This window comes from Proteus sp. fly-1008, assembly GCF_040140305.1.
Taxonomy (GTDB): Bacteria; Pseudomonadota; Gammaproteobacteria; order Enterobacterales; family Enterobacteriaceae; genus Proteus; species Proteus vulgaris_B.
The window spans coordinates 57,672-173,014 of sequence record NZ_JBEEWH010000006.1; the positions used below are offsets into that span (position 1 = coordinate 57,672).

Annotated in this window: 105 protein-coding genes and 1 tRNA gene (2 of these 106 cut by a window edge); 62 read left to right on the top strand and 44 right to left on the bottom strand. The window is 38.7% G+C overall.

Annotated elements, in window-relative coordinates:
• Together dppA and ABN256_RS11580 are read right to left on the bottom strand one after the other, a co-directional pair.
• A protein-coding gene (dppA, locus tag ABN256_RS11575) for a dipeptide ABC transporter periplasmic-binding protein DppA (protein WP_197269794.1) crosses the window boundary here: on the bottom strand, window positions 1–552 show its beginning. It extends 1,056 nt beyond the left edge of the window; 552 of the gene's 1,608 nt are visible here — the first part of the coding sequence; its start codon is at window positions 550–552; its stop codon lies off the left edge, out of view.
• 876 nt (window positions 553–1,428) lie between these two features.
• Window positions 1,429–1,505, bottom strand: a tRNA-Pro gene (locus ABN256_RS11580).
• Between the two features lie 300 nt (window positions 1,506–1,805).
• Here ABN256_RS11580 and ABN256_RS11585 point away from each other — a divergent pair.
• Window positions 1,806–2,111, top strand: coding sequence for a DUF5339 family protein (locus ABN256_RS11585; RefSeq protein ID WP_197269793.1), 306 nt, complete (start codon window positions 1,806–1,808; stop codon window positions 2,109–2,111).
• A gap of 74 nt (window positions 2,112–2,185) precedes the next feature.
• On the opposite strand, the gene ABN256_RS11590 is transcribed toward ABN256_RS11585, so the two are convergent.
• Complete coding sequence (locus ABN256_RS11590) at window positions 2,186–2,521, bottom strand: YceK/YidQ family lipoprotein (RefSeq protein WP_349439485.1); 336 nt, start codon at window positions 2,519–2,521, stop codon at window positions 2,186–2,188.
• Between the two features lie 388 nt (window positions 2,522–2,909).
• Here ABN256_RS11590 and ABN256_RS11595 point away from each other — a divergent pair, with 388 nt between their 5' ends.
• The gene (locus tag ABN256_RS11595) at window positions 2,910–4,568 is read left to right on the top strand and encodes a putative transporter (protein ID WP_197269791.1); all 1,659 of its coding nucleotides are present in this window, start codon (window positions 2,910–2,912) and stop codon (window positions 4,566–4,568) included.
• A gap of 265 nt (window positions 4,569–4,833) precedes the next feature.
• Here ABN256_RS11595 and ABN256_RS11600 read toward each other — a convergent pair whose 3' ends face one another.
• Both ABN256_RS11600 and ABN256_RS11605 read right to left on the bottom strand, forming a co-directional pair.
• The gene (locus ABN256_RS11600; RefSeq protein WP_072068813.1) at window positions 4,834–6,093 is read right to left on the bottom strand and encodes a valine--pyruvate transaminase; all 1,260 of its coding nucleotides are present in this window, start codon (window positions 6,091–6,093) and stop codon (window positions 4,834–4,836) included.
• Window positions 6,094–6,287: 194 nt separating this feature from the next.
• Window positions 6,288–6,848, bottom strand: a complete 561-nt coding sequence (locus tag ABN256_RS11605) for a DNA-3-methyladenine glycosylase I (protein ID WP_196554376.1) — start codon at window positions 6,846–6,848, stop codon at window positions 6,288–6,290.
• 237 nt (window positions 6,849–7,085) lie between these two features.
• Between ABN256_RS11605 and glyQ the strand changes: the two genes are divergently transcribed.
• Window positions 7,086–7,991 carry a glycine--tRNA ligase subunit alpha gene (gene glyQ, locus ABN256_RS11610; RefSeq protein ID WP_004246832.1) on the top strand — a complete coding sequence of 302 codons (906 nt, stop codon included), beginning with the start codon at window positions 7,086–7,088 and terminating at the stop codon, window positions 7,989–7,991.
• Between the two features lie 9 nt (window positions 7,992–8,000).
• A complete protein-coding gene (gene glyS / locus ABN256_RS11615; RefSeq protein WP_115351126.1) occupies window positions 8,001–10,073 on the top strand; it encodes a glycine--tRNA ligase subunit beta in 2,073 nt (690 codons plus the stop codon).
• A gap of 80 nt (window positions 10,074–10,153) precedes the next feature.
• On the opposite strand, the gene ABN256_RS11620 is transcribed toward glyS, so the two are convergent.
• Both ABN256_RS11620 and ABN256_RS11625 read right to left on the bottom strand, forming a co-directional pair.
• A complete protein-coding gene (locus tag ABN256_RS11620) occupies window positions 10,154–10,594 on the bottom strand; it encodes a selenium binding protein (RefSeq protein WP_196554377.1) in 441 nt (146 codons plus the stop codon).
• 179 nt (window positions 10,595–10,773) lie between these two features.
• On the bottom strand, window positions 10,774–12,060 hold the full coding sequence (locus ABN256_RS11625) for a YidR family protein (RefSeq protein WP_349439486.1): 1,287 nt from the start codon (window positions 12,058–12,060) through the stop codon (window positions 10,774–10,776).
• A gap of 136 nt (window positions 12,061–12,196) precedes the next feature.
• Between ABN256_RS11625 and ABN256_RS11630 the strand changes: the two genes are divergently transcribed.
• The 6 genes from ABN256_RS11630 (at window position 12,197) to recG (ending at window position 19,045) form a co-directional block, all read left to right on the top strand.
• Window positions 12,197–12,814 carry a trimeric intracellular cation channel family protein gene (locus ABN256_RS11630; RefSeq protein WP_072068818.1) on the top strand — a complete coding sequence of 206 codons (618 nt, stop codon included), beginning with the start codon at window positions 12,197–12,199 and terminating at the stop codon, window positions 12,812–12,814.
• Window positions 12,815–13,118: 304 nt separating this feature from the next.
• Entirely contained in the window at window positions 13,119–13,742 is a 624-nt protein-coding gene (gene gmk / locus ABN256_RS11635; RefSeq protein ID WP_072068819.1) for a guanylate kinase, read from the top strand.
• 54 nt (window positions 13,743–13,796) lie between these two features.
• Entirely contained in the window at window positions 13,797–14,072 is a 276-nt protein-coding gene (gene rpoZ, locus ABN256_RS11640; RefSeq protein WP_006534607.1) for a DNA-directed RNA polymerase subunit omega, read from the top strand.
• A 29-nt stretch (window positions 14,073–14,101) separates the two neighbouring features.
• Window positions 14,102–16,228, top strand: coding sequence for a bifunctional GTP diphosphokinase/guanosine-3',5'-bis pyrophosphate 3'-pyrophosphohydrolase (gene spoT, locus ABN256_RS11645; RefSeq protein WP_072068820.1), 2,127 nt, complete (start codon window positions 14,102–14,104; stop codon window positions 16,226–16,228).
• Window positions 16,229–16,230: 2 nt separating this feature from the next.
• A complete protein-coding gene (gene trmH / locus ABN256_RS11650) occupies window positions 16,231–16,953 on the top strand; it encodes a tRNA (guanosine(18)-2'-O)-methyltransferase TrmH (RefSeq protein ID WP_197269788.1) in 723 nt (240 codons plus the stop codon).
• Between the two features lie 4 nt (window positions 16,954–16,957).
• Window positions 16,958–19,045, top strand: a complete 2,088-nt coding sequence (recG, locus tag ABN256_RS11655) for an ATP-dependent DNA helicase RecG (RefSeq protein ID WP_349439488.1) — start codon at window positions 16,958–16,960, stop codon at window positions 19,043–19,045.
• Window positions 19,046–19,194: 149 nt separating this feature from the next.
• On the opposite strand, the gene gltS is transcribed toward recG, so the two are convergent.
• Window positions 19,195–20,409, bottom strand: a complete 1,215-nt coding sequence (gene gltS / locus ABN256_RS11660; protein ID WP_072068823.1) for a sodium/glutamate symporter — start codon at window positions 20,407–20,409, stop codon at window positions 19,195–19,197.
• Window positions 20,410–20,650: 241 nt separating this feature from the next.
• On the opposite strand from gltS, the gene ABN256_RS11665 reads away from it, so the two are divergent.
• The 4 genes from ABN256_RS11665 to ABN256_RS11680 all read left to right on the top strand — a co-directional run bounded on the left by ABN256_RS11665 (window position 20,651) and on the right by ABN256_RS11680 (window position 24,855).
• Entirely contained in the window at window positions 20,651–22,042 is a 1,392-nt protein-coding gene (locus ABN256_RS11665; protein ID WP_196554381.1) for a uracil-xanthine permease family protein, read from the top strand.
• A gap of 160 nt (window positions 22,043–22,202) precedes the next feature.
• Entirely contained in the window at window positions 22,203–22,757 is a 555-nt protein-coding gene (locus ABN256_RS11670; RefSeq protein ID WP_196554382.1) for a hypothetical protein, read from the top strand.
• A 94-nt stretch (window positions 22,758–22,851) separates the two neighbouring features.
• Window positions 22,852–24,528 carry an AsmA family protein gene (locus tag ABN256_RS11675; RefSeq protein WP_349439489.1) on the top strand — a complete coding sequence of 559 codons (1,677 nt, stop codon included), beginning with the start codon at window positions 22,852–22,854 and terminating at the stop codon, window positions 24,526–24,528.
• Between the two features lie 87 nt (window positions 24,529–24,615).
• Window positions 24,616–24,855 (top strand): hypothetical protein, encoded by a 240-nt coding sequence (locus ABN256_RS11680; RefSeq protein WP_072068827.1) that lies wholly within the window; start codon window positions 24,616–24,618, stop codon window positions 24,853–24,855.
• Window positions 24,856–24,936: 81 nt separating this feature from the next.
• Here ABN256_RS11680 and rluF read toward each other — a convergent pair whose 3' ends face one another.
• The 5 genes from rluF to typA all read right to left on the bottom strand — a co-directional run bounded on the left by rluF (window position 24,937) and on the right by typA (window position 30,398).
• Window positions 24,937–25,818, bottom strand: coding sequence for a 23S rRNA pseudouridine(2604) synthase RluF (gene rluF / locus ABN256_RS11685; RefSeq protein WP_349439490.1), 882 nt, complete (start codon window positions 25,816–25,818; stop codon window positions 24,937–24,939).
• 194 nt (window positions 25,819–26,012) lie between these two features.
• On the bottom strand, window positions 26,013–26,927 hold the full coding sequence (fabY, locus tag ABN256_RS11690; protein ID WP_072068829.1) for a fatty acid biosynthesis protein FabY: 915 nt from the start codon (window positions 26,925–26,927) through the stop codon (window positions 26,013–26,015).
• A gap of 36 nt (window positions 26,928–26,963) precedes the next feature.
• A complete protein-coding gene (gene dtd / locus ABN256_RS11695) occupies window positions 26,964–27,401 on the bottom strand; it encodes a D-aminoacyl-tRNA deacylase (protein ID WP_072068830.1) in 438 nt (145 codons plus the stop codon).
• Between the two features lie 67 nt (window positions 27,402–27,468).
• Entirely contained in the window at window positions 27,469–28,086 is a 618-nt protein-coding gene (gene yihX / locus ABN256_RS11700) for a glucose-1-phosphatase (protein WP_072068831.1), read from the bottom strand.
• A gap of 476 nt (window positions 28,087–28,562) precedes the next feature.
• Window positions 28,563–30,398, bottom strand: a complete 1,836-nt coding sequence (gene typA, locus ABN256_RS11705; RefSeq protein ID WP_072068832.1) for a ribosome-dependent GTPase TypA — start codon at window positions 30,396–30,398, stop codon at window positions 28,563–28,565.
• A 359-nt stretch (window positions 30,399–30,757) separates the two neighbouring features.
• Here typA and glnA point away from each other — a divergent pair, with 359 nt between their 5' ends.
• From glnA to glnG, 3 genes are all read left to right on the top strand, one after another.
• Complete coding sequence (glnA, locus tag ABN256_RS11710; protein ID WP_349439491.1) at window positions 30,758–32,167, top strand: glutamate--ammonia ligase; 1,410 nt, start codon at window positions 30,758–30,760, stop codon at window positions 32,165–32,167.
• Between the two features lie 185 nt (window positions 32,168–32,352).
• Window positions 32,353–33,399, top strand: a complete 1,047-nt coding sequence (gene glnL, locus ABN256_RS11715; RefSeq protein ID WP_197269782.1) for a nitrogen regulation protein NR(II) — start codon at window positions 32,353–32,355, stop codon at window positions 33,397–33,399.
• Window positions 33,400–33,409: 10 nt separating this feature from the next.
• On the top strand, window positions 33,410–34,834 hold the full coding sequence (gene glnG / locus ABN256_RS11720; protein WP_340894241.1) for a nitrogen regulation protein NR(I): 1,425 nt from the start codon (window positions 33,410–33,412) through the stop codon (window positions 34,832–34,834).
• Window positions 34,835–34,852: 18 nt separating this feature from the next.
• Here glnG and hemN read toward each other — a convergent pair whose 3' ends face one another.
• From hemN to ABN256_RS11745, 5 genes are all read right to left on the bottom strand, one after another.
• Window positions 34,853–36,226: an oxygen-independent coproporphyrinogen III oxidase gene (gene hemN, locus ABN256_RS11725; RefSeq protein WP_340894242.1), complete on the bottom strand. Its 1,374-nt coding sequence runs from the start codon at window positions 36,224–36,226 to the stop codon at window positions 34,853–34,855.
• An 860-nt stretch (window positions 36,227–37,086) separates the two neighbouring features.
• The gene (locus ABN256_RS11730; protein ID WP_072068837.1) at window positions 37,087–37,743 is read right to left on the bottom strand and encodes a DUF799 domain-containing protein; all 657 of its coding nucleotides are present in this window, start codon (window positions 37,741–37,743) and stop codon (window positions 37,087–37,089) included.
• Window positions 37,740–38,093: a DUF4810 domain-containing protein gene (locus ABN256_RS11735; protein ID WP_340894244.1), complete on the bottom strand. Its 354-nt coding sequence runs from the start codon at window positions 38,091–38,093 to the stop codon at window positions 37,740–37,742. Before ABN256_RS11735 ends, ABN256_RS11730 begins: the two co-directional genes overlap by 4 nt.
• 24 nt (window positions 38,094–38,117) lie before the next feature.
• The gene (locus ABN256_RS11740) at window positions 38,118–38,792 is read right to left on the bottom strand and encodes a CsgG/HfaB family protein (RefSeq protein ID WP_072068839.1); all 675 of its coding nucleotides are present in this window, start codon (window positions 38,790–38,792) and stop codon (window positions 38,118–38,120) included.
• A gap of 469 nt (window positions 38,793–39,261) precedes the next feature.
• The gene (locus ABN256_RS11745; RefSeq protein ID WP_164526834.1) at window positions 39,262–41,598 is read right to left on the bottom strand and encodes a Tex family protein; all 2,337 of its coding nucleotides are present in this window, start codon (window positions 41,596–41,598) and stop codon (window positions 39,262–39,264) included.
• Between the two features lie 180 nt (window positions 41,599–41,778).
• On the opposite strand from ABN256_RS11745, the gene greB reads away from it, so the two are divergent.
• From greB to ABN256_RS11800, 11 genes are all read left to right on the top strand, one after another.
• Window positions 41,779–42,258, top strand: coding sequence for a transcription elongation factor GreB (gene greB / locus ABN256_RS11750; RefSeq protein ID WP_006534574.1), 480 nt, complete (start codon window positions 41,779–41,781; stop codon window positions 42,256–42,258).
• Window positions 42,259–42,408: 150 nt separating this feature from the next.
• Window positions 42,409–43,131 (top strand): osmolarity response regulator transcription factor OmpR, encoded by a 723-nt coding sequence (ompR, locus tag ABN256_RS11755; protein ID WP_036933800.1) that lies wholly within the window; start codon window positions 42,409–42,411, stop codon window positions 43,129–43,131.
• Window positions 43,128–44,468 carry a two-component system sensor histidine kinase EnvZ gene (gene envZ / locus ABN256_RS11760; protein ID WP_115351113.1) on the top strand — a complete coding sequence of 447 codons (1,341 nt, stop codon included), beginning with the start codon at window positions 43,128–43,130 and terminating at the stop codon, window positions 44,466–44,468. Before ompR ends, envZ begins: the two co-directional genes overlap by 4 nt.
• A 209-nt stretch (window positions 44,469–44,677) precedes the next feature.
• Window positions 44,678–45,718 (top strand): phosphate ABC transporter substrate-binding protein PstS, encoded by a 1,041-nt coding sequence (pstS, locus tag ABN256_RS11765; protein ID WP_349439492.1) that lies wholly within the window; start codon window positions 44,678–44,680, stop codon window positions 45,716–45,718.
• Between the two features lie 81 nt (window positions 45,719–45,799).
• The gene (gene pstC / locus ABN256_RS11770) at window positions 45,800–46,759 is read left to right on the top strand and encodes a phosphate ABC transporter permease PstC (RefSeq protein ID WP_072068843.1); all 960 of its coding nucleotides are present in this window, start codon (window positions 45,800–45,802) and stop codon (window positions 46,757–46,759) included.
• Between the two features lies 1 nt (window position 46,760).
• Entirely contained in the window at window positions 46,761–47,663 is a 903-nt protein-coding gene (gene pstA, locus ABN256_RS11775; RefSeq protein WP_072068844.1) for a phosphate ABC transporter permease PstA, read from the top strand.
• Window positions 47,664–47,693: 30 nt separating this feature from the next.
• The gene (gene pstB, locus ABN256_RS11780) at window positions 47,694–48,470 is read left to right on the top strand and encodes a phosphate ABC transporter ATP-binding protein PstB (protein ID WP_006534565.1); all 777 of its coding nucleotides are present in this window, start codon (window positions 47,694–47,696) and stop codon (window positions 48,468–48,470) included.
• 14 nt (window positions 48,471–48,484) lie between these two features.
• Window positions 48,485–49,219, top strand: a complete 735-nt coding sequence (phoU, locus tag ABN256_RS11785; RefSeq protein WP_196554392.1) for a phosphate signaling complex protein PhoU — start codon at window positions 48,485–48,487, stop codon at window positions 49,217–49,219.
• Between the two features lie 215 nt (window positions 49,220–49,434).
• Window positions 49,435–50,274, top strand: a complete 840-nt coding sequence (locus ABN256_RS11790) for an ABC transporter substrate-binding protein (protein ID WP_115351111.1) — start codon at window positions 49,435–49,437, stop codon at window positions 50,272–50,274.
• Window positions 50,275–50,381: 107 nt separating this feature from the next.
• The gene (locus ABN256_RS11795; RefSeq protein ID WP_349439493.1) at window positions 50,382–51,119 is read left to right on the top strand and encodes an amino acid ABC transporter permease; all 738 of its coding nucleotides are present in this window, start codon (window positions 50,382–50,384) and stop codon (window positions 51,117–51,119) included.
• Between the two features lies 1 nt (window position 51,120).
• The gene (locus ABN256_RS11800; protein ID WP_196554395.1) at window positions 51,121–51,867 is read left to right on the top strand and encodes an amino acid ABC transporter permease; all 747 of its coding nucleotides are present in this window, start codon (window positions 51,121–51,123) and stop codon (window positions 51,865–51,867) included.
• A 250-nt stretch (window positions 51,868–52,117) separates the two neighbouring features.
• On the opposite strand, the gene ABN256_RS11810 is transcribed toward ABN256_RS11800, so the two are convergent.
• Window positions 52,118–52,522, bottom strand: coding sequence for a DUF1240 domain-containing protein (locus ABN256_RS11810; protein ID WP_072068849.1), 405 nt, complete (start codon window positions 52,520–52,522; stop codon window positions 52,118–52,120).
• Between the two features lie 2 nt (window positions 52,523–52,524).
• Window positions 52,525–52,929 (bottom strand): DUF1240 domain-containing protein, encoded by a 405-nt coding sequence (locus ABN256_RS19240; protein WP_502929696.1) that lies wholly within the window; start codon window positions 52,927–52,929, stop codon window positions 52,525–52,527.
• Between the two features lie 125 nt (window positions 52,930–53,054).
• Between ABN256_RS19240 and yefM the strand changes: the two genes are divergently transcribed.
• From yefM to ABN256_RS11830, 4 genes are all read left to right on the top strand, one after another.
• Window positions 53,055–53,306: a YoeB-YefM toxin-antitoxin system antitoxin YefM gene (gene yefM, locus ABN256_RS11815; protein ID WP_072068851.1), complete on the top strand. Its 252-nt coding sequence runs from the start codon at window positions 53,055–53,057 to the stop codon at window positions 53,304–53,306.
• Window positions 53,303–53,557, top strand: a complete 255-nt coding sequence (locus ABN256_RS11820) for a Txe/YoeB family addiction module toxin (protein ID WP_196554397.1) — start codon at window positions 53,303–53,305, stop codon at window positions 53,555–53,557. Before yefM ends, ABN256_RS11820 begins: the two co-directional genes overlap by 4 nt.
• Before the next feature lie 156 nt (window positions 53,558–53,713).
• Window positions 53,714–55,072, top strand: a complete 1,359-nt coding sequence (locus ABN256_RS11825; protein ID WP_197269775.1) for an NCS2 family permease — start codon at window positions 53,714–53,716, stop codon at window positions 55,070–55,072.
• A gap of 79 nt (window positions 55,073–55,151) precedes the next feature.
• The gene (locus ABN256_RS11830; protein ID WP_349439494.1) at window positions 55,152–55,463 is read left to right on the top strand and encodes a monooxygenase; all 312 of its coding nucleotides are present in this window, start codon (window positions 55,152–55,154) and stop codon (window positions 55,461–55,463) included.
• A 49-nt stretch (window positions 55,464–55,512) separates the two neighbouring features.
• Here ABN256_RS11830 and ABN256_RS11835 read toward each other — a convergent pair whose 3' ends face one another.
• Together ABN256_RS11835 and ABN256_RS11840 are read right to left on the bottom strand one after the other, a co-directional pair.
• Complete coding sequence (locus tag ABN256_RS11835; protein ID WP_340894255.1) at window positions 55,513–56,061, bottom strand: GNAT family N-acetyltransferase; 549 nt, start codon at window positions 56,059–56,061, stop codon at window positions 55,513–55,515.
• A 2-nt stretch (window positions 56,062–56,063) separates the two neighbouring features.
• A complete protein-coding gene (locus ABN256_RS11840; RefSeq protein ID WP_196554398.1) occupies window positions 56,064–57,536 on the bottom strand; it encodes a glycosyltransferase family 39 protein in 1,473 nt (490 codons plus the stop codon).
• A gap of 188 nt (window positions 57,537–57,724) precedes the next feature.
• Between ABN256_RS11840 and yihI the strand changes: the two genes are divergently transcribed.
• The 6 genes from yihI to ABN256_RS11870 all read left to right on the top strand — a co-directional run bounded on the left by yihI (window position 57,725) and on the right by ABN256_RS11870 (window position 63,816).
• Window positions 57,725–58,222, top strand: a complete 498-nt coding sequence (yihI, locus tag ABN256_RS11845; protein WP_196554399.1) for a Der GTPase-activating protein YihI — start codon at window positions 57,725–57,727, stop codon at window positions 58,220–58,222.
• Between the two features lie 235 nt (window positions 58,223–58,457).
• A complete protein-coding gene (locus ABN256_RS11850) occupies window positions 58,458–59,903 on the top strand; it encodes a DUF4026 domain-containing protein (RefSeq protein ID WP_196554400.1) in 1,446 nt (481 codons plus the stop codon).
• A gap of 409 nt (window positions 59,904–60,312) precedes the next feature.
• Window positions 60,313–60,549: a ferrous iron transporter A gene (gene feoA / locus ABN256_RS11855; protein ID WP_036914344.1), complete on the top strand. Its 237-nt coding sequence runs from the start codon at window positions 60,313–60,315 to the stop codon at window positions 60,547–60,549.
• Between the two features lie 48 nt (window positions 60,550–60,597).
• Window positions 60,598–62,925, top strand: a complete 2,328-nt coding sequence (feoB, locus tag ABN256_RS11860) for a Fe(2+) transporter permease subunit FeoB (protein ID WP_349439495.1) — start codon at window positions 60,598–60,600, stop codon at window positions 62,923–62,925.
• A gap of 19 nt (window positions 62,926–62,944) precedes the next feature.
• The gene (locus tag ABN256_RS11865; protein WP_072068859.1) at window positions 62,945–63,175 is read left to right on the top strand and encodes a FeoC-like transcriptional regulator; all 231 of its coding nucleotides are present in this window, start codon (window positions 62,945–62,947) and stop codon (window positions 63,173–63,175) included.
• Between the two features lie 182 nt (window positions 63,176–63,357).
• Window positions 63,358–63,816, top strand: a complete 459-nt coding sequence (locus tag ABN256_RS11870) for an OsmC family protein (protein ID WP_349439496.1) — start codon at window positions 63,358–63,360, stop codon at window positions 63,814–63,816.
• Between the two features lie 44 nt (window positions 63,817–63,860).
• On the opposite strand, the gene bioH is transcribed toward ABN256_RS11870, so the two are convergent.
• Window positions 63,861–64,631, bottom strand: a complete 771-nt coding sequence (bioH, locus tag ABN256_RS11875) for a pimeloyl-ACP methyl ester esterase BioH (protein ID WP_196554401.1) — start codon at window positions 64,629–64,631, stop codon at window positions 63,861–63,863.
• A 36-nt stretch (window positions 64,632–64,667) separates the two neighbouring features.
• On the opposite strand from bioH, the gene gntX reads away from it, so the two are divergent.
• The 6 genes from gntX to glpD all read left to right on the top strand — a co-directional run bounded on the left by gntX (window position 64,668) and on the right by glpD (window position 69,942).
• The gene (gene gntX / locus ABN256_RS11880; protein WP_196554402.1) at window positions 64,668–65,360 is read left to right on the top strand and encodes a DNA utilization protein GntX; all 693 of its coding nucleotides are present in this window, start codon (window positions 64,668–64,670) and stop codon (window positions 65,358–65,360) included.
• Between the two features lie 60 nt (window positions 65,361–65,420).
• Complete coding sequence (nfuA, locus tag ABN256_RS11885; protein ID WP_349439497.1) at window positions 65,421–65,999, top strand: Fe-S biogenesis protein NfuA; 579 nt, start codon at window positions 65,421–65,423, stop codon at window positions 65,997–65,999.
• 179 nt (window positions 66,000–66,178) lie between these two features.
• Window positions 66,179–66,505: a thiosulfate sulfurtransferase GlpE gene (gene glpE / locus ABN256_RS11890; RefSeq protein ID WP_072068864.1), complete on the top strand. Its 327-nt coding sequence runs from the start codon at window positions 66,179–66,181 to the stop codon at window positions 66,503–66,505.
• Window positions 66,506–66,524: 19 nt separating this feature from the next.
• Window positions 66,525–67,364 carry a rhomboid family intramembrane serine protease GlpG gene (gene glpG / locus ABN256_RS11895; RefSeq protein ID WP_196554403.1) on the top strand — a complete coding sequence of 280 codons (840 nt, stop codon included), beginning with the start codon at window positions 66,525–66,527 and terminating at the stop codon, window positions 67,362–67,364.
• A gap of 38 nt (window positions 67,365–67,402) precedes the next feature.
• Window positions 67,403–68,161, top strand: coding sequence for a DeoR/GlpR family transcriptional regulator (locus ABN256_RS11900; protein ID WP_006534541.1), 759 nt, complete (start codon window positions 67,403–67,405; stop codon window positions 68,159–68,161).
• Between the two features lie 287 nt (window positions 68,162–68,448).
• Entirely contained in the window at window positions 68,449–69,942 is a 1,494-nt protein-coding gene (glpD, locus tag ABN256_RS11905) for a glycerol-3-phosphate dehydrogenase (RefSeq protein ID WP_340894268.1), read from the top strand.
• A 125-nt stretch (window positions 69,943–70,067) separates the two neighbouring features.
• Here the strand turns inward: glpD and ABN256_RS11910 are convergent, their stop codons facing one another.
• On the bottom strand, window positions 70,068–70,421 hold the full coding sequence (locus ABN256_RS11910; protein ID WP_196554405.1) for a DUF488 domain-containing protein: 354 nt from the start codon (window positions 70,419–70,421) through the stop codon (window positions 70,068–70,070).
• A 277-nt stretch (window positions 70,422–70,698) separates the two neighbouring features.
• Here ABN256_RS11910 and metF point away from each other — a divergent pair, with 277 nt between their 5' ends.
• Window positions 70,699–71,598, top strand: coding sequence for a methylenetetrahydrofolate reductase (metF, locus tag ABN256_RS11915; protein WP_072068868.1), 900 nt, complete (start codon window positions 70,699–70,701; stop codon window positions 71,596–71,598).
• Window positions 71,599–71,645: 47 nt separating this feature from the next.
• Here the strand turns inward: metF and ABN256_RS11920 are convergent, their stop codons facing one another.
• The 9 genes from ABN256_RS11920 to ABN256_RS11960 form a co-directional block, all read right to left on the bottom strand.
• The gene (locus tag ABN256_RS11920) at window positions 71,646–72,236 is read right to left on the bottom strand and encodes a DUF4291 domain-containing protein (protein WP_109408995.1); all 591 of its coding nucleotides are present in this window, start codon (window positions 72,234–72,236) and stop codon (window positions 71,646–71,648) included.
• A gap of 256 nt (window positions 72,237–72,492) precedes the next feature.
• Window positions 72,493–73,497: a LacI family DNA-binding transcriptional regulator gene (locus ABN256_RS11925; RefSeq protein WP_197269771.1), complete on the bottom strand. Its 1,005-nt coding sequence runs from the start codon at window positions 73,495–73,497 to the stop codon at window positions 72,493–72,495.
• 54 nt (window positions 73,498–73,551) lie between these two features.
• Window positions 73,552–75,069, bottom strand: coding sequence for a tripartite tricarboxylate transporter permease (locus ABN256_RS11930; RefSeq protein WP_072068871.1), 1,518 nt, complete (start codon window positions 75,067–75,069; stop codon window positions 73,552–73,554).
• A 19-nt stretch (window positions 75,070–75,088) separates the two neighbouring features.
• Window positions 75,089–75,550, bottom strand: coding sequence for a tripartite tricarboxylate transporter TctB family protein (locus ABN256_RS11935; protein ID WP_196554407.1), 462 nt, complete (start codon window positions 75,548–75,550; stop codon window positions 75,089–75,091).
• Between the two features lie 61 nt (window positions 75,551–75,611).
• Window positions 75,612–76,586, bottom strand: coding sequence for a tripartite tricarboxylate transporter substrate binding protein (locus ABN256_RS11940; protein ID WP_231619347.1), 975 nt, complete (start codon window positions 76,584–76,586; stop codon window positions 75,612–75,614).
• A 20-nt stretch (window positions 76,587–76,606) separates the two neighbouring features.
• Window positions 76,607–77,659, bottom strand: coding sequence for a sialidase family protein (locus tag ABN256_RS11945; RefSeq protein WP_196554408.1), 1,053 nt, complete (start codon window positions 77,657–77,659; stop codon window positions 76,607–76,609).
• A gap of 22 nt (window positions 77,660–77,681) precedes the next feature.
• Window positions 77,682–78,611, bottom strand: a complete 930-nt coding sequence (locus ABN256_RS11950) for a dihydrodipicolinate synthase family protein (RefSeq protein WP_072068875.1) — start codon at window positions 78,609–78,611, stop codon at window positions 77,682–77,684.
• Window positions 78,612–78,621: 10 nt separating this feature from the next.
• Window positions 78,622–80,268, bottom strand: coding sequence for a signal transduction protein (locus tag ABN256_RS11955; RefSeq protein WP_072068876.1), 1,647 nt, complete (start codon window positions 80,266–80,268; stop codon window positions 78,622–78,624).
• 50 nt (window positions 80,269–80,318) lie between these two features.
• Complete coding sequence (locus tag ABN256_RS11960) at window positions 80,319–81,905, bottom strand: FGGY-family carbohydrate kinase (protein WP_197269768.1); 1,587 nt, start codon at window positions 81,903–81,905, stop codon at window positions 80,319–80,321.
• A 437-nt stretch (window positions 81,906–82,342) separates the two neighbouring features.
• On the opposite strand from ABN256_RS11960, the gene ABN256_RS11965 reads away from it, so the two are divergent.
• Complete coding sequence (locus tag ABN256_RS11965) at window positions 82,343–82,771, top strand: hypothetical protein (protein WP_197269767.1); 429 nt, start codon at window positions 82,343–82,345, stop codon at window positions 82,769–82,771.
• Window positions 82,772–82,822: 51 nt separating this feature from the next.
• Here the strand turns inward: ABN256_RS11965 and ABN256_RS11970 are convergent, their stop codons facing one another.
• The 6 genes from ABN256_RS11970 to ABN256_RS11995 all read right to left on the bottom strand — a co-directional run bounded on the left by ABN256_RS11970 (window position 82,823) and on the right by ABN256_RS11995 (window position 88,626).
• Window positions 82,823–83,575: an ABC transporter ATP-binding protein gene (locus tag ABN256_RS11970; protein ID WP_197269766.1), complete on the bottom strand. Its 753-nt coding sequence runs from the start codon at window positions 83,573–83,575 to the stop codon at window positions 82,823–82,825.
• A 24-nt stretch (window positions 83,576–83,599) separates the two neighbouring features.
• The gene (locus tag ABN256_RS11975) at window positions 83,600–84,415 is read right to left on the bottom strand and encodes an ABC transporter ATP-binding protein (RefSeq protein WP_197269765.1); all 816 of its coding nucleotides are present in this window, start codon (window positions 84,413–84,415) and stop codon (window positions 83,600–83,602) included.
• Window positions 84,393–85,262, bottom strand: a complete 870-nt coding sequence (opp1C, locus tag ABN256_RS11980) for a nickel/cobalt ABC transporter permease (RefSeq protein WP_196554413.1) — start codon at window positions 85,260–85,262, stop codon at window positions 84,393–84,395. Before opp1C ends, ABN256_RS11975 begins: the two co-directional genes overlap by 23 nt.
• 2 nt (window positions 85,263–85,264) lie before the next feature.
• A complete protein-coding gene (gene opp1B / locus ABN256_RS11985) occupies window positions 85,265–86,191 on the bottom strand; it encodes a nickel/cobalt ABC transporter permease (RefSeq protein WP_072068882.1) in 927 nt (308 codons plus the stop codon).
• A gap of 62 nt (window positions 86,192–86,253) precedes the next feature.
• Window positions 86,254–87,828 carry a nickel ABC transporter substrate-binding protein gene (gene nikA / locus ABN256_RS11990; protein WP_349439499.1) on the bottom strand — a complete coding sequence of 525 codons (1,575 nt, stop codon included), beginning with the start codon at window positions 87,826–87,828 and terminating at the stop codon, window positions 86,254–86,256.
• Between the two features lie 15 nt (window positions 87,829–87,843).
• Window positions 87,844–88,626, bottom strand: a complete 783-nt coding sequence (locus tag ABN256_RS11995; RefSeq protein WP_115351095.1) for a class I SAM-dependent methyltransferase — start codon at window positions 88,624–88,626, stop codon at window positions 87,844–87,846.
• A 433-nt stretch (window positions 88,627–89,059) separates the two neighbouring features.
• On the opposite strand from ABN256_RS11995, the gene ABN256_RS12000 reads away from it, so the two are divergent.
• The 16 genes from ABN256_RS12000 to ABN256_RS12075 all read left to right on the top strand — a co-directional run bounded on the left by ABN256_RS12000 (window position 89,060) and on the right by ABN256_RS12075 (window position 110,486).
• Window positions 89,060–90,583, top strand: coding sequence for a vWA domain-containing protein (locus tag ABN256_RS12000; protein ID WP_349439500.1), 1,524 nt, complete (start codon window positions 89,060–89,062; stop codon window positions 90,581–90,583).
• Between the two features lie 581 nt (window positions 90,584–91,164).
• Complete coding sequence (locus ABN256_RS12005; protein WP_425355521.1) at window positions 91,165–92,640, top strand: SrfA family protein; 1,476 nt, start codon at window positions 91,165–91,167, stop codon at window positions 92,638–92,640.
• A 3-nt stretch (window positions 92,641–92,643) separates the two neighbouring features.
• The gene (locus tag ABN256_RS12010; RefSeq protein ID WP_349439501.1) at window positions 92,644–95,628 is read left to right on the top strand and encodes a virulence factor SrfB; all 2,985 of its coding nucleotides are present in this window, start codon (window positions 92,644–92,646) and stop codon (window positions 95,626–95,628) included.
• A gap of 2 nt (window positions 95,629–95,630) precedes the next feature.
• The gene (locus ABN256_RS12015; protein WP_349439502.1) at window positions 95,631–98,339 is read left to right on the top strand and encodes a putative virulence factor; all 2,709 of its coding nucleotides are present in this window, start codon (window positions 95,631–95,633) and stop codon (window positions 98,337–98,339) included.
• Window positions 98,340–98,342: 3 nt separating this feature from the next.
• A complete protein-coding gene (locus tag ABN256_RS12020) occupies window positions 98,343–99,350 on the top strand; it encodes a hypothetical protein (RefSeq protein WP_196554419.1) in 1,008 nt (335 codons plus the stop codon).
• A 9-nt stretch (window positions 99,351–99,359) separates the two neighbouring features.
• On the top strand, window positions 99,360–101,363 hold the full coding sequence (locus ABN256_RS12025; protein ID WP_349439503.1) for a vWA domain-containing protein: 2,004 nt from the start codon (window positions 99,360–99,362) through the stop codon (window positions 101,361–101,363).
• A complete protein-coding gene (locus ABN256_RS12030) occupies window positions 101,363–102,055 on the top strand; it encodes an ABC transporter ATP-binding protein (RefSeq protein ID WP_231619345.1) in 693 nt (230 codons plus the stop codon). Before ABN256_RS12025 ends, ABN256_RS12030 begins: the two co-directional genes overlap by 1 nt.
• Complete coding sequence (locus ABN256_RS12035) at window positions 102,036–103,271, top strand: ABC transporter permease (protein ID WP_340894303.1); 1,236 nt, start codon at window positions 102,036–102,038, stop codon at window positions 103,269–103,271. The genes ABN256_RS12030 and ABN256_RS12035 overlap by 20 nt, the downstream gene beginning before the upstream one ends.
• Window positions 103,261–104,817, top strand: a complete 1,557-nt coding sequence (locus ABN256_RS12040; RefSeq protein WP_349439505.1) for a formylglycine-generating enzyme family protein — start codon at window positions 103,261–103,263, stop codon at window positions 104,815–104,817. Before ABN256_RS12035 ends, ABN256_RS12040 begins: the two co-directional genes overlap by 11 nt.
• 26 nt (window positions 104,818–104,843) lie before the next feature.
• Window positions 104,844–105,527 carry a hypothetical protein gene (locus tag ABN256_RS12045; RefSeq protein ID WP_340894307.1) on the top strand — a complete coding sequence of 228 codons (684 nt, stop codon included), beginning with the start codon at window positions 104,844–104,846 and terminating at the stop codon, window positions 105,525–105,527.
• A 17-nt stretch (window positions 105,528–105,544) separates the two neighbouring features.
• Entirely contained in the window at window positions 105,545–106,033 is a 489-nt protein-coding gene (locus ABN256_RS12050) for a hypothetical protein (RefSeq protein WP_340894309.1), read from the top strand.
• A gap of 256 nt (window positions 106,034–106,289) precedes the next feature.
• Window positions 106,290–106,841 (top strand): Ail/Lom family outer membrane beta-barrel protein, encoded by a 552-nt coding sequence (locus ABN256_RS12055; protein ID WP_196554422.1) that lies wholly within the window; start codon window positions 106,290–106,292, stop codon window positions 106,839–106,841.
• Between the two features lie 384 nt (window positions 106,842–107,225).
• A complete protein-coding gene (locus ABN256_RS12060) occupies window positions 107,226–107,417 on the top strand; it encodes a hypothetical protein (RefSeq protein ID WP_196554423.1) in 192 nt (63 codons plus the stop codon).
• A 236-nt stretch (window positions 107,418–107,653) separates the two neighbouring features.
• Window positions 107,654–108,544: a sce7726 family protein gene (locus ABN256_RS12065; protein WP_340894314.1), complete on the top strand. Its 891-nt coding sequence runs from the start codon at window positions 107,654–107,656 to the stop codon at window positions 108,542–108,544.
• Entirely contained in the window at window positions 108,526–109,455 is a 930-nt protein-coding gene (locus tag ABN256_RS12070; protein WP_349439506.1) for a sce7725 family protein, read from the top strand. Before ABN256_RS12065 ends, ABN256_RS12070 begins: the two co-directional genes overlap by 19 nt.
• The gene (locus ABN256_RS12075; RefSeq protein WP_196554425.1) at window positions 109,452–110,486 is read left to right on the top strand and encodes an RES domain-containing protein; all 1,035 of its coding nucleotides are present in this window, start codon (window positions 109,452–109,454) and stop codon (window positions 110,484–110,486) included. Before ABN256_RS12070 ends, ABN256_RS12075 begins: the two co-directional genes overlap by 4 nt.
• A 109-nt stretch (window positions 110,487–110,595) precedes the next feature.
• On the opposite strand, the gene chbG is transcribed toward ABN256_RS12075, so the two are convergent.
• From chbG to chbC, 5 genes are all read right to left on the bottom strand, one after another.
• Entirely contained in the window at window positions 110,596–111,357 is a 762-nt protein-coding gene (chbG, locus tag ABN256_RS12080; RefSeq protein WP_196554426.1) for a chitin disaccharide deacetylase, read from the bottom strand.
• A gap of 36 nt (window positions 111,358–111,393) precedes the next feature.
• Window positions 111,394–112,749, bottom strand: a complete 1,356-nt coding sequence (locus tag ABN256_RS12085) for a 6-phospho-beta-glucosidase (RefSeq protein ID WP_196554427.1) — start codon at window positions 112,747–112,749, stop codon at window positions 111,394–111,396.
• A 160-nt stretch (window positions 112,750–112,909) separates the two neighbouring features.
• Window positions 112,910–113,758 carry a transcriptional regulator ChbR gene (gene chbR, locus ABN256_RS12090; RefSeq protein ID WP_196554428.1) on the bottom strand — a complete coding sequence of 283 codons (849 nt, stop codon included), beginning with the start codon at window positions 113,756–113,758 and terminating at the stop codon, window positions 112,910–112,912.
• 10 nt (window positions 113,759–113,768) lie between these two features.
• Window positions 113,769–114,116 (bottom strand): PTS N,N'-diacetylchitobiose transporter subunit IIA, encoded by a 348-nt coding sequence (chbA, locus tag ABN256_RS12095; protein ID WP_072068898.1) that lies wholly within the window; start codon window positions 114,114–114,116, stop codon window positions 113,769–113,771.
• 60 nt (window positions 114,117–114,176) lie between these two features.
• Window positions 114,177–115,343, bottom strand: the 3' portion of a protein-coding gene (chbC, locus tag ABN256_RS12100; protein ID WP_072068899.1) for a PTS N,N'-diacetylchitobiose transporter subunit IIC. 192 nt of this gene lie beyond the right edge of the window; 1,167 of the gene's 1,359 nt are visible here — the last part of the coding sequence; its start codon lies off the right edge, out of view; its stop codon occupies window positions 114,177–114,179.

The following is a 115,343-nucleotide window of genomic DNA, read 5'->3' on the forward strand; positions in this document are numbered from 1 at the left end:
GGATGCAAAGTCCATTGCCATATCAGCAATAAAAGGCGCTTCTGAACGTGTTAAAACAAAACGAACGGTATGATCATCAATTTTTTCGATTTTCTCGATCATATTGTTCATATCCATTCCTGAGAAGTATTCGTAACTTCCCCCAGACACTTTATGGTAAGGATGTTGTGGGTCCATTTGGCGCATAAACGTGTACATTACGTCATCTGCATTAAATTCACGGGTTGGCTTAAAGGTTTTGCTACTATGCCAATTTACCCCTTTACGCAAATGAAAGGTATACACCTTACCATCATCACTCACATCCCAACTTTCAGCGAGTCCTGGAATGATTTCCGTTGTACCCAGTTTAAATTCAACTAAACGATCATAAATAGGTACTGAACTTGCATCATAGGTTGTTCCAGAGGTAAATAGCTGAGGGTTAAATCCTTCAGGTGAACCTTCGGAGCAATATACTAATGTTTTTGCCTGCACGCCCGCAGAAACAGCTAATGCAAGTAGCCCGATTGTCGCGGTTAAAATTCCTGTCTGTTTTTTGGAGCTTTTCATCATTACTCTCCGAAATTGTTCTGTTGTGTTTTGGCTTCCTGTTTAAAAACGGAATGCCTTTTTATTTTGTCATTGTTCAATTAACCAACTGTATCCCCTTACGTCAATAAGGGTCTACTCCGTAAAAAGAACAAGTTATAAACATAAATGAAACGAATATCGAACAAAATCAGAATAAAAAAATAAGTCTCTGACTAATATCTAGTCAATAAAACCACACATTAAGAAATCCTTAAGTGAAATGACTGTTTTAAAAAAAGCTATGATTTGTGATTAACCGCTTAAATATTGAACGAATATTTTGAAATGAAACAAAGAACTTGGTGCTTTATTCTGTTATAGAAGAAAAATAATCATACGATCAGAGTATCCTGACTTTGGCACAAATAAGGCCATTAGTGTGAAAAATCCCAAAGCAACGCACTTAACAAACCACTCAACTAGACAAGCACATTAGGTTCAGTGTGTTATTAATAGTTTTGATTTTTTAATAGTAGAAAATTCATATTTTTTGATAATTATCAGACGTTCCATTGCCCATTAATATTGAATTAAGATGATGGTTTCTAGGTTTCTTATTAGCAGTTAATAAAGCTATTTTTAAATAAGCCTGATAACTGAACGGCTTTATCATCCTGACTAAATCAAAAGCAGGAGCTATCAAGTATTTCCTTTCATTATGGAAAATATTTCCACATATTTTTGATCTTGAAATTAATAAGGAAATGGAGTGTCAGGCTAACAGTAAGATGAGCAAGAGAGAAAATACTATTATGGCGAAAAAGTAAGATGAAAACTGACACATCTTAGTGCATCAATTTATTTTGGAAGGGCTAAAACGACAAAACCCCGCTTTAAAAGCGGGGTTTCTTAATATGGTCGGCGAGAGAGGATTCGAACCTCCGACCCACTGGTCCCAAACCAGTTGCGCTACCAGGCTGCGCTACTCGCCGAAAACGAGGTGCATCTTACTGCCAGAAACCCATTGCGTCAATACTTTTTTAGTATCTCCTGACTGTTCGTATGGTTTTCAACCAAAATGATTGATTTTTAACTTTTTTATCATAAAAACCATCTACTTTTAGCGTAACTATAACAATCAACTTCTTCTATATTCTCTGCAAGTTCTGTTTTTCTTTACATTGCTGATAAAAAACAAGAAAAAATAAAAAATTTATTCGTTAATACTATCGTTTATTTTATATGCTTTTTATATAATTCACTTATGTCAAATAAAATGGGTAGTTTAGAGAATGAAACAATATTGGTGGAGTCTCGCATTACTCCTGTTGTTAACCACACTTCCAACCCAAGCATCTATGGCACATGCTTGCCGAGTGTACTTTAAGGAAGCAGACAAATTTATTCAGTATATTTCTCAACGTGAAGACCTAAAGCATAATATACCCGAAATTAAGGGGAATTTTGAACAAAGCAAAAAACAGATAATGGCAGCGCCGCTAACAGAACAAAAAGTAATATGTGATAAAGAAATGCAAGAGCTTAATAGCCTTAATAAAATGTTCGGCCCTAAAGAAGAAACAGTGTTAAATAAATAGCCCTATAAATAGTTAAATAAGCAGATAATGACTAGATAGAATTACTTATTCGTTATTTAGTCATTATTTTGATATTAATTCTTATTTTCATAATTATTATCTGCCGTTGTACTTTCTAATCTTTTTATTCGCTCTTTTGGTGAGTTATCACTTTTATCATCACTCTTGGTATAATAATCATAAGGCAGTAATAAAGTATCTAATACTGCACTAAAAGGAAAATCTAAAAGAACAAGGGGTTTCATTGCCCACCCAGTTTCATCATCTTTTAGCATTGCCATATTATTCTTTGTCCCTGAATAAAGCTCTTTATTCGGACCAGCATGTGTCATAACGCTAGAGCACCCCGTCAACAGAGTCATGAAAAATGCGATTAATGTTAAATTTTTACTCGTCTTTCTAAATATCATAGGGCACCTATAAAACAAGATCAGGAGTCAATGCTTTTTATCATATAGTTAAACCTGTTTTCTCTTATAGAACAAGAGAAAGATGATATAAAATAGCTTAATTTTTCAATAATTAAATAAATAAGTATGCGTAAAAAATATTATTATATCTAATTAAAAAAACATAATAACATTACTAATTATTATGTTTCCCTGATATTAAAATTCAACCATCTTTATTTTAAAGGAACATTTTAACTCTATATTTATCTTTTTTATTTTTTTGATCTTTATATATGCCGAATCTGTGCGATAAGGCACAGCGACTTTCTTTGTTCTTTGCCAAAATAGGTTTATCGTTTTAGCTCAATTTTTTAATTTTTATTTTTTTGAGTATAGGATCTTTTTTATGAGTGATATTGCATTAACAATGGTGATGTTGTCATTAGCAGGCGCTCTAGGTCTTTGGATTGGCAATATCAAAATCTATCGAGTCAGCCTAGGGATAGGTGGCGTTCTTTTTGGTGGCATAATTATTGGGCATTTTGCTCAACACTATAACCTTTTACTCAACGCACAAACTCTTCATTTTATTCAAGAATTTGGTCTTATTCTTTTTGTTTATACCATCGGTATTCAAGTTGGCCCTGGCTTTTTCTCTTCATTACGTGTTTCTGGATTAAAACTCAACGCCTTTGCAATTTTCATTATTCTTCTTGGTTCTATCATCACCGCCTCAATTTATCGTTTATTTGATGTTCCCTTGCCTATTATTTTGGGTATTTTTTCTGGTGCTGTCACCAATACTCCATCTTTGGGTGCTGGGCAACAGATACTCACTGATTTACATATTGATCCCGCTTTAGTCGGGCAAATGGGGATGGGCTATGCTATGGCTTATCCTATGGGAATTTGTGGCATATTGTTAGTTATGTGGCTTATTCGTGTATTTTTTAAAATCAACATTGATGAAGAAGCGAAAACCTTTAGTAACCAGCAAAATAGTACTAAAGAGGCACTACATACCATTAATATTGCCATTAAAAATCCCAATTTAGATGGTTTATTAATGCAAGATATTCCACTACTCAATGAAGACGCCATTGTATGCTCTCGTTTAAAACGTGGTGATAATATTATGGTGCCGATGCCATCAACGATTATTCAGTTAGGAGATTTATTGCATATTGTTGGTTCGAAAGAAGATCTTAATAAAGTACGCCTTGTATTAGGCGAAGAAGTTGACGCATCGCTCTCAACATCAACCAATTTACTACAATCAGTACGGATCGTTGTAACGAATGATTCCGTACTCAGTAAGCGTTTAAAAGATCTTGATCTTAAAAGAAAATACGATGTTGTCGTAACTCGATTAAACCGCGCCGGTATCGAACTAATTCCAAGCAATAACAGCATGTTGCAGTTTGGGGATATTCTTAATGTTGTTGGTCGTCCTGAATCCATAGAGGCGATTACGGTCCTGTTAGGTAATGCTCGTCAAAAATTAGAGCAAGTTCAAATGCTACCTGTTTTTATTGGTATTGGATTGGGGGTTTTACTTGGTTCTATTCCTATTTTCATTCCCGGTATTCCTGTAGCCCTTAAATTAGGATTAGCTGGTGGCCCTCTTGTTGTTGCCTTAATTTTAGGGCGTATTGGGACATTCGGTAAGCTCTATTGGTTTATGCCGCCAAGTGCAAACTTAGCATTACGTGAATTAGGCATTGTCATGTTTCTTGCCGTAGTAGGACTAAATTCTGGTGGTGAATTTGTTGAAACCTTAATTTATGGCCAAGGACTAAGTTGGATTGGCTATGGTATTCTTATTACACTATTACCGTTATTAATTGTGGGGATCATAGCTAGGATCTTCTTTAAACTTAATTACTTAACTCTTTGCGGAATGTTAGCAGGTTCAATGACCGATCCACCTGCTCTGGCCTTTGCAAACTCAATACATAGCTCAAGTGGAGCTGCTGCACTTTCTTATGCCACCGTTTATCCTTTAGCGATGTTTTTACGCATAATAACGCCACAATTAATGGCACTTATCATCTGGAGTTTGTAGCAAAAATAATAAATATATTAATCAGTTGAACCAAATATGTTACTAAAATCCACATTTTGCTTAGCAGAGGAATAATTAAGGCCATGAATGGCTCTTATTTAAGCCATAGATTTTATCATTGTCTGTTTTAATAGTTCTCGTGCTAAGAAATTTAGATTGAGACGGATTGCTAAATGTTTAGTAATCAATTTCTTTCCGTCAAACTTATGCTCAAAAGTCCTCGTTATTGTCTTTGCCCCTTCTTCTCGCTGAAGGGGCATTTTTATTAGATATTCACTGGCTGATAGATGTTCTCGATTTCTTCAGCCAGAATTTTTATTCCTTTCTCTATCAATTCAGGCTCAGGTACGTAATTCATACGCATACATTGATGAGCATGATCCCATGAATCTTCTAATCCCGGAAAGAAGTAATGTCCCGGCACCATTAATACACCACGTTTTTTCAAACGACGATATAACTCTTCACAAGAAACAGGCAAGTCTTTAAACCATAGCCACAAGAAAATAGCGCCTTCAGGTTTATGAATAAGGCAACGTTCTTCAGGTAAGTAACGGCGAATAATATCAATGGTTTCAAGCACACGCTGATGATAAAAAGGCCCAATTACCTCTTGAGATAGTCGCATCAAATCATCACGTTTTAGCATTTCTAATGCCATTGCTGGCCCAATTCCACCCGGTGCAAGGCTAATAATACCATTCACATTTGTAATGGCTGAAATCAACTCTTCACTGGCGATGATAATGCCACAACGTGCGCCGGGTAAACCTAACTTAGACAGGCTCATGCAAAGAATTGTATTGTCATTCCAACGAGGGGTTGCTTGAGTGAAAATAATACCTGGGAAAGGAACACCATAAGCATTATCTATAATCAGAGGGATATTATGCCGTTTAGCTAAATCCTCTAGCTTTTCAACTTCGTCATCGGTAATAACATTACCCGTTGGGTTTGTTGGTCTAGAAACACAAATAGCCGCAATATCATCACCAATTTCAAGATGAGCAAAATCAACATGGTATTTGAATTGCCCATTTGGCAACATTTCTATAGTTGGCTTATTTGCAACAAACAGATCTTCTTCTAATCCAGAATCGGCATAACCGATATATTCAGGTGCTATAGGAAAAAGAATTTTACGTTTCTTGCCTTCAGGGGTTGTTCCACCTAATAAATTGAACAAATAGAAAAAAGCGCTTTGGCTACCATTGGTTAATGCAATATTTTTTGCCGAAATATTCCAGCCTAACTTCTCTTTTAAACATACCGCCAACGCTTGTAACATAGCATCTTTGCCTTGCGGGCCATCATAGTTACAAACTGCATCACTTAACGTGCCATTTTCTGTCATCTCTTTAAGTAACTGGCGAAAATAGTTGTCCATTTCAGGAATATGCGCAGGATTACCGCCTCCCAACATCACGGCACCTGGTGTCCGTATTCCTTCGTTTAAATCTTGCATCAAGCGAGCAATGCCTGAATGCTGAGCAAATTTTTGCCCGAATTGTGATAATTGAGTCATCTTTGCAGGTATCTTCTATGTTGCTTTCTCGTTAAGAAATACCATACCGCGAGCTTTAATCTGCATCAATAGTTATAATAGAAATGATAAAATAGGAATATTAATACAGGTTTAAATATTGAAATATAAAACTAATAAATTATTAAGTTAAAGATAACTCAACTCACATTTTACTTTTTATTGGTGTTTTCACTCTATTCTTTACGACAAAAACAAGAAAGAATATGGTCATTCACCATACCAACAGCTTGCATAAAAGCGTAGCAAGTTGTTGTACCAACAAATTTAAAGCCTTTTTTCTTTAACGCTTTTGCCATCTTATCTGAGATTTCAGTAGACGCAGGTACTTGGGATATATCATCCCACTGATTAACAATTGGTTTATTATCAACAAATTGCCAAATAAACTGGCTAAAATCGTCACCTTGCTCTTCCATTGCCATAAAAACACGCGCGTTATTAATAATGGCATTAATTTTTCCTTGATGACGGATAATCGCGGGGTCTTGTAATAGAGCTTCAACATCTTTCTCTGTCATTTTGGCTATTTTTTCAGGTAAAAAACCAAAGAAACAGCGACGATAACCCTCTCTTTTTTTGAGTACGGTATACCAAGATAGCCCGGCTTGCTGGCCTTCAAGGCAAATCATTTCAAAAAGCTTGTATTTATCTCGTTCAGGTTTTCCCCATTCATCGTCGTGATATGCCAAATATTCAGGATCATTGGTTACCCAATCGCAACGTTGTTTACTCATTCACTCATTCCTTGTTATCAATAACTTTCAATAGCATTACTTATATACTGTATAAATATACATGTAAATAGGTGAAAAAAAATTCAATCTAATTCTTTGAGCATAGTCATAAAGTCAATTAAAGGATTATTTTTTTGATCGAGGGAAAATTGCCCGCATTCCTTGCTGTATATCTTTCGTCTAGAAGGTATACTGAAACCTTTCTTTTTATTCTATGTATCGCCATGCGGATATAACATGCAAAAGTTTGATACCAAAACCTTTCAAGGTCTTATCCTGACACTACAGGATTACTGGGCTCGCCAGGGCTGTACCATTGTCCAACCATTAGATATGGAAGTGGGTGCCGGCACATCACACCCAATGACCTGCTTACGAGCATTAGGGCCAGAGCCTATTGCTGCGGCTTATGTACAACCTTCACGTCGCCCAACTGACGGACGCTACGGTGAAAACCCTAACCGTTTACAGCACTATTACCAATTCCAAGTTATCATTAAGCCATCACCTGATAACATTCAAGAACTGTATCTTGGCTCTTTAAGAGAGTTAGGTTTAGACCCAACTATCCATGATATTCGTTTTGTAGAAGATAACTGGGAAAACCCAACACTCGGTGCTTGGGGCTTAGGCTGGGAAGTTTGGCTCAACGGCATGGAAGTCACGCAATTTACCTACTTCCAACAAGTGGGTGGATTAGAGTGTAAACCTGTTACAGGCGAAATTACTTACGGTTTAGAGCGCCTTGCCATGTATATTCAAGGCGTAGATAGCGTCTATGATTTAGTTTGGTGTGATGGACCATTAGGTAAAACCACCTACGGTGATATCTATCATCAAAACGAAGTTGAGCAATCAACCTATAACTTTGAATATGCTGATGTAGACTTCTTGTTCTCTTGCTTTGAACAGTATGAAAAAGAAGCCCGCGAGTTGTTAGAGTTAGAAAAACCTCTGCCTTTACCTGCCTATGAACGTATCTTAAAAGCAGGACACACCTTTAACTTATTGGATGCACGTAAAGCTATCTCTGTGACAGAGCGTCAGCGTTATATTTTACGTATCCGTACTTTAACCAAAGCGGTTGCTGAAGCATATTATGCTTCTCGTGAAGCGCTTGGTTTCCCTATGTGTAAAAAGTAAGAGGCTATCATGACAACTGAGACTTTCCTCGTGGAAATCGGCACGGAAGAATTACCGCCGAAAGCGCTTCGTTCTTTAGCCGAATCTTTTGCTGCTAATTTTACTGCAGAGCTGGACAACGCCAATATCACTCATGGTGATGTATCTTGGTTTGCAGCACCTCGCCGTTTAGCCATTAAAGTAGCTAATATGGCGAAATCGCAAGCAGATAGAACCATTGAAAAACGTGGTCCTGCAATTGCTCAAGCATTTGACGCTGAAGGTAAACCAACCAAAGCAGCTGAAGGTTGGGCAAGAGGTAATGGCATTACTGTTGACCAGGCAGAACGCTTATCAACAGATAAAGGCGAGTGGTTATTTTATCGTGCAGAAGTAAAAGGTGAAGCTGTTAACCAATTACTGATTGGCATGGTAAGCACAGCATTATCCAAATTACCAATTCCAAAATTAATGCGCTGGGGCGATAAAGAAACTCACTTTGTACGTCCTGTTCATACTGTCACTTTATTATTAGGTGATACTGTTATTGATGGTGAAATTTTAGGTATCCAAAGCGATCGTATTATTCGTGGTCATCGCTTTATGGGTGAAGCTGAGTTCACTATTGATAATGCAGATCAGTATCCTGAAATTCTTTATGAGCGCGGAAAAGTTATTGCTGATTACGAAACGCGTAAATCAATTATTCTTCATGATGCTCGTCTTGCTGCTGAAAAACTTGGCGGTATCGCAGATTTAAGCGATAGCTTAGTGGAAGAAGTCACTTCATTGGTTGAATGGCCGGTTGTGTTAACAGCAAAATTTGAGGAAAAATTCCTTGCCGTTCCTGCTGAAGCACTGGTTTACACCATGAAAGGTGACCAAAAATACTTCCCTGTTTATGATAAACAAGGTGGGTTGTTACCTAACTTTATTTTCGTCACTAATATTGAATCTTCTGATCCACAACAGATCATTAGTGGTAACGAAAAAGTAGTACGTCCTCGCTTAGCTGATGCAGAGTTCTTCTTTAAAACTGACCGAAAACAACGTTTAGAAGATAACTTACCACGCCTTGAAACCGTATTATTCCAGAAAGATTTAGGCACACTGCGTGATAAAACAGACCGTATTCAAGCATTAGCTGGCTTTATTGCGAGCAAAATGGGTGCTGATGTTAATAAGGCAACCCGTGCAGGTTTATTGTCAAAATGTGACTTAATGACCAATATGGTGTTCGAATTCACAGATACTCAAGGTGTTATGGGTATGCATTATGCACGTCATGATGGTGAAGCCGAAGAAGTTGCTGTTGCACTAAAAGAACAATATCAGCCTCGTTTTGCAGGCGATGAATTACCTTCTAATCCTGTTGCTAGCGCCCTCGCTATCGCAGAGAAGATGGACACACTTGCGGGTATTTTCGGCATTGGTCAACATCCGAAAGGGGATAAAGATCCATTTGCTCTACGTCGTGCATCATTGGGTGTTTTACGTATTATCGTTGAGCAAGATTTACCGTTAGATATTGAAGAATTAACGCAAGAAGCTGTTCGCCTTTACGGTGACAAACTGACGAATAAAAATGTCGTTAGTGATGTAGTTGAATTTATGTTAGGCCGTTTCCGTTCTTGGTATCAAGAATTAGGTTACAGCATTGATACTATTCAAGCTGTATTAGCACGTCGTCCAACACAACCTGCTGACTTCAATGCTCGTGTTAAAGCAGTAACTTATTTCCGTACATTAGAAGAAGCCTCTGCGTTAGCAGAAGCCAATAAACGTGTTTCTAATATTTTAGCAAAATCTGCTAACGTAAAACTGAATGACACTGTTTTAGCTTCCGTATTAAAAGCACCAGAAGAAGTTCAATTAGCGGCGAATCTTTCTGTATTACAAGATAAGTTGGCACCATTATTTGCAGAGCGTAAATATCAAGAAGCATTAGTTGAACTAGCTTCATTACGTGATGTGGTCAATAACTTCTTTGATAAAGTTATGGTAATGGATGAAGACGAAGCGGTTCGTATCAACCGTTTAACTATGTTAAGCCAATTACGTGAACTATTCTTAAAAGTCGCGGATATTTCTGTTTTACAATAAAGAATAGAATATTGTTTGAAATAAAAACCGATACTCTTATAGGGTATCGGTTTTTTATAAGCATGAAAATAGACACTTAATTATAAATCTCTTAACTCATAGAGTCGTTCTGATAATTCTTTATTTTTATCTATAAAATAAAATAAAAAATCTTCTGTAATATATTCTTGTTTACCATTGCTGTATTTTGTCGCTAATATTTGATTATCTTCATCATCAGAAACATCACAATCTTCTGCACTAACTTGATATGAATGTACTAACCTATTTCTCATTTCCATGACTTCATAAAATCGATCAGCTATTTCGAGACCTGATATTTGATTAATCGTTTGTTTTACATCATCAAGTAACTGTCCTGTTTCTTTATCAATAAGTATATGCCAAGAATATTTTTTATCTAATCTTAAGATGTTTTCTATAACAAAGTTATTATTTGAATTAAATACACAAAAACAAGTTCCGAGTAATTCTCTATACTTTTTAGAAGGCAAAGCTTGCGTTGTATATTCCTCATACATAATATTTATCCCCTTTAATAATGAACAAAATAAAATCCATTCTATTTTAATTAATTATTAACTTTGAAAAATATCATTTTTCATTAGGGACCTAACTTAATTTTTATTTAGAACATCAAGAAGTTTTTTATTAAAATAAGAGTATTAATAATGATATTAATACTCTTATTTGTTTAATATTAAATTCCAGTCTCTACTGTAAATATCTGGCGATAACCATCAACATCACGCATAAATGCAATATATTGGTCATTCGGAGAGAATACGACTGCATCACTACTTGGTGCTTGTGCTGTTTTTTCTGTTAATCGTGTTAGTTCACCCGTTTTTGCATTACATAACATCACACTGTTATCACAAATAAAGGTGATATATTGTCCGTTACTATTCCATGTAAAGGCTGACTGAATATCCCAATTCTGAGAGGTAACTTGTTTTATCTCTTTCGTACTTGGCGAGACTGTATATAACTGCACAACACCACTATCATCTTTCATTAAAAAAGCAATGGCATCACCTTTTGGGGAGCTTCTTAGCCAGTGGCGAGGCTGATTTAAAACACCTGCGTATTTTCTATTAGCTGTATTTGTTAGCCGTATTTGATAAATACCTTTAGCCACCGCTGGCATTGTTGTGTCAGTTCCTGCCAATGGCTTATCACCTTCAATACTGAAAGCGTGATTATCATCAGGTAAATCCACTAAAAAAATATCAGAAACTTTATCGCCTTGTTCACTCACAGTATCGCCAATAAAAGCAATTGCCCAGCGTTGTTGTGAACCATCAGCCTTTGTATAGCCCTGAGTACCAACCCAGCACTCTTCATAAGCTTTATTAATTTCGTCACTTCCCTTTTGTGGGTGAGCAACAGTTTGGCTTATTACAGTGCAAAAATATTCACCATCATATTCACGAGGATGTTTTTTAGCGACATTTACCGCTTTTAGTGGCACAGCAACCGCCACATTACGTTGATCATATTCACTACCCAATTCATGCATAATATGATCGTTATATGTAAAACTTAAACGTAAACCGTCAGGGCTAAATACATGAACATGAGTCCCCCCACGTAATGCACCAGCTTGATATGGGGAGGTCAGTGAACATGCATCGATATTAAAAGCACGATTTTGCGCTGACTCATCAACAATCACTCCGCGACGATGATGAAAATCATAATGCCATTCATCATCTGGATTTTCAGGCCCATGAATAAAAGCATAACGCACAGGTTCAGTTGGGCATACTGTAGCCACACCAACATATGCTCCTTGTGTTGCAGTGTAAATTATCTGTTGCTGTTTTGTTTTCGCATGAATTTTTTCTATGGTTAGACCTGTAAAAGATCCTCCATTGGGACGTACATCATAGACTAACCACTGGCTATCTGGTGTCCAAACATTTATATTGGTTAACTGATGATGACGGCTATCAAACGTAATCTGGTGTTCCTGAAAAGACATATTTATCCTTATCGGGAAATAAATTTCCACATTATAAAAACTAATTAATTTTACCTGGCACTAAAAAAATTCAGTCGAGACTTTTTCGCAAGGTAATTACTCTATCCTCACTAAATAGTCAGAAAATTAGAAAATCATGTTACTTAGTGTTCTCTATATTATTGGTATTACTGCAGAAGCCATGACGGGTGCGCTTGCTGCTGGCCGTCGTAAAATGGATGTTTTTGGCGTAATTATTATCGCCTCTGCAACTGCCATTGGTGGTGGCTCTGTCAGAGACATTCTACTCGGCCATTACCCACTGGGTTGGGTAAAACACCCTGAATATATCGTCACTGTTGCATGTGCTGCTGTTATCACCATGTGGGTTGCCCCCATGATGAAACACTTACAGCGACTCTTTCTTATCCTAGACGCCATCGGTCTAATGGTTTTCTCTATTATCGGCGCACAAATCGCACTCGATATGGAATATGGCCCAATTATTGCTGCTATTGCCGCGGTGATTACAGGGGCTTTTGGTGGTGTATTAAGGGATATGCTCTGTAATACCATTCCTTTAGTTTTCCAAAAAGAAATTTATGCCGGTATCGCTTTTGGTGCTGCGTGGCTTTATATGGGATTACTGTTTTATACACCATTACCAAGAGACGTTATTATCATCATTACCCTTGTTGCTGGGTTAACGGCTCGACTTCTCGCTATTCGTTATAAATTGGGCCTACCTGTCTTTAATTACGAGAATCAAGATTAACGAATCGCTGTTTTAACAACAGCGGTTATTTTTGATTCTGTGGGGTATCTCAAAATATAATTTCTTTTCACTATTATGATAAAAGGTAATTCCTATCACTGAGCCTTTAATTGTATGTTAATATTGGCATAGTTTAATTTTTCTCTTATTTTCTAATTAAAAAAGAGAACGTAATAAGAAAAAAATATCCCTGTATTAAACATGGGCACTGTATGTCATTCATTGTATGTGTATACTATATGGGGGATTTGCTCCCTAAACATGTATTTATACTTAATTCTCCAGTCAAATTCAGAAAGTCATCATGATCCAAGGAACTCTTTATATTGTTTCCGCTCCAAGCGGTGCGGGTAAATCAAGTCTTATTCAAGCGCTGTTAAAAACACAGCCTTTATATGACACGCAGGTTTCTGTCTCCCATACCACTCGCCCTATGAGACCGGGAGAAAGCCATGGTGAACATTACTTCTTTGTCACTGAAGAAGAATTTAAAAGCATGATAGAGAGTGGCGATTTCCTCGAACATGCTTGTGTTTTTGGTAATTACTACGGTACATCCGGCAAAGTTATCAAAGAAATCTTAGCCAGTGGTGTTGATGTTTTTTTAGATATTGATTGGCAAGGCGCACAACAAGTGCGTAAAGCGATGCCAGAAGCTCGTAGTATTTTTATTCTGCCACCGTCAAAAGAAGAGCTTTACCGCCGACTTCGTGGACGTGGCCAAGATAGCGAAGAAGTGATTACAAAACGTATGTCACAAGCTGTATCAGAAATGGAGCATTTTAATGAGTATGATTATTTGCTGATTAATGATGATTTCAATACTGCGCTTGCTGATTTACAATCAATTATTCGTTCAGAAAAATTACGCCTTGATCGTCAAACGCTACGACATGGTGATTTAATCAGCAAATTATTGGCAGACTGAGTTAACTTTCAGTATTATGCCCAGTCATTTCGTTAATGGTGGAGTAACACAAATATGGCACGCGTAACCGTTCAAGACGCTGTAGAAAAAATTGGTAACCGTTTTGACCTCGTTCTGGTCGCAGCACGTCGTGCGCGCCAGTTACAAGTTGGCGCTAAAGATCCTTTAGTTCCAGAAGAAAATGATAAAATGACTGTTGTCGCGCTACGTGAGATCGAAGAAGGCCTGATTAACGGTAAAATTCTTGATGCTCGTGAACGTCAAGAGCAGCAAGAGCAAGAAGCAGCAGAATTACAAGCTGTTTCAGCGATTGCGGAAGGTCGTCGTTAATCGTTTTATAAAATAGGGGTAGGTCTGCCTTGTACCTGTTTGAAAGCCTGAATCAAATCGTTCAAAAATACTTGCCATCGGAGCAAGTTGAACAACTTAAAAAAGCCTTTATCGTCGCCCGAAATGCCCACGAGGGACAAACTCGTTCAAGTGGTGAGCCTTATATAACTCACCCTGTTGCGGTTGCGTGTATTCTCGCAGATATGCGATTAGACCACCAAACGCTTATGGCGGCGTTGTTGCATGATGTTATCGAAGATACGCCTGCAACCTTCCAAGATATCGAAAACCTATTTGGTAGTACGGTGGCCGATCTTGTTGAAGGTGTTTCTAAACTGGACAAATTAAAGTTTAGAGACAAAAAAGAGGCTCAGGCTGAAAATTTCCGTAAAATGATTATGGCGATGGTAAAAGATATTCGCGTCATTTTAATCAAACTGGCAGACCGAACTCACAATATGCGCACACTGGGTTCATTACGCCCAGATAAACGTCGCCGTATTGCTCGCGAGACACTCGAAATCTATAGCCCTTTGGCACATCGTTTAGGTATACATCATATCAAAACAGAGCTTGAAGAGCTGGGTTTCGAGGCGCTACACCCTAATCGTTACCGTGTTATAAAAGAAGTTGTTAAGGCTGCTCGAGGTAACCGCAAAGAGATGATTAATAAAATCCTCTCTGAAATTGAAGGTCGCCTAACAGAAGCGCATATTGAATGCAAAGTTAACGGTCGCGAAAAACACCTCTACTCTATCTATCGCAAAATGTTGCTAAAAGAGCAACGCTTTCACTCGATTATGGATATCTATGCCTTTCGCGTTATCGTGAAAGAAGTTGATACCTGTTATCGCGTATTGGGTCAAATGCACAGTCTTTATAAACCACGTCCGGGGCGAGTTAAAGACTATATTGCCATCCCTAAAGCCAACGGCTATCAATCTCTTCATACATCACTTATTGGCCCTCATGGCGTGCCAGTTGAAGTGCAAATTCGTACTGAAGATATGGATCAAATGGCTGAAATGGGGGTTGCAGCTCATTGGGCTTATAAAGAGCAAGGTGAACAACCGGGCACAACCGCACAAGTAAGAGCTCAACGCTGGATGCAAAGCCTACTTGAATTGCAACAAAGCGCGGGTAGCTCATTTGAATTTATCGAAAACGTAAAATCAGATCTTTTTCCTGATGAAATCTACGTTTTCACTCCAGAAGGTCGCATTGTTGAATTACCAACGAGCGCGACTCCTGTCGATTTTGCTTATGCTGTACATACTGATATTGGTCATGCGTGTGTGGGCGCAAGAGTTGATAGACAACCTTATCCTCTTTCACAATCGCTACGCACAGGACAAACAGTTGAAATTATTACTGCTCCAGGTGCACGACCGAACGCAGCTTGGCTAAATTTTGTCGTCAGCTCAAGAGCTCGTTCTAAAATTCGCCAACTTCTGAAAAATTTAAAACGTGAAGACTCTATTAATTTAGGTCGCCGTTTATTGAATCACGCTTTAGGTGAGCATAAGCTCGCTGATATTTCAGCCGAGAATATTGAGCGTGAATTGAAGCGAATGAAGCTCCATTCCATTGATGACTTAATGGCTGAGATTGGCTTAGGTAACACCATGAGTGTTGTTGTCGCGCGTAATTTATTAATTGATACTCAAAATCAAGATGATAACGCACCAACAAATGCAACTAATGATGAAACACCTAAACTGCCAATTAAAGGTGCCGATGGCGTATTAATCTCCTTTGCTAAATGTTGTCGCCCTATTCCGGGTGATCCTATCGTGGCACATATTAGCCCAGGAAAAGGCTTAGTTATTCACCATGAATCTTGCCGTAATATTCGTGGCTATCAAAAAGAGCCTGAAAAATTCATGCCTGTCGAGTGGGATAAAGAGATCAACAGTGATTTCATTACTGAAATTAAAGTCGATATGATTAACCACCAAGGTGCATTAGCAAACTTAACCGCTGCAATTAATGATGCAAACTCAAGTATTCAAAGCATGAATACTGAAGAGAAAGATGGCCGTGTTTATTGTGCTTTTATTCGCTTAACAGCGAAAGACCGAATTCAATTAGCCAATATCATGCGCAAACTTCGCATCATGCCTGACGTTCTGCGCGTTAGTCGTAATAAAAATTAGCCATGAATTCAATTCGATATGCCCGCATCTGCCAAATGATGGCGATGCGGCAACCTGACCTGACAGTTTGCCTTGAAGAAGTACATAAATCTCATAATGTGGCAGCTGTTATAAGAACAGCTGATGCCGTGGGTATTCCTAAAATTCATGCTATTTGGCCTGAAGAAAAAATGCGAATGCTTGTATCACCGGCAGCAGGAAGTAACAGTTGGGTCAATGTAGAAACGCACCCCTCAATCGCTGATGCCATAGGTACCTTTCGTAATCAAGGTATGCAAGTTCTTGCGACACATCTCTCAGATAAAGCCGTCGATTTTCGTGAGATTGATTACACTCGCCCAACTTGTATTATTATGGGACAAGAAAAAACAGGTATCTCACAAGATGCGATAGCGCTTGCCGATCAAGATATCATTGTTCCTATGATGGGTATGGTGCAATCATTGAATGTTTCGGTTGCCAGTGCTTTAATTTTATATGAAGCACAACGACAACGTCAGACTGCAGGTATGTATAATCGAACAGAGAGCACCTTGACAGAAGAACAACAACAAATTCTGCTATTTGAAGGTGGATATCCAGTCTTAGCAGAAGTTTCTCGTCGAAAAGGCCTGCCTCGCCCATACATTAATGGTCGTGGTGAAATTGAAGCACCTGACTCATGGTGGGCAGAAATGCAAATGACACAAAAGCAACTTAGGAAATTAAAAAAGACGGAGTATTGATCTCATGAAAGGAAAACTGCTTGATGCAATCCCCTTAACCACTCTTCACGGCGTAGGTGCAAGTCAGGCAGACAAGCTGGCAAAAATAGGGCTTGTGACTATTGAGGATTTGTTACTCCACCTTCCTTTGCGTTATGAAGATCAAACACACCTCTATGCTATTAGCGATCTTCTTCCCGGTATTCCTGCCACTGTCTCAGGTGAAGTATTAAGAACCGAAGTCAGTTTTGGGCGACGAAAAATGATGACCTGCCAAATTTCTGATGGCTCAGGTATTTTAACGCTTCGCTTTTTTAACTTTACGGCAGCAATGAAAAACAACCTTGCTCAAGGTAAACAAGTCACCGCCTATGGTGAAGTAAAGCGAGGAAGCCGAGGCCCTGAAATTATCCACCCTGAATACAAAATTAAAGTGGCAGGTGCTGAGGTTAAATTGCAAGAAACACTCACCCCAATTTATTCCACAACCGAAGGCTTACGCCAAACATCATTGCGCAAACTGATAGAGCAAGCGTTAGAATTACTTGATACCTGCGCTATTAATGAATTATTGCCTGATCAATTTATTCATGGTTTACCCCCATTAGCAGCCGCATTACGCACTTTACATAATCCGCCTCCCGATATCGCCTTCGCAGAGCTTGAAAAAGGGCAACACCCCGCACAAAAAAGGCTTATCCTTGAAGAGTTACTGGCTCATAATTTAGGCATGCTGAATGCCAGAGCGGGTGCGCAATCTTATCGTGCAGAACCGCTGTTTATGCCAAGCACTTCCACATTACGCCAGCAATTTCTCGCAATGCTACCTTTTACTCCCACAAATGCTCAGCAACGTGTCGTCAATGAAATTGAAAATGATTTAGAAAAAAACTACCCGATGATGCGACTTATCCAAGGAGATGTAGGTTCAGGTAAAACACTAGTTGCAGCATTAAGTGCATTACGTACCATTGCAAATGGTAAGCAAGTGGCGTTAATGGCTCCAACAGAATTATTAGCAGAACAACATGCATTGACATTTAGAAAATGGTTCGAGCCTTTTGGTATTCAAGTGGGTTGGTTAGCTGGAAAACAAAAAGGGAAAGCTCGCGAAGCACAACAAAACGCCATTGCGAATGGTGAAGTTTCTATTATTATTGGCACTCATGCTATTTTCCAAGAACAAGTAAAATTTCACGCCCTTGCCTTAGTCATTATTGATGAACAGCACCGTTTTGGAGTGCATCAACGTCTTGCTTTATGGAAAAAAGGTGAAGAACAAGGTTTTCACCCACATCAATTGGTAATGACGGCAACACCAATCCCACGAACACTAGCAATGACTGCTTATGCCGATATGGATACTTCTATCATCGACGAATTACCTCCCGGACGGACACCAGTAACCACGGTTGCCATCCCCGATACTCGTCGTAATGATATTATTGAGCGTATTAGGCTCGCCTGTACAGAAGAGAAGCGCCAAGCTTATTGGGTCTGTACATTAATTGAAGATTCCGACGTACTTGAAGCACAAGCGGCTCAAGTAATTTATGATGAACTTACACTCGCACTTCCTGAAATTAAAGTTGGACTTGTACATGGTCGAATGAAACCTGCTGAAAAGCAAGCTGTTATGACGGCATTTAAAGAAAATGAGTTACATCTTCTAGTCGCAACAACCGTTATCGAAGTTGGCGTTGATGTACCTAATGCCAGTTTGATGATTATTGATAACCCTGAAAGACTAGGCCTTGCACAGTTACACCAACTACGTGGCCGAGTGGGTCGAGGTGCAATTGCCTCTCATTGTGTTTTACTTTATAAAACACCACTGACGCAAACTGCACGTTTACGATTACAAGTATTAAGAGATAGCAATGATGGCTTTGTCATTGCCCAAAAAGATCTCGAAATTCGTGGCCCAGGCGAACTTTTAGGTACCAAACAAACAGGTAATGCGCAATTTAAAGTGGCTGATTTATTACGCGACCAAGGGCTCATTCCTGAAGTACAACGTATTGCTCGTTACTTACATCAACACTACCCTAAGCATTCTCAAGCCTTAATCGAACGCTGGTTACCTGCTAAGACACAATATAGCCAAGCATAAGATCACTCTTTGCATCGCCTTAGTATGTCGTTAAATGCGGTTTGGCGTGATATTAAAATAGAACACGCCATAAAAAACACCCCAATGCTGAAAAACAACGTTGGGGTGCGATTTAATACAGAGATATTTCTCAAGTTACAACAGTAAAACTATCCCGCTATAGGCGTAAAGAATGGTAGCAGTAGATACAGTTTAATCACTATCGCATTCACAATATCAATAAAGAATGCCCCTACCATTGGCACAACTAAGAACGCAAGATGAGAAGGACCAAAACGATCCGTAACGGCTTGCATATTAGCAATCGCCGTTGGCGTTGCTCCTAAACCAAAACCACAGTGACCCGCTGCCAAAATCGCCGCATCGTAGTTTTTACCCATCACACGGAATGTCACAAAAATAGCGTACAACGCCATAACACCCGCCTGAACACCTAGAATAACCAGCATTGGGATCGCCAGTGAGGCCAGTTCCCATAATTTCAGGCTCATTAATGCCATCGCTAAAAATAACGATAAACTCACGTTACCTAAAACTGATACCGCTCTATCAAAAACACGATAGAAACCAAGCATTGAGAGGCTATTACTTAAAATAACACCAATAAATAGGACACATACAAAGGTTGGCAATGAGAATGCAGTGCCTTCTAATAATTGAGAAAGGAATGTGCCCGCCATTAAACAGATAGAGATCATCGCAATAGTTTCTAACAATACCATTGAAGTAATCATCCTACCTGTGGTGGGTTTCTCAAACGCCGTTGGCATTTCATGATCGTCAGTACCAAGTCCTGGTGTTGGAATATTTTTGATTAAGTAACGCGCAACTGGGCCACCAATCAATCCACCTAAAACCAGACCAAAGGTTGCACACGCCATTGCGACTTCAGACGCACTCATGAAACCATAACTTTCAACGAACGTTTTACCCCAAGCCGCCCCCGTACCATGACCACCCGATAATGTAATCGAGCCTGCAAGTAATCCCATTAAAGGATCAAGGCCTAACATTTTCGCCAATGCAATACCGACTGTGTTTTGCACTAGCAACAACCCAACCACAACAAAGATGAAAATAAAAAGTGCTTTTCCTCCCGCTTTTAAGCTCGCGAGGTTCGCGTTTAAACCGATCGTTGCAAAGAAGGCTAGCATTAATGGATCTTTAAGCGAGAGGTCAAAACTCACTTCCCAATCCATAAAAGATTTAAATGCTAATAAAAGAACTGCAACAAGTAGCCCACCTGCAACAGGTTCTGGGATCGTATACCGTTCTAAAAAAGGAACAGATTTCACTAACTTACGTCCGATCAAGAGAACCAAAGTGGCCGCAACCAGCGTGCCATAAACATCAAGATGATACATTTATGTACCCCGTCTTATTTGTTAATTTTATATAAAAATACTACGACGCTAAGTTCATCCATAAACAACGCCAAAAGCAGGTATCCCCGATTAGAAAAAAAAATGGCGACAAACACAAGTTAAAACATATAAAAATGTGAGCGCCTCTTATGCATTTTGATAACATCATTTTCACGCAAACGATTGCTTTTGTGGCGCAGATCATTAAAATACCGTTTTTGTCGAATAAGAAATTCACACCATGGTTACTTCAGAAAATCAAAAATTGCCTAAAGATAGTGATGTTTCAGTTAAAAAAAATAGCGAACTTCTTTTTGCTTTAGAAGAAAAGCCGCCATTAGCTCAAACGCTTTTTGCTGCATGTCAGCACCTTTTAGCTATGTTTGTCGCGGTTATTACTCCTGCAATTTTAATTTGCCAAGCCTTAGGATTACCTGCACACGATACCCAACGTATTATCAGCATGTCTTTATTTGCATCAGGTATTGCCTCACTTATTCAAATTCGGGCATGGGGGCCAATTGGTTCAGGATTATTATCGATTCAAGGAACTAGCTTTAACTTTGTTGCACCTTTAATTATGGGGGGATTAGCACTTAAAAATGGAGGGGCTGATATCCCAACAATGATGGCCGCCCTTTTTGGAACTTTAATGGTCGCCTCGTTAACAGAAATCGTCCTTTCACGCGTACTTCACTTGGCAAGACGTATCATAACGCCTTTAGTATCTGGTGTAGTCGTGATGATTATTGGTCTTTCGTTAATCCAAGTGGGGTTAACCTCTATTGGTGGCGGCTATGCAGCTATTGAAAATAATACTTTTGGTTCGCCACAGAACTTATTACTAGCCGGCTCGGTTCTCATTGTTATTATTTTACTGAATCGACAAAAAAATCCTTATTTACGTGTTGCCTCTTTAGTCATAGCTATGGCTGTGGGTTATATTCTTGCTTGGGCACTGGATATGTTGCCAACACCAGTAGAGCATCAAGAAACACCAATGATGACTATTCCTGAACCGTTTTATTATGGGCTATCATTTGATTGGCATCTGCTTATTCCCTTAATGCTCGTGTTTATGATCACTTCGCTAGAAACCATTGGTGATATCACAGCAACGTCTGATGTTTCAGAGCAACCCGTCAGTGGTCCTTTGTATATGAAGCGCATTAAAGGGGGCGTATTAGCTAATGGAATTAACTCCATGGTTTCAGCATTTTTCAATACATTCCCAAACTCTTGTTTTGGTCAAAATAACGGTGTTATTCAATTAACGGGTGTTGCCAGTCGTTATGTGGGCTATGTTGTTGCCGCCATGTTGGTTGTTTTGGGTTTATTTCCTTTTGTTGCAGAATTTGTGCAACGAATTCCTGAGCCTGTATTAGGCGGAGCCACATTAGTGATGTTCGGTACGATAGCTGCGTCCGGTGTACGTATTGTGTCTAAAGAGGCATTAAACCGCCGAGCTATTATGATCCTTGCTATTTCACTTGCGGTAGGGTTAGGGGTTTCCCAACAACCTCAAATATTACAATTTGCCCCTGATTGGCTAAAAACATTGCTATCATCAGGTATTGCTGCTGGGGGATTAACGGCAATTATTTTAAATTTGATTTTTCCACCAGAGAAATAATCAAAATTGACTCTGTCAAAAAAACACTGCGTTATTTCTTTTATTAAGAAATAGCGCTTTATTTTTCACATTCAAATCAATGATGTTTTTATGCAAGTATTTTACTTTTCACTACGGTAATTACTCTTTATCTTTTTACTGAAGTTAAAAGGAAAATAAAATGCCAACACCACTGAAACTTGATAAAAGTCCGTCTCTTGAATACTTAAGAAATCATTCATCAACAAATATTCAGATAAAAACTGTCAAACAATTTTTCAGTTACCTCAAATATTATATTTTGTCATCATTTAACAGTGACCATCAATTTGCTTATTTAGGAAATAAATCTGTTGCTGATTTCAATTTAGAGCATATTAAAAAAGATTTAAATACCTTTTTAAAAAACCCTAATCTTAATTGTTCTGAACAAAAGGATAAGGCAGACTATCTGACTTATACTTTTGAATATTTACCAATACAAGCTCATATATTACCTAATTTCTATGATCTTTATCACTCAGGCAAAATTGAACCTAATGCACTAATTACTCAGTTAATTAATTACGCAAATAAATTAAAATTAGATAAAGAAAATTTAAACACCAAAGAGCTACAACAATATCAATTAATTAAAGAAATACTAGCAGAGGTACAGCCTTATTTAGACGTAAAACAACCACAATCTGACAGTCTAAAAGAAATGATCAAGACTATTACTAATCAACCACTCTAAACACTTTGATTTAACCGATCAATACTTGAGCATCACCCAATTTTCAGGCATAACTGTATAATGTTTTGATGGAGTCTAAAACAGGAGAAGGGCAATGCGCTGGCTGATGAAAAGTATGGTATCTCTGATACTTATCGTTATTTTATTTATTATCATAATTTACGCTTTTATTCAAACTCAGTGGGGAGCGCAAAAAACAAGTGAATGGCTAACACAATATACTGATTACGATATTCGCTTCTCAGGTATTGAACATGACCTTATGCAACCCGAACAAGTTATTGTTCATGATCTCTCTGTTAACCCTAAGCAAGACAAAACAACTGTATTCGCAAAATCAGCACAGATTAGACTTAATTGGCAATTTTTTACCGCCCCTTCTCACCTGCAAAAAATCACATTAGAAAATGGCAATATTGAATTTACTAATAAGGCTCCATCAATACCGTTAAGTGCTGATATTCTGCAATTTAAAAATATGATTTTAAACAGCACCAATGCAGATTTTTCTTTCGAAGCGAAAAAAGTGACGGGGGGAATTACACCTTGGGCACCTACATCGGAAGATTTTATTGGTGCAGGCCATTTTCAATTTTCCATTGCTAATGGCACGATAAATAATAATGAATTCAGTAATTTCATTATTTCTGGTCAATATCAACCAAATAATATTCAAATAGAAAAACTAGGAACGCGTTTACTTAATGGCTCACTCTCATTAAGTGGTCAGTATCAAAATAATCAATGGAAGTTTGATGAAGTTTATATGAATGGCTTACGTTGGCAATCCTCTCAAACCTTCAGTGATTTAATACAATCAATCTCTAAATACCCACGCATTAGCATAAGAGCACTTAATATTGTTGATTTTACGGCTGAAGGAAAGCAATGGGCAATAAGTGGTTTTGATGGTCAATTTTCTCAGTTTGATTGGGATAAAAATCTAACATTCACAACGGGTGAACTCAACGCAAATGACGTTGTTTTCCAAGATGAACATTTCACTGATCTTATCGCAAAACTGAATCAGCAAAACAATCAACTCAATATTGATAATCTTAGTTTACGTTATGAAAAAGGCTTAATTAAACTTGCGGGGAATTGGAATAAAGACTCGAAAACTATTTCTATTCATGAAGCGACACTTTCAGGCCTTTTATACACACTCCCTGAAGATTGGCTCGCTTTTTTAGCTAAGCCTATTAATAACAGCAGTGATATTCAAAATATTACTATCGAACAGTTATCCATAAACCAATCAATTTTAATTGATATCACACCAGAGTTTCCTTTCCAATTCACAGGATTAACAGGAAAACTACAAAATTTAATTATTGCAAAAGAAGGTGAATGGGGATTATGGCAAGGTTCAGCTATATTAAATGCAGATAGTGGAACATTAAATAGAATTGAATTACGTCGCCCTGATCTAAATATTGTCACTCAGCAAGATAATGCAATTATTGAGCAATATTCGGCCTTTATTGGTGATGGTATTGTGCGAGGCTCAGCAGGTTTAGTGCAATCTAACCAACAACGTCAGTTCTCACTCATTGCTAATGGACTCAATGTGCCTTTATCAACGCCTTATACATTAGGTTTAAAAACAACCTACTCTGATGAAATAGGCCAATTTACACTAAAACTGAAAGGTAATTTACGTGCAATTCCAGTGATATCAACACTCAATGGCACATTAACTGGAAGTAAAGGTGAGCAACAAATACTCAATTCAGAAATACAAAATGGCGAAATAATTAATCACCTATAATATTGATCTTTCGCAGGAGCACGGATTGCTCCCTTAATAAAAAGCGTTACAATGCGCTATTGCCCTTTTCTTTATTGTGGAGTTTTCATGTCTGACGAAGATTTTTCCCCTGAAAAAATATCTTTAAACACGTTTCAACAATCTCCTTTAACTGCACTTGAAGATAACAGCACACTGCTTGTGTGTGATGACAACAAAACTCCGTTGTTCTATTGCCTATCTAAAGAAGACTATGACGCCTTAATTGAACGGGTTATGGATGCCGAACTTGCCGCGATTGTGCTTGAACGTCGTCAAAACAAATTAGATGAGTTGAATTTAGACTAATTTTATTAATACCTAAATAGAACAAACAAAAAACACCCTTCCAGGTGTTTTTTTGTTTTTATCGTATTTACAGAGATGATATTAGCGTTTTTTCTTTTTTCGACCCGGCTGAACAAAGCGCTTACGAGAGTTATTTTCCGTTTCTTTGGTTTTTGTTTGAGGAATATGAATACCCAAGGCTTTTGCATTACTACTGATTTGTTTTTTAGGTTTACTTTGTTTTGCTTTTGGTGGCACTTCAGACGTTGATTTTTCAATCGCTTCAAATAAGGTAATCAGTTCATCATCGGTCAGATCACGCCATTCACCAACAGGCAATCCCGATAAACTCACATTCATAATACGAACACGTTCAAGCTTAGTGACTTCATAACCAAAATATTCACACATACGACGAATTTGGCGATTTAATCCTTGAACTAAGGTAATACGAAACACCATTGGCGCTTCTTTCTTGACCTTACATTTCTTGGTTTTTTGTCCCATGATAGGAACGCCTGCGCCCATTCCATGAATAAACTCATCAGTGATCGGTTTATTCACTGTCACAAGGTACTCTTTTTCGTGATCGTTACCTGCACGTAAGATTTTATTGACTAAATCACCGTGGTTAGTTAGGAAAATCAATCCCTGTGAATCTTTATCTAAACGCCCAATTGGGAAAATACGGGTACTGTGGTTAACATAATCAACAATATTATCTTTTTCGCCATCATCTGTGGTACTGACAATACCCACAGGTTTATTCAGCGCAATCAGCACCAACTCAGAATTATCCTGTGCTTCAATCAATCGACCATTAACTTTGACTTCATCACCAGCAAATACTTGGTCGCCAATACCGGCGCGTTTGCCATTAATAAGGACAAATCCTTGCTCAATATAACGGTCAGCCTCACGACGTGAGCAGATCCCGCTTTCACTGATATATTTATTAAGACGAGTAGATAAATTGGTGTCCATGCTTCCCTCCGTAAACTGCGAAATATACATCAATTGGATCGCGATAGAAACACTTTGGCATTCTCCTTGCCTTAAAGGACGAATTTTTGTGGCAAACCTAATAAGATAAGCATTAAAGTATAGATTAATTATCCACACGCCTTAACGCAAAAAAGATAAAAAACAATTAAATTCAATCAATTAACCTCAATCACCTAACATTGCTTATTTTGTGCAGGTAAAACAATATAAGTACCACTAAAAACAGCACCAACCCCTTCATCACCACAAATATCGACATCTAACTTGATGCGTGCCTTGCTCCCTTTAGCTAATCGCCCTAAATCACCACTTAGATTTTCCATATCAGCAACGGCTGCAGGACGCCCAGAAACAGGTTTTCGATAACGAATATGGGCATCCACCAACACAATATCACCTTGTAATTTATGCTCTTGCATTAATAACCAAATCAATCCCCAACCTGTTAAGGTGGCAAGTGAAAATTGGCTACCAGCAAAAATGGTGTGATGGGGGTTTTGATTTCCTGCTTCAGGAATAGTGGTATAAAAACGAGTGCCAGTGTATTGAGTAATGCGCAACCCCATTTTTTCACTTAATGGGATATGTTGATGCCATTGTTTTTGTAATTCAGCACACCAATCAGGCCGATGAAGAATATCATCTAAGGACTCAATACTTTTTTTCATAAAGAAATGCTTTATGGGTGTCGTTTGTGGACCTGTAACTAAGCCACAATTTTCATAACCCAATTTTTCAAAGAAGCTTACAGACTCTTCTCTTGCACTACACACGATCCGTTTTATACCTTCTTGGCGAGCCAATGACTCTAAAGCCATAGCAACAAGAGTACCTAAGCCTTTACCTTGCGCATCAGTGCGTACTGCCATAAAGCGGATAGCCCCTTCGTTATCCGCATTAATATAAAGTCGCCCAATTGCAACGGGTTGCCCTATTTCATCAACAACCATTTGGTGATGAGCAAAGGTGTCATAACCGTCTTTTTCAGAGCCTTCAGGTTGATGTAGAGGTTTACGAAGCATTTCCCAACGAAAAGCATAATAGGCATCAAATTCCGCCTCTGTCTTTGGTGTCCGTAAATGGTACATATCTGAGCTCCTTTTAACACGACTGTGCGTTCGACGTTATACCTGCAACCAAAAGGTGACTGGGCCATCATTAGTCAGTGTGATTTGCATATCTGCGGCAAATTGGCCTGTTTGCGTTTCTAAACCTTGTAGCTGACATTGTTCAATAAAGTAGTGATAGAGATTTTTCGCTAATTCTGGGGGCGCACCATTTGAAAATCCTGGACGCATACCTTTTTGTGTTTCCGCGGCAAGTGTGAATTGAGAGACAACTAATAAACTACCACCAGCTTGTTGCACATTTAGGTTCATTTTGTCATTTTCATCACTAAAGATGCGATAACCACATACTTTTTCACATAGTCTTTTGGCTTTCTGTTCGTTGTCGTCTTTCTCTACACCTAATAAAACCAATAATCCCTGATTAATAGCGCCGACTGTTTCACCAGCAATATCCACGTTTGCCTGTGTCACTCGTTGAATTAACGCAATCATGCTCTCTCCAAAATAAATCAATAAAAAAGGATAACAAATTCAATCTATTGTTATCCTTAAGATAGCATTATTCTTCTACTGGGAGAGTAAAATCGTAATCTTTGAAATAGTCAATGACTGTGTGTTTATCAATAACATGTACACCTTTCATGCCTACTGCAATTGCTGCATCAACATTTGCTTTTATATCATCAAAGAAAACGGCATCTTGTGCTTCAATGTCTTCAGACTGTAAAACATATTTATAGATTTCAGGATCTGGCTTTCTCATTCCAATATCTTGAGATAGATAGAGGAAATCTGCAGAAGCCGCAATTTCAGGATAATGCTCAGGCCAATAATCTTGGTGTAAGCGATTAGTATTCGATAACACAACAACCCGATGTCCTTGCTCTCTTAATTTATTCATTATATCAATAACTTCGGGGCGAACTGCGATAAAAATAGCTTGCCAGCCTTCAGCAAATTGCTCAAAGCTTAGGCTCATCCCTAATTCTGAGCTGATTTCTTCTGCAAATTCGATGTCTGTAATATTGCCGCGTTCGTGTAATTTAAAGATCTCTCCTGTGGTGAAGTTCTTTTTTATGTTCGCTAATGGAACACCACTGAGTTTACTCCATACTGCGAATACCCGGTTAAAATCGATATCAATAATCACATTACCCATATCAAAGATATAAAGCATAAATCCTCTCCATAATAGAAAACTCATTTTACTTTAATCATAAATCGCTTTACTGAACAGGCTTAAACGCTAAAAAAGTACAATAATCACACTTAATTTTTTTGTAAAACATAAAAAAGGATTGGGATAGAGGAAAAATGAGACTGCTTTCATCTGTGCTTCGAAATAGTATTGGTGACTAGTACAACGATTAAGTTGTAAATGCAGACAAGGGATAAAAAATAAGAAAAGGCAGGGAAAAAGAGAGAACTTATGCGGTGGGGATTAGTTTCCACCGCATTCGTCTTATAGCAACATCTACTCTACATAATTTGAGTTACAGGCAGGCGATAAATGAAGATAGCCGGAGAACATAGAATAGATAAGCTATGTCTCGACTAACTGAGCATAGTCAACGCCACTGTAACGTGAAGTATGCCGAGTACAAACTCAGGGCGCTAAACGCGCCCTAAGAATTATGTTATCAGAATAACGAATTAGTCTTTGCTACGATAAGCGCGGCGACGATCATTTTCTGACAGATAACGCTTACGCAGACGAATAGACTGCGGAGTAACTTCAACTAACTCATCGTCATCAATAAATTCTAATGCTTGTTCTAATGTTTGTTTCAGGTGTGGAGTCAGCGTTGTCGCCTCATCTGTACCAGAAGCACGCATGTTAGTTAGCTTTTTACCTGTTAAGCAGTTTACTGTTAAGTCATTAGAGCGAGTATGAATACCAATTACTTGGCCTTCATACACTTCTGCACCATGAGTAACGAATAATTTACCGCGGTCTTGTAAGCTATACAGGGCGTAAGCAACGGCTTTACCTTGGCCATTAGAGATCATAACACCGTTATTACGGCGACCGATTTCACCTGGACGAACATCATCATAATGACTGAATGTTGCATACAGTAAACCAGTACCTGATGTCATGGTCATAAATTCAGTACGGAAACCAATCAGACCACGGCTAGGGATAATGTAGTCTAAACGTACACGTCCTTTACCATCTGGTTGCATATCACGCATTTCGCCTTTACGCTCACCCATCGCTTGCATCACATCACCTTGGTGTTGCTCTTCAATATCGATAGTAACTTGTTCGAAAGGCTCTTGTTTACGACCGTCAATATCACGGAAGATAACTTTAGGACGAGATACACCTAATTCGTAACCTTCACGACGCATATTTTCAATCAGAACTGACAGGTGAAGCTCACCACGACCTGATACACGGAATGCATCTGGATCTTCAGTTTCTTCTACACGTAATGCAACGTTATGGACTAACTCTTTTTTCAGACGATCTAAAATCTGACGAGAAGTCACGAATTTACCTTCACGACCACAGAATGGTGAAGTATTAACACAGAAATACATGCTAACAGTTGGTTCATCAACGGCTAATGCAGGTAGCGCTTCAACAGCACCCACTTCACAAATCGTATCAGAGATATTCAGTTCACCTAAACCAGTGATTGCGATGATATCGCCAGCTTCAGCAACATCAACTTCGATACGCTCTAAGCCTAAATGGCCTAAAACTTTACCGACTTTACCGTTACGGGTATTACCTTCACTATCGATGATAGTCACTTGTTGGTTAGGTTTAACTTTACCACGCTTAATACGACCGATACCGATAACACCCATGTAGTTGTTGTAGTCCAACTGAGAAATTTGCATCTGGAATGTACCTTCCAGATCCACTTTTGGTGGCTCTACATATTTGACAATAGCTTCATATAACGGAGTCATATCTTCAGCCATGTCATTGTAATCTGTTCCCGCAATACCGTTTAATGCAGATGCATAGATAATTGGGAAATCAAGTTGTTCGTCAGTTGCACCTAAGTTTACGAACAGGTCAAATACCTGATCAACAACCCAGTCTGGACGCGCACCAGGGCGGTCAACTTTATTGATAACAACAATAGGTTTTAAGTTGTTAGCAAATGCTTTTTGTGTCACAAAACGAGTTTGTGGCATTGGGCCATCCATCGCGTCAACCAGCAATAGAACGCAGTCTACCATAGACATAACGCGTTCTACCTCACCACCGAAGTCGGCGTGTCCTGGGGTATCTACGATATTGATACGATAGTCATTCCATTTAATCGCTGTATTTTTCGCAAGAATAGTAATTCCGCGCTCTCTTTCGAGATCATTTGAGTCCATCACGCGCTCAGCAACGGTTTCACGCTCACCGAACGTACCAGATTGCTGTAGTAATTTATCGACGATAGTTGTTTTACCATGGTCAACGTGGGCGATGATGGCGATATTACGCAAGTTTTCGATCACAAAATTTGCCTCAGGCATTGTAGAAATAAGCGCAGTATTGTACACGCTTTAGACGAGAGACTAAACAAGATCACAATAATGATTGCTTAACAATATGCAATTAATTGAATTGTGATCCTTTTCACGCCTCAGAATTTAGTAGCATCCGTTCGATTGCACCAAAATAGTGCAACTAATTAGGCTTAATTTGCACCAACTTTGTGCAATAATTAAAAAATCACAGGAGATATTCTACACTAAACTTCATCAATACAGTATATATCCCTTTTTAGATAAGTTGGCATGCTTTTCGCAATAGAATTTAGGTGAGCAAAAAATTCACCGAAAAATGTGTAAGGCCACTGCACTCAATAAAACCATTCGCCAGGAGAGTTTCTATGTCCCTTGAACATGTGTTATCCATGATTGAAGAACATAAAGTTAGATATATTGACTTACGTTTCACTGATACCCGCGGTAAAGAACAACATCTTACTATTCCGGCTCATCAGGTTAACGATGATTTCTTTGAAGAAGGAAAAATGTTCGATGGTTCCTCTATTGGTGGCTGGAAAGGCATTAACGAATCAGACATGGTGCTGATGCCAGATGCAACAACCGCAATGCTAGACCCATTTTTTCAAGACCCAACCCTGATTATTCGTTGTGATGTGCTAGAACCAGGCACAATGAAAGGTTATGATCGCGATCCACGCTCTATTTCAAAACGTGCTGAAGATTATTTAAAATCAAGTGGTATTGCAGACACAGTACTGTTTGGGCCAGAACCAGAATTCTTCTTGTTTGATGATATTCGTTTTAAAAACGATATTTCAGGCGCTTCTTACGCTATTAATGATATTGAAGCGGCTTGGAACACCAACACTAAATATGAAGACGGTAACAAAGGGCACCGCCCTATGGTTAAAGGTGGCTATTTCCCACTGCCACCTGTTGATTCATCACAAGATATTCGTTCTACCATGTGTAACATTATGGAAGAAATGGGCTTAGTGGTTGAAGCACACCATCATGAAGTGGCAACAGCAGGTCAAAACGAAGTGGCGACTCGCTTCAATACCATGACCAAAAAAGCAGATGAAACCCAAATTTATAAATACGTGGTACAAAATGTAGCTCATGTATTTGGTAAAACAGCGACCTTTATGCCAAAACCGCTAGTAGGTGATAATGGCTCAGGCATGCACTGCCATATGTCTCTGTCTAAAAACGGTGTAAACCTATTCGCAGGCGACAAATACGGCGGATTATCTGAAATGGCGCTGTATTACATCGGCGGTATTATCAAACACGCTCGTGCGCTAAATGCATTTACTAACCCAACAACTAACTCTTATAAACGTTTAGTTCCAGGTTTTGAAGCCCCTGTTATGTTGGCTTACTCCGCACGTAACCGTTCGGCATCAATTCGTATTCCAGTGGTTGCCAGCATGAAAGCACGCCGTATTGAAGTTCGCTTCCCTGATCCATTAGCAAACCCTTATCTTGCGTTTGCCGCTCAGTTAATGGCTGGTCTTGATGGCATTATCAATAAAATTCACCCTGGTGATGCTATGGATAAAAACCTCTACGATTTACCGCCAGAAGAAGCAAAAGAGATCCCAACTGTCGCAGGTTCATTAGAGGAAGCATTAAATACACTAAATGCCGATCGTGAATTCTTAACCCGCGGTGGCGTCTTTACTGACGATGCTATTGATGCTTATTTAGAATTATTACGTGGAGATGTTCAACGTGTACGTATGGCTCCACATCCTCTTGAATTTGAAATGTATTACAGCGCTTAAGTTAAATTTTACTGATAAAAACTTAAGCCAAGATGTAAAACTGTTTTTTTTGCCGTGAAGCTATTTTGCCCATCTTCGGATGGGCACTTTTCTCCCACTTAAGGAGTCCGTCTATTCACTTACGCATTGGCTCATTAATGCAATAAAGGTAAGATGCACTAAAATGGTGCAACGAGGTATTTAATATGGAAACGGCAGACTTACCTGATAACACATTAATTTTGGACTCATTGATACACTCAGTATTGGTTATCAACAAAGAGTTTATTATTTGTTATGCGAATCATTCTGCGTTACAGGTTTTAGCACAAAGTCGCCGAAAATTATTTGAAACACCTTTTACCGCCTTATTCAGTTATTACTCTTTTGATGCTGATTTAATGCGTGAAACATTAGCGAGTGGACAAAGCTTTACCGACAATGAAGTGATATTGGTTGTTAATAACCAATCACATACAATGTCGCTCAGTGCCCAACCTATTTCCGAGCAACACATTTTGCTGGAACTGGCGCCTATGGATAGTCAACGCCGGTTAAGCCAAGAGCAGATACAACAAGCACAGCAGATGGCAGCGAGGGAATTGGTTAGGGGGCTGGCACATGAAATTAAAAATCCGTTAGGTGGGTTAAGAGGTGCTGCACAATTGCTGGCAAAATCATTACCCGATCCTGCCTTAACAGAATATACGCAAGTCATTATTGAACAAGCTGATCGCCTTCGTGTGCTGGTGGACAGACTACTCGGCCCCCAACACCCGGGAACAAAAACATATCAGAGTATTCATCATGTTGTTGAGCGTGTGGCCCAACTTATTTCTCTCGAATGCCCTGAAAATGTCACCTTGTTAAAAGATTACGATCCTAGTTTGCCTGAGTTATCACATTACCCAGATCAAATAGAACAAGTACTCCTAAATATTACACGCAATGCTTTACAAGCTGTTGAAAAAACAGGAGGGACGATTATTTTGCGTACCCGTACTGCTTTTCAAGTCACACTCCATGGTGAACGTCATCGCCTTGTTGCCCGTATAGATGTAATTGATACTGGTGATGGTATTCCTCCTCATCTACAAGACACACTTTTTTATCCCATGGTAAGCGGTAGAGAAGGAGGAAATGGATTGGGATTATCAATTGCACGTAATTTAGTGGATCAGCATGCAGGTAAAATTGAATTTACCAGTTGGCCCGGAAATACTGAATTTTCTATTTATTTACCAATTAAGTAGGAGATAACCAATGCAAAAAGGAAATGTATGGGTTGTTGATGATGACAGCTCTATTCGCTGGGTACTTGAACGTGCCATTTCTCGTGAAGGCATGTCTTGTAAAGCCTTTGAACATGCGAATGATGTGCTTAATGCACTCAATACAGAAATACCTGATGTGTTGTTATCAGACATTCGTATGCCTGATATTGATGGTTTATCTCTTTTAAAAATAATTAAAGAACAATATCCCACTCTGCCCGTTATTATCATGACGGCACATTCTGATCTCGATGCTGCTGTTAATGCCTATCAACAAGGAGCTTTTGATTACTTACCAAAGCCATTCGATATCGACGAAACATTGGCATTAATTGATCGTGCAATTACGCATTATCGCGAGCAAAAACAGCCCAATACGACTGGAACTACTCTGCAATCTGTTTCTGATATGATTGGTGAAGCGCCTGCAATGCAGGAGGTTTATCGTATTATTGGGCGACTTTCTCGTTCCTCAATCAGTGTGCTGATTAATGGGGAATCGGGCACAGGAAAAGAGCTAGTCGCGCATGCATTACATCGCCACAGCCCAAGAGCTTCCTCTCCCTTTATTGCTCTCAATATGGCGGCTATTCCTAAAGATTTAATTGAATCAGAACTTTTTGGTCATGAAAAAGGGGCATTTACCGGTGCTTCTCAAGTACGCCAAGGACGATTTGAACAAGCAAATGGCGGGTCTCTTTTTCTTGATGAAATTGGCGATATGCCTCTTGATATTCAAACACGGTTACTACGAGTGCTTGCTGAAGGACAATTTTATCGAGTAGGTGGCTATGCCCCTGTAAAAGTTGATGTACGTATTATTGCCGCTACACATCAAGACTTAGAAAAACGCGTTCAGGCTGGTGATTTTCGTGAAGATCTCTATCATCGCCTCAATGTTATTCGCATTCAATTACCGCCACTACGAGATAGAACAGAAGATATTCCAAACTTAGCACGTTACTTTTTGCAAAAAACAGCAAAAGAGCTTGGTGTGGAAGCGAAAGTACTCCATCAACAAAGTTTACAAATAATGATGGAATACAACTGGTCCGGTAACGTAAGACAATTAGAGAATGTATGTCGCTGGCTAACGGTAATGACCGCAAGCCAAGAAATTATGCCTCAAGACTTACCGCAAGAAATTCGCCAACTCGATGAGAAAGCAAAAAATATCAGTCGAATTGCTTCATCTCAACATTGGTCACAACATCTTTCATTATGGGCAGACGAAGCATTAGCTGAAGGAAAAGACAATATCCTAACGAATGCATTACCTCAGTTTGAACGGACACTTTTACTCAGTGCTTTAGCCTATACACAAGGCCATAAACAAGATGCTGCACGATTATTAGGTTGGGGAAGAAATACATTAACCCGAAAATTAAAAGAATTAGGGATAGACGAATATTAGTCCTCTACCCCTCTTTATTTAAATAACACGAGAGAATTGACGTTGGCGCATTTGATTTCGCAAATAGGTATCAAAACACATACAGATATTACGAATAAGCAAACGTCCTCTTGGTGTTACTTGAATGCCGTCTGCTGTTATTTCAATTAAGCCATCATCTTTCATTGGCACAAGTAATTCTAAATCTTCTTTAAAATAGTCATGGAAGGCAATATCGTGCATTTTTTCAATATCAGAAAAATGCAGATTAAAATTACAAATTAAGGTTTTAATTACATCACGGCGAATACAATCATCATTAGTCAGTGATAAGCCTCGCCATAGTGCATTACCTTCACTATTTACACGCGTATAATACTCTTTCAATACCTTCTCATTTTGCGCATAGTTATCTCCTAACATACTAATTGCAGAAACACCCATACCTAATAAATCACACTCTTCATGAGTGGTATATCCTTGGAAATTACGATGTAAAATACCTTTGCGCTGAGCTACTGCTAATTCATCATCAGGCTTAGCAAAATGATCCATTCCAATAAATTGATAGCCGTTTGTCGTCAGTGTAGAAATGGTTTCTTGTAATATTTCTAATTTTTCTTCCGCTAAAGGGAGGTCTTCATCTTTAATTTTACGTTGAGCCGCAAATAAATTAGGTAAATGAGCATAATTAAATACACTTAATCTATCTGGCGATAATTCAATGACACGTTTTAATGTAAAGGAAAAACTCTCTTTGGTTTGCTTAGGTAAGCCATAAATTAAATCAATACTGGTGGAGTGAAAACCCACTTCACGCGCACGCTCTACTAATGCAAAAATAAACGCTTCATCTTGCTCTCGATTTACTTTTTGTTGTACTTCTTTATTAAAATCTTGCACTCCCATACTCAGGCGGTTAAAGCCTTCATTACGCAAATGATCGATAACATCTAATTCAATCTCACGTGGGTCAATTTCAATAGAAAGCTCTGCATTATCGACAAAATGAAAATGCTGACGTAATAGCGAAACCAATCGACTAATTTGTTGCTTACCCAGAAAAGTAGGCGTACCCCCGCCCCAATGCATTTGAGTCACTTTTCTGTCTTTAAAATAACGAGCTCTATTAATAATTTCTTTTTCTAAAACATCAAGATACTCATCTGCTTTATGTTTATGCCGTGTAATAATTTTATTACAACCGCAGAAATAACACAGCTTATGGCAGAAAGGAATATGGATATAAAGTGATAAAGGGCGCTCAGGATAACGTTGAGTCGCTTTGATAAAATCAACATCACCATATTGTTGATTAAATTCCAATGCTGTTGGGTATGATGTATAGCGAGGACCTGAATAGTTATACTTATGGATCAGGTCAAGATCCCAAATAATTGTTTGTTCTGACATGCCTCTACCTTCCAAAAGTGAACCGCTGATATCTCATACCAGCAAACAGACATTATGAATATCTGAAAGAATAGTGTAACCAATAAATCGAGAACTGAATATGATCAAAAAAGGTATCGTATAAATCCCCTTATCTTCTTATTGATAGGCTATCCTGCCCGAACACAAGATGTGATATAAGTCACATTACACAAAAATAGTCTTACTCATTAAAGATATGAGTAAATAAATTAAGTTTATTCAAGATGTTAGTTAAAGTTTATTATTTTAAAATAACGCTTATCAACTTTTACCCAGAGTTTAAAACGATATATTACTCAAAATACGATTTAAATTAATTAAATATCTCGTTATATTAATTTTATTATTTTTTTATTCTCTCGTAATTCGATGATTATAATAATAGTAATAATTATATCTTTACCTAAATTATAATATTACATACCCTAGAACAAAACATTGATTAATATCCAACTCAGTCGTGTTTTGATTTAAATTTGAGAGTCATTTAAAGAATAAAGGTCGCTATATTACAAGGAAAGATAGCATCCCCCATACCTTATCTTATTCTAATTGACTATTCTCTTATTTTATCAGTCTCTTTTATATACCGAATTATGGATTATTAACCATGGAAGGAAACGGACTAGCAACCAAGGATGGTTTCTCTTTTCAATAAAAATGACCCTCTATTTATTTTCTTTGTTATTAATCTAATTTCTTTGATTAAAATACCTGCATTTCTTTAATGGCTAATAAGAATTATTATTATTTGATAATAACAAATAGAAAGGCTCTGTTTATTGTGATCACATAAAACAGAGCCTTTTTCTTTATTATGGTTAATTTATAGCATTAAATCATTCTGCTTCTTTACCATAATTAGGTGAGCGAGGTCCGTATAAAATACCATTTGCTTTACCTGCAGACAGTAACCGCACACTGGTTATTCCTGCAATTTGGTAACTCTTATCTGAAACGGTATTAACGATTTGATTCACAACAGCAGAAACCAACATTCCCACTAAGCTACTTGATGAACTTTCTGTCTCTGTACTTGATGCGGTTGCAGAACTGCTCCACAACACACCGCCATTACGGAGATCAACAAGTTTAGCGCTAACAGTGACTCGTGTATCACTGGAAATAACTTGGTATGACGTGCCGAATTCAGTGATATCTAAGTATAAAACCGCATCAGCACCAAATATTTCACGCAATTTATTCGGACTTACTGCGTGAATATCTCCAGCCATTGATAGACCATTTTGCTTAAATGTCTCTTCAACGACCGCAACCGGGAAAACATAATAGCCCGCCTCTGCTAAAGGATACGTCACTTGAGATAAAAAACTATGCCCCGCACCAACCTCTGTCGTGTGGTTTTGTGGTACTAAAACTAAAATACTTTTTGGCTTACTTTGTTTAAAGGCGGTGTAATCCGTTTTGACAGGTTGAGCACAGCCCGTTAATACCAACGCAAACGCAAAACACATTAAAGCAAATAAACGACTCATTTTTGCATTCCTTTGTTTTTCATCAGGCGATCCATGAATTCTGCTGATTCAGGGTAAAGTGCTTTTTCCTCGTTAAATTCAGCCATCGCTAAATCTAATGCGCCTGTTGCACCATATAACATTCCTAAGTGCGCATGTAATCCCGGTGGAATACCCAATGATTTAGCACGAGAGAGTTCAATACTTTTCTTTAATGCATCAATCTGTGCTTGGGGGTCACTTTCACTTTGTTGATAATGTTGATAAACCACTTGTTGATAGCTATCCCAGTTATAAAGCGGTTTAGAGCCACTTGCGCACCCTGTCAATAATAGCGTACCAAAAGCAAGGCTCATTAATGATTTTAACATTGTTATATCCTTATAAAATGAGCATTATTTCGAAGGTTGCCAAGCATTGCTCTCAATACCAGCTACTAAATTATTAACTGCTTCACGAATAGCGAGATCAAGCACTTTGCCATTAAGTGTTGAGTCATAGCTTGCTGTTCCACCAAACCCGATGATTTCACGGTTAGAAAGCTCATATTCACCCGCACCTTGAGATGAGAATACCACTTCTGATGTGTTTACATTCACAACGTTTAAATTCACTTTGGCATAAGCAACTTGGGTTTTACCGCGACCTAAAATACCAAATAATTGACGATCACCCACTTCTTTACGACCAAATTCAGTGACATCACCCGTAATAACATAGGTTGCACCTTTTAATTGCTGGCTTTGGCCTTTAATACCCGCCTCTTCTTTTAACTCAGACATATTGGCGCGATCTAACACGTTAAAACGCCCTGTCTGTTGTAAATGGGTCATTAAAATGGTTTTTGATTGATTTCCTAATCTATCAACACCATCAGAGAATATTCCATTCATATAACTAGAACGGTTATCAAACTTACCAATTGAAATAGCGCTTTTTGTCCCAGTATAAGTCGTGTTATAGGTTGCGACTTTAGCGACATCTAAAGAGCGAGAAGACTCTGAAGCACACCCTGCAAGTAATGTTGCAGAAATTAAAATCAAGCCAAGCGATAATTTATTTAAATTCATATTAATAACCTAATAAAGGTGAAATAAACCTATAGATATTCATTCTATTAATTAATAGAGAGTTGATATAAACAAAAACAATGATTTTTCAGTTTTAGCTCATAGAAGCTCACTTAAAAACCTTATTAGTAATAAGGTCATAAGGCGATCAACTCATATTTATAATATAAAGGTAATCAGAGATGGAGAAAATAGAAGATGGATGATAAAAATCATAATAAATAAATATAGAGATGAAATAGAGGATACTTTATTTAATATCGCTTAAGTCAGATTAAAACCAAACCGATTAAAAATGAAAAATAAATGAGAGTAAATTTAATCTGCACTCTTCTTTATCAATATTTCGTTATTACAAAACAGCCTGAATAAGGCAAAATAAAAAATGTGGTGTCATCAATATCCATAACACCACATTCAACAACGTTAGAGCTCCTTGCTCATTAACACTATAACCCTAAATGTGTTATTAGCGTTTTTTTCCAAATGCAGCGGCTAACGCGTCACCCATTGCACTATTTCCCGCATTATTACCACTATTTGTTGATTGGCGGTTATTACGAGCTGGCTTCTGCCCTTTATTATTTCTAGGGTGATTATTACTTGGTGATGATTGTCTATTTTCACTATCACCAGCAACTTCATCTAAACGCATAGTTAATGCAATACGTTTACGAGCCAAGTCAACTTCAAGAACTTTGACTTTAACAATATCACCTGTTTTTACCACAGTATGTGGATCTTCAATAAATCGGTCAGCTAAAGAGGAGATATGAACCAAACCATCTTGGTGTACACCGATATCAACAAATGCACCGAAATTAGTCACATTAGTCACGGTTCCTTCAAGGATCATGCCACTAACTAAGTCATTCATTGTTTCCACACCTTCAGCAAAAGTCGCCGTTTTAAACTCTGGACGAGGGTCTCGCCCTGGTTTAGCTAACTCTTTTAAGATGTCATTAACTGTTGGTAGACCAAATTTCTCTGTGATAAACGCTCTTGCATCAACCTGTGAGATCAAAGCGCTATTTCCCATTAAATCGCCAATCTTTTGTTGCGTAGATTGCAGGATATTTTCAACAACTGGATACGCTTCTGGGTGAACTGTTGACGCATCCAGCGGATTTTCACCATCACGAATACGCAAAAAACCTGCGCATTGCTCAAAGGCTTTTGGCCCTAAACGGGCGACTTTGAGTAACTGTTTTCTATCAATAAAGCGACCGTTCTCATCACGCCAATTAATAATATTTTGAGCGATAGATTGGCTAAGCCCCGCAACTCGCGTTAATAATGGTACTGACGCGGTATTTAAATCCACACCAACACCATTCACACAGTCTTCAACAACAGTATCAAGTTTTCTAGCTAATAATGTTTGGCTAACATCATGCTGATATTGGCCAACACCAATGGATTTAGGATCAATTTTTACAAGTTCAGCCAACGGATCTTGTAAACGGCGAGCAATAGAGACCGCACCACGAATAGACACGTCTAAATCAGGAAACTCATTAGCAGCAAGCTCTGATGCAGAATATACGGACGCTCCCGCCTCGCTCACAATGACCTTTTGTGCTTTGACGTCTGGGTAACGTTTTACAGTTTCAGCAAAAAAACGTTCGGTTTCACGAGAAGCAGTACCATTGCCAATCGCCACCAGCTCAACATTATGCTTAATACATAACGCCGCGACACTCGCAGCCGCTTTATCAGCTTGGCCTGTATGTGGATAAATCGTATCAGTTGCAATTAACTTACCAGTGCTATCTACAACAGCAACTTTCACACCAGTACGTAAACCAGGATCAAGTCCCATAGTGGCTCGCATACCCGCAGGTGCTGCCATCAGTAAATCATTTAGATTTCGAGCAAAAACATTAATAGCTTCTTCTTCTGCTTTTTCTCGTAATTGGCTCATTAATTCTGTTTCAATATGCATTAAAACTTTAATACGCCAAGTCCAGCTTACAACCGCTTTGCGCCAGCTATCTGCCGGCTGATTGTTTAAGCGTAATCCTAAATGTTCTGTGATCAGTTGTTCGCCATAACTTTCTTTAGGTGCTTCTTCAAATTGCGGATCAGGATTAAGCGATAATTGTAAAATACCTTCGTTACGACCACGAAACATGGCTAACGCACGATGAGAGGGAACATTGGCAATAGGTTCATGACTGTCAAAATAATCACTGAACTTCGCTCCTTCGACTTCTTTTCCTTCCACAACTTTTGAAACAAGGTGCGCATTTTTCCATAAATATTGTCGAACTTTCGCCAATAACCCAGCATCTTCTGAAAAACGCTCCATTAAAATATAACGCGCGCCATCTAAAGCTGCTTTAGTATCATTCACACCTTTTTCTGCGTTGATATAAGCGGTCGCTGCATCTTCTGGGTTATTTTGTGGCTCATTCCACAACAAATCTGCTAAGGGCTCTAACCCATTTTCAATAGCAATTTGTCCACGAGTACGGCGTTTAGGCTTATAAGGAAGATAAAGATCTTCAAGCTCTGTTTTACTTTGCGTTTCATTAATTGAAGAACGTAACTCAGGTGTTAATTTTCCTTGTTCTTCAATTGATTTTAAAATGGTTTGGCGACGATCATTGAGTTCTCGTAAATAACTAAGGCGAGTTTCTAACTGACGTAGTTGCGTATCATCTAACCCACCAGTGACCTCTTTACGGTAACGGGCAACAAATGGCACCGTATTCCCTTCATCCAGTAACGTTATGGCCGAAAGGACTTGCTGAGGCTTAACCTTGAGCTCTTCTGCAATAATTCGGCTTAATGATTCATTCATAATATATTTACCTACCGAGAGGAATAATTTTAAAGAGGGCTATTATACACACGCCACACTAAAAAAATTTGGCAAATTTCCGATTAGACTCGACAATTATGAGGAAAATAACAGATTAATTTATCATTCACGCTATAGTATCTTTATGAAATTCAATGTTGATGATAGTTTTAATTCGTAATGGCAAAAAGTAACTATATTACTCGTGATGGCTGGTATGCCTTAGACAAAGAGCTAAAATATCTTTGGAAAGAAGAACGCCCTCGTGTCACACAATCAGTTTCAGAAGCAGCGGCACAAGGTGACCGTTCAGAAAATGCTGAATATATTTATGGAAAGAAGCGATTACGTGAAATTGACAGACGTGTTCGCTTTTTATCAAAACGTCTTGATGAGCTAAAAATTGTTGATCCCGATCCTCGCCAAGAAGGAAAAGTTTATTTTGGTGCTTGGGTCACGCTTGAAGATGATGACGAAAATGTCAAAACTTTCAGACTTGTGGGGCCTGATGAGTTTGATCCAGCAAAACAGTGGATTTCTATAGATTCTCCTGTTGCCCGAGCACTCATTGGTAAACAAGTTGATGATGAAATTAGTGTGCAAACACCAGGTGGTGAAGTTAATTACTGCGTATTATCTATCAAATATCATTCGGAATAAGACAAATAAATAGATTTATTACCTTTACTATCACCAAAGAACAAGTTTTATCTGTAAATTATTAACATTTATTCTTTGGTTTTGGTTTAATATTCTTAACGATGATAGAATTCGCTAACAAAAAGCATTTGCACTTCGGGAGCTTAAAAAATGCAAGAAAGTTATAAAGTGCTAATCGTGGATGATGATTTACGTCTACGTTCACTACTAGAGCGCTATTTGACAGAGCAGGGTTTTCAAATCCGTACTGCTGCAAACGCTGATCAAATGGATCGTCTGCTCACTCGCGAATCTATCCACCTTATCGTACTCGACTTAATGCTTCCAGGCGAAGATGGCTTATCCATTTGCCGTCGCTTAAGAAGCCAAAACAACCCTATTCCTATTATTATGGTTACAGCAAAAGGGGAAGAGGTTGATAGAATAGTTGGGCTTGAAATTGGTGCTGATGATTACATCTCAAAACCATTTAATCCAAGAGAATTACTGGCTCGCATTCGCGCAGTACTTCGCCGTCAAGCGAACGAATTACCGGGTGCTCCTTCACAAGATAATGCCATTATTTCTTTTGGTAAGTTCAAGCTAAACCTTGGTACACGCGAAATGTTCCACGAAGAAGAGCATATGCCTCTGACTAGTGGTGAATTTGCTGTATTGAAAGTACTGGTATCTCACCCTCGTGAGCCACTTTCTCGTGACAAACTAATGAGCCTTGCTCGTGGTCGCGAATACAGTGCTATGGAACGTTCAATCGACGTTCAAATTTCTCGTTTACGCCGAATGATTGAAGAGGACCCAACACATCCTCGCTATATTCAAACAGTTTGGGGGCTTGGTTACGTCTTTGTTCCTGATGGAACCAGTGCTCAATGAGAAGGCTGAGGCTTTCCCCCCACAATAAACTGACACGTTCGTTATTTCTGGTTATCTCGCTACTTTTTTTTAGTTTGATAGCCAGTTATATCGTTGTGCAGCACCTTATTGTTGGGCCAAGCCTTCAGCAATTTAATAAAGTTTTAGCGTATGAAATACGCACATTAATGCCAGAAGAACTTATTTTAGTTGATGGCACTCCACTCAAAATCTCCCCAGCTTTGCGCAATAAAATCTATAGCGAATTAGGCATCTCTTTTTTTGATAAAGAGGCCGCTCTCGAGGAAGGACTTTATTGGGCTAAAATCGATGACGATTTAAGTGAACAGATGTCTGAATATCTGGGTGGAGAAACTGAAATTTGGATTGAAAACACGCTGGAATACCCTGTTTTATGGGTCAATACACATATTTCCCCCTCTCTTTGGATACGCGTTCCACTCACTGAATTAGGGCAAAATTTCTTACTGCCGGTTTATCGGCAAGCAATTATTTTTATTATTATCGTTGTCGCTTTTTTCTGGCTCTATAACCGTTTTCAAAATCGCCCACTCAATGAAGTAGAATATGCAGCACGTCGTATCGGTAAAGGGGTTATTCCACCGCCTATCCCTGAATCTGGCTCCTCTGAAATGCGATCAATCATTCGCGCATTTAATCAGATGTCATCGGGCATTCGCTCATTAGATAATGATAGAACACTCGTTATGGCTGGTGTCAGTCATGACTTGCGTACACCACTTACTCGTATTCGCCTTGCTACTGAAATGATGAGCCCGGAAGATAGCTATCTTGCTGACTCTATCAATAAAGATATTGAAGATTGCGATGCCATTATTGGCCAGTTTCTAGACTATATGCGTACAGGTAAAGAGATGTCTTTAGAACTGTGCGATATGAATAATCTATTACAAGAAGTCATTTCGGCTGAATCTAACTCAGGCAAAATAAGTGAAGATCATCTTCATCCTGAATCCATTAATATTACGGCTAATCCTATCGCTGTAAAACGAGCACTTGCCAATATGATTGTAAATGCGACTCGCTATGGCCATGGCTGGATAAGTGTTTCAAGTGGAAAAAATGAAGAATATGCATGGTTTCAAGTCGAAGATGACGGCCCCGGTATTCCACAAGAAGACCGACAACGTCTTTTCCAACCTTTTGTTCAAGGTGAACAAGCACGTAGCTCAACAGGTGCTGGTTTAGGGTTATCCATTATTCGCCGTATTATGGATGCTCACGGCGGTTATGTTGAACTTGATGATAGCATTAAAGGCGGATTACTTATCCGTGCTAATTTCCCATTAAAAGAGCGTGATGATGAGGATGATTAATTTTTCTTTCTGATAAAGCCCTTTTTTATTCCGCTACTTCTGCTTTGTATTTTCTTCCCCCACTAAATATTTCATCATTTTTTTACTTTGTCATAAAACTGTCACAATTAAGACATTTAATTGTCATCTAACTGACCTATTGTCTGTGCGTACCGTAACCGAAGTTGATAGATGTCGAAAATTATTCTACCTATCCCACAGGAGGGATTATGAAACTGATGCGTACCACCCTGACTAGTGTCATTGCCGCTGCGTTTTCAATGACCGCTCTTTCTGCGCAGGCAACGACCTCGCTGACTGGTGCTGGCGCAACGTTCCCTGCCCCAGTTTATGCTAAATGGGCAGATTCCTATCAGAAAGAAACGGGTAACAAAATTAACTACCAAGGCATTGGCTCCTCTGGTGGTGTTAAACAGATTATTGCAAATACTGTTGATTTTGGTGCTTCTGATGCGCCATTAGCAGATGAAAAATTACAAGCTGACGGTTTATTTCAATTCCCAACTGTGATTGGTGGTGTTGTTATGGCAGTCAATATTCCTGGTATCAAATCAGGTGAGCTGACCTTAGATGGCGACACTATCAGTAATATCTATTTAGGCAAGATCCAAAAATGGAACGATCCTGCCATCACCAAACTCAATCCAGGTGTAAAATTACCAGACCAGAATATCGCTGTTATTCGCCGTGCTGATGGTTCAGGAACCTCTTTCGTTTTCACTAGCTACTTATCAAAAGTAAGTAATGCATGGAAAGATGAAGTCGGCGCTGGCTCTACCGTTAAATGGCCAACAGGCTTAGGTGGTAAAGGAAATGATGGTATCGCTGCATTCGTTCAACGTGTACCAGGTTCAATCGGTTATGTTGAATATGCTTACGCGAAACAAAACAACCTTGCTTATACTAAATTAGTCACAGCTGATGGCGAAGCAATTGCACCAACAGCAGACAGCTTTAGTGCCGCAGCAAGAAAAATTGATTGGAGCAAAAGCTTTGCACAAGACCTGACTAACCAGAAAGGTGAAAACGCATGGCCGATTACTTCAACCACCTTTATCTTAGTGCATCAAAAACAACAAAATGCAGAAAAAGGTAAAGAAGTACTGAATTTCTTCAATTGGGCTTACGACAAAGGTAATCAAGAAGCGAAAAACCTAGATTACGCAGTATTGCCTGCAGAAGTTGTAGAACAAATTCGTGCTGCATGGAAAACAAGTATTAAAGACAGTAATGGTAAACCGATTTACTAATAAAACCGGCAACCATTAAGAGATAAGTTAACGTTCACCCCCTGCTATGCTAACAGGGGGTAATAAATTAAAAGAGGCTTTATGGCCGAGCACACAACGGTAATAAAGGCCCCTAGTAAACGAGGGGACGTTATTTTCAGCGCACTAGTCCGTCTAGCTGCGTTAATTACGCTTTTGCTTTTAACAGGTATCATTGTTTCGCTGATTTTTGCCTCATGGCCAAGTATTCAGCAGTTTGGTCTTTCATTCTTATGGACAAAAGAGTGGGATCCACCGGCACAAGAGTTTGGTGCATTAGTGCCTATTTACGGTACCATTGTAACGTCAATCATCGCACTGATTATTGCTGTTCCTGTCAGCTTTGGTATTGCCCTTTTCCTCACTGAATTAGCGCCTAATTGGCTAAAACGTCCATTAGGTATTGCGATTGAGTTACTCGCGGCTATCCCAAGTATTGTTTATGGTATGTGGGGACTCTTTGTCTTTGCACCACTGTTTGCAACCTATTTTCAAGAACCTGTCGGTAATGTACTTTCATCCATTCCTATTGTGGGTGAGCTTTTCTCAGGCCCAGCTTTTGGTATTGGTATCTTAGCTGCGGGGGTTATCCTCGCTATCATGATCATTCCTTATATCGCCTCTGTGATGCGTGATGTATTTGAACAGACACCTGTCATGATGAAGGAATCAGCCTACGGCATTGGCTGTACGACATGGGAAGTAATTTGGAATATCGTTCTGCCTTATACCCGTAACGGTGTCATCGGTGGCGTTATGTTGGGATTAGGCCGTGCCTTAGGTGAAACCATGGCGGTGACCTTTATCATCGGTAATACCTACCAATTAGATTCTGCCTCGCTGTTTATGCCAGGTAACAGTATCACGTCGGCATTAGCCAATGAGTTTGCCGAAGCAGAGACGGGATTACATACTGCAGCATTAATGGAATTAGGGCTTATTCTGTTTGTCATTACCTTTATCGTACTTGCGATTTCTAAGTTTATGACATTACGTTTATCTAAGAATGAAGGAGCGCGTTAATATGTCTAAAACATCCTCTTCTTCATTACAAGTTCAAACCGAGAGCGAACTACGAGTGCGCCATAAACGCCAACTTTGGCGTCGTCAAAAAAACCGTATCGCACTGTTTTTATCTGTCTCTACTATGGCATTTGGTCTTTTCTGGTTAACGTGGATTTTATTCTCAACAATCACAAAAGGCGTTGATGGTATGTCCCTTGCGCTTTTCACTGAAATGACACCGCCGCCAAATACTGATGGTGGTGGATTGGCGAATGCCATTGTCGGTAGTGGATTGCTCATCTTTTGGGCCACTGTAATTGGAACACCATTAGGTATTCTTGCAGGAATTTATCTTGCGGAATACGGCCGTCGCTCATGGCTTGCTGAAACTACTCGCTTTATTAACGATATTTTGCTGTCAGCACCTTCCATCGTTGTCGGACTTTTTGTCTACACCATTGTGGTCGCACAAATGCAGCACTTTTCAGGATGGGCAGGTATTATTGCACTTGCTTTACTGCAAATTCCTATCGTTATTCGTACCACTGAAAATATGTTGAAGTTAGTCCCTGATAGCTTACGCGAAGCTGCTTATGCATTAGGAACACCAAAGTGGAAGATGATCTCTAAAATCACCTTAAAAGCCTCAGTATCAGGCATTATTACAGGTGTGTTATTAGCGATTGCACGTATTGCAGGTGAAACTGCACCACTGTTATTTACTTCACTATCCAACCAATTCTGGAGCACAGACTTAAACGAACCGATAGCTAACTTACCTGTGACTATCTTTAAGTTCGCCATGAGTCCTTTTGCACAGTGGCAAGAACTTGCCTGGGCTGGCGTATTACTTATCACCCTCTGTGTTCTATTTATCAATATTATCGCGCGCGTGCTGTTTGCTAAACGCAAGCACGGCTAACGCAGAAAGTTAAGCAAGAGAGAACGTTGAATGATTATGGCTAATGATAACGCAGGAAATAAAATCCAAGTTCGTGACTTGAACTTCTATTACGGTAAATTTCATGCGCTGAAAAATATCTCTTTAGATATTGCCAAAAATAAGGTGACCGCCTTTATCGGACCTTCTGGTTGTGGTAAATCCACCTTACTGCGTACTTTTAATAAAATGTATGAGCTTTATGGCGAACAACGTGCAGAAGGCGAAATTCTGCTAGATGGCAACAACATCTTGACGGATAAGCAAGATATCGCATTATTACGAGCCAAGGTTGGTATGGTGTTCCAAAAGCCAACCCCATTCCCGATGTCAATTTATGACAATATCGCTTTTGGTGTACGCTTATTCGAAAAATTATCTCGCGCTGATATGGACGAACGTGTTCAGTGGGCTTTGACAAAGGCTGCATTATGGAACGAAACCAAAGATAAATTACATCAGAGTGGATATAGTTTGTCAGGCGGTCAGCAACAGCGTTTATGTATTGCACGCGGTATCGCTATTCGCCCTGAAGTATTATTGCTTGATGAGCCTTGTTCAGCACTTGATCCAATCTCAACAGGTCGTATTGAAGAACTTATCAGCGAACTCAAATCAGAATATACCGTGGTTATCGTGACACATAACATGCAACAAGCAGCTCGTTGTTCTGATTACACTGCATTTATGTATTTAGGCGAGTTAATTGAATTTAGCGATACGGATACGTTATTTACGCGTCCTGCGAAAAAACAAACTGAAGATTACATCACTGGGCGTTATGGCTGATAACGAGGCAATAAATGGATAATTTAAATCACAATAAGCATATTTCTGGTCAATTTAATGCTGAATTAGAGCATATCCGTACTGAGCTGATGGTTATGGGTGGGCTTGTTGAAGAGCAACTGAAAAAAGCCATTACAGCGATGCACAATCAAGACCAAGCACTGGCAAATGAAGTTATTCAAGGTGATCATAACGTCAATATGATGGAAGTCGCCATTGATGATGCGTGTATGCGAATTATTGCTAAACGCCAGCCAACAGCAAGTGACTTACGTTTAATTATGGCAATATCAAAAACGATCGCTGAGCTAGAACGTATTGGTGATGTTGCTGAAAAAATCTGTAAGACCGCACTTGAAAAGTTTTCACACCAGCATCAGCCATTATTAGTCAGTTTAGAATCTTTAGGTCAACATGCAATACAAATGCTTCATGATGTTCTTGATGCGTTTGCGCGCATGGATTTAGATGAAGCAGTACGCATCTATCGTGAAGACGCTAAGATTGATAACGAATACGAGGGTATCGTCCGTCAATTAATGACTTATATGATGGAAGATCCTCGCACTATTCCTAGTGTGTTAACCGCCTTATTTTGTGCGCGTTCTATTGAACGCATTGGCGACCGTTGTCAGAATATTTGTGAGTTTATTTTCTATTACGTAAAAGGCCATGATTTCCGTCATTTAGGTGGCGACCAAGTAGAAAAAATGCTAACAAAAAGTGATGATAGCAATACCACTAAATAAATTTCTCTCTTCTTTTCTTCTCTTACAAACAGCGATAATCATGTCGCTGTTTTTTTATTCCCTCATAAATTTAATGCCGTACTTGCTCAACGCTTTTTCTCATCTTATTCCTTAAAAGCATATCCATATCAATTTTTATTATTTTATGAACTTAGATCAACTTGATAGCGTGATATCCAACATAACGATGATAATTCTTTTCTTTGGGGTGAATAATGAAACTACGTGTTTTGGCAACGGTGTTAATTGCAGGTTCTGTCCTTTTCTCTGGTATTGCAAAAGCCGATAAATTAGATGATATAAAAAAAGCGGGTGTTGTACGTATCGCGATTTTTGACAGCAATCCTCCTTTTGGGTTTATTGATCCTCAAACCAAAAAACTTGCCGGTTATGATGCGGATATCGCCAATGAAATCGCCAAAGATTTAGGCGTAAAACTGGAGCTACGTCCAACAAACCCAGCAAACCGCATTCCACTGTTAAGCTCTAAAAAAGTCGATTTAATTGCAGCAAACTTCACCATTACCGATGAACGCGCTAAGCAAGTAGACTTCTCTGTTCCTTACTTTGCAACTGGACAAAAATTTATTGCACGTAAAGGGGTTTTAACTAATCCTGAACAAATTCACTCACTGCGAATTGGTGCAGATAAAGGTACTGTTCAAGAAATCACACTACGTGAGCGTTATCCTGATACCAAAGTTATCTCTTATGACGATACACCTCTGGCCTTCGCTGCATTACGTAACGGTAATGTACAAGCTATCACACAAGATGATGCAAAATTAGTCGGCTTATTAGCCAACCTTCCTGATGCTATAAAAGCAGAGTTTGAAGTGTCATCCTTTAGCATTACACGTGAATACCAAGCTGTGGCCGCGGCTAAAGGCGAAGAGCGTTTAATTAATGAAATTAATAACACGCTATTAAGACTAGAAAAAGAAGGTAAAGCAGACGAGATCTATAACCGTTGGTTTGGCCCTGAAACAAAATCAGCTCAGCCTCGTGGTGACTTTAAATTTGCACCATTATCTGAGCAAACACCACAATCTTAATCTTTAAAAAGTAATAGCTGTTTTCTTTCATTAATAGCAAAGTTATTTCTTTATTAAAACACCTACCCCGCCTTTGCGGGGTTTGGTGTCTACAATAGGTCTATTATATGTTTGAGCAATATCTATCACATTACCTTCTTGAGCCACACTATTTAAGCTGGCTCTGGAAGGGATTTCTAATTACTTTGCTTATCTCTTTTTGGACTATTGTCATTGCAACATTAATGAGCTTTGCCCTTAGTGCTGCAAGAGATAGTACTTTTGCACCATTACGCTGGTTAGCCACGGCTTACACATCGTTATTTCGTAATACTCCACTGTTAGTACAATTGTTCTTTTGGTATTTTGCATCTGGAGAAATTCTGCCACAAAGCGCCATGATGTGGTTAAACTCGCCTCATGAAATTACATTCTTAGGCGTAACACTTTCTTGGCCTTCTTTTGAATTTTTAGCTGGCATTGTGGGTCTGACATTTTACTCAACGCCATTTATTGCCGAAGAGCTAAGAGCCGGTATTCAAGGTGTTAAACAAGGGCAAAAATATGCCTCTTTAGCGCTAGGCTTAACACAGTGGCAATCTATGCGTTATGTCATTTTACCTCAAGCATTCCGTATTGCTCTGCCTCCTTTACTGGGTCAATACATGAATGTGATAAAAAACTCATCACTGACTATGGCTATTGGTGTTGCAGAGCTTTCTTACGCATCAAGACAAGTCGAAACCGAATCCTTACGGACCTTTGAAGCCTTTGGTGTCGCAACCATTCTCTATATTGCGGCAATAGCCTTAATGGAGGCTTGGGGACAATGGCATCAGCAACGTAAATTAGCACAAGGGTATTAATATGGACTTTACTGTTATTGCTGATAACTGGCAGTACTTACTCTTTGGTGCTTATCCTGACGGGCCTTTAGAAGGTGCAGCACTGACCGTCTTTATCAGTATCATTGCTGGTATTGCATCCATTATTTTAGGTACCTTGGGTGGAATTGCTCTGGCGATGCTTAGAGGTATCTGGGTTAACCTCTTCGCAGCTTTTTTAGGTTTTTTCCGCGCTATTCCCGTCATTATGTTGATATTTTGGGTCTATTTTTTATTACCCGTTGTACTGGGGATGGAAATACCTGAAATCACCACAGTAGTTTGTGCATTAGCTTTAATTACATCGTCTTATATTGCGCATGGCGTTAAAGCTGGCATTTTGGCAATAGGAAGAGGGCAATGGCAAGCAGGATTATCGTTAGGTTTTAATCGCTGGCAAGTGCTATGGCATATCGTATTACCTCAAGCATTACGAATGATGGTGCCTTCATTTATTAATCAGTGGATAGCATTAATTAAAGATACTTCATTAGCTTATGTGGTGGGCGTAGGTGAACTTTCATTCTTAGCGACACAAGTTAATAACCGTAGCATGGTTTATCCAATGGAAGTCTTTCTGTTCGTTGCGTTTATTTATTTTGTTCTCTGCTTTTCATTGGAAATTATTGCAAATAGAGTGGCTAAATTATTCTCAACACAAAAAGAGAAACGCCCCTTTTGGCAAATAGTGTTGCCATTTAAACGAAAATATCCACTCCCTATTAACTAAGGCTAATTAAATTAGGGCTTTCTGGCTGTTTACGATATGACTCTGGTGGGAAGTGGTTTAAACTTTTATGAGTTTGGTTTAGGTTATAATTTTGCTAACAAAACCAAGCTATTAAAACCGTTTTACTGTAACTTATTCCGTTAAATATGGCATAGCTCAATTTAATTATTTTTACAATAATTCAATAGTTCTGATGAAATAGAAGTTATTCGGAGAAATAGATAAAAAGGTTTCACTAAGAAAGTTTAGGCTAATAACGACAAAGTTTTGGTGACACCACGTAAACATTTGATTTAGAAGAGGGCCCTTTTTTACAAACAAAATATCCTTGGGAGACAAGATCATATCTTACATAGAGATTAAAAAATATGCCAAATAAAATACCAAAAATGAAGATCAACACTGTGACTATCGCAAGTTTGCTATTAATTTTGATTACTTGGTCTTTTATAGCGGACATCAGTAATATGTAAAATAGATAATAAGTAAAAGGCGATAAAAAAGGCATACTTGCTGTGACAAAAGAAAAATTTATTTTCTCTGCTAAAAAGAAATAATCAACATAATCCTCTAATGATAAAAAAATACAAATGAGAAAGAGAGGGATCATAATAAATGAAATTAAATATATTTTATCTTTAGTTTCAATATCCATAATTAATGACACCTATTTAATGATTTAACATAGAGATTAGATTCTGCAAAAGTGTTTTTTTCACAAACAAAATAACCTTTAGAAAGTAGATCTCTTTCAACATAGTAAGAAAAGAAAAAGCTAAAAAACACACCAAAAATAAAAAATAAGAGAAAAGAGAACATTATTTTTTTACTTCCTTTTATTGTCCTCTTTTTGGATGGTGGAAAAACCAATAAATAGAGAAGATAGAAAACAGCAGGTACCGTAAATAAAAAAATAGATGTTCTGAATGAGGTACTAATTTTTTCAGCGAGAGAAAAATAATGAATATAACTTTCTATTGAAATAAATAACTCCATTGAGAAAACAACGAACAAAAAAACTGAAACTACATAGATTATCTTTATTATATTATTATCTGACATTCCCTATTTCCTTATTCTATTCCTAAAAAAATCTCCGCACATCTCATTAAGTACTTACTTCTGTACTTAAATCACTAAATTGTGTATAATTCAATCAAAATAGATACAACTCACTGGATAATAAGATGAAAACGATAAATTATACAGAAGCAAGACAAAACTTAACTTCAATTATGAATGAAACAATTGATGATAGAGTACCCATCATGATCACAAGACAAAAGGGTATTCCATGTGTTCTTTTATCTCTTGATGAATACCAAGCACTAGAAGAGACAGCTTATCTGTTACGATCTCCAGCGAATGCGCGCCATTTGCTCGATTCAATTGATGAACTGAACCAAGGTAAAGGTATAGAAAAGGATATAACGGAATGAAATTAATTTTTTCTGAACAATCATGGAGTGATTATCTTTATTGGCAACAAATGGACAAGAAAATAATTAAACGCATTAACGAACTCATAAAAGATATTAAAAGAACACCGTTTAGCGGAATAGGTAAACCAGAGCCCTTGAAACATAATTTAGCAGGTTTTTGGTCAAGACGGATCACTGATGAACATCGCCTTATCTACCGTATTACTGATCCCGCTATAGAAATTGCATCATGTCGATACCACTATTAGCCTCCTTACATTTATCCTTTTTCACTCTTAAAGGATCTCAAAGTATTTTTAAGCTTTAGATTTTCCTTCTACGCAATCGATTACTTTTTTAGGTGCAGTTATTGTTTTATTTGTGTAGGATAAAGCGAAAAACATTTTTTTTGGGATCTTTTGTCTATGAGCATGTCATCACCAAATTCTGGTTCACAGGGTTTGCTCCAACGTGTGTTTAAGCTACAAGAACACGGCACAACCGCTCGCACCGAACTAATTGCGGGTATCACGACGTTTTTAACGATGGTTTATATTATCTTCGTTAACCCTCAAATTCTCGCTGCTGCCAATATGGATATCAAAGCCGTCTTCGTGACGACCTGCTTAATTGCGGCTTTCGGCAGTATTTTAATGGGATTAGTGGCAAATTTACCTATTGCTGTTGCACCAGCTATGGGCCTAAACGCCTTCTTTGCCTTTGTGGTTGTTGGCGCAATGGGATATTCATGGGAAGTCGCTATGGGTGCGATTTTCTGGGGTGCTGTAGGTCTATTTTTACTGACTCTTTTTCGTATTCGTTACTGGATAATAGCGCATATTCCGCTAAGTTTACGTGTGGGTATTACGAGCGGTATCGGCCTTTTTATCGCCATGATGGGCTTAAAAAACTCTGGTATTATTATTCCTAACAACGATACCATCGTCACTATTGGTAACTTTGCCTCTCATAACGTGTTATTAGGTGCATTAGGCTTTTTTATTATCGCCATTCTTGCCGCACGTAATATTCACGCAGCTATTCTTATTTCTATCGTTATCACTACAGTAATTGGCCTATTATTAGGCGATGTCACCTACCAAGGCGTTTTCTCTCTTCCTCCTTCTATCACCACTGTTGTTGGTAAAGTAGATATTATGGGCGCCTTAGATATCGGCCTTTCTGGTGTGATTTTTGCCTTTATGTTAGTAAACCTATTTGACTCTTCAGGCACATTAATTGGTGTGACAGATAAAGCGGGTTTAACCGATGACAAAGGTAAATTCCCACGTATGAAACAAGCGTTATACGTCGATAGCTTAAGTTCTGTTGCAGGCTCTGCAATGGGTACATCGTCTGTAACCGCCTTCATCGAAAGTACTTCTGGTGTTTCTGTCGGTGGTCGTACAGGCTTAACTGCGGTTGTTGTGGGTATTCTTTTCTTACTTGCTATCTTCTTATCTCCACTGGCAGGTATGGTGCCAAGCTATGCAACAGCAGGCGCACTAATTTATGTGGGTGTATTAATGACATCCAGCCTTACGCGGGTGAAATGGGATGATTTAACTGAATCCGTTCCAGCTTTTATCACCGCAGTCATGATGCCATTTAGCTTCTCAATTACAGAAGGTATCGCTCTAGGCTTTATTGCTTATTGTGTTATGAAGATAGGGACTTTCCGCTGGAAAGAAATTAATCTGTGTGTTGTGATTGTTTCATTAATGTTTATTTTAAAAATATTACTGATTGATACTCATGTTATTGATTTGAATTCTTTATTCTAATATTCAATAAATTAAGAACATCATGATACAGACAAACGGCACCAATAACGTGCCGTTTTTTATAAGAAAAGAGGTGATTATGCACGTACTTTTACAAGTAGATTTCCCTTATCATGGTCCTTTCGATAATGAAATGACACAAGCTATGGATGCATTATCTGCATCAATCAATCAAGAGCCTGGTTTTATTTGGAAAATTTGGACTGAAAATAAAGACACACAAAAAGCAGGTGGGATTTATCTCTTTGATTCAAAAGAAAATGCTCGAGCTTATCTAGAGAAACACAGCGCCCGATTAAAATCTTTTGGTATTCCAGAAGTACGTGGTGATATTTTTTCAATAAACCAAGCTTTAAGTTTAAAAAATCAAGCCTCTTTTTTGGCTAAGTAGCGAAAAGCACAAGTGTTATATACCACTTGTGCTTTTCTATTTTCTGCAATTACTCTACTTTCGTGGGCAACAACAAACCAAAGATAATGGAATCAGAAATCTCATTACCCACTATCCAACGCTGTTTAAGATAGCCTTCCTGTTCAAAACCTAATTTAGCTAATAAAGCAGCTGATGCTTTATTATTCGGATGAATATCCGCTTCTAAACGACGAACAGATAAATGTGTTTGGAGGTACGTGATAAATGCGACCATAGCTTCCTTCATGATCCCTTTCCCTTGATATGGCGTATCAAGGCAATACCCTATTTCGCCTCGTTGTGACTTAGGGTAATGATTAAAGAAAACACACATTCCCATTAATGCATTTGTCTCTTTGTCTATTACCGCTAAGCGCAGATACTCTTTTCTTTCCATATGGGTAATATCTTGAATGATATCTTCTTGCGCTTCTTGCAGTAATTGCCAAGGAAGATGGCTCCAGTAGCGAGTGACTTCAGGTGAACTCATAATATTAAACCAATTTTCAGCGTCTCCCATTTCAAAGGGACGCAAAATCAACCTTGATGTTTCAACCTGAATATCAGCGTAACGCATTTCTACTTTTCCTTATGACTGTTTGGAGCCACGAATGCAATACAAACCGGCTCTGCAATAGCATTTGGCTCAGAACGGAACATTATCTCTTGAGTATCGGCTATTTTTAAACTCGGCCAGTGCTTTAATCCTTCATCAAAATGTGCTTTTTCACAGTAATAACCCACCTCACTCACCAATACGACACCTTTCTCTTCTAATTGTTGAAGCGTAATATGCCGATTATAGATATTAGGCGGTTGTACATTTTTTTCTAATATCCACGGCTGTGAAGATAATGGTCTATCTTTGCCATAAAAAGTCACCCATTCATGCATATACTCGCCGCCCACATACGCAAGTGGCGTGTGATAATGCTGATACCAAGCTTGTTCAACATCTTGCACAAAGGTTTTTACACCAATAAATTTTTGACCCGCATTACGCACATTAGCGGCTTGTACGACGGTATAACCAGAAACAACCAACATACCAAAAACACCTAAACCATACAGTGCGCCACGTAATGAACGTTTAGGCATGACACTAATTGAGCCCACAAAAAGTGCAGTCGCAATCGACATAAAGGGTTGTAACCACTCGCTGATACGCCCCCCTTCATGAAAACTAAACCAAGTAAAAATAATCACTAATGGAAATAACAAAATAAAATTCAGTAATTGGCTATCTGGAGATGCAGACCAACTTACACGGCCACCATAAAGACGTAATATAACCCACATCAAGATAACAGGATAAAAAACCGTCAGCGCAGCACGCGTCGTACGCAAATTAAAACGGCTCTCTATTTGAGAATCAACCCATTTAAACGCGGCAAAATCGGTTTGCCATAACCAAATAAAATTAGGGATAACAAAAGCAAGCCAAATCGCAATCGCCACATAAAAATAAGGCGATCGATAGCTCACCCGCACTTTAGGTACAAATAGGCTTAATAAAAAGACAGAACCCATAAAGGCTAGTGATGAGTATTTCCCCATTGTGGCAATACCCATAACAATAGCAAAGCCAATCCAATATTTTTGATTGTCATTGATTGCGCAGAGGAAAAAATAAAAAGCCCAAGCCCAGCAACCGACTAGAATATAGTTATCGTTATAAGGGATAATATCGAAGTTAATAATGCCAGATAAATTAAGCCCTAACATGGCAAACCATGCAAGATTAGCGTTACGAGTCAATTTATAAGCTAAATTCCAGACACCTAATAATCCAATAGCAATCACAATAAAGTGGATAAAATACCAATAAAAGCTAAAATCGACACCGCCATAAATAGCAGGTGACATTATAAAACCAACAAACCAAGGATTTTTAGGAGAACCCCAACCTCCATTGGTACCCCAATTGACTGCTTCTACGGCATCATAAGGCACCGTAGGGTCAAAAAGATAGCTGACTAAGATCCACAGTGTCGCATAGCCAATAACCCACCAATATACCGGTTTACGCAATTGCGCAGATGATAATGTCATAATAAATAGAAAGTTAAGTTGATAAATTTAATTTGGTCATTAAAAGATGTCACAACACAGTAAAGTATAGTGAAATGAACCGCACATTGTACGTGAGCAAAAATTAAATTGTCTTAAATTTGCGCTTTTATTGAAAATTTGTTTCTGATAGATTGCGCAACCAAGAAGATCACTACCGAGTTACCATTATGAATATGATTAAAAGAAAGCCCGCAGCAAAAACACGTAAAAAAACACGTGAAGAGCTGAACGCTGAAGGACGTGAACGCAAACGTCAAAAGAAACACCGTGGCAATCCTGCTGGTAACCGTCAGCAGGAAATGGAAAATAAAAACCAAACTAAAAATACAGTACCGAAAGATCCACGTATTGGTAGTAAAAAACCAATCCCTCTGATTGTGGGTGATACACCTAAAGTGGCGAAGAAAAAACCTGCGCCCGTCAAAGCAGAACCGGTTCGTTTAACACCTGAACAAGAATTAGACTTGTTAGAAAACGATTCTCGTTTAGACGAATTACTGTCTCGCCTTGAAAATGGTGAAAAACTTAACGCTGAAGAGCAGGCTTATACTGAAAAAACCCTTGATCGTATTGACGAATTAATGGTTGAACTCGGTATTGAGTTTGAAGATGATGACGATGAAGAAAAAACTGAAGACATCATGCAATTACTAAAAGGTAAATAATCAAAAGGCTAATAATTTGCTTTGATTACCTTACATCTAATGGATATCAGTAACCTATTGATATCCATTAATTTTATATATTTTCCGTTTTTTTCACATTTGATTTATGTTTGAAAACACCCTTTTCTTGTGATGACATAAACAAACCTATCAAGCTCAGATAACTCCACCTATTCCTCTCTTATCATCCCTGATATTCTATTTTTCTATCTTTAATATACGAGTGATAAGAAATATGGATAACAGACAGCAGTACTTAGATATCGCAGCCGGGCAAGGAGAAAAAGTGCCCTCTCGTATAGTGGCTTTTCCTGCACAGCCACTAAACTATGCACTTATTGAGCAACGCCTAGAAGAGCAGACGGATTATACGGATGGTGAAATTAATTATCTGAGTGAAAATATTGATGATGGTTTTTTCTATCGTTGCCAACATGGAGATAATGAATTACATTTTTTTGTCTGTCTTTATCCTCGAGATGAAGATTATGAAATACGCCCAATGTATTCGACAGATGAACTGACCCCGCAGTTATTAGCGCACGCAAATGCCACTACTCAAGATTTATTATTAGAAACGCTCTTTACCGAGGCGTTACATCCCTTAGCAAGTTACCGTCATCAACTGAATTTTCTAAATATTATTGCCCCCGAAATGGTTTTGGCATTAGATGAATCAGCGGCAGGTAAAGCCTTAACACCAGAGTGGGTCCGTTTTCAATTAAAGACCCCCGATCTCTATCCTGAAGTAGAAAGCTTATATGTTATTCATGCAGTCTATGATACAGAGAACGATCCACCAACAATGTTTTGGTTCCATACTCATGGGCTCGCACGCTGTGGCTTAACAGAAGTCGATTTAGTTATTCCAAGTATGCTTGAATCTTACTATGGTATTCCTGATCTCTTCCGCTGCTTTGTTAACAACAGCATTAATCATCGCCAAATCGAATTTGGAGAACCAATGCTTTGTGGACAAACATCAACAGGTTTAGAGTATCTTGTTGCCTTACCTTTTGAAGAAGGTATCCGCCATATCAATCAATCAACACCTCTCGAAAATCTTAGACCTTTAGAAGAGATGCGTTATGACACTGAAGGTGCACCCAATGGGGTTTTCTTGGGTGATTTAGCCGATCGTGACGAATATCATCAACATCCTTCCTCTATGCTATTTAGAACCAATGAAGAAAATCCTGTTTTAGAAACCTTCTTTAAAGGTTATGAAGAGCAGCAAGCGATGATGCTACTGCGTAGCAATGAAGAAACCTATGAGATGTCTGAAAAAGCCAAGCGACGCTGGGAATACTTCGTTTCTATGTTTGATAACTACAATCAACCATCTGTTGAGAAAAAAAGTGGTTTTCTCTCCAAATTATTAGGTAAAGACAAACCCGAAGAGGCTGAAAACCCTTGGCAATTTATGATCAAGTTCGGCATTCCTTATGGCGAAGAGGAAGAAAAAGAGCTTGAACATATGTGGTTTGTGCCACAGTCTCGTGATGGAGACATCGTTTATGCCAAATTACTCAACGTGCCATTTTATGTTGAAGAGATGCAAGAAGGTGAAATCTATCCTATCAATATAGATTTAATAACAGATTGGGTCGTTTCATTCGAAGATAATAGTTATACCCCTAACAATATTTACCAGCTTTTTAGCCACCAACAGACTCACTAATAGCTAACGATCTCATAACCCTAATGCGGGTTTCTTATTTAATAATAATGAGAAACCCGCTTTTAATTTCAGTGAAATCTACTTTCATCTTGTGATCAGTTAACATTATTAATTGATTGTTATTTTGTTGCTACATTGATATCTCAACTCTTCACATTTTGTTTTTGTCTAGTAACAGATAGAGAAAACAGTTCGTTTTCCTTCCAATATCTTTTCTCTGGTTGATTTAAATCAAGTGTTGATAAGCCTAGAGTAGGCTAAATTATACCCAATAAAGATAATTATAATTCTCATTAGCATTAAAAATATTTATTATAATTATCCTGACTCTTATTATGTGAATTTTTATATACGTTAATAATTATCAGTATCATTATTTTTTGTATCAATATTCGTGGAAGAACGATTTATGTCACTGATCCCAAATCACAGTTATAAAATCTTGAGCTACTCACCTCAGATTAGCCCTGCATACAGGCAGAAGTTGCTATCTTTAGGTATGTTGCCTGGCGCTGTGTTTAACGTTATTCGTATCGCACCACTGGGTGACCCTATTCAAATAGAAACGCACCGAGTATCCCTCATTTTGAGAAAAAAAGATCTCGCACTTATTAACCTTAGCGAAGTGGTTCATAACGAAAAATAATCGTTATTTCTCATTCAACCAGGCAAGACAACTATTGGCATCACTATTATGACTCCTCTCACTATAGGCCTTATCGGCAATCCCAATGCTGGTAAAACGACACTTTTTAATCAGTTAACAGGCTCTCGCCAGCGCGTAGGTAACTGGGCGGGTGTGACGGTCGAACGCAAAGTTGGTCGTTTCACAACGACAAATCATAAAATTGAGCTCGTCGATTTACCCGGCACTTACTCTTTAACGACAATCTCAGAACAGACATCGCTTGATGAGCAAATTGCCTGTCATTTCATTTTAAGTAATGAAGCGGACATGCTGATTAACGTTGTTGATGCCTCTAATCTTGAACGAAACCTTTATTTGACATTACAGCTTCTTGAGTTAGGCATTCCCTGTATTGTGGCATTAAACATGCTCGATATTGCAGAACATCAAGATATGCAAATTGATATCAAAGCGTTGTCTGAGCAACTGGGTTGCCCTGTTATTCCTATGGTTTCAACAAAAGCATCGGGAATGGATAAGCTCAAAGACGCGATTGACACTTTTCCTGCTGAAAAGAAAAAACCACAAGAATTACTCACATCCTACCCAATATGGTTACTTAATGAAGTCGAAGCGCTCGCTGAAAAAATTAACCATGATGAGTTTAATTTACAGCAACGCCGTTGGATGGCATTACAGTGTTTAGAAGGGGATATTTATACCCATCAGCGTGCTCAAGTTACCACCGAAGATATCAAAGCCATTCGTCAGCGAATTCAAGATGAACACAATAATGAACCCGAATTAGTCATTGCAGATGCCCGTTATCAAAATATTGAACGCATCTGTCATACTGTGATTAATATGGAGTCTATTAAGCCAAACATCCTGACACAAAATATCGATAAAGTGATATTAAACCGTTGGTTAGGTGTACCTATCTTCCTGTTTGTAATGTATTTAATGTTCGTTTTGGCGATTAACATCGGTGGTGCATTACAACCCGCTTTTGAGGGTGGATCTGAAGCCATCTTTATTCATGGTATTCAATGGATTGGTGCAACCTTTAACTTTCCAGAATGGTTAACCATTTTCCTTGCACAAGGTGTCGGTGGTGGTATCAATACTGTTCTTCCTCTCGTGCCACAAATCGGGATGATGTACTTGTTCTTATCTATCCTTGAAGATTCTGGCTATATGGCTCGAGCTGCTTTTGTAATGGATAGATTGATGCAGGCTTTGGGTCTGCCGGGTAAATCATTCGTACCGCTGATTGTCGGCTTTGGTTGTAACGTACCATCCATTATGGGTGCACGTACCCTCGATGCTCCAAGAGAACGATTAATCACAGTATTAATGGCACCGTTTATGTCTTGTGGTGCACGCTTAGCTATCTTTGCTGTTTTTGCCGCCGCTTTCTTTGGTAAAAATGGCGCGAGTGTGGTTTTCTCGCTTTATCTTCTGGGTATTGTTGTCGCTATTTTGACAGGGTTACTGCTAAAACATACCATTATGCGTGGTGAAGCTTCACCTTTCGTGATGGAACTACCTGTTTACCATGTGCCTCATCTAAAAACCTTATTGATGCAAACTTGGCAACGTTTAAAAGGCTTCGTAATACGTGCTGGTAAAGTCATTATTATTGCCAGTATGTTTATCGGTGCATTAAATAGCTTTACCTTCTCAGGTAAACCTGCCGATAACATCAATGACTCTGCATTAGCATCGGTCAGTAAAGTGATCACACCATTATTGCAACCTATTGGTGTTCATAACGATAACTGGCAAGCAACGGTAGGTTTAGTCACAGGGGCGATGGCAAAAGAAGTGGTTGTAGGAACATTAAATACCCTTTATACCGCGGAAAGCATTGTGAACGAGCCTTTTGATCCTGAAGAATTCGATCTTTGGGGTGAAATTAGTGACGCTTTTGGTGAAACATGGGATAGCTTAAAAGAAACCTTTACCCTAGCCGCACTTTCTAATCCAATTGAAGCAAGTAAAGGTGATGGTGAAATGGATACCGGCACTATGGGTACCATGGGAGCTAAATTTGGCTCTGGTATTGCCGCATACAGCTACTTAATCTTTGTTTTACTGTATGTACCTTGTGTTTCAGTAATGGGTGCTATTGCCCGTGAAACAAGCCGTGGCTGGATGACCTTCTCCATTCTTTGGGGATTAAATATTGCTTACTCATTGTCAGCGCTGTTCTATCAAGTAGCAACCTTTAGTGAGCATCCGCAAAGTAGTGGCATAACCATTGCTGCCGTGGTGATCTTTAACTTAATTCTCTTTATCTTGTTGCGTAATGCTCGTAGTCGCCTAACAATAAACTTAAGTAATAAGCCTTCATTGGCTAAACAATGTTGTTCAAAAGGTAGTTGTCACTAGGTGACAAAGGAAAGGTAAGATGGCCAGTTTGATAGAAGTTCGTGATTGTATCGCCCTTAATGGTCGAGCCGATGCCCGTCTTATCAGCCATCAACTCAATATGCCTGAACCGTTGGTACAAGCAATGTTAGAACGGCTCACATTGATGGGTAAGCTTCAAGAAGTAGATGTAGAGGAGTGTCTTACAGGCAGTTGTAAAAGTTGCCCTGAAGCCACTGCCTGCCAGACAAAGCTTTATCAATTAACCTAACAAATTGATAAATGCCATCACAAAAACCCTTACTTTATGTAGGGGTTTTTTATCTAATGCTTAAGATGAATCATTTTCATCTTCCTATTTAATGATTTACTTTCCTAACTATCACGGCATAATTCTTTAAATATAGACGTAAAGACGTCTATTGTTATTTCACTTTATAAGAATATAAAATTATGCCAATAACTGAATTTTCATCGACCATTACAACCAGTAAACAAGGTGGATTACAGATGCAATGTGCATCACGCCAGTTTCAATTTTTACTTGATGAACCTATGTCATTAGGTGGAAAAGACAGTGCAATGAATCCTGTTGAAGCATTATTGGGTACATTAGGTGCTTGTAAGGGGATTGTTGCCAAAAGCTTTGCGCGTATGCATAAAATTAATCTCAACGATATTCGCATTGAAGTTAAAGGCGAATTAGATACCGATGGTTTTACGGGAAAAAATAAAGACGCCAAATTAGGCTTTAGTAAAATTACGACACACTTTTTTATTCAAGCTGATAATAGCGAAGAAGAAATTGCTGCATTTATCGCTTTTATTGAACGCACTTGCCCTGTTGCTGACACCATAAAGAATACCCCTATTTTTGAGACATCTTTTCATCTTGAGAACGTGCTCGTATAAAAAGGTTTATCACTGCCCAAATATGGGCAGTTTTTAGCACCCTATCACGTGATATCGCAGACATTCATTAATGCTTGAGCGAATTCATCAGGATGTGAAATAAACGGTGCATGAGCCGCATTACGGAAAATAACAGAAGGTGAATGTGGATAAATAGTATCTAATAATTCGGCCACTTTTCGAGGAACCAAACCGTCTAAATAACCGTAAAAACGAATAAAAGGACAACTCAACGTTTTCAATTCTTCTCGTAAATCCTCAGTACGTAGAATTTCTAATCCACCATTAAGCACCTCAACAGAAGGGAGTGGTTGCTCTAATACCACGGATTTTAATGCTTTCATATCTTCACGGGCACTTTGAGTACCCAATGTTTGCAGTGCTAAAAAGCGCTCAACTGTGCGATGAAAATTTTCATTTAACTGCTGTTCAAATCCTTTCAAAACCTCAGGTTTGATGCCCGGCCAAGTATCATGTGCACCAAAGCAAGGAGAAGAAGCTACGGTAATCAATGCTTGTACATTATTGGGATTATCTAAAACAACACGGCTAGCGACTAATCCACCTAAAGACCACCCTAGCCAAATGGCATTAGCAGGCGCTTTTGCAAAAACAATCTCTGCCATTTCTTTTAATGTGAGTGCTGAAAATCCTTGGCTACGCCCATAACCCGGTAAATCAACAAGATGAAGTGTAAAATGCGAGGTTAATCTCGGTATTAATGATTGCCACACCTGAGCATTCAGCCCCCATCCGTGTAGTAGCACAAGATCTGTTTTTCCTTCACCGATTGTCTGCCAATACAGTTTATTCATTGTTATGCTCTCTTCTCTTTTACAAGGATGTTCATTATGTGGATAACAATAGCAGGATATTGTTGGCTATGTCGTCAACCCTTAGATTATGATACTAAAGGTATTTGTTCGAGTTGTATTCGACATCTACCAAAACAACAAAATCGATGCCCTTGCTGCTTATATCCTTCTCATCATTCTATGATGTTGTGTGGCCGTTGCTTACAATCACCCCCACTATGGAAACAGATGTTGACAGTCACCGACTATCAACCACCATTAAATAAATTATTACACCTTTATAAATACCAACCTCGCCCTCAAATAGCTTTATGTCTTGCACGACTTTTTCTATTGCGATGGCTTTCACATCGGCGAGAAAATTTGGTGCAGAAACCTGACAGAATTATTAGCGTTCCTTTACATCGTCATCGCCGTTGGTCTAGAGGCTTTGAGCAAGTAGAAGCTATCGCTAAGCCTTTGGCAAGATGGCTAAATTGTGCTTATCAACCGAATACCCTGATAAGAACTCGTGCTACACTGGTGCAAACGCATCTTAATGCCAAGCAAAGGCAACAAAATTTAAAACATGCATTTGTATTAAATAACACAGTGTCGGTATCAGGGAAAAATCTGGCACTAATTGATGATGTTATCACTACAGGTGCGACATTAAATTCCATCGTACCCTTGTTATTTCGTGCGGGAGCACGCTCTGTTGAGGTATGGGCGATTTGTCGAACCTTGTAGTTAACCGCCAATTGGGCGTATGATAACCAACCAGAACAGTCAACTATTGAGCAAGACGATATGATTATTATTACTGATGCCGCACAGGCGCATTTTGCCAAACTACTGGCTAACCAAGAACCCAACACCCAAATTCGTGTATTCGTTATCAATCCAGGCACACCTAATGCTGAATGTGGCGTTTCATACTGCCCACCTGATGCCGTAGAGCCAAACGATACTGAAATTAAGTTCGAAAAACTTTCTGCGTATGTTGATGACATCAGCGCACCTTTCTTAGAAGATGCAGAAATTGATTTTGTCACTGACCAATTAGGCTCACAATTAACCCTAAAAGCACCTAACGCGAAAATGCGTAAAGTTGATGCTAATGCACCATTAATTGAGCGTGTTGAATACGTGTTGCAGTCACAAATTAACCCTCAATTAGCGGGTCATGGTGGTCGCGTGAGTCTGATGGAAATCACTGAAGATGGCTATGCTATCTTACAATTCGGTGGTGGTTGTAACGGTTGTTCAATGATTGATGTCACTTTAAAAGATGGCATCGAGAAAGAACTATTAAACCTGTTCCCTAATGAATTAAAAGGTGTGAAAGACTTAACTGAGCACCAACGTGGCGAACACTCCTACTACTGATCCTTCAGTATCAAATCCCCTATGATATTCACCTGCACTGATATTATGGGGGATTTTTATATTAAAATAATCATTTACAAAGAGTTACGTTATCTTTACCCATTTGACGTTATGATAAATGTGTCGTTCTCTCGCTCAGAACAAATAAATTAATTAACAATATAATAAATAAGACAATTATGGATAAGTTTCAATTTCTTAGCATTGAACAAGCTTATCAATTCTGGGTATCTCAATCGGCTATTTTAGTCGATGTGAGAGATCCTCAGAGTTATCGCTTTGGTCATGCGACAAATGCATTTCATCTCACCAATGAAACGCTAAATCAATTTTTACAAAATGCTGACTTTGATGTTCCTGTTATGGTGATGTGCTATCACGGCCACAGCAGTCAAGGGGCAGCTCAATATCTGGTTAATATGGGCTTTGAAACCGTTTATAGTATTAATGGTGGTTTTGAAGCATGGCAAAGAGAGTTTCCACAAGCGATAACGTCTCTGCAATAACGACGGATGAGTTTTGTCAATGATCCACATTATTACGCTTTCTAACCCTCAAGCTGCTGATTTATTTGTCAATTACATGGCAACAAAAGGTGTGCGAATTCACGCAAAAAATGAGAATCAGCAAATCTCACTTTGGTTAGAAGACCAACATCAGTTAGAAATGGTTGAAAAAGAACTTAACACGTTCCTACGTGAGCCCTTTCATCCGCGCTATCAAGCCGCAAGTTGGCAAACCGGCAATCCGCAAAATACGGGTATAAAATATCGCCCAGCTTTTTCGGTAAAAAATATGGTACAGCGTTCAGGCCCGTTAACGGTACTGGTGATTATTTTATGTATCCTCGTTTTTATCTGGCAACAAGTGGTTGGTGACTATGATGTCATGCTCCATTTAGCATGGCCTTATGAAGAGAGCTTAAACCTTGAAGTTTGGCGCTATATTACTCCAGCATTTATTCATTTTTCACTGATGCATATCGCCTTTAACCTTGCTATGTGGTGGTATCTCGCAAGTCAAACAGAGCAGCGATTAGGTACCAGTAAATTATTTGTGATCATGCTCGTTTCTGCGCTCTTTAGTAATTGGGCACAATCCTTGTTTACAGATTCCAACTTTGGTGGGCTTTCTGGTGTTGTTTACGCATTAATTGGCTATGTTGGTTTAACCGGAATACGTAATCCTGAAAAAGGTATTGGCGCCCCAACAGGTTTAATCGTCTTTTCAATTTTATGGATTGTTGCAGGTTATATGGGCGTTTTAGGTGACTCTATCGGAAATGCTGCACATTTTGCAGGCTTCCTTATCGGCTTATTGATGGCTTTGTGGGATAATCGACATCAATTATCTCGTAGATCATAATAAAATTAACATGATATTTTTAACATTAGGGGACACCTGTGAAGCAAACGCAACGACATGATGCCATCATTGAACTGGTACGCCTACAGGGCTATGTCAGCACTGAAGAGTTGGTGGAGCATTTTGAAGTCAGCCCACAGACCATCCGACGTGATTTAAATGAATTAGCGGAAAAGAACAAAATCCAACGTCATCACGGTGGTGCCGCATTACCTTCAAGTTCTGTGAATACCGCTTATCATGATCGTAAAATTATGTGGTCTGATGAAAAATCACGGATTGCGCAACGCGTGGCGAGTTTAATTCCTGATGGTGCAACACTATTTATTGATATTGGTACAACGCCTGAAGCCGTAGCACATGCACTTATTAACCATAAGAACCTCCGTATAGTAACTAACAACCTTAATGTAGCAACATTACTGATGGGCAAAGAAGACTTTCGTTTGATCCTTGCAGGTGGTGAAGTGCGTACACGAGATGGAGGGATTGTCGGTGAAGCTACACTTGATTTTATCTCTCAATTCCGTCTTGATTACGGTATTTTAGGGATAAGTGGTATTGATATGGATGGCTCATTGCTTGAGTTTGATTACCACGAAGTTCGCACTAAACGCGCAATTATCGAAAATTCGCGCTGTGTTATGTTAGTGACTGACCATTCTAAATTTGGTCGTAATGCGATGGTAAATTTAGGCAATATGAATCTGATCGATTACTTATTTACCGATCAAGAGCCACCAGCAGGGATACAAAAAATTGTTGAACAACACAACGTTCAACTCGAATTATGTTAATTGAATAAACTCCCTCGAAAAGTACCTATTTAGGTACTTTTTTTTATCAATTCACCATCAAACTCAATTAACTCCTTCTATTCCTTCTCTTTTTTATTAATAGATTAACAATGTTGCTTATTTCCAATAAGCCCACAAATTATGCGGATATGATAATAAATTGTTATCCATATCACGCGGTTATGTTTTTTATCAGTTATATAGTTGGCATTTTCATCAAACTTCATTACAATTATGAGCGAAAACGAACATTAAAGAATTGTTTCGCGCATTCGTAGGAGGATGTTATGAAAACTCAAGACTTGATTGTCATCGGCGGCGGAATAAACGGCGCTGGAATTGCGGCGGATGCAGCTGGCCGAGGCCTTTCAGTACTTATGCTGGAAGCTCAAGACTTAGCAAGTGCGACATCTTCCGCGAGCTCTAAACTTATTCATGGTGGCTTACGTTATCTAGAACACTACGAATTCCGCTTAGTAAGCGAAGCATTGGCAGAGCGTGAAGTGTTATTACGCTTAGCGCCACATATCGCATTTCCAATGCGCTTTCGCCTACCACACCAACCACACTTACGCCCAGCTTGGATGATCCGTATTGGTCTGTTCCTTTATGATCATTTAGGAAAACGAGTAAGCCTACCAAGCAGTAAAGGTATTAAATTTGGTGCAAACTCTGTTTTAAAACCAGAATTAACACGCGGTTTTGAATATTCAGACTGTTGGGTTGATGATGCACGTTTAGTGGTACTCAACGCACAAGAAATCGTCCGTCGTGGTGGTGAAGTGCGCACACGCACAAAAGTCACCCGCGCTTGGCGTGAAAATAATTTATGGATGGTAGAAGCAAAAGATTTACGCACAGGTGAAACATCGCTCTACCAAGCTAAAGCCTTAGTAAACGCAGCAGGTCCTTGGGTTAAAACCTTATTTGATGAAGGCTTAAAACTGAAATCACCTTATGGTATCCGTTTAATTAAAGGTAGCCATATCGTTATTCCTCGTGCTCATAACGAACCACAAGCTTATATTTTACAAAACGAAGATAACCGTATTGTTTTCGTTATTCCTTGGATGGATGAGTTCTCTATCATTGGTACTACGGATGTTGAATATAAAGGCGATCCTAAAGATGTCGCTATCGATGACAACGAAATTCAGTATTTACTGAAAGTCTATAACGATCACTTTAAAAAGCAGTTAACTAAAGAAGATGTGGTATGGGATTACTCTGGCGTACGTCCATTATGTGACGACGAATCAGATTCACCACAAGCAATTACCCGTGACTACACCTTAGATGTTCATGATGATAATGGTCAAACACCACTGTTATCTGTATTTGGTGGTAAATTAACGACTTATCGTAAATTAGGTGAGCACGCTGTTGATAAACTTGTTGCTTACTTCCCTAACATGGGTAAACCGTGGACTAAAAATGGTCAATTACCGGGCGGTAATTTAGAAGGTTGTGATCGTGATGGTTATTCACGTTTAATTCGCCAACGTCATCCTTGGTTACCAGAAGCACTGGCACTGCGTTTTGCCCGTACTTATGGTAGCAACACCGAATTACTGCTTGAAGACATTACTGATTTAGCAGGCATGGGTGAAAACTTCGGTCATAATCTGTATGAAGCAGAATTACGTTATTTAGTAAAACATGAGTGGGTTATTGAAGTGGATGATGCTATTTGGCGTCGTACTAAACTCGGCATGTGGCTAAATGACGAACAAAAACAACGTATTGCCCAATGGTTAGCAGCAAATACTCAAAATTCATAAGAGTAGTCATACTATTCTCTGACTCTGTTCGATGTTTTTATTAGCAATTTTTGTGGCGCCTAATACCGCGCCACTTTTTTTTGCTTTTTTCATATCAAAATCATCAAAACACCCTAAATTAACCGCTATTTAAGCTGTTTTTCCAAAAAGGCTTTTAATACTGTCGCATTATTTTGTTGCTTATCTTTACCTGAATAAAGTAATACCAACGGTTGCTCTTTCGCTATTGCGACAAGCAATTGCCAATGTTCAGGCGCAGCTATTAATTCTTGTGTATAACGTTGCGTGAATTCAGTAAAATCCCCGCCACCACCATGAAACCATTTTCGTAATTCAGTCGAAGGCGCAACACCTTTATTCCATTCATCATAATGAAAATCTGTCTTTTTCACCCCTCTTGGCCAGAGCCTATCGACTAACACACGATAACCTTCATGCTCACCATCTTTATCATCATAAACACGTTTACAGGTGATCATTTCGCCTCCCATCAATACGTTAGTTAGTTTTATTGTAGAAGAAAAATGAGAAAATTAACCCCTCAATATACTCACTTTCATCATAGAGTCGCTTCCAACATGAAATTCCCTCTCCTTTTGATTGAATTATCCTCATCAAAAATAGGGTGAATAGTTGTTGACTAAATAACCTAATTAAGAGAATCTACATCTAGACGTCTAAATGGTTAGATGGGTAAATAAGTAGTGATACTTAAATAAAAATAACAACACAGTGAAAGATTGATGAGGTACAGGTATGAGCTTTTATCACGCAAGCCAACATGAAGCACTTAACCAAAATCTTGCTGAATTAGATGGCCAGATCCAAGTTTCATTTGAATTTTTTCCTCCTCGTACCGAAGAGATGGAAAATATCCTCTGGCAATCTCTTGCGCGTTTAAATACCTTAAAACCGAGCTTTGTTTCTGTGACTTATGGTGCAAACTCAGGAGAGCGTGATAGAACACACTCTATTATTAAAGGAATAAAAGAACGCACAGGATTAGAAGCAGCACCGCACTTAACTTGTGTTGATGCAAGCCGTGAAGAACTCCAACATATCGCACAAGATTATTGGCAAAGTGGTATTCGTCATATTGTCGCTTTACGCGGAGACTTGCCCGATAACACACAAAAGCCAGAAATGTACGCCACTGACTTAGTCCATTTACTCAAAGGTGTAGGTAATTTCGATATTTCTGTTGCCGCTTATCCAGAAGTGCACCCTGAAGCAAAAAGTGCGCAAGCGGATTTAATTAACTTAAAAAGAAAAGTAGATGCAGGAGCAAATCGTGCCATCACTCAGTTTTTCTTTGATGTAGAAAGTTACTTACGTTTTCGTGATCGCTGTGTTTCAACAGGGATTGATGTGGAAATTGTACCGGGTATTCTGCCTGTAACTAATTTTAAACAGCTAAAACGCTTTGCGGGTTTAACCAATGTAAAAATTCCGGGATGGATGAATAAAATGTTTGATGGATTGGAGAATGATCCTGAAACCCGTAGTCTAGTAGGTGCCTCAATTGCAATTGATATGGTGAAAATTTTAAGTCGTGAAGGGGTAAAAGATTTTCACTTTTATACGCTTAATCGTTCAGAATTAACTTATGCTATTTGCCACACGCTGGGTGTTCGACCTGAACTTGTTAGAGCATGAATTGACACAATTACCCCGCCAATAAAGCGGGGTGACATTCTGATGAATTATTCACCAAAGTGATATGGTTTTTCTACTGGCAATAGGCTGTATGCGGTATCGAGATCACCATTAGCAATACAAGCATCTATTTTATGTACCTTATCCGTAATATCCGTAATATTCACAATCCACTCTTTACAATATTTTTCAACTGCTTGATTTCGCAAACCAATTTGGATAGTGCGATAACTGAGTCGATTAAGATAAATATCACGTTCAGGATCCCACTGAATGCGGATATTACTGGTTTCTGACGCTTCTTTCCACGCTTCAGCGCTAGTATAGCGGTCTGGGTCAAAATGACTCACAACACCTTGAGTCAGCATCTCTTGAAAACCTTCATGTGTAATATCAACCGCAAGAATAGAAGCTTGATTAGCGTCTTTACGTCCCCAACCAGAACGGTACATCATCCAAAGAAAGGAAGGTTTTACCCAAGTCATACGGGTCATACTAAAAGGGGGCGAAACAAATGTTCCGTTTGCGACTGCGCTCTGAGCAATAGTATTAGAATAGGCTTGATAAACACGAACAAAATCATTCGTATAATATGCCCTTACTTCACACTCAGGACATCGGTCAACATCATCGTTCATCTTTCTTTAATATCCTTTTATATTAATAAAATGGAACTATCCGCTTAAATTATGAGCCTCTGATCGCAGATAATCAAGAGCCCTTATTTTTGTTAAAGCTCTATCAATAGAGTAGCGCGCATTTATAAAAGTAAAAAAAAGAATAACAATAAAACGAGCAGACTAATGTTCCTATTGTGTTTTATTTATACAGTGATGAGTCAATTAATCTTGCTAATCTACTCACAAAGTGAGGCGAATAAGCGATTTAATTGACTCACTGGGTAGAAATTAGGCGCTCGATAAGCTGTGTTTTTATTAATGCAGGGGATTTAATTGCGGTGCCTGCTATCTTTGCAGACATGATTTCAAAGGCTTTTTCGACCAATAAAGCCTCATCTTGCTTCATTGACCACACGTTATTAGGTAAAAAGCTCAACATCACATGATCATCGAATGTACCAATATGGAGGTGAGCAGGAATAACACCTTCGTGTTGACGAATAACACTCAATAGACCTTCAAGAATAGGCAGTGATGAGGCAATAAAATGAGTCGGTATTTGCTGATGTTGCTCTAAATACTGTTTCATCATTTGTTCGCCATCTTTGGTCGTATTATGTTCTGCATAAGAGACCGTTACACGACTATCATCGCCATAATGCCCTTTTATCGCTTGTACATAACCTCGTAAGCGCGCTGCAATCGTGGGCAATAACGCATCTCCCGCAAAAAAATGGATTGGCGCATCTAGTTTTATCATTGCTCTTGTCAGTTGAGCCCCACTGTCGCAGTTATCTGATGCTACACAAATAGCATCACTCACAGAAAAATCTCTATCTAAGAAAACGAGGGGTTTTTGACGGTGTTTCACATGGTGTAACTGATTTTTTCGGCTGGATGAAACAATAAAAATGCCATCAACATTGCGTTCATCCATTGATTTAACAAGTTTATTTTCATTTTTGATATCACCATAGGTACAGCTAATTGTTAGCTGACAACCAATTTGGTGACAATGCATCTCTAATTTTTCAGCCAAAGCAGCAAAAAACGGGTTAGAAAGACGAGGAATAACCAATCCGTAGGTATCTGTTTTATTCAGCTTTAAGCTTCTTGCCGCATGATTGACGGTATAACCAAACACCTCAACATAGTCTGCTATCTTTTTTTGTGTTTTTGCACTGATCCGGTATTGATCACCTTTGCCATTTAATACCAATCTGACTGTGGTAATAGACAAATTCAGGTCATTTGCAATCTGTTCAACTGTTTTTGCCATTAATATTCCATCATTGATATGGCCCTCATCGTAATGATGGGGGCCAGTTAACCTTTACTGAGCAGGCTTAGCTCGGCATTTCTTCCACATCGCTTTTAACGAAGGCCCTATAATTGGTAGGATCAACGTCAGTATCGCAATACCTAAGAATGTCGCTGTAATTGGGCGAGTATACAGAATTGATAGGTCGCCCTGAGACATCATTAAAGCACGACGTAAGTTTGATTCAGCCATCGGCCCTAAAATAATCCCGATAACTACAGGAGACATGGAAAAGTCGAGCTTTATCATAATATAAGCTAACAATCCCGCCCCCATCATTACAAACACATCAATGATGCTATGGTTTACAGAATAAGCACCTACACTACACAATACAAAGATAATAGGCACTAATACACGGCGTGGCACATCCATCACTCGAACAAAGAGTTTCATACATAAGAAACCTAAGATACCGAGGAAAATATTCGCCATCATCAAGCCAATAAAGATACTGTTTACTTCAACGGGATTGTCTGTAAAGAGCTGAGGCCCCAATGCCAATCCTTGAACCATAAACGCACCCATAATAATGGCGGTTGCACCATCACCTGGAATACCTAAGGTCATTAACGGCACCATAGTTCCGCCTGTGACGGAGTTTGCACCCGCTTCTGGCGCAGAAACACCTTCTGGTGAGCCGTGACCAAACTCTTCAGGGTGTTTAGACCAACGCTTTGCTTCGTTATAAGAGATAAATGATGAAATGTCTCCGCCCGTTCCCGGAATTGCACCAATCGTTGTACCAATGGCAGATGAACGAAAATAAGTTGGCAATACACGTTTAAAATCAGCCCATGTTGGTAAGACTCGGTGAATACGTGCGTTAATTTTTTCGTTCTTCTTCTGCTTACGTTCACGGTACTCTTCTTCAAAGCTAATAAGTCCTTGAGAGAAAGCAAACAAACCAACCAAGATAGGAATAAACGAAACACCACCCATTAAATAAACGGTATCAAAGGTAAAACGAGGTCCTGACGTCATCGGATCAAGCCCTATGGTCGCAATCGCTAAACCAATTGCTCCCCCCATTAATCCTTTCACAATCGATTGCGATGATACACTGGTAATAATACTTATGCCAAATACTGCGAGCGCGAAATACTCAGCTGCGGAGAAACCTGTTGCTACTTTTGCCAATTGAGGTGCAATCACAATCAAGGCAATCGTACTAAAGATCCCTCCAAACATGGAGCCCATTGTGGATAACCCCAGTGCCCGCCCCGCTTCACCTTTTTTCGCCATTGGATAACCATCCAAGACTGTTGCAGCAGAGGCCGGAGTACCTGGTGTACTAATCAATATCGCGGTAATTGAGCCACCATAAACGGCACCACAATACATTCCTAGCAGGAGTAATATCCCTGTCATTCCTTGGAAGGAGTATGTTAATGGGAGTAGCAATGCAATTCCCATATTCACTGTTAAGCCAGGTAATGCACCGATAATAATACCCGCGAATACCCCTAACAGGATCATCGTTATCGTTTCCAGACTGAAAACGACCATTAAAGCGTCTAATATTTCCATCTCAAAGCTCCTTTACCGCTTACTCAAAAAAGACGGAGGTTGGCAGAGGTGAATTAAAGATAATGTCAAAGAAGACATAAACGGCGGCGACCATCACGATGGGAATAACGACCAACGCGATAGGTTTTCTTTCATTCATCAGCCACATAATGACCGGGATAAGAAGCAATGACGGAATAATAAAACCAAAAAAATGTAAGCCCGCGGCATAGACCAACATAAAGATGCCTAAACCATAAGCGCGTTTAACTGCGGTAGAACTTAGGTCAACAGACTTGTGCACGTGTTTGATTTTATCAACCACAATACTAATCCATTGAAAAATCCCCAGTAAAATAAATAAGATGGCTAAACCGTAAGGCCAAAAACGTTCCCCTGGTACACCATAATCATCAAACATGCTCATATCACGGGAGAGATAGATAATAAGTGCCCCGAAAGCCACTGAAATCGCACCGATGATTGTATTGATTTTTGTCATGTCGGGATCTCCCCGACCCTACCTGCCGTAACAGGTAGGGTGGTTTATAATAATAGAAAAGTTATTTTTTCAGGGTTGTTGAAATTAACTCAGCATACATCTCGTGGTCTTCTTTCATCATTTGGTAAGCATCGTCACCAGTGATAAATACAGGCATAATACCTTGTTTTTTCAGTGCTTCTTGATATGCAGGTTTTTGAACCACTTCAGAGAATGCATCCACTAACTCTTTCTTCACGTTATCAGGTACATTAGCGGTTGTTGCTAATACAGCCCAAGCACGCATTTTTACGTTAGTGTCTAATTTCAGTGCTTCTTTGAAAGTTGGTACAGCTGGGAATAATGGGAAACGACGTTCATCCATTACACCAAGAACACGTAAAATACCCGCATCAACTTGAGATTTAACCGCACCTGGTGTGGTTAATACGCCATCAATATGGTTACCTACTAATGCTGCGATTGAAGGACCTGTACCTTCGTTATAAGGGATGTGATTAAATTTAGTGCCAGTAGTACGCTCGATATTAACACCAGCTAAGTGATAAATAGCACCCATACCAGAGTTACCTACTTTCAGTTTACCCGGATTCGCTTTCGCGCCATCGATAAACTCTTGTAACGTGGTGTAAGGTGATTCGGCATTAACAACTAATACCACGGGATCGGCAATGGTTGTTGCGATTGGGGTAAAGTCTTTATAAGTAACCGGTGATTTCCCTTGGTGTGGGAACATCGCCAACTCAACAGTTGTCATCACTAATTTTGTGCCATCTGGGCGCGCATTAGCAACTTCAATCAGACCAGTTAAACCATTACCAGCAGGCTTATTCACAGGAACGAAGATACGTCCAGCTGGCATCACATCTTTTGCAAATTCAATGATAGTACGAGCAGATGTATCAGTACCACCACCCGGATTTTTCGGGATGACAACATCAATATTTTTTGTAGGATACGTTAACTGTTGGGCAACTGCATTCCCCATGCCCAGTGTCATCGTAATCGCCAACGCTGCGAGTAGACTCTTTTTCATAAAACCCTTTCTCCACATTTTTATTGAGTAGCCATTAATTGCTGATAAACAATGTTTTTTCGATTCCAAGTAAAGGTCACGTGTAGGGTATTGTTTTCAGCAATAATAGCCGGATATGAAAATTCGCCTTCCCCATCGAGTAAATCGAATGGTTCAGACCAAGTACTGCCATTATCGGATGAAAGACTGACAGAGATAGGATAACGACGGCTCCAGTTACCTGAATTCGGGTTATACACCAATGCCAGTTGACCATCTGCGAAGGAGACGACATCAATGCCGCTATTATTATTTGGTAATATTGTTGCATAAGCCGGACACCAACTGCGCCCATAATCCGTTGAATCGCTACGATAAATAGTACCGCGCGTACTCCGCATCATGGCATGCACATGCCCCGGCTGGGATCCCCATAGTGTTGGCTGTATCACGCCATCCCATTGAAAAACGCGTTGTAGATCAGTCTCCCATAAGGCATCGTCCTTTAAACCTTGCCAAATTTCATGTTCCGCCAGCTCACCTTTATGGTGTTCAATCGGAATATCCACTCGCAACCAGTGCTGACCGTTGTCACTCGATATATCAACAAACGAATCCCAAAATTGGTCATCCTCAACCGATCCTGGTGCCAGCCACTCGCCATTCGACATCACTAATACTTTGTTCTTCACAGGACCTCTAGGTGCTACATCACCAGAAACCAATTCACTCGGTAAACCCCAGCTATTTCCGCCATCCTTCGAGATAACGTATTGGGTCGTCCAACTATGTACATCGGGACCCGTTTTATAAAACAGCCAGATATTACCTGTTGATGGGTCAACATGTAAAACTGGATTCCAGTGCGCAACACCCGGATTTTTAACAACAGGTTGAGCGTGCTGCCAATGTTCACCCTCTTTTATCGCCAGCCAGATAGCAGTATTACCACTACCTTCTTTATCGCCAGCAAAAAAAGCGGTTAACAAACGCTCAGAGTTAGGCACACGCGCAATCGTTGAAGCATGGCAGTGATTAAAAAGTGAATGTGCGTTATCAAGCACAAACTGGGTTTCCTTCATCACGAAAGGCATATTCCTACTCCTGTGTCCTAAATTAATCTAACGAAAGCCATTTTTTCATGTTTTCACCCAATGCAGTCATGCTATTGACGGCAGAAGGGAAAAATGAGTTTTCAAACTGACTGCTATTACGGGAACGGCAGACCAGAGTGCTGAAGTTACCAATTAGGCGCTGATGATATTTAGCGCATGCTGGATAATCCAGTGTTTCGGTCATCGCTGCTGTTGATAAATAATCAGCTAATACTGCAGCCTGCTCAGGTTTATCCTTCCAATTTTCATAAAGCCAAACATAAAGCTCTGGATGGAAGTTAGCCATAACACCGCTATATGCCTGACATCCCGCTTGGAATGATGCTAATAACGTTTGACTGTTCGCATTGGCTAAGTGCAAGCGAGTTCCTTTTGATAATGCCAAACGGCGCTCTATCATTGGTAGAGAACAGCAGGTATCTTTAATAAAAGTAAAGCGATTACTTTGCGCACACCACTCTACAATCTCTTCAGATAACAAGCGTTTGTAAGGATGAGGACATTCATAAATACCTAAATCAATCTCTTTCGGTACCACATTGGTTAAGACTTGCAGTGTTTCCAGCGCTTTATCATCTGACTCACCAACAAGCGCTAAGCGATTACTGATCATAATGACGCCATCGACACCTGTACCTGCCATTGCCTGCAATTGTTCTTTTTGCTGACTTAATGCGGTTGCAGTATGACCAGAAGCCACTACAGGTACTCTTCCATCTGCTTTTTCAACGATAAAGCGAGTAAGTGCTTGAGTTTCGTCATCACTTAAATAAAACATTTCGCTTGATTGGCAGGCAGCAAAGAGTCCATGTACACCAGAATCAATATACCAGTCTACAAGACGCTCTAACGACGCCCAATCAATCTCCCCTTTGGCATCAAAGGGAGTTAACATAACAGGCCAAACACCAACGTATTTTTGCTGACTCATCATTAATTCCTTACAGTAGGTTAATGGCATCACCTGCCACTTTTACTTGAATACCTTGAGTCAATGCTTGAGCAACAAAGGCTTTAAGCACAAACGCCAATTTATCTTCATCAATGTAAGCCACCGTAATGTGATTACTTTGATGTCCTGCCATAAGGTCATCACGCGTTACGCCATCTAACGTACAGTTTAATAATGGCCATTCGTAGTTGGTTGCTCTACGGCGACGTTCAAATTCTGCTTCAGGTAATTCTACCGCCACACCTGTACCGATATGCATAATCACATCAGTACCTTCATAATGTGCACGACCCCATAACAAGCGCCCTGCTTTACCTTGACCTGCGATAGTTGAACCTCCTTTAGGGAAGAACATCGCTGGCTGACGATAACCTGTTGCACCTTTTAAGCCACCTTTGAGGTGTTCAAAAGGAACCGATCCTGAAATCTCCATATCCCAGTAGAATGTTCCTTCGTACTCACTACCCCAACGAATATCATGCAATGTGGTTTCTGCTGGTAATCCTAATGATGTTAATAAACGCCATAACATCGTTTGAGGAATAGCCGTTCCCATATCCACTTCATTGATACAAGGAATTGGCGTGTTAGGGCAGATAATCTCACCGTTTTCATCTGGTAGTGGGAAACGTGCTGTTGAACCAATAGCACCTTCGGCAAAGTCAGACGCTGGACAACAATCTTTTAAGCCCTGCTGATATTGCACACCCACCGCAGTTAAACCAAAACGTTTTACGAAACGCGCCATTGCAATCATCATGGCGCACTGCTCCATCACCTGCTCACGAGTGAGTTCAGTTTTGTCATCTTGACCAAACATAAACGTCATTCCGTTATCTTCGTACCACTGTAAACATGCCTCTCTTAATTCTGTCGGTACTTTCGCCATTTCGACCAGTAACGCAGATTGAGAAAGGGATTCAATTGGCATACCAATATTGATCATGGCCTGTTGTGGGAAGACCCCGTTAATCATTCCCATACAGAATGTATCGAACAAACCTATTATTTCTTTATTTTTAATTATGTATTCGCCGACTTTACGACCCACTTCGCCAGCTTCTGTCGCCATTACCCTGTGTGTTGGCGCAATATCTGTAAGATAGCTAAGCTTATGATTTACATAGCCATATTTTAACCAAGTGGCTAAGCCATCTACAAAGAATTCATCATCAAACTCTTCTGACCATAAACGTGAATAATTTTTACCTAAACTGGTCATCGTTCCTGCTAAACACAACATTCCTACCAGACCTGGCCATGTACCATCAAAGTTAGCCAGCAGTAAAATAGGACCACGATGGTGTGCTAATGAAGAGGCAATATGGTGCGAATATTGCCATGCTGTTAATAACACGATAACCGGTGCATCAGGATCGATAGCGGCAAACATGTCACAACCTTCACGTTGACTACTGATAAAACCATGACCGCGAGCTTCATTAATTTCATGAGCACGCTTCATTTTGTAACCTTGGGCTTCTAATGCCGCGGCCAGTTTATCTTCAAATTTTTTCTGTACAGGCCAGCACGTTACGTTTGCAGGCTCACGTAAGTCTGCGTTAGTGACCATCAAGATCTCTTTCTGACCTGCTGTGATGGTTGTCGGTAATTTTGGTAGATTTAAGTTCAACATAAGATATCCCTGGTAAGGTAAACTTGGTTCATAATCGGAAAAATTAGAGGTCAACAATCTGACATCATTTCGTTATAACGCTGCTGATCTTGATACATCTGCAAATAAACTTGATATTTAGCTTGATGGAAGGCGAACGTGTCGCTATCTGGTGTGATAATGCCACCTTCTCTCACCATTGCACTGGCAGCTTTTGAGAAATCATCAAAGGCTTTACTGGCTACAGCACCTAGTAATGCGGCCCCTAAATTCACGGCATCTTCTTCTTGTGCTAAATGAATTTCACGGCCTGTCGCATTGGCATATTCGCGTAACCACAATGGATTTTTCGTCGCGCCACCGCACATCACGATGCGATTGATTTGATGCCCAGCATCTTCAAGTGTGTCGATAATATGGCGTGTGCCATAAGCAATAGATTGCAGTGTCGCCAGATAATATCGCGCCAATGCAACACGACCACTTTCCAGCGTTAACCCGCTTACCATGCCTTTTGCAGCAGGATTGGCGCGCGGAGAACGATTACCATGATGATCTGCTAAAACATGAAACTGTGTGGTTGGGTATTGTTCATTCTCTTCCAATTCAGCGACAGCTTCGTTTAATAAGGCATAGTAGTTAACGCCTTTTTCATTCGCTTCTTGCTCTAATTCAGCCCATGACTCATGACGGCGGATAGACCATTCAACTAACGCACCAGCAGCACTTTGACCACCTTCGTTTAGCCATAATTCGGGTAACATCGCGCCAAAGTAAGGTCCCCAAACACCGGGTACCATAATGGGATATTGGCTCACAATCATGTGACAGTTAGACGTACCGCTGATAATTGCCAAACTCCCTTCAGGTTGTGATGCCGTTAATGCCAAACCACCCGCATGTGCATCAATAATGCCTGAAGCAACAATGACACCCGTGTGCAAGCCAAACGCATTGGCAACCGATTCATCTAAACAACCCGCTTGTTCACCTAATGCCAGAATGGTTTGTGGTACTTTTTCTAATAATTCATCCAAACCTACATCGGCTAACAAACTCTCACTAAATTGTCCCTGATGTGCTAAATAGTTCCATTTACAGGTTAATGTACAGGTACTTGCCACATCTCCTGATGTTGCTTTCCAAACTAAAAAGTCAGCTAAATCAAAGAATCGCCATACTTCTTGATAACGCTCTGGGTAATGATTTTTTAACCACAGAATTTTTGGCAATTCCATTTCAATACTCACTTCACCACCGACATATCGCAGTGAAGGATCATTGGTCAGATTGATGGTGACTGTTTCTTGTACGGCCCGATGATCCATCCACATAATGATATCTTGTTCAGCGTTACCGCTTGGCGAAACCGAAAGTCCTTTACCTTCTTTATCCACAGCGACTAAAGAACAAGTGGCATCAAAACCAATAGATTTCACATGGATAGGATCAATAGCAGATAACGCCACCGACTCTTTTACGGTAGTGCAAACCTGCTGCCAAATATCGGTGGACGATTGCTCAACGAAATCCGTTTTAGGACGGAATTGAGCAATAGGGCGTACAGAAAAGCCTAAACGCTTTCCATTGCTATCAAATACCGCTGCACGGACACTGGCTGAGCCAACATCAACGCCAATAAAATATTGTTGTTCCATGCGAACCCTCATCATTTGCTAACGCTATGCTAATTTTTGCTACTTCGAGTTAGCAAGTTAATTCGAGCATGATGAAAAAACAATCACAATAAGATTGGTTTGTGATGCAGATCTACATCAATAATTTAATTGATTGATTTTAATGATAATTTATTTATTTCACTTTATTGACAATTAAAATGAAATACTGAATCGATTATGTTCGTTATAAATATTACGAACATTTAATTAATGTCCGAGTAAAAATACGTATAAAAATATTAATTGGCTTATCATAAAATGATTTTATTAAAAGGTATCTCACTAATTATTAAAAATATTATTCAAAAAAGAGTAATACACTAAAAATAATCATCTTCCTATTGTTATAACTTCCCATTGTTTTATTTTTAATAAGTTAATTTAAATTTATACATTCATTTTTGGAGCATTTTATCATGTTGAAAAATATTGCTGTCAGTCTCTCTCTACTACTTATTTCTTCTTCTGCTTTTTCAGCAACATTAGCAGAAAAAGAATTACACCAAAAATTTGAAGATAATATTCAATCTCGTGTTGTTGATTTAAATAAAAGCTGTGATACCAATATAAAAGTTGCTTTTGATTGGTCTGCATTTACTGCTGATGATTTAAAAACAACAGGGATTGATAGTTATTGTAGTGAGGGACTAAAAGGTGTCATAAATACCTGTGAAAGCTCTAAAATTGCACAAGAAACAGTAAAAGAAAAAATACAGAATATTACCTGTACTAAGGCAACGCCTCGTAGTATTGAACTCAAAGAAGGTATGCTAAATTTCGGTATTGATTTCAATGCCTCAAATGATGCAAAAGCCGTTCAAGAACACTTAATGAATAATCTCTAAATAGATTAAATTCAGCAAACAGCAATACTTAAAATTATTGCTGTTTATTAATTAGATAACAGATTGAATAAGTTTTTTAGAATAATCATGCGTAACATTACCTAAGTTATTTATCTCACATAATTCAATCTTCTTACCTTGTAAAAAGAACATGACTTTATCGCAAAAGTAAGCAACTGTTTGAATATCATGACTAATAAAAAGATAAGATAATTGGAATTCATCTTTTAACTGTTTTAATAAATCTAATATCTGTACTTGAGTAGGAATATCTAACGAACTAATCGCTTCATCTAATACAATTAATTTAGGGTAAGAGGCTAATGCACGACATAAACATACGCGTTGTGCCTGCCCACCTGACAGTTCATAGATATAACGTTTATAACAATTTTTAGGTAATCCTACTTTATCTAAAAAAGCAAAAATAAGCTTTTCTAATGCCTGATGATGAATACTTGGAGCCACTATTTTTACTGGCTCAGCAATAATTTCGCCAACCGTTAATGTGGGATTAACGGATGTTGTATAATCTTGGAAAACAATACTAATAATACCTTGACGATGAAGTCGTTTTGTCACTGATTTATTATTCAAATAGATAGCGCCACTATCTGGTAATTCTAATCCACAAATTAAACGTGCTAAGGTGCTTTTACCACTGCCACTTTCCCCCACTAAACCAAAAGTTTCTTGGGTATTGATATTAAACGAAAGAGCGTCAATGACCTTCACTTTTTCACCGAATAAAGTGTTATTTCTTTGAGTATAAAACTTACTGATATTCTCAACGTTTAATAACATAGCGTCTCTTTTATTATGATGATATTAATATGTTTTTTTATTAATCAATTGCTCGAAACGTAATGAAAGCTGTCGCCGTGCATTTATTAAATAACGCGTATATTCCTGCGTTGGAGATGTTAAAACGGTTGTTTTATCACCAAACTCAACCATTTCCCCCCCTAGCATCACGACAATATCATCAGCAATTTCATTAACGAGCCCTAAGTCATGGGAAATAAAAATCAGTGTTGAGTGGTGAGTCGTTACGACATGCTGGAGCAATTTTAAAATCTCTCGACGAAGAGGTGCATCAAGTGCCGTTGTCGGCTCATCTGCAATTAATAGTTTCGGTGATAAGGCAAGTGCAATCGCAATCATCACACGTTGTAATTGTCCACCACTTAATTGATGAGGAAATGCTTGCATAATAGATTGAAATTGATGAGGAAATACATGAGATAATGCTAACTCAGTTTCTTCTACAGCTTGCTTTTTAGAATAGGAAAAATGGTAGATTAAAGTTTGGCTAATTTGCTTGCCTATTTTCATCAAAGGATCAAACGCACTCATGCCATTTTGAACAATCAAGCCTAAAGATGTTCCCAATAAAGCTCGACGTTGAGAAAATGCCTCACCACTAATTTTCTTTCCATCAAAGAAAATCTCCCCTGACATGACTAATTGTTCAGGCAGTAATCCCATAATGGCTTTACTAATGACACTTTTTCCACTACCACTTTCTCCGACAATCGCTAATGTACGTCCTTGCTTTATCGAGAAAGAGACATTATCAATCAGCTTTTTTCCGCTTTCTTGATGAGTAATAGAAACATGCTCAAGTGTCAGTAAGTTGTTCATGCTTTTCTCCTACTGACTGGCGATTATCCGGATCAAACACATCACGTAAAAAATCACCCCAAAAATTAAATGCGGTAACAACAAGGGTAATTGCAATGCCTGCGGGTAACATTTGCTCTGGGTGTAATACCATGACATTTTTTGCTTCACTAAGCATATTTCCCCATTCTGGCGTCGGTGGTTGTACACCTAATCCTAGAAAAGAGAGCGCCGAGATCATTAAAATAACACTACCGATATCGGTTGATGCTAAGACAATAGTTTCAGCAAAGGTAACGGGTAATAAATGACGTCGTAAAATATGGTGAGAAGGTGCACCAATCACCTGTGCATATGCAATGTAATTACGATGGGAATATTGGCGAACAACCCCTCTGATCATTCTGGCATACCACGCCCATTTCACTAAAATAACGGCAATTAAGATATTACCAATACCCGGCCCCATTATTCCCACTAATGCTAAGATCATAATTTCTGCAGGAAATGACAAAACCACATCACATAATCGCATAATCAAGGTGTCTGTTTTTCCATGGAAAAAACCAGCTAACATGCCCATTAACCAGCCAATAATTAATGTCACGCTCATGGCTAATAAGGCATAAAATACCGTCGTTCTTACACCAAACAATAATCTTGAAAAGATACAGCGCCCTAAATTATCCGTACCTAATGGATAATCAAAACTCATAGGCTTAAATTTCAAACGTATTGAAGTTAAAGAGGGATCATGCGGTGCTAACCAAGGAGCCAATATTCCTGCAATAACCACAATAGAGATCACCAATAAACACAATTGTGCACTTTTGTCTTTTGCAAGTCGTTGCCAAAACAGTTGCCACATGATTATCTCCTTAACCGCGGATCAGCCATCATCTGAATGACGTCCATCAAAAAGTTAAAAAAGAGAAATAGCAATGACATCAATAAAATATAGGCCTGTATCATCGGATAATCACGACCAAATATAGCACTGATACATAGTCGCCCAATTCCCGGCCATGCAAAAATATTTTCAATCACGACTGTACCGGCAATAAGCTTTGGAATACTCATACCCAATGCCGTTAAACTGGAATACAACGAATTACGTAAAATATGGCGACGTAAAATAAGGTTATCCGGTAATCCGCGAGCTTTGGCATAAAAGACATAAGGTTGATGCCATTGATTTAACATCGCACCTCTTAACAGCCGTAAATAAGTACCGATATATCCTAAAGAAAGCGCCAATGCAGGCAAAATAACAGATTGTGGTGATAACATTCCACTGACAGGGAGCCAATCTAAATAAACAGCGACTCCCCAAATCAATAGCAATCCCAGCCAATAATTCGGTATAGCCGTTAGAATAAAGACAATAAAACGAATGCTTTTATCTGTAAAACTTTGGGGTTTAACCACACACCACAATGCTAAAGGCAGTGCCAAAACAATCGTAAAAAATAAGGCTGTTGAAGCCAACCAAAGCGTTGGAGGTAATGCTCTTAGCATCTCTTGAATAACTGGGGTTCTGGTAAGAAAAGAAGTACCAAAATCAAGCTGGAACCCTGCTATTAACCATAAAAAATAACGGGTAAAGAAAGGTTTATCTAAACCTAACTCATGACGCATACCCTCAATGGCTTCAGGGGTTGGAACAATTTCATTAACACGTAATGCGACTTCCGCAGGATCAGACGGCGCTAATTCCAACAGAATAAAAGCAATAAATGAAATCATCAGTGCCAGCGGAAATATCGCCAACACTCTCCAAAATATATAACGTAGCATAAAGTTTAATTAGTGTGACACTTTCATGTAAGGTGCCACACATATCTAAGTTAGCGTTTTAACTACGGCTTAAAATGCATTTTTTCAAACGGTATTTCATATTGAGACGGATTAAAGCCAACATTTTCTAATTCACTTCGGTGGATAGCCTTAGTACGAGAATAGGTTAATGGGATATAGACAGCTTGATCAGCTAATGACGTAAATAAGGTTTTATATAATGCCTGACGTCGCGTTTCATCAGGTGTAATTAATAGCTCACCAATCATGGCATCTAATTGTGCTTTATTCGCTAATCCTTTTTGTCCTTGGTAATCCGCATGAGCGGGTATTCTAAAAGATGAAACAAAGGAAGCGGGATCATAAGGTGTTCCCCATGAAAGCGAATATTGTAAATCAAAATCACCATTTTTTTGTCTATCTAAATAAGCTTGTTTTTCTTCACCTAAAATCGTCAGACCAACACCAATCTTTTTAAAATCATCTTGAATGAGTTCGGCAATTTCTTTTTCTACTGCGTTATTCACATTATAAGAGAGCAATAATTGTAGTTTCTGACCATCTTTTTGACGGATAGTCTCACCTTTTGGTAATACCCAGCCCGCGGCCTCTAATAATTCAACCGCTTTTGTAGGCTGATAAGCATAGGTTGGCGAGCTAAAATCACAATAAGGCACACTGCGCGCCATTAAAGTATCTGCGACTCTTTCACTGCCCGCTAAAATACCTTGTGCAATTCCCTCTTTATCGACTGCATATTGCAATGCTTGGCGAACATGTTGATTTGATGTCATTGGACGACTACTGTTTAGCACAATAGCACGAGACGCAATTGGAGCGCTCATTTCAGTTTTAAATTTATCTGATGCCATAAGGGCTTCAAATGAATCCATATCTAACATGTCGCCATCAGCACCAAATATAAGCTGAATATCTCCCTTTTGTAGAGAAAGTAGCATCGTTTGTCGGTCTGGGATCACTCGCCACATTACCCCATTTAATACAGGTTTTTCTCCCCAATAATTTGGGTTAACTTTAAACTCTGCGTATTGGTCTTTTTTATGTTCAGTTAATACCCAAGGCCCCGTACCAATATAGTTCGCAACGCCTGTTTTTGTTTTGCCATTAATAAATGAATTTGGCGAAATAAAGCGGAATGGGCGAGTTAAACCTAATTCAGTTAATGTTGGGTAGTAAGGATTTTTTAAATTTAATTTAACGGTAAATTCATCAACAACTTCAACGCTATCAATTTGGCGAACTAACTCTAACCACGCATGTCGTTCATAGTTATCTAATACGGCTTCAATATTTAATTTTACGGCTTTGGCATTAAACGGTTCGCCATCACTAAAGGTCACATCATGGCGTAAATAAAAGGTATAACTTTTGCCGTCAGGAGAAATATCCCAACGCTGGGCTAAATAAGGTGTAACACCTTTTTCGGTATTTAATACAAGAGATTCAAATACCATGTTTTGAGCGGCCATCTCACCAGAGTAGAGATGAGGGTTAATATCACGAATATCTTTTGTACTAGCATAATCCAGTATGTTATTGCTTTTATCTGCAAGTGCTGGAAATACACATGCAAGTGTTAATAATAGAGTTGGGATCACCGAAAATAAAGGCTTCACGTTATTCTCCTTTCATTATTTATACGTTGTTTTTTGTGCGTGGATCATAAACATCGGTGTTGATCCATAATTAATTTTTTCTTCTTCATTCCACACAAAATCACCAATGCGGGTGTCTATCATGTATCGATTAAAACCAATCTCTAGCAAGGTATTAATGTCCCATTGAGGACGTTTTATTTGACTCAATGGAAGTTGGCGTGCAATTCGCTCCATCTCTTTTGTATCAGTATTTACATAGTGATCTTCAACTTGTTCTTCTATTGAACGAGCTCTATCTGCCACAAAACCTTGCCAATATGCCTCATCAAAAAGGTGTAAATACCAGTTAGCATCAAAATTAATTAAACTACCGCCCGGCTTTAATACACGAAACCATTCTGAATACGCCACTTGTGGTGCTTTTAAATTCCAAGTGACATTACGGCTGACAACAAGATCAAATTGCTCATTGGCAAAAGGCAGTTGATGTACATCTCCACGAATAAATTGAATATTTACCTGATGTGTTTGTGCATTCTGTTTGGCTTCTTGCAACATGCCTTCAGTTGCATCAATTGCTGTTACATCATGTCCAGATAACGCTAATAAAATGGCAAAAAAGCCTGGGCCAGTTCCAATATCTAGTACTTTTAAAGTTTCGCCCTCTTTAACATGCCCCAATAACAAATGACGCCATTTTTGTTGTTTTTCACTCAGCAATTCTTGTTGATTAGACTCACTATAACTTTCTGCTCTGATATTCCAGTAACGAGTTACATCATTAAGTAATGGGCTATTATTTATTTTATTTGTCATCAGAAACCTACGGTTGTATCTACGTAAAGAGGGGAAATAAATTCCCTCAAAAGCGAATGATTTGGCTATTTTATAGTGTGGGTAACATACCTTGTAACCCGTCGATACTCTATGTGCTATATCAATATTCATCAGCACTCAATGGTGAGAGTTGGTTGATTTGTAATCTTCGCCTTTAACATAAAGGCGTCATCCTAAAGGGTAAAAAGAGAAATAAGCAAATAGATTATTTTGCCTGTTAAAATAGAGAAACAAATTGAGCGAATTTAGTAATAAACTAAAGCTTAAGTGCTATAAAAATTTATTTTGCCTTAGATTAAAAAAATGAACGCTTTAATTTCACCTTTTCAATAAAACCGTTATAGTCAGTAATATTGATATCTTAAATTTCTCTCTTTAAACGAATATAGCCGTCACAAAGGCTCTCTAAAATATGAATCGAATTTCACGATTAACGGCTGATATTTCCCGCGCCGATTTTGCCTTAACTCATCAACAGCAGTTACTTCAATTGCTGATACAACATTTTCCGACTAAGTATCGAGCACTATTTGCCACGCCAGAAAAGAAATCGGATGACGTTATTGAATGGTATTCTGCAATTTCTGGTAATCCTGTTGCTTTGACCTCGTTACAAGGCCAAGAACAACAAGAAATAAGACGTATTTTAGATGAACGCCTTAACGATATTAAAACACAAACAGCGTTATTAGCTTCGCAAAACAGAATTACAGATGAAGAGCGCCATCTTTTAGATACGGCATCAACGCTACCTGATAGCGAAAGTGTCTATGTGATTAATGGGCAACCTGTTATTACATGGTGGCCACGCACAACCCCATTACCACCACCAATTGCACAAGTTACCGCTGGTGCAAGTGCCGCAGCTGCGGGTGCCGCACTCGCGGATGTGCCAGCCAAAACACGCAATCGCTGGTTACGTTGGCTATTACTCTTCTTATTCTTGCTGTTTTTAATTTTATTGGCATCTTGGCTAAAAGGGTGTTTTGATCCCACGGCCGTTCCTCCTGTTGTGGAAGAAAAACCTGCCGTTGTAATACCACCAGAACCCGTACCTGAGCCAGAGCCCATTCCTGAGCCAGAACCAGTACCAGAACCTATTCCAGAGCCGATCCCTGAACCCGTTCCAGTACCTGAACCTATTCCTGAACCAAAACCTGTGCCAAAACCTGTGCCAGTGAAAAAACTTACGCCACTAGAAGCTTGTGTACAAGATGAATTAAAAAAAACGGGTGTAACAGAAAAGGCAGCTAATGCAACCTGTGAAAATCGCTTAGCCAGCAAGATAAAACAAATGTGTCCAGCTGATCGCCCACCAGAACTAGCACCACAAGTAATTATTATCTTTGATGCTTCAGGCTCAATGGCGCTGAGTATGAGTTTAACAGAAGACGATTTAGACTTTATTTCAAGCACAGGAAAGCTCTTCGCGGGCTATGATGCCGAACCTCGTCGAATCACTGTAGCAAGAAATGCAGCGACAAAGATTATTAATAGTATTCCTTCAGATATGAAAATTACTACCGTTGTGGCATCAGACTGCGGTGTAGTGAAATCAAGTCCTGCTTACGGCGGCAATGAACGCTCAAAATTGCTTAACTACATTAAACGTATTGAACCTGATAGCGGTACACCATTAGCCGAATCTATTCAACGAGCTGGCTCTCTAATCAAAGGTAATAATCGTGACACTATTATTGTCTTATTATCTGACGGTTTAGAGTCTTGCGATCAAGATCCATGCGCAGCTGCCAGAACATTAAAACGAGCTCATCCTCGCGCCGTAATTAACGTTGTTGATATTTTAGGTACAGGCGCAGGCAACTGTGTGGCGAATGCAACGGGAGGGAAAGTCTTCACTGCGCGTAATGCCAATGAAGTCAGTTTAATGACTCGAAAAGCAATTGAAGATTATATTCCGAAGAACTGTAAATAATGATTGATTACTATTTTTAATATTTATTTCACCCTCTTTGTTTCAACATTGAGGGTGAAGTTTTTCACGTATTTCGCGTAATTTATTATTATATTGAAGCTAGTAGGTGCTATATCTTATCTATTTAAGACTCTTCTTTAATTGATTATTTTTGTTTCTTTTCTTATTCACTCATTATTAAGAATAAACCTATTTTGTGATTACTATCACAACGACCAGATGTTACCTGATGGTTTACCTTTTTATATTTTGTCTTTTTTTTCTCCCATTTCATTATTTTTTAATGTAAAAATCAATATATCGGTGATTTTATCCATATATTTAAGAAAATATAGCGCAACCTGTAACGTCATTATTTAATTAACATAATCGTTATCTCAATATTCCTCTTTTACTCAAGAAAAATAAAAAAGTCTTTAATAATAATCAGTTAATTAACCCTAAATAATCCGCTAGATAGACACTCAATTTCTGATAATATAAAATGTATATAAATTTTATATCTTTATTTTTAGCCTTAAAGCCTATTTACGGATAAGCCAACTTACCCATAGATAATCTTGCCTAGCGGAATGATCGTCGTGAATAAAGCATTCTTACGAAGTGGTAAATTAGAAAGTTACCTCCCTATGGGAGAAAATGGACAGGCTGTTTATATCTCTGCACTGCAGCTACGTGAAACTTTGCGTTTAAGAGGAAAGGTACATATTTCTCAATGCCTTGCCATTCCTCAGCCGAATGAAACCGGCGAACGCATTGATTGGTATTCACCGATTGACGGCTCTGTTATCCCTTGGTCTGCGGCTTCAGAAGAAGAGCGTACTGCCGCTTATGCTGTGCTGAAAAAAAATCAAGATGATTTAATCGCCTTTAGCGAACAAGAACAGCAAAGAGCTGGAAATAAAGAAAGTCAGCTTTTTGGCGCACTCCTCAGTAAGACAATCCAATTTCCTGACGAAAACCATATTTTTATTGTTGATGGCCAACCGATTATTACCTTTTGGGGATTTGTCAGCGCCAATCAACAACTAAGAGTTGACCCTGTTGCTTGCTTAAAACCTGTTGTTGCGCCAATCGCACCAACATCAACAGCCGTTCCACCCGTACAAGAAAAAGTCATCATTACTGATACAAAGCGCCCTTGGTGGCGTTTTTTATGGTGGCTGTTACCTTTATTATTGCTTCTACTCGCTATTTTCTTCTTAAGAGGCTGTTTCTCCACCCCCACATTACCGACAATCGATATTAAAACACCCGATATTGAAGCGCCTAAATTACCTGATCCTACGCTTGAAAAGCCAAGAGTCCCCACTGTGGTTACTAATGGGCATACAGTTGGCGTACCAACAGGCACCGTTCACACAGGAACATTAGGCACCGTCGATGCAAATGGAAATGTGATTAATGCCACTGATGGGAACGGCGCAGTAATTGATCCTAATACAGGTTTACCGGTGGTTGATCCTCAAATAGACAATAACCAAGGTGCTTTACCTGAAGGAGTAGCGCCCGACGATGCGCAACAACCGAATGTGTCTCCCGTTGATCCCGCAACACAAAATGAGCAACCGAAAACAGATACTCCTCAAAATGCAGGAAATGAGAACAATACTGCTATTCCTCCGGTTGATCCTAATGCGCCACCAGATGTCACACCACCAGCCACTGCTGATAACACAACACCACTGACTATTCCTGCAAATGCGCTAGCTAACGGCTCAACCCAATTCCTTAATGGCCAATGGAAAGCAGGTGCAGGTATTCAAGATCAAAAAACAGGTAAACCACTGAGCCTGAACTATCAATTAGATAATGGCAAAGGACAAGTCGTAATGACACGCAGTGATGGGGTGACCTGTAAAGCCCCTGTTAACGCAGCCGTCAATCAAGGTGGGCTGAATATAAATAACCAAGGCCAGGCTCTGTGTAGTGATGGTTCAAACTATTTGATGCCAAATATTATTTGCCAACCAGGAAGCCAAAATATTGCTGATTGCCAAGGGAAATATGAGAACAGTCAGCCATTCCCATTATCAATGAAGCGGGAGAATAATTAATTCATGTTAGCGCCACTGACCGATTATAAAGATAAAATAACCCTTATCCGTGACAGCAATATTCAGTTTCTGGATTTTGGTTTTACGCTACCACAGCGCAAAGAGTACGGTGAGTTTGTTAAAAAAGGTGAAAACGGTCCGTTAATGCGACTCATCTACAATGAGCGAGACGATAACTATCTTTACCCAGCGCCGAAAAATCAACCACAAACACCGAGAGAAGCAGAATTTAGCTTCTCTCTTGATGAATCATTAAATTTACTCAATGACACTTGGTTGCCAGTGCCATTTTTCCGCTTTAATCCGCCTCGTTCATTCTCTCAAGGCCCTGATAACTGGGTGAGAATGATGTTTCACCAACTGCCAGAGCCAGATGAAGACGGGCATACGCATCGCATTGTCGTGGCTTTTGATACTCGTATTGAACCCAATCGCACCAATACGGCTTATCTAGCACCAAACGAAGAAGATGTTCGCTCTGGTGTTGCTTTTGCACTAGCCTATCTAGGTTATGAGGTAGAAAATTTCCTTGAAACACCGTGGATTGATGGTTGGTTAAAGGAAGTCTTTAGTGAAAGAGCGCTGGCGGTCACTAAGATATATCACGATGAACTTGAGGAAGCGCTTAAAGAGTTTCAACATCAAGCACATTATCTCAATTTGCTCAATATATTAGGTGAGAAACTCCACTTACCTGAAATCAAAATTAATGAAACCAAACCACAAGAGCCGGCCATTGAAGTCGACCTTATCCTTGATGTGGGTAACTCACGTACATGTGGGATCTTAATTGAAGATCATATCAATGATAATAAAGGGTTAACTCAACTTTATGAAATGACATTGCGTGATTTAAGCCACCCTTATCAAATCTACAACGAACCTTTTGAAAGCCGTGTTGAATTTGCACAAGCGGAATTTGGTAAACAAGACTTTTCAGTCAGTAGTGGTCGAAATAATGCCTTTATGTGGCCAACTATTGGTCGTGTTGGCCCTGAAGCTAACCGCATGGCAGCACAACGCTTAGGAACTGAAGGCTCAACGGGTATTTCAAGCCCTAAACGTTATTTATGGGATGATTCGCCGTATTCTCCAGGTTGGCGCTTTAGTCGCTCTTTTGGTCAAACAGACAGAGAGCCACTGGCAACTGCTGTACCTATGACCTATCTGCTTAACGATCACGGTGAACCGTTATTCCGTTTAGAGCCTGACTTTCGTATGCCTGTCTTTACGCCAAACTACACACGTAGTTCATTAATGACCATGATGTTAACCGAAGTGTTAGCTCAGGCATTAACACAAATGAACAGCCCGGCTCAGCGTCTTAAAATGAGCCATGCTAGTGCGCCTCGTCAATTACGTAATATCATTTTGACTATTCCACCCGCTATGCCAAAACCAGAGCGTGCTATTTTTGAAACATGCATGGAAAACGCATTAGGGCTAATTTGGAAAGCAATGAATTGGGATCCAACTGATGAAAAACTGAATTTTGATGGTAAAGATGTCCAATGTCGTATACCGATGCCCAATATCCACGTTAAGTGGGATGAAGCCACTTGTGGTCAGTTAGTTTACCTCTACAACGAAACACAAATTAAATTTGGTGAACGTACTGAAGCTTTTTTTGCTAGCCAAGTGCGTGAGGATAACCGCGCATTAACAGGTGATAGCACATTAAAAATTGCATCAATTGATATTGGTGGTGGCACAACCGATCTCGTTATCACTCGCTATAAACTGGATACGGGAACAGGAAGCAACGTCAAAATTATTCCAACACAATTATTCCGCGAAGGATTCAAAATTGCAGGTGATGATATTTTATTAGATATCATCCAGATTTGTGTTTTACCTGCATTACGCACTGCATTAACGGATATTGGCATTTCTGATGCCGATGCCCTAATGTCTTCCCTTTTTGGTAGTGAAGGTTTAGATGCAGGTCAGCAAGTATTGCGTCAACAGCTTACCTTACAAATCTTCAATCCAATTGGATTACGTATTTTAAGCCAGTACGAAAATTTCGATCCATTAGTGCCTCATGAAGGTATTAACAGCACCTTTGGAGAATTGCTAGATGTCCAACCAACAGAGCATGTGCGTCGTTATATTGACGACGCTGCCAATAAAGAGTTAGGTGGCGGAGAGAGTTTTTCTATCTTGAACGTGCCAGTGCAAATTAATTTTACACAACTACACGCTGAATTTATTTCAGGTGAACGTATTAATATCACCCGTAGCTTAAAAGCGCTATGTGAGGTGCTTTATTACTACTCATGTGATGTTTTACTGCTCACAGGCCGCCCTTCTCGCTTACCGGGTATTCAAGCACTATTAAAAGTATTACAGCCTGTACCACCTTCTCGTATATTGCCATTACATGGTTACAAAACAGGGGGTTGGTATCCGTTCAACAAAAAAGGCCGCATTGACGATCCCAAATCAACCGCAGCAGTTGGTGCGATGTTGTGTTTAATGGCTGAAAATGCACGTTTGCTCAACTTCTATTTCTCAACAGGTAACTTTAAAACTTACTCAACAGTGCGTTATTTAGGAATGTTAGATAATAACAACACCATTTCTGATAATGACGTTTATTACCGAGATATTCAGGATAAGTTTGAGCCTGATCCAGATACCTATTTTGAAGTCAGAGGCGGGATACGTTTAGGTTTCCGTCAATTAGATAATGCCCGTTGGCCAGCCTCACCACTCTATACATTACGCATTAAAAATCCAAAATTGGCACAACAATTAAGCCAAGAGGACAGCGTATTACATATCAAGCTAGGAGAAGAGCGCGGAGCCTCTAGCCATAATAATGACAACAAATCTGAAAAATTACGTATTGAAGAAATGGAACTTATTAATGGTAAAGGTGGCGTTAATAAGAGTGGTTTAAGCTTCAAACTCAATACGTTAGCAGACAGTGGTATTGGCGAAACATCCTATTGGCTGGATAGCGGGAGTGTATTAGGTAAATGAATATGATGGATGAAAAACAGTTAACAGCTAAATGGGATGCCATTTATCAAGGCGCAGGCAAAGCTATTGATTGGGTTAGCGCAGTAAGAGGCAATGCACCTCGTTTAAATACAGAAGCTGATAGCCTTATCTATCGCCTGCGTCGTAGCCGTAATATGGCGAAGAATCTCAGCTTAGCGACCCAACGCCCAATGTCAGTCGGCTTTTTTGGCCTGTCTCAGGCAGGAAAATCGTACCTGATCTCAGCCCTTGCTGCTGGGCAAGAAGGACGATTAAGAACCAGCATGTCAGGTAAAACTCTTGATTTTATCGACCATATCAACCCACCAGGGGGTGGCAAAGAGGCTACGGGATTAGTCACTCGCTTTAGTCGCAAAGCAACAAAAGGTACGCAAGAGTTTCCAGTAGAGCTACACCTTTTTAGCGAAATTGAAATTGTTAAGATCCTTGCTAATGCTTACCTGTATGACTTTAATCAGGAAAAAATTGATTTTGAATTAGATGAAGAAAAAATCTCTCGTTTAATCAATTCATTAAGTTCACAATGTAGTGCCACCGCTGTCGCAGGTATTACGCACGATGATGTCGTTTCATTATGGGATTACCTGCAACGTCACGCTGAAAAAAGTCAGAAGAAATTAGCGACAACCTATTGGCCTAAAGCGATTGAATTAGCACCTTATCTCAGCATAGCTCAACGTGCTAAGTTATTTTCAGTGTTATGGGGCGACATTGCAGAACTGACATCTGCTTATCAGCGTTTTAGCACCACACTTGCCTCTTTAGGCAATGCATCCTTGGTTTTGGCTCCGCTTTCTTCTTTAGTCAAAGAACAAGACGGTGTGTTAATACAAAACGACAGTATTATGAACGTAGATATGTTAGAACGTCTCAATACTGCCAATGATAACCAGATCAGTATTTGTCCTATTCATGGTGATCGTATTGATGCCCCTGTAACCCTTTCTTTAGCGGAACTGACTGCACTCACCGTTGAATTAGTCGTACCGTTATTAGATGCACCAAGCAAAACACTATTTGAACAGGTTGAGCTACTGGATTTTCCGGGTTATCGCGGGCGTTTAGGTGTTGAAACCATGGCGGATGTGCGCCGTCAAGTCAATGATGATAGCGCAAACCCACTCGCTCAACTTATTCTTCGAGGCAAAGTCGCCTATCTGTTTGAACGTTATACCGATAACCAAGAAATGAATGTGCTGGTGGTTTGTACTGCATCAAACAAACAATCCGATGTAAAAGAAGTCGGCGCAGTACTCACAGAATGGATCAATAACACACAAGGTAAAGATGCACAAACTCGTGCTAAACGCCCTTCTGGCTTGATTTGGGCGATGACTATGTTTGATATGCGTATTACCAACTCCTTAACCATGAATGAAGCGTTATTACGCCAATCATGGGGTAAAGGTGGCATGATAAAAATGGCGATGTTAGAGCGCTTTGGTCAATACGAATGGATGTCATCGGATTGGATCAATGGTGAAGCGTTTAATAATACCTTTTTAGTACGTAAACCGGGTGTCCCAACACCGTTTATTCAAATCAGCAATGGCAAAGAAACGGTTCTAAATGAAGACAGTATTTCACAATTACATCTGATGAAAACAACATTTGCTGAAGATGAAACTGTCCAACGTTATATTCGTGATCCAGACCAAGCATGGGATGCCATGTTGTCGCTTAACGATGGTGGTATGCAACGCCTTGCTGATTATATTGAAACCGTTGCCTTAAAATCACTAAAGCTTGAACGTATCAATGAGCAACTACAAGAAATTCAACGTGATTTAATCGGTCATCATCTTGAAAAATGGTATCAATCAGGTGGTGAAGAAGAATTACAGGTAAAACGCCGTAATGCCGCGACTATTTTGCGTTTTATGCAAAGTCGTCCTTATTTACAAGGTGCATTACTCGACTATCTGTTGCCTTCTCGCAAATCTCTCTACGACCTATATATGCAGGAAAAAGAGGTTATCGATACCCTTTCAGACAACAAAAAAGCAACACAAGCCCCAGTTTCTGCCTTTGCTGCTATGGAACAACCGACATTTGATCTCTTTAGCGATGCACCAATCTCTTTGGTACCTGAAGAAGATGAAGCCCCCAAAGGCCATGGCAATGAGATTACCTACCCTAAAAAAGTGATGGCATTATGGATAAACCATCTGCGTAGTCTGCCAGATAACAGTACATTGTTAACCTATTTAGGCATCGACCAAGAAATTATGGTGCTGTTAGTCGATGAACTTATTACAGCTATCAATCGTCTTGGTGTTGAACAACGTATGTTGAAAACTCTAGCAGGAACAGAAGCCATTGCCCGTCGTGATGACTTAGCCGAACAACAATCATCTCGCGTTTATAATGTACTGGGTGATTTTATTACTTGGTTTAATTTCAAAGATAACGGTGTTGAGAAGCCAGATAGCAAAATCAATGTGGGTCATAAGATCTTTGAAAGACCCGATAACACTAGCGTGCAATGGGGTGATGATGAGCGTTTGGTCCGCTTACCCACCAACCCTGTTAACTACACCCTTTTATTTGTGATTGATTGGCTTATCGCTTTATCAGCGGTTATTACTGAGAATGCAGGGCATTCTGCGGGAAGAGAGATCAGTGCTGAACAAAACGCACTATTAGGCCAAATCATTCAAACCATGAAATCATCCGTTGTGGAGTCATAATTCGTGTTTAATCCAGAATTAAAACCCGTACAACCAGCTCGTCCCGGCTTTGCGGTATTAAGTATTCGTAATTGGGAAGGTGACGCTTCCCCTGTTTATTTAAGCATTCAGCGTAACCAAGATCGCTATTTCTTAAATGATAAAGGGGAATGGGTAGGTAATGCCTTTTTCCACCAGCTTTCACTTGAAGATGCTGATGATGGTTATCAAATCGTTCTTGATAAAACGCTCGTTGATCCCCTCGTTAGCAACTTACAAATGGCGTATCAATTTACGTTAAAAGACGATAACGAAACACAAGATATCGGGCGACTACGTATTCGTGATGGTGTATTAGCCTCTCAAGCACAAGGTCAAAGCGAAGCATTAAAATCAACGGCGACATTAGATACTCAAACTGTTCCACCTGCTCCCATTGTCGAAACATCACCGGAGCCGGAACCCGAATCAATCAAAGAGCCTGAGCCTGAGCCGATTATTCCTGAAATTAAGGTAGATGAACCGCCACAACGGCCAACACCACCTGCACCGAAAAAATCTAAAATTGGTTTAATTTTAGCGATTATCCTGATCTTAATTTTAGCGGGTATCTTAACGTGGTTCTTCTTACTAAGAGGCAACCCAGCAGGTGAACCAGCCACACAACCGACAACAGAATCATCAACACCAAGTGTGTGTAGTGTTGAAAATATGAAATCAGGTACGGCACTCGCTTTTGTACAAAGTTGTATACAGAGCCAACCAGATAGCAAAACCATTCTTACAACGATTGAACAAGCTAAACAAAACAATCAATGTGACGTTGCTCAGCGTTTATATGCATATAAAGCGCAATCAGGTGATGTTGAAATCGCACTAAATTATGCTCGTGAATACGATCCAGAAACAGCATCAGCACAAGGTTGCTTTGGCGCAGACAAAGAAACAGCTATCTATTGGTACGAAGCTGTTCTTAATCATGACTCACAAAACAGTGACGCAAAAGCGCGTCTTGAAGCACTGAAAAAATAGGAAAGTCGTATGAAAAAGGCGCATTGGCTTACTCTTATTCTCAGTGGTTTAATTCTGACAGCACCGGCAAGTGCTGAAGAGAAAAAACCGCTATTACAAGAGGGTAAAAAGACTCTCTATCAGCGTGTATTAACCTACCCAGGTTGCCAAGTGGCAGACACAATTGGCGCAGCAGGTAAAGAACAACCCGCATTTAGCCGTTTTTATGTATATCAGCGTCAAAAACAAGGCGCTAATGAGTGGTTACAAGTCGGCCCTGATAGCTTGGGTCATATTAGCGGCTGGATGAATGCAAGCTGTACATCTGAATGGAAAATGCAATTAACGCTGGCTTTTACTAACCCAGCGGGTCGTAACCCAATGCTATTTTTCAAAGATAAACAAACGGTTGAAGGCTTACTTGAAAGCCCGACACCCGAAAAACAGTATCAACCTTTTTTAGCTGATATCAAAAATCAAAAAGTCAATCCTGCTGTTTTAGCTAAAGAGCCGGATTATATGATTGATCAAAAAAGTAATTTTTATCTGTTACCTGTACTAGGTTCAGATGAAGTCTTTACTGATGCGGGCTATAAAGTGCGAGTCCTCAATGTGGCCTCTGTCTCTTCTCAAACCAAAGACAGCAAAGACGCACAGAATACGAATGTAACCGCCAACAATACAAAACCTGCCACGTCAGACAGCAAAGATGCTGATAATATGATGCAAGGTTTTTCTGCGGCTGTCGTGTTTGTTATCGACTCAACAATATCAATGGATCCTTATATTGATAGAACCAAAGAAGCGATTCAGAAGGTTTATGCTCAAGTCGAAAAAGACAATATGTTGGATAAAGTAAAATTTGGTTTAGTGGCATTTCGCTCTAATATCAAAGCTGTCCCCGCATTGGAATACGACAGCAAAATGTTTGTAAACCCCAATGACGTAAAAGATGGCCCTGATTTCCTAAATAAAGTAAAAGAGTTACGCCAAGCTAAAGTCTCAAGTAGTCGTTTTGATGAAGATGCATATGCTGGTGTTATGCAAGCCCTTGATGATGTTGATTGGACACGTTTTGGCGCGCGTTACGTTATTTTAATCACTGATGCGGGGGCATTAACGGGAGATGATCCTCTTTCATCAACTAAGCTCGATGCTGAACAAATTCGCCAAGAAGCCGCTTATCGTGGTGTTGCACTTTATACTCTGCACTTAAAAACCCCATCGGGGGCAAAAAATCATGCTTCTGCACAAGCGCAATATGAGACATTGACGCTGAATCCGTTCTTACACAAATCCCTTTACTACCCTATTAACTCAGGGGATGTAAATAGTTTTGGTCGGATGGTCGATAGTCTTGCAACCGCAGTAACCACGCAAATTCAAACCGCTTATCGCGGTGAAGCCACCGTAGGCAGTGCACTAAATGCCGATCCTACTTATAGCAAAAATAAAGAAACTGATGCCTTACTTAATGATGCGCATGATTTAGGTTATGCCATGCGTTTAGCATATTTAGGTGAAAAACAGGGTACAAAAGCACCTCCGGTCTTTAAAGCATGGATTAGTGATCGAGACTTATTACAGCAAAATATCCCAACAACAGAAGTACAAGTATTACTGACTAAAAGTGAGCTTAGCGATTTAAGTGATGTGATGAAAAAAATCGTGAATGCTGCTAATGAAGGGTTGATCTCTCCTGACAATATGTTTGCTGATTTACGTTCGATTGCCGCAACAATGGGTAACGATCCAAATCAAATCAAACAAGGCTCTGCGACTAAATTGGGTGAAATGGGCTTGTTGGGTGAATATATTGAAAACCTGCCCTACTTAAGTGAAGTGCTTGGTTTAGATGAAGAGACTTGGAAAAGTTGGGATGGTCTTGAGCAAGAGAAATTTATCCGCCGATTAAATACAAAGTTACAATATTATCAACGTTATAATGAAGATGTTGATCGTTGGATATCCCTTGCGCCACAAAGTGATCCACGCGATCACGTTTACCCTGTTCCACTGGAAAACCTGCCTTAATGATCCAGATTGAAGGCATGGCAATTACGCGTGGTGATGCGCAACATGGTTTTCGTGTTGCGCTTCCTTCATTGATCCTTGAAAAAGGAGAAATTGGCGCACTAACCGGATTAAGTGGCTGTGGAAAAAGTACCTTGTTGGAAATGATTGGGCTTATTTTACGCCCTGATGAATTAACCCATTTTCAACTCGATGATGATTTAACTCTCACACAATTCGTACTAAGTAATGAGCAAGCACAACTCGCATCATTACGAGCAGAGAAATTGGGTTTTATGCTTCAAAGTGGCGGGTTACTGCCTTTTTTAACCGTCATGCAAAATATTCAATTACCTCGCAAAATGCTGGGGTTAACACCGCACTCCGCTTGGCTCGATCATGCAATTGACCATCTGCAATTACGCCCACTGTTAACTCGTCTTCCACGCCAGCTCTCCATTGGTGAGCGCCAACGCGCAGCGTTTATTCGCGCTATCGCACACGAGCCAGCATTATTACTTGCTGATGAACCCACAGCAGCCCTTGATCCCCATAATGCACAAGCGCTGTATGCACTCATTGTAGAGATGGTAAAACAACTGGAGATCTCTGCACTGGTTGTTAGTCACGATTGGTCTTTAATCAAGCGTTTTGGGTTTAGCCACTATCACGCGCAACTCGAAGGAGGCGGTAGTGTCTTTATCAAACAATAGTGCCAATCCTAATCGTCTTGGCTTACTCAGCTCACTTGCTTGGCGTGACTTAATTTACGATCGCAAAGTTGCACTCTGTATTGTGTTTTCACTCGTTTCTGTGATTGCCCCATTGTTACTGCTGTTTGGCTTAAAAAATGGCATTGTGACACAGCTTCATAATCAGCTACTCAACGATCCCCGTAATCTTGAAATACGTATGTTAGGCAATGGTAATTACCCACAAAGTTGGTTTAATGAAATTGCACAAAAAGAAGAAGTCCGCTTTGTTATCCCATTAACACGAAGTTTGAATACACAAGCTGATATTGTGATTGATGGACAACATTTTATTGATAACGCAGAAATCATACCAACAGCAGAAAACGATCCTTTATTAGAGGGTGTGGCTATACCTAGCAATGCAGACACGTTAGTACTCTCCGCCAATGCTGCGCAAAAATTACAGGCTAATGTCGGTGATAACATCCGATTATTTATCAGCCGCAAACTTAATGGCGTCAATGAACGCGCAAAGCGTACCTTTACTGTGGGCGCCATTATCAGTGATAGCAAATTTTCAAGAGCAGCGGCCTTTGTTTCTCTTGATGTTTTAGTCGCAATGGAAGATTACCGAGATGGTTATCAAGCCCCTCTTTTTGGTATTACACAAGGTGTTGAGGCAAAACCAAGAACTCAGTTTGCTAAAGCTCGTCTTTATGCCAAAAATTTAGATAGCATCGCACCATTAGATGATTGGTTTCGGCAACAACACATTGATGTGATAACACAAAAAAGCCAAATAGATTCTGTAAAAGCAATCAGTTATGTTCTTAATGTTATTTTCTCTGTCATTGCTTGGGTCTCACTATTAGGTTGTATCGCCTCATTAATTGGGGCCTTTCTTGCCAATATTGACCGCAAACGCAAAGATATGGCGATCCTACGCCTGCTAGGTTTCCGTCAATTTGCTGTTTCTTTATATATTGTATTGCAAGCGCTGCTATTAACGAGTGTTGCCTTTATTTTAGCCCTTGGGCTTTATGGGATTGGTAGTCGCTTATTTACCACATTATTAGGCACCCATTTACCTGAACAAGCCTTTGTTTGCCAGTTAACGTTTTGGGATCTCTTGATTGCTATGTGCAGCGCCTTACTTGTGGCCTTAGTCGTTGCCAGTATTGGGGCATTACGTGCCGTTTCAATTGAACCTGCGGAGAGCTTACGTGAAATTTAATTTATCGCTTTTAACTTTATCATTTGCGCTGTTATCTAGCAGTTTTATGGCATCAGCCAAATGGGATGATAAATTTGTTAACCCAAAAGCCTTACCTGATGATGTGATATTGCCATTCCCTTGTGAAGGTTCTATGGTCTTTCGGCAAGTGACTATCCCTCTCAGTCAGCCTTTACAAGACTACAGCGTTACGTTAGGGCAAGAAGGCGATGAATGGGGTTATTTAGAGCAATCAAGAGCTGAACATATTGCGGGTAGCTTCCCACTAAAAGGTAAAGAAAAAGGCCGCTATTACCTTATGGCAAAATACCCCGTTACCGATCTGCAATATAACGCCATGCAAAGCACTATTAATGGTAAAGAGTGCCCTGTTGCCTCAAATAAATTACGTTTACCGAAAGTGAATATTAGCTGGTATGAAGCCATGCAGTTCGCTGATCAATATAATCAATGGTTAAGAAGCAAACATCCTGAAGCACTCCCTGTTGAAGATGGCGCAAAAGGTTTTGCTCGATTACCAACAGAAACGGAGTGGGAATTTGCCGCCCGCGGCGGTTTAAAAGTCTCAGCGTCAGAATTCCGAGATATTCGTTTTCCTATGCCGGAAGGCACCAAAAACTATATTTGGTCGGCAGGCAGCCAATCTGCTAACGGCTCTTTACAGCTAACGGGTCTGTTATCGCCAAATCCTCTAGGCTTACATGACATGTTGGGTAATGTCGCTGAAATGATGTTTGAGCCTTTTCGATTAAACAAACTCGACCGTTTACACGGACAAGCGGGTGGATTTATTGTACGTGGTGGTAGTTATCTAACACCAGAGAGTGATATGCGCAGTTCATGGCGCCAAGAAGAGCCTTATTACACCAATACGGGTGCGAATAAAAATAAATACACAGGCTTTCGTTTAGCTGTTGTTGCTCCAGCATTAACATCACGCGATAAGATCAAAGAAATAGAAAAAGAGTGGCAGCAATTAGGTAATGAGAAACCTGCCAGCAACAACTCAAAAACTAATAGCGATAGCTCCATCAATAGCCTGAATACACTCTCAACCCAAGTGCAAGATGAAGCATTGAAAAAACAATTAGCTGAATTAAAAAATACCTTACGGGCAAATGCACAACTACGAGATGAACAGCGTGATCAAGCTATCCGTACCTCACTACAATTAGGTGCTTTTTTATGTACCAAATTAAAAGATGATGGCGAGTTCTATGACAGATTAATCGCATTACATGAAAAAAACTGTCCTTCAGGCACTAAAGATGCCACATGTGAACGACGTCAAGAACAAGTTAACGACCATAAAAAAACGCTCGACTTTGTTGTGAGCTATTACGCTGACACATTAGTGGATATGGCAACCACATATGACGCCTCTTTAGTCAAACCGCAAATTGACGTTGTACGCCAATTAATGGAAGCCAGAGGTAAATCAAATTTAAATACGTACCTTTCAACGTATATGCAGGGGCTACAAGGATATTGGGCTAACGGTAAAGTATCACGGAATGAATGGCTCGAAGCATGTAAAAAACAATAACAGAGACTTGGGATAATAGGTGTGGTATGAACAAACAACTTATGGCGGTACTTGGCATTAGTGCATTACTTGCCTTATCAGGATGCCAAAGTAATAACGGTACTGATCCTCGTTTGAAAAATAATAGTGATATGGAGTTTTTCAGCAAATCAGGTATTACTGCTTGTGCAGGCGGTGCGGCAATTGGTGCATTAGGCTGTTTAGTCTCAAACTCCAGCAATAAAGGCGCTTGTATGCTCATTGCGGCTGTAGCTGGCTGTGGTGTCGGTATTGGTGCAAATGCCTATTTAGACAACAAACGCCAAAATTACGCGACAAAAGAAGAGATGCTCAATTCTATGATTGCTGATATTCAAAATGAAAATCAGCGCTTACAAAGCGCCTCTAATACGGCGAAAGCGGTTATTGCTGATGATAAAAAAGCCCTTGCAAAAATTGAGCAAGATATGAAACAACAACGCCTTAATAAAGTCGCAGCTGAAAAACAATTAAAAGGTATTGATGCCAATATTGCAGCACTTCGTTCTCGTTTAGCGGATATGAAAAAACGTGAAGGTGAATGGCGTGATATTGCTGCGCAAAGTCGTCAAGATGGCCTAAAAACGGCACAGCTTGATAAACAAATCAATGGGATGAAACAACAAGTAACCTCTTTACAAGAAGAACTTGATAGCCTTTATACCCAACGTACAGCAATAAAACTTAGTTAACGTTAAAAAGGATGATAATGAAACTTTTACCTCTTTCCCTTGTTGGCATGACCTTACTTTTAAGCGGTTGTGTCACCAATCCTGCTGATTGTGATCCAACAACGGGTGATGTCAGTATAATTACTAAATTTAACTGTAATTATTCAGGGACTTATGATAATCGCATTGAACAAAAAAAAGCGATTTTAGGTAATGAACAAGCATTAAACACCGAATTTAAAGCTGTTCTTGCTGCCATTGAGAAAGAAAAACAACAGACCAATGCAGATCTAAAAAGTAAACAAGCTAGCCAGCGTGCATTAAGCCAATCAATGAATAATCTGTTAAATCAAATTCGCCAAAAAACTAAAGGGCAAAATGATATTCAAAAGCAGATCAATGAAATTGATAAGCAAATGAAAGCGGCACAAAACAATCCATCAAAATCAGTGATGGAAAAACAACTTGAGTTAGAGAATTTACAAAATCAAATCATTAGTCTACAAAGTGATCTAGGACTTAAATAAATCCCCAAAGGCTCTCTAGAAAATAGAGAGCCTTCCTTTTATGTCAACTTTTTCGTTTTATTATTGATTCTTATTACGAGTTATATTTATTTTACATTAATTATTAATAAATTTATTAATAATTAAATAGACACTTTAATAAAATAACCTTATTTAAGTATATGTACTATTTTTTATTCCATTAAAAACAAACTCATTATTATAATCTCCTCGCTTCATAATACGTTCTCCGTTTTTTATTTATGGGATATAACTAATGAAAAAAAAATTATTATCAACTTTATTTATTAGTGGCTTATTATCGACCTCTTCTGTTTATGCTCAAGATGATTTTAAATTAGATAAAACCACACTTTCAGCGGGTTATGCACAAGTCAAAATGGCAGGTCAAAATCCAATGCATGGTGGTGTCTTTTCTATTCGTCAAGAAATCAATTCACAATTTGGTATTTTAGCAACAGCTACTTATGCTCAAAATGAATATGATTTAAATAAACCTGTTAATACTTTTTTTAAAGATGTGAATGCACGTTATTATTCTGTAATGGCGGGTCCTACATTACGTTTAAATGATTTTATGAGTGTTTATGGCACCGCAGGTATGAGCCAAATTCAATTTAAATCTGAAAGTTCAGAATTAAAACAATTAAAGAAAAATGCATTTAGTTGGGGTGCTGGCTTAATCATTAATCCAGCAGAAATGGTTTCGATTTCTGTTGGATATGAAAATAGTCGTTTTAAATTCAAAGATACCGACAATAAAATTATTTTAGACGGTTTTATTGCTAATATCGGTTATCGTTTTTAAATAAACTTAAGCACATATTATTTTATGATATGTGCTTTCTATTAACTTATCATTTAAAACTATATTTATGAAAAATATTTTATTATGAGCTTGCTTACCTTTTTCTTTATTTTTCACTACATCAATTTATGCAAAGAAATAGTGATACTCTAGTTTCTATTGGCTACGCCCATATCAAAATAAAAGATTTACCCACAGCTAATGGGATCAATTTGAAGTATCAGTTTACTAATACGAATAAAAAATCTCTCTGCAACTTTCAGGATCGATAGCCTACAAATCGTAATCTCATAATGAGAGATTACGTTATGCCTCACTTGCAGTGGTCCAGCCTATGTATTAACACCTTTCGTTGAGCTATATGGCGTTATTGGGGTAAGTGGTATGAGTTATCAAACACTAGGAAATATAAATAAAGATCACTCATCTAAATCAGTAAGTTGGGGAACGGGTATCACGTTAACATCACCACAAAATATTACACTTGCTTTAAGCTATGAGGGCAGTTATTTCAAAATGGAAGGAAAAAACCATCCAAGTAAGGTGCTTATCGCCAGTATTGGTTATAGGTTTTGATTAATAAGAATAATTTTTATTTCATTGTTACATTCTATTTTCTGATTATTCTCTCAATTATTAGATTACCCTCTAGATTTTATATCTATTTAGTATAAAGTTTTCATCTTCAAGCTATTAAATATAAAATATTTAATTAACCTCATGAATTCTAATAAAAAAATGTTTTTTATTTAGCGAGTAGTATCATGATACAATCATAATTAATTATGAATAATTATCGGATATATATTGAAATGAATAATAGATCAAATAAACATAATTCACTTAAAAGCAAAATGGCTTCACAGCTTTTTACGAGTCAATCTATTCATAAGATTACTCAAGGTGACTTTTCATTTCTTTATACATTGATAAATAATTATCTTTCGTTAAATAATCATCCAATAAAAATCGCTGATATCTTTGAATCAACATTTAAACAGTGTAAAAAAGATTATAAATCAGAATATTTTTTTAAGAATATTGTTGCACAAAAACTATTTTTAAAAAAACACAATAATAATGCAACCATGATAACAGAATTGAGAGTAGGTAATAACAAAGCCGATTGTGTCATCGTGAATGGATGTACTACTTGTTATGAAATAAAAACTAAATTTGATTCTCTAGTTCGATTACCAGAACAAATATCAACCTACCTCAAAATCTTTGAAAAAGTATATGTTGTATGTGATAAAAGTCATACTCAAAAAGTAATATCTATAGTTCCTGAAAATGTTGGAATTATTGAATTAACCGATAGAGATGCACTGATAGAAATTCGAAAAGCTAATAAAATACAAGTAGACATTGATAGAGAGATAATGATTAATTCATTAAGAAAAGCAGAATACGTATATATTGCTGAAAATTTATCAAATAGAAAAATAGTATCATCAAATATGTATTTATTTAATCACTGTTTATCTATTTTCAATCAATCATCAAATGATGACATAAGAAAACTATATATAGCTGCACTAAAAAAATATAGAAAAGTAAATTTTTCCATGCTCGAATCACTACCATCATCATTAATTAACTCGGCTATTAGCTTCAAGTTATCTCCAACTCAACAAGAAGCTTTTAGAAATATTTTATCTTTATATCTAAATAAGGATGATTTATGTACTTCCCCTTTATAAGAGGTAAGCAGTTCGAACTTAATGCATTACGTGAATTAGCTCCTTTATTAAATAATAAAATTTACAAACCTATAATAGAACCCGTTAGAAAAAATTTATTACCACTAGTAAGAACAATTAAAGAATTAAATGAAAACAATATTATCCCAATAATTATTATTAATCCAAACTTAGGTGATTTTGAAAACGAATGTATTAATTTAATTATAAAATTATCTTCGATGGATAATAAAATAAAATTTATTCCCTGTGTAAAGATAGCAGATAATACAATTAACTATAGTCTAGTACTTAATGAATTGCCTACTGTAAATGCTATATTTATAGCTGATATCCTAGAGAAAAAACACTTCCAATATTTAAATCGTTCTACTTACTCTATCATTCCAAAACAAACTGTAGATGATGAACTGTATCAATTAAAGAATAACATTATTCTAATAGATGATCCTTTTCAAAAGAAAACAAGAAATGCTGATTATAAAGAACGTTCAAGTTTTTCCAACTTACATATTAATTATTTGACTAGACCGAATGTTATTGGTTTCAGTGACTATGCAATTGTTGGTGCTGAATATTCTGAAGCAGGAGGCCCTGCTTATGTGGTAACAATACACCTTTCTTATATAGAAAAAGACTATAACCAAATGTTTATTAGACATTTTTCCTCTGAGAAAAGTAATAGCCCAGCAAACCCTGGTGGTAAATTCCATGAGGCTCTAGCTAGATATATTAATTTTATAAATTCATATCCTAATACTTTTGATAATACTCTTGGAACCAGAGAACTTGCATATTTATATAATGAAAAACATTTTCCAGGACTTGGCCAATTAAAGAAAATCTCTATTGAACATCATATCGAAACTCTTTGTAATTATTTATCTTCTAATATCGAGGTGGATAAATGACACTATGCTGTTCTAATTGTTTTCATGATTCTGCCATTATTAAAACTATTGGCCTTAATCATACTAATGATAGATGTGGATATTGTAAAAAAGAAAATGCATTTACAATAAATCCTAAAGATTTATCTCGATTTTTTGAACCATTTTTAGGAATTGTAGTTGAAAGCGAAAAAGGGGAGTTATTATCTGATATTCTACAAAATACTTTTAATATCTTTAATGAAAAAATACATAACACAAAGAAATTACTTGGTGAAATATTAGGAAATGAATATATAATAAAAAAATACCTATTAAAAGAAGATTATTTAGGCCATATAAGCAAATGGGAAGAGTTCAAAAAAGAGATTAAGTTTAAAAATAGATTTTTCCCTAAAAACTCAATTTACTCTTCCCTGTTTAACATACAAAATAATAATGCTGATGAGGATTTTTTCCAAATTATAGAGCAGCTAAAAGTAAAGTATGATAAAGATGAATTTTTCTTTAGGGCAAGAATACATGAGCATCAATTAGAAAAGACAAAAATGGGAAAACCTCCCGCAGGAAATGCTACAGCAGGCCGCGCAAATCCGATTGGAATATCCTATTTATATTTAGCTAATAACGAAGAAACTTGTATTTCAGAAGTTAGACCTAATAATACTAGCATTATTTATATATCTAAGCTAATTTTGGAAGAAGATGTTTCTTTAATTGACTTAACATCTCCAAGAAAAAAAATATCAATATGTTCTTTTGATGAAACAAGATACAACAATGTTATAAGTATTTTAAATTTATTAGAAATGCTTTCTAGTGAATTATCCAAACCTGTTAGACCAGAAAGTTCTAATATAGATTATATTCCTACTCAGTTTTTGTGTGAATTTCTAAAAAGCTTTAGTAACTGTGATGGAATAATATTTGAAAGTTCATTTGGCATGGGTAAAAACTTTGTTTTTTATGATGACTTATGTTTTAAAATTGAAGATCCAATATCTTATAAAATAACAGAAATAGTCCACTCGTTTGAAAAAATTACAACTTAGTTTTTTTCTTCTGAAAACAAAAATGCCTCTGCTTTATAAAAACAGAGGCAAAATAATTCAAAAGACCCACACCAGGGGAATAACACAGACTCCGATTGTCTAAAAACCACTACATTAAATCTTGATACGTGCCTAGCTGATAATCTCTTTCCAAAATAGCATGCTTTAATGCGCTATCTGTTAATACTTCAAGTTCAGTTAGACGCTGAAAACAATAACCACTTGCGCGTAATGGATTATCGACAAAAGCAGGATGCGTCATCACTTCTAACGATTGCTCATGACGTGCTTTAGACTCATCAAGCACCTTTAAAAAGAGGGCTTGTGTAATTTCATCACCATAAAATTGACTATCAAAACCATCACTGCTTATTACACCTTGGGTATCAATCCCTTCTTTTTGTGCTAACGGTCTATCAACCCGCATTGGTAATGACTTTTCTTTGGCAAACTCCGCCACAATAGGAAAGATTTGCTTAAACATATGCACATGGTGATGACTATCAATATGGTCGGGAGCACAACCAAAGATCTCAATGAAACGCTGATATTGTGCGTTAAGCTCAACACGAATTTCATCAAGCGGTAAATTGCCCTCTTCTGCCATTTGCCACACCCATTTTCCTAATACACCTTCACGAGTTAAAGAAGGTAAAGGAGACAGTGGTTTACCCATCGTCAAAGTAAAGTGAAGCCCAACACCTAAGTCAGGCAACTCATGACGCAATTGTGCTGCGTGTTCAATTCCCTCAGCATTGACAAGTGCCGTTGTTGAGCTAACAACACCATGACGAAAACACTCTGCAATACCGTAGTTTTGGCCTTTACTAAGCCCAAAATCATCCGCATTCACAATCAATAAACCAGCCATTCTGTCTCCTTATTACTTATATTTATCCGCCGACAATTAATGAGAGGCTTTTTCTAACGCTGCAATTGCTTTAGCAAAATGAGGTAGATGGGTTTTATGCGCTAATAACATTTCACGTGTAAGCACTTCTGCATCTTTGTCGGAAAGCACTAATGGCGTTAAATTCATGGCTAATAAAGCGTCATTTAATTCACCGCTAATAGCCGCTTTACTGGCTGCGATTTCAAAGGCTTTAATGGTGTGAATTAATCCCATTACTTTTTCATCAAAATGCGTTAAACGAGGATGAGGTTTAGCACCATCTCGACCTAAAATAGCAGTCACTTCAATTGACCAATCTGCGGGAATATTATCAATATGACCATGATGTGGAATATTCACATAATGCTCAGCTTGTTTATCATTATAAATAGCATTAATCACTTCACAGGCCGCATCAGAATAATAGGCACCACCACGTAATTCCAACTCTTTCGGTTTGATATTTAAATCAGGATCTTTATATAACTCAAACAGTTGTTTCTCGACCTTTTGAACTACTTTAGCACGAGCCCCGCCTTTGTAATATTCACCCATTTCTATAGCCAACATCTCTTTTTGCTTAAAGTAATAAAGCAAATAAGAACACGGCAACATATTAAGAGAACGGATTAGCCCTTCACTAAAAGGTAAATCGAAAATATTTTTCACCGAGCCTGCGGTTAATGTTCCTGAAGCAACACCATCCAATAATTCAGGAAAACGGGATTGACCATTTACAATGACATCTTTAATAAACACCATATGATTTAAACCAAACAAATCAATGGAGAGTTCATCTTTATCTGTTAACTTAAGAACATCTGTAATAAACATCTTCATGCCAATTGGGATATTGCAAACCCCAATAAATTTCTTAAAGTTAGTATGACGATAAACGGCTTCAGTTACCATGCCCGCTGGATTGGTAAAGTTAATGATCCATGCATTAGGGCAAATGTCTTCAACATCTTTAATAATATCGAAAATAACAGGGATCGTGCGTAGACCTTTAAATAGCCCACCCGCGCCATTGGTTTCTTGTCCTAAATAGCCGTGACTTAACGGGATCGACTCATCAAGCTCTCTTGCTTTCAATTGACCCACCCGCAATTGTGTTGTGACAAAATCAGCATCTTTTAACGCTTCACGGCGATTAAGAGTTTTATAAACGGTTAAAGGAATACCCGCTTTTTTTACCATGCGTTGGCAAAGCTCAAAAATAATATCAAGCTTCTCTTTTCCTTCTTCTACATCCACCAGCCATAATTCAGTGATTGGTAATTCATGATAACGCTTAATAAAACCTTCTAACAATTCAGGCGTATAACTGCTTCCACCACCAATGGTAACGATTTTTAATTTATGACTCATAAAATACTCCCATACAGCACAATAATGCTGTTATTTGTGTATTAATGGCGAAATTAAGACGTAAAGAGCCCTGAAGAAAATAAGCTTATTTTCTTCTTTCTCTCTATTTCAAATTAAATCAATCTTTATTATTGATTAATTTTTTACGCTTAATAATGAATTAGTTTGTTTCTTTAATACTGCACAAATTTTTTCGATAACTATTTGGCGTCAATGATGTTATTTTCTTAAATGTCTTAATAAATAGACTTGGGCTACTATAGCCAGAATCAAAAGCAATATCGGTTATCGAATAATTTGTTATTTCTAACTGTTTTTTTGCAAAATTAATTCTAATATCATGAATAATTTGCATAGGCGTTTTATCGTAATAACGCCGTGTTGCCCGTGTTAAATACTCTTGTGATTTTCCTGATAGCATCACCATATTAACCAGTGCATTTTCACCAAACTTTTGTTTATCATGCATCTCGCTTACGGTATCTCTTAGCCATAAGGGAATATCATCTTCAATACGATTATCTCGATGGTGTCGTAATCTATTCACCACATTAAAGGTGACAATTTCAATAAATTCATTAAATTCCGTATGGCGAAAATTTAATGAGCTAATAACAGATTCAATATAAGAGAGAAACTCATTTTTTAATTCATAAACCTGTGAGGCAATAAAATAAGAAGGTAATAACGAGAAATAATGTTTATCAAAAAAAGCTTTACTGATCCCTACATTTAAAATACGTGTCGCACCAAAATCATAAAAACTCTGATGGTGAGAGCCAATGGGAATAAAAACAAAATCACCACGCTCTAATAAAACCTTTTTGCCATTTATCTCTTGATAATAACGCCCTGTTAAAACAATGGTGAATTCATAATAATCATGTTGATGCAGTCCACTGACACTTTCTGTTTTATTATAAATAAAGACATGAAAATTTTTGCCATTAAATAGCTGATCTTCATAGACCATACGTATTTCGCTTTGTGCTCTCAATGACTCCACCACAGCATTCACCTTATTTTATCTTTTCATGCAACTCGATTAATTCTGTCACTAACTCTCTGGCTAACATTGAAGTCATTAAATGATCTTGTGCATGGACTAAAACTAAACTGACTTTCGTTTTTCCGATACCTTGGTCATCACCAATTAAACGTGTCTGTATTTTATGAGCTTCATTTAAGGCTTCGCGTGATTGCTCCATTAACTTTCTAGCACCTTCAAAATCACCTTCTTTGGCTTTTTTTAATGCACCATAAGCGACACTGCGTGCTTGGCCTGAATTAATGATAAGGCCCATGATTATCTCTTCAAATTCATCTTCTGTAGCACTGCTATCAACTGCATTTTCAATATCTAACATGGTATATCCTCTTTGACTCTAAGAAGTGCAGATAAACCTCTGCACTTCTTTTTCTATGACTTAAAATTTCAATGCATTGGCAATATCTTCTTCACTCTCCTCTTTCTCAATTTCAGTTTGTGCTTTGTTTGAGATGATGACAAAAGGAAGATAAATCAGTGTTGCTACACCCAAGTTAAACAGCGCTAATAACAGTGCTGCAATACTGCCGTTAGTATTAAAGAATGCACCTAACCCCGTTGGCATCGTCCATGGCGCTATATTTGTTACTGGTGGGATTATCCCTAAGTAATAAGCAGTCACAGTAATTGCAGCAAGAATAGGTTGAATAAGAATAAAAGGAATAAACATCACTGGATTCATAATCACAGGTAAACCAAAAATAATCGGCTCATTAATTTGGAATAAACCTGCGGGTAATGCCAGTTTAGCAACTTGGCGATGATCCGCACGACGGGATGCGATAAAGATTGCAATAATAAGCCCCAGTGTTGCCCCTGTACCGCCTAAGAAGATAAAGGAGTCTAACATCGGTTTCGCCCAGAGATGGAACGTTTTACCGGCTGCCAAAGCGGCTTCTACTGAACCGTATTCGGTATAAAGTGATACGTTTTCTAATGCCCACGGTGTCATAATGCCACTATCAAGTGCAGCAAGTGCCAGTGAACCATGAATACCAAAGAACCACAGTAGAGAGGTAAAAATAACGTATGCCCAACCTACAACAGAACCCATTGATGCTAATGGTGTTGAGATAGAATCTAAAATAATTTGATGGAAGTTTGTTTCATACGTCGCTAATCCCCACGAAATAATCCCCATAATTGATAAAATAATAAAACCGGGAATTAACGCAGAAAAAGAACGCGAAACAGAAGCGGGGACACTATCAGGTAATCGAATAACCCAATTACGACGCACAATAAAGGTAAACATTTCAGCCACAACAAGACCAATAATGATCCCTGAAATAATATTTGCCCCACCTAGCCAATTAGCGCCAACAGCATAAGCCCCAGCTGCATTGTAAGGTGTTACCGTCATAAAGGCAGCAATAGAGAGTAAGCCTGCTGCAATTGGATCAACTTTTCGCTCTTCTGCCAATGCCATTCCGATAAAGAACGGCGCCATCAACGACATTATACCTAATGTACCGTTATAGACATTCCCTCCAATAGCTTTAAATCCATTGAGTGTTTCTATTGTTGACGCATCAAGGCGGATACC

What these genes read in the sequence shown, in the direction of transcription:
- ABN256_RS11970 (WP_197269766.1), bottom strand. Translation starts at nt 83,575, where the DNA reads ATGTTATTAAACGTTGAGAATATCAGTAAGTTTTATACTCAAAGAAAT.
- ABN256_RS11745 (WP_164526834.1), bottom strand. Translation starts at nt 41,598, where the DNA reads ATGAATGAATCATTAAGCCGAATTATTGCAGAAGAGCTCAAGGTTAAG.
- greB (WP_006534574.1), top strand. Translation starts at nt 41,779, where the DNA reads ATGGCAAAAAGTAACTATATTACTCGTGATGGCTGGTATGCCTTAGAC.
- envZ (WP_115351113.1), top strand. Translation starts at nt 43,128, where the DNA reads ATGAGAAGGCTGAGGCTTTCCCCCCACAATAAACTGACACGTTCGTTA.
- ABN256_RS11630 (WP_072068818.1), top strand. Translation starts at nt 12,197, where the DNA reads ATGTTACTTAGTGTTCTCTATATTATTGGTATTACTGCAGAAGCCATG.
- ABN256_RS11925 (WP_197269771.1), bottom strand. Translation starts at nt 73,497, where the DNA reads ATGGCAAAAACAGTTGAACAGATTGCAAATGACCTGAATTTGTCTATT.
- ABN256_RS11675 (WP_349439489.1), top strand. Translation starts at nt 22,852, where the DNA reads ATGCGCTGGCTGATGAAAAGTATGGTATCTCTGATACTTATCGTTATT.
- ABN256_RS11835 (WP_340894255.1), bottom strand. Translation starts at nt 56,061, where the DNA reads ATGCGTTACGCTGATATTCAGGTTGAAACATCAAGGTTGATTTTGCGT.
- ABN256_RS11730 (WP_072068837.1), bottom strand. Translation starts at nt 37,743, where the DNA reads ATGAGTCGTTTATTTGCTTTAATGTGTTTTGCGTTTGCGTTGGTATTA.
- ABN256_RS12065 (WP_340894314.1), top strand. Translation starts at nt 107,654, where the DNA reads ATGAATAATAGATCAAATAAACATAATTCACTTAAAAGCAAAATGGCT.
- pstS (WP_349439492.1), top strand. Translation starts at nt 44,678, where the DNA reads ATGAAACTGATGCGTACCACCCTGACTAGTGTCATTGCCGCTGCGTTT.
- opp1B (WP_072068882.1), bottom strand. Translation starts at nt 86,191, where the DNA reads ATGCTACGTTATATATTTTGGAGAGTGTTGGCGATATTTCCGCTGGCA.
- ABN256_RS11870 (WP_349439496.1), top strand. Translation starts at nt 63,358, where the DNA reads ATGCCAATAACTGAATTTTCATCGACCATTACAACCAGTAAACAAGGT.
- pstB (WP_006534565.1), top strand. Translation starts at nt 47,694, where the DNA reads ATGATTATGGCTAATGATAACGCAGGAAATAAAATCCAAGTTCGTGAC.
- ABN256_RS11740 (WP_072068839.1), bottom strand. Translation starts at nt 38,792, where the DNA reads ATGAATTTAAATAAATTATCGCTTGGCTTGATTTTAATTTCTGCAACA.
- rluF (WP_349439490.1), bottom strand. Translation starts at nt 25,818, where the DNA reads ATGGACACCAATTTATCTACTCGTCTTAATAAATATATCAGTGAAAGC.
- yihX (WP_072068831.1), bottom strand. Translation starts at nt 28,086, where the DNA reads ATGCTTTATATCTTTGATATGGGTAATGTGATTATTGATATCGATTTT.
- feoB (WP_349439495.1), top strand. Translation starts at nt 60,598, where the DNA reads ATGACTCCTCTCACTATAGGCCTTATCGGCAATCCCAATGCTGGTAAA.
- glnL (WP_197269782.1), top strand. Translation starts at nt 32,353, where the DNA reads ATGGAAACGGCAGACTTACCTGATAACACATTAATTTTGGACTCATTG.
- ABN256_RS11590 (WP_349439485.1), bottom strand. Translation starts at nt 2,521, where the DNA reads ATGATATTTAGAAAGACGAGTAAAAATTTAACATTAATCGCATTTTTC.
- glnA (WP_349439491.1), top strand. Translation starts at nt 30,758, where the DNA reads ATGTCCCTTGAACATGTGTTATCCATGATTGAAGAACATAAAGTTAGA.
- ABN256_RS12055 (WP_196554422.1), top strand. Translation starts at nt 106,290, where the DNA reads ATGAAAAAAAAATTATTATCAACTTTATTTATTAGTGGCTTATTATCG.
- glpD (WP_340894268.1), top strand. Translation starts at nt 68,449, where the DNA reads ATGAAAACTCAAGACTTGATTGTCATCGGCGGCGGAATAAACGGCGCT.
- ABN256_RS11910 (WP_196554405.1), bottom strand. Translation starts at nt 70,421, where the DNA reads ATGATCACCTGTAAACGTGTTTATGATGATAAAGATGGTGAGCATGAA.
- recG (WP_349439488.1), top strand. Translation starts at nt 16,958, where the DNA reads ATGAAAGGAAAACTGCTTGATGCAATCCCCTTAACCACTCTTCACGGC.
- chbG (WP_196554426.1), bottom strand. Translation starts at nt 111,357, where the DNA reads ATGGCTGGTTTATTGATTGTGAATGCGGATGATTTTGGGCTTAGTAAA.
- glyS (WP_115351126.1), top strand. Translation starts at nt 8,001, where the DNA reads ATGACAACTGAGACTTTCCTCGTGGAAATCGGCACGGAAGAATTACCG.
- dtd (WP_072068830.1), bottom strand. Translation starts at nt 27,401, where the DNA reads ATGATTGCGTTAATTCAACGAGTGACACAGGCAAACGTGGATATTGCT.
- ABN256_RS11595 (WP_197269791.1), top strand. Translation starts at nt 2,910, where the DNA reads ATGAGTGATATTGCATTAACAATGGTGATGTTGTCATTAGCAGGCGCT.
- ABN256_RS11960 (WP_197269768.1), bottom strand. Translation starts at nt 81,905, where the DNA reads ATGGAACAACAATATTTTATTGGCGTTGATGTTGGCTCAGCCAGTGTC.
- gmk (WP_072068819.1), top strand. Translation starts at nt 13,119, where the DNA reads ATGATCCAAGGAACTCTTTATATTGTTTCCGCTCCAAGCGGTGCGGGT.
- ABN256_RS11955 (WP_072068876.1), bottom strand. Translation starts at nt 80,268, where the DNA reads ATGTTGAACTTAAATCTACCAAAATTACCGACAACCATCACAGCAGGT.
- typA (WP_072068832.1), bottom strand. Translation starts at nt 30,398, where the DNA reads ATGCCTGAGGCAAATTTTGTGATCGAAAACTTGCGTAATATCGCCATC.
- ABN256_RS11625 (WP_349439486.1), bottom strand. Translation starts at nt 12,060, where the DNA reads ATGTCTTTTCAGGAACACCAGATTACGTTTGATAGCCGTCATCATCAG.
- ABN256_RS11605 (WP_196554376.1), bottom strand. Translation starts at nt 6,848, where the DNA reads ATGAGTAAACAACGTTGCGATTGGGTAACCAATGATCCTGAATATTTG.
- ompR (WP_036933800.1), top strand. Translation starts at nt 42,409, where the DNA reads ATGCAAGAAAGTTATAAAGTGCTAATCGTGGATGATGATTTACGTCTA.
- fabY (WP_072068829.1), bottom strand. Translation starts at nt 26,927, where the DNA reads ATGTACCATTTACGGACACCAAAGACAGAGGCGGAATTTGATGCCTAT.
- ABN256_RS11940 (WP_231619347.1), bottom strand. Translation starts at nt 76,586, where the DNA reads ATGAAAAAGAGTCTACTCGCAGCGTTGGCGATTACGATGACACTGGGC.
- ABN256_RS12070 (WP_349439506.1), top strand. Translation starts at nt 108,526, where the DNA reads ATGTACTTCCCCTTTATAAGAGGTAAGCAGTTCGAACTTAATGCATTA.
- ABN256_RS11975 (WP_197269765.1), bottom strand. Translation starts at nt 84,415, where the DNA reads ATGAACAACTTACTGACACTTGAGCATGTTTCTATTACTCATCAAGAA.
- ABN256_RS11665 (WP_196554381.1), top strand. Translation starts at nt 20,651, where the DNA reads ATGGTTACTTCAGAAAATCAAAAATTGCCTAAAGATAGTGATGTTTCA.
- ABN256_RS12060 (WP_196554423.1), top strand. Translation starts at nt 107,226, where the DNA reads ATGAGTTATCAAACACTAGGAAATATAAATAAAGATCACTCATCTAAA.
- ABN256_RS11795 (WP_349439493.1), top strand. Translation starts at nt 50,382, where the DNA reads ATGTTTGAGCAATATCTATCACATTACCTTCTTGAGCCACACTATTTA.
- ABN256_RS12015 (WP_349439502.1), top strand. Translation starts at nt 95,631, where the DNA reads ATGATGGATGAAAAACAGTTAACAGCTAAATGGGATGCCATTTATCAA.
- ABN256_RS12045 (WP_340894307.1), top strand. Translation starts at nt 104,844, where the DNA reads ATGAACAAACAACTTATGGCGGTACTTGGCATTAGTGCATTACTTGCC.
- pstA (WP_072068844.1), top strand. Translation starts at nt 46,761, where the DNA reads ATGTCTAAAACATCCTCTTCTTCATTACAAGTTCAAACCGAGAGCGAA.
- gntX (WP_196554402.1), top strand. Translation starts at nt 64,668, where the DNA reads ATGTGGATAACAATAGCAGGATATTGTTGGCTATGTCGTCAACCCTTA.
- ABN256_RS11995 (WP_115351095.1), bottom strand. Translation starts at nt 88,626, where the DNA reads ATGACAAATAAAATAAATAATAGCCCATTACTTAATGATGTAACTCGT.
- chbA (WP_072068898.1), bottom strand. Translation starts at nt 114,116, where the DNA reads ATGTTAGATATTGAAAATGCAGTTGATAGCAGTGCTACAGAAGATGAA.
- ABN256_RS12050 (WP_340894309.1), top strand. Translation starts at nt 105,545, where the DNA reads ATGAAACTTTTACCTCTTTCCCTTGTTGGCATGACCTTACTTTTAAGC.
- ABN256_RS11935 (WP_196554407.1), bottom strand. Translation starts at nt 75,550, where the DNA reads ATGACAAAAATCAATACAATCATCGGTGCGATTTCAGTGGCTTTCGGG.
- ABN256_RS12075 (WP_196554425.1), top strand. Translation starts at nt 109,452, where the DNA reads ATGACACTATGCTGTTCTAATTGTTTTCATGATTCTGCCATTATTAAA.
- ABN256_RS11840 (WP_196554398.1), bottom strand. Translation starts at nt 57,536, where the DNA reads ATGACATTATCATCTGCGCAATTGCGTAAACCGGTATATTGGTGGGTT.
- ABN256_RS11620 (WP_196554377.1), bottom strand. Translation starts at nt 10,594, where the DNA reads ATGTATGAGGAATATACAACGCAAGCTTTGCCTTCTAAAAAGTATAGA.
- ABN256_RS11800 (WP_196554395.1), top strand. Translation starts at nt 51,121, where the DNA reads ATGGACTTTACTGTTATTGCTGATAACTGGCAGTACTTACTCTTTGGT.
- ABN256_RS11790 (WP_115351111.1), top strand. Translation starts at nt 49,435, where the DNA reads ATGAAACTACGTGTTTTGGCAACGGTGTTAATTGCAGGTTCTGTCCTT.
- ABN256_RS12000 (WP_349439500.1), top strand. Translation starts at nt 89,060, where the DNA reads ATGAATCGAATTTCACGATTAACGGCTGATATTTCCCGCGCCGATTTT.
- glyQ (WP_004246832.1), top strand. Translation starts at nt 7,086, where the DNA reads ATGCAAAAGTTTGATACCAAAACCTTTCAAGGTCTTATCCTGACACTA.
- glpG (WP_196554403.1), top strand. Translation starts at nt 66,525, where the DNA reads ATGATCCACATTATTACGCTTTCTAACCCTCAAGCTGCTGATTTATTT.
- ABN256_RS11965 (WP_197269767.1), top strand. Translation starts at nt 82,343, where the DNA reads ATGTTGAAAAATATTGCTGTCAGTCTCTCTCTACTACTTATTTCTTCT.
- ABN256_RS11735 (WP_340894244.1), bottom strand. Translation starts at nt 38,093, where the DNA reads ATGTTAAAATCATTAATGAGCCTTGCTTTTGGTACGCTATTATTGACA.
- ABN256_RS11820 (WP_196554397.1), top strand. Translation starts at nt 53,303, where the DNA reads ATGAAATTAATTTTTTCTGAACAATCATGGAGTGATTATCTTTATTGG.
- ABN256_RS11830 (WP_349439494.1), top strand. Translation starts at nt 55,152, where the DNA reads ATGCACGTACTTTTACAAGTAGATTTCCCTTATCATGGTCCTTTCGAT.
- ABN256_RS19240 (WP_502929696.1), bottom strand. Translation starts at nt 52,929, where the DNA reads ATGTCAGATAATAATATAATAAAGATAATCTATGTAGTTTCAGTTTTT.
- metF (WP_072068868.1), top strand. Translation starts at nt 70,699, where the DNA reads ATGAGCTTTTATCACGCAAGCCAACATGAAGCACTTAACCAAAATCTT.
- pstC (WP_072068843.1), top strand. Translation starts at nt 45,800, where the DNA reads ATGGCCGAGCACACAACGGTAATAAAGGCCCCTAGTAAACGAGGGGAC.
- bioH (WP_196554401.1), bottom strand. Translation starts at nt 64,631, where the DNA reads ATGAATAAACTGTATTGGCAGACAATCGGTGAAGGAAAAACAGATCTT.
- phoU (WP_196554392.1), top strand. Translation starts at nt 48,485, where the DNA reads ATGGATAATTTAAATCACAATAAGCATATTTCTGGTCAATTTAATGCT.
- ABN256_RS11670 (WP_196554382.1), top strand. Translation starts at nt 22,203, where the DNA reads ATGCCAACACCACTGAAACTTGATAAAAGTCCGTCTCTTGAATACTTA.
- ABN256_RS11950 (WP_072068875.1), bottom strand. Translation starts at nt 78,611, where the DNA reads ATGAGTCAGCAAAAATACGTTGGTGTTTGGCCTGTTATGTTAACTCCC.
- ABN256_RS11930 (WP_072068871.1), bottom strand. Translation starts at nt 75,069, where the DNA reads ATGGAAATATTAGACGCTTTAATGGTCGTTTTCAGTCTGGAAACGATA.
- trmH (WP_197269788.1), top strand. Translation starts at nt 16,231, where the DNA reads ATGAATTCAATTCGATATGCCCGCATCTGCCAAATGATGGCGATGCGG.
- ABN256_RS11825 (WP_197269775.1), top strand. Translation starts at nt 53,714, where the DNA reads ATGAGCATGTCATCACCAAATTCTGGTTCACAGGGTTTGCTCCAACGT.
- feoA (WP_036914344.1), top strand. Translation starts at nt 60,313, where the DNA reads ATGTCACTGATCCCAAATCACAGTTATAAAATCTTGAGCTACTCACCT.
- ABN256_RS11865 (WP_072068859.1), top strand. Translation starts at nt 62,945, where the DNA reads ATGGCCAGTTTGATAGAAGTTCGTGATTGTATCGCCCTTAATGGTCGA.
- yihI (WP_196554399.1), top strand. Translation starts at nt 57,725, where the DNA reads ATGAATATGATTAAAAGAAAGCCCGCAGCAAAAACACGTAAAAAAACA.
- nfuA (WP_349439497.1), top strand. Translation starts at nt 65,421, where the DNA reads ATGATTATTATTACTGATGCCGCACAGGCGCATTTTGCCAAACTACTG.
- ABN256_RS12030 (WP_231619345.1), top strand. Translation starts at nt 101,363, where the DNA reads ATGATCCAGATTGAAGGCATGGCAATTACGCGTGGTGATGCGCAACAT.
- ABN256_RS11600 (WP_072068813.1), bottom strand. Translation starts at nt 6,093, where the DNA reads ATGACTCAATTATCACAATTCGGGCAAAAATTTGCTCAGCATTCAGGC.
- ABN256_RS11850 (WP_196554400.1), top strand. Translation starts at nt 58,458, where the DNA reads ATGGATAACAGACAGCAGTACTTAGATATCGCAGCCGGGCAAGGAGAA.
- ABN256_RS12025 (WP_349439503.1), top strand. Translation starts at nt 99,360, where the DNA reads ATGAAAAAGGCGCATTGGCTTACTCTTATTCTCAGTGGTTTAATTCTG.
- hemN (WP_340894242.1), bottom strand. Translation starts at nt 36,226, where the DNA reads ATGTCAGAACAAACAATTATTTGGGATCTTGACCTGATCCATAAGTAT.
- rpoZ (WP_006534607.1), top strand. Translation starts at nt 13,797, where the DNA reads ATGGCACGCGTAACCGTTCAAGACGCTGTAGAAAAAATTGGTAACCGT.
- glnG (WP_340894241.1), top strand. Translation starts at nt 33,410, where the DNA reads ATGCAAAAAGGAAATGTATGGGTTGTTGATGATGACAGCTCTATTCGC.
- ABN256_RS11920 (WP_109408995.1), bottom strand. Translation starts at nt 72,236, where the DNA reads ATGAACGATGATGTTGACCGATGTCCTGAGTGTGAAGTAAGGGCATAT.
- opp1C (WP_196554413.1), bottom strand. Translation starts at nt 85,262, where the DNA reads ATGTGGCAACTGTTTTGGCAACGACTTGCAAAAGACAAAAGTGCACAA.
- gltS (WP_072068823.1), bottom strand. Translation starts at nt 20,409, where the DNA reads ATGTATCATCTTGATGTTTATGGCACGCTGGTTGCGGCCACTTTGGTT.
- ABN256_RS11810 (WP_072068849.1), bottom strand. Translation starts at nt 52,522, where the DNA reads ATGGATATTGAAACTAAAGATAAAATATATTTAATTTCATTTATTATG.
- ABN256_RS12010 (WP_349439501.1), top strand. Translation starts at nt 92,644, where the DNA reads ATGTTAGCGCCACTGACCGATTATAAAGATAAAATAACCCTTATCCGT.
- ABN256_RS11945 (WP_196554408.1), bottom strand. Translation starts at nt 77,659, where the DNA reads ATGCCTTTCGTGATGAAGGAAACCCAGTTTGTGCTTGATAACGCACAT.
- yefM (WP_072068851.1), top strand. Translation starts at nt 53,055, where the DNA reads ATGAAAACGATAAATTATACAGAAGCAAGACAAAACTTAACTTCAATT.
- ABN256_RS12085 (WP_196554427.1), bottom strand. Translation starts at nt 112,749, where the DNA reads ATGAGTCATAAATTAAAAATCGTTACCATTGGTGGTGGAAGCAGTTAT.
- glpE (WP_072068864.1), top strand. Translation starts at nt 66,179, where the DNA reads ATGGATAAGTTTCAATTTCTTAGCATTGAACAAGCTTATCAATTCTGG.
- ABN256_RS11585 (WP_197269793.1), top strand. Translation starts at nt 1,806, where the DNA reads ATGAAACAATATTGGTGGAGTCTCGCATTACTCCTGTTGTTAACCACA.
- ABN256_RS11680 (WP_072068827.1), top strand. Translation starts at nt 24,616, where the DNA reads ATGTCTGACGAAGATTTTTCCCCTGAAAAAATATCTTTAAACACGTTT.